General features: G+C 58.8%; 94 protein-coding genes and 2 pseudogenes (1 of these 96 only partly in view). 50 read left to right on the top strand and 46 right to left on the bottom strand.

Annotation, left to right across the window (positions count from 1 at the left end):
- Positions 1-154: 154 nt before the first annotated feature.
- Entirely contained in the window at positions 155-1,081 is a 927-nt protein-coding gene (locus GVL50_RS05485; protein WP_053116561.1) for a LysR family transcriptional regulator, read from the top strand.
- On the opposite strand, the gene GVL50_RS05480 is transcribed toward GVL50_RS05485, so the two are convergent.
- The 5 genes from GVL50_RS05480 to GVL50_RS05460 form a co-directional block, all read right to left on the bottom strand.
- Entirely contained in the window at positions 998-1,315 is a 318-nt protein-coding gene (locus GVL50_RS05480; RefSeq protein WP_159812028.1) for an AzlD domain-containing protein, read from the bottom strand. The two genes, GVL50_RS05485 and GVL50_RS05480, sit on opposite strands and share 84 nt — an antisense overlap.
- Positions 1,294-2,010, bottom strand: a complete 717-nt coding sequence (locus GVL50_RS05475; protein WP_053116559.1) for an AzlC family ABC transporter permease — start codon at positions 2,008-2,010, stop codon at positions 1,294-1,296. The genes GVL50_RS05480 and GVL50_RS05475 overlap by 22 nt, the downstream gene beginning before the upstream one ends.
- Entirely contained in the window at positions 2,007-2,384 is a 378-nt protein-coding gene (locus GVL50_RS05470) for a GNAT family N-acetyltransferase (RefSeq protein ID WP_053116558.1), read from the bottom strand. Before GVL50_RS05470 ends, GVL50_RS05475 begins: the two co-directional genes overlap by 4 nt.
- Before the next feature lie 79 nt (positions 2,385-2,463).
- Entirely contained in the window at positions 2,464-3,210 is a 747-nt protein-coding gene (locus GVL50_RS05465; RefSeq protein ID WP_053116557.1) for a 2OG-Fe dioxygenase family protein, read from the bottom strand.
- A gap of 232 nt (positions 3,211-3,442) precedes the next feature.
- Positions 3,443-4,729, bottom strand: a complete 1,287-nt coding sequence (locus GVL50_RS05460; protein ID WP_053116556.1) for an OprD family porin — start codon at positions 4,727-4,729, stop codon at positions 3,443-3,445.
- Between the two features lie 508 nt (positions 4,730-5,237).
- Between GVL50_RS05460 and GVL50_RS05455 the strand changes: the two genes are divergently transcribed.
- Both GVL50_RS05455 and GVL50_RS05450 read left to right on the top strand, forming a co-directional pair.
- Positions 5,238-7,334, top strand: coding sequence for a TonB-dependent siderophore receptor (locus GVL50_RS05455; protein ID WP_159812027.1), 2,097 nt, complete (start codon positions 5,238-5,240; stop codon positions 7,332-7,334).
- Between the two features lie 190 nt (positions 7,335-7,524).
- Positions 7,525-7,860: a hypothetical protein gene (locus GVL50_RS05450; protein ID WP_159812026.1), complete on the top strand. Its 336-nt coding sequence runs from the start codon at positions 7,525-7,527 to the stop codon at positions 7,858-7,860.
- Positions 7,861-8,001: 141 nt separating this feature from the next.
- On the opposite strand, the gene GVL50_RS05445 is transcribed toward GVL50_RS05450, so the two are convergent.
- The 4 genes from GVL50_RS05445 to GVL50_RS05430 all read right to left on the bottom strand — a co-directional run bounded on the left by GVL50_RS05445 (position 8,002) and on the right by GVL50_RS05430 (position 13,650).
- Positions 8,002-8,214, bottom strand: a complete 213-nt coding sequence (locus tag GVL50_RS05445; RefSeq protein WP_159812025.1) for a hypothetical protein — start codon at positions 8,212-8,214, stop codon at positions 8,002-8,004.
- A 246-nt stretch (positions 8,215-8,460) separates the two neighbouring features.
- Positions 8,461-9,567, bottom strand: a complete 1,107-nt coding sequence (aguA, locus tag GVL50_RS05440; RefSeq protein ID WP_159812024.1) for an agmatine deiminase — start codon at positions 9,565-9,567, stop codon at positions 8,461-8,463.
- Between the two features lie 5 nt (positions 9,568-9,572).
- Positions 9,573-10,451, bottom strand: coding sequence for an N-carbamoylputrescine amidase (gene aguB, locus GVL50_RS05435; protein WP_034151905.1), 879 nt, complete (start codon positions 10,449-10,451; stop codon positions 9,573-9,575).
- Positions 10,452-10,737: 286 nt separating this feature from the next.
- Positions 10,738-13,650, bottom strand: a complete 2,913-nt coding sequence (locus tag GVL50_RS05430; RefSeq protein WP_159812023.1) for an aminotransferase — start codon at positions 13,648-13,650, stop codon at positions 10,738-10,740.
- Positions 13,651-13,821: 171 nt separating this feature from the next.
- On the opposite strand from GVL50_RS05430, the gene rfbC reads away from it, so the two are divergent.
- From rfbC to GVL50_RS05410, 4 genes are read left to right on the top strand one after another with little or no spacing between them, the layout of a single operon-like run.
- Entirely contained in the window at positions 13,822-14,367 is a 546-nt protein-coding gene (rfbC, locus tag GVL50_RS05425) for a dTDP-4-dehydrorhamnose 3,5-epimerase (RefSeq protein WP_159812022.1), read from the top strand.
- A 41-nt stretch (positions 14,368-14,408) separates the two neighbouring features.
- The gene (locus GVL50_RS05420) at positions 14,409-16,217 is read left to right on the top strand and encodes an ATP-binding protein (RefSeq protein ID WP_159812021.1); all 1,809 of its coding nucleotides are present in this window, start codon (positions 14,409-14,411) and stop codon (positions 16,215-16,217) included.
- Positions 16,214-17,599: a sigma-54 dependent transcriptional regulator gene (locus GVL50_RS05415; protein ID WP_053116549.1), complete on the top strand. Its 1,386-nt coding sequence runs from the start codon at positions 16,214-16,216 to the stop codon at positions 17,597-17,599. The genes GVL50_RS05420 and GVL50_RS05415 overlap by 4 nt, the downstream gene beginning before the upstream one ends.
- A complete protein-coding gene (locus GVL50_RS05410) occupies positions 17,596-18,051 on the top strand; it encodes a YiiD C-terminal domain-containing protein (RefSeq protein WP_159812020.1) in 456 nt (151 codons plus the stop codon). Before GVL50_RS05415 ends, GVL50_RS05410 begins: the two co-directional genes overlap by 4 nt.
- Before the next feature lie 177 nt (positions 18,052-18,228).
- Here the strand turns inward: GVL50_RS05410 and cysQ are convergent, their stop codons facing one another.
- The gene (cysQ, locus tag GVL50_RS05405; RefSeq protein WP_159812019.1) at positions 18,229-19,056 is read right to left on the bottom strand and encodes a 3'(2'),5'-bisphosphate nucleotidase CysQ; all 828 of its coding nucleotides are present in this window, start codon (positions 19,054-19,056) and stop codon (positions 18,229-18,231) included.
- A gap of 11 nt (positions 19,057-19,067) precedes the next feature.
- Positions 19,068-19,634, bottom strand: a complete 567-nt coding sequence (gene nudE / locus GVL50_RS05400) for an ADP compounds hydrolase NudE (RefSeq protein ID WP_053116546.1) — start codon at positions 19,632-19,634, stop codon at positions 19,068-19,070.
- Positions 19,635-19,722: 88 nt separating this feature from the next.
- On the opposite strand from nudE, the gene yrfG reads away from it, so the two are divergent.
- Positions 19,723-20,385 carry a GMP/IMP nucleotidase gene (yrfG, locus tag GVL50_RS05395; RefSeq protein WP_159812018.1) on the top strand — a complete coding sequence of 221 codons (663 nt, stop codon included), beginning with the start codon at positions 19,723-19,725 and terminating at the stop codon, positions 20,383-20,385.
- A 103-nt stretch (positions 20,386-20,488) separates the two neighbouring features.
- On the opposite strand, the gene lysM is transcribed toward yrfG, so the two are convergent.
- Positions 20,489-20,929: a peptidoglycan-binding protein LysM gene (gene lysM / locus GVL50_RS05390; protein WP_053116544.1), complete on the bottom strand. Its 441-nt coding sequence runs from the start codon at positions 20,927-20,929 to the stop codon at positions 20,489-20,491.
- A 208-nt stretch (positions 20,930-21,137) separates the two neighbouring features.
- Here lysM and fdhD point away from each other — a divergent pair, with 208 nt between their 5' ends.
- The 3 genes from fdhD to GVL50_RS05375 all read left to right on the top strand — a co-directional run bounded on the left by fdhD (position 21,138) and on the right by GVL50_RS05375 (position 25,095).
- Complete coding sequence (gene fdhD / locus GVL50_RS05385) at positions 21,138-21,977, top strand: formate dehydrogenase accessory sulfurtransferase FdhD (protein ID WP_159812017.1); 840 nt, start codon at positions 21,138-21,140, stop codon at positions 21,975-21,977.
- Complete coding sequence (locus GVL50_RS05380; protein ID WP_159812016.1) at positions 21,974-24,322, top strand: FdhF/YdeP family oxidoreductase; 2,349 nt, start codon at positions 21,974-21,976, stop codon at positions 24,320-24,322. Before fdhD ends, GVL50_RS05380 begins: the two co-directional genes overlap by 4 nt.
- 290 nt (positions 24,323-24,612) lie before the next feature.
- A complete protein-coding gene (locus GVL50_RS05375; protein WP_159812015.1) occupies positions 24,613-25,095 on the top strand; it encodes a glycine zipper domain-containing protein in 483 nt (160 codons plus the stop codon).
- A 96-nt stretch (positions 25,096-25,191) separates the two neighbouring features.
- Here the strand turns inward: GVL50_RS05375 and GVL50_RS05370 are convergent, their stop codons facing one another.
- From GVL50_RS05370 to GVL50_RS05360, 3 genes are all read right to left on the bottom strand, one after another.
- Positions 25,192-25,626, bottom strand: a complete 435-nt coding sequence (locus tag GVL50_RS05370; RefSeq protein ID WP_159812014.1) for a thioesterase family protein — start codon at positions 25,624-25,626, stop codon at positions 25,192-25,194.
- Between the two features lie 149 nt (positions 25,627-25,775).
- On the bottom strand, positions 25,776-27,002 hold the full coding sequence (locus tag GVL50_RS05365; RefSeq protein WP_159812013.1) for a 3-hydroxyacyl-CoA dehydrogenase: 1,227 nt from the start codon (positions 27,000-27,002) through the stop codon (positions 25,776-25,778).
- A 211-nt stretch (positions 27,003-27,213) separates the two neighbouring features.
- A complete protein-coding gene (locus tag GVL50_RS05360) occupies positions 27,214-29,142 on the bottom strand; it encodes an ATP-dependent DNA helicase RecQ (RefSeq protein WP_159812012.1) in 1,929 nt (642 codons plus the stop codon).
- A gap of 437 nt (positions 29,143-29,579) precedes the next feature.
- Here GVL50_RS05360 and GVL50_RS05355 point away from each other — a divergent pair, with 437 nt between their 5' ends.
- The 6 genes from GVL50_RS05355 to GVL50_RS05330 all read left to right on the top strand — a co-directional run bounded on the left by GVL50_RS05355 (position 29,580) and on the right by GVL50_RS05330 (position 33,151).
- Positions 29,580-29,840 carry a hypothetical protein gene (locus GVL50_RS05355; protein ID WP_053116537.1) on the top strand — a complete coding sequence of 87 codons (261 nt, stop codon included), beginning with the start codon at positions 29,580-29,582 and terminating at the stop codon, positions 29,838-29,840.
- A gap of 103 nt (positions 29,841-29,943) precedes the next feature.
- Positions 29,944-31,086, top strand: coding sequence for a hypothetical protein (locus GVL50_RS05350; RefSeq protein ID WP_159812011.1), 1,143 nt, complete (start codon positions 29,944-29,946; stop codon positions 31,084-31,086).
- Between the two features lie 348 nt (positions 31,087-31,434).
- Positions 31,435-31,734: a hypothetical protein gene (locus GVL50_RS05345; RefSeq protein WP_053116536.1), complete on the top strand. Its 300-nt coding sequence runs from the start codon at positions 31,435-31,437 to the stop codon at positions 31,732-31,734.
- Positions 31,735-31,856: 122 nt separating this feature from the next.
- On the top strand, positions 31,857-32,300 hold the full coding sequence (locus GVL50_RS05340) for a hypothetical protein (RefSeq protein WP_159812010.1): 444 nt from the start codon (positions 31,857-31,859) through the stop codon (positions 32,298-32,300).
- Entirely contained in the window at positions 32,300-32,572 is a 273-nt protein-coding gene (locus GVL50_RS05335; protein ID WP_159812009.1) for a type II toxin-antitoxin system RelE/ParE family toxin, read from the top strand. Before GVL50_RS05340 ends, GVL50_RS05335 begins: the two co-directional genes overlap by 1 nt.
- A gap of 99 nt (positions 32,573-32,671) precedes the next feature.
- Positions 32,672-33,151, top strand: a complete 480-nt coding sequence (locus GVL50_RS05330) for a helix-turn-helix domain-containing protein (RefSeq protein WP_159812008.1) — start codon at positions 32,672-32,674, stop codon at positions 33,149-33,151.
- Between the two features lie 62 nt (positions 33,152-33,213).
- Here the strand turns inward: GVL50_RS05330 and GVL50_RS05325 are convergent, their stop codons facing one another.
- Both GVL50_RS05325 and hslO read right to left on the bottom strand, forming a co-directional pair.
- Positions 33,214-34,755: a phosphoenolpyruvate carboxykinase gene (locus tag GVL50_RS05325; RefSeq protein ID WP_053116533.1), complete on the bottom strand. Its 1,542-nt coding sequence runs from the start codon at positions 34,753-34,755 to the stop codon at positions 33,214-33,216.
- A gap of 182 nt (positions 34,756-34,937) precedes the next feature.
- Positions 34,938-35,840 carry an Hsp33 family molecular chaperone HslO gene (gene hslO / locus GVL50_RS05320; protein WP_159812007.1) on the bottom strand — a complete coding sequence of 301 codons (903 nt, stop codon included), beginning with the start codon at positions 35,838-35,840 and terminating at the stop codon, positions 34,938-34,940.
- Positions 35,841-35,945: 105 nt separating this feature from the next.
- Here hslO and GVL50_RS05315 point away from each other — a divergent pair, with 105 nt between their 5' ends.
- The gene (locus GVL50_RS05315) at positions 35,946-36,746 is read left to right on the top strand and encodes a phosphatase PAP2 family protein (protein WP_159812006.1); all 801 of its coding nucleotides are present in this window, start codon (positions 35,946-35,948) and stop codon (positions 36,744-36,746) included.
- Between the two features lie 151 nt (positions 36,747-36,897).
- Here GVL50_RS05315 and GVL50_RS05310 read toward each other — a convergent pair whose 3' ends face one another.
- Entirely contained in the window at positions 36,898-37,305 is a 408-nt protein-coding gene (locus GVL50_RS05310) for an RNA-binding S4 domain-containing protein (RefSeq protein ID WP_159812005.1), read from the bottom strand.
- A gap of 116 nt (positions 37,306-37,421) precedes the next feature.
- Here GVL50_RS05310 and GVL50_RS05305 point away from each other — a divergent pair, with 116 nt between their 5' ends.
- From GVL50_RS05305 to rimK, 3 genes are all read left to right on the top strand, one after another.
- Positions 37,422-38,201 (top strand): EAL domain-containing protein, encoded by a 780-nt coding sequence (locus GVL50_RS05305; RefSeq protein ID WP_159812004.1) that lies wholly within the window; start codon positions 37,422-37,424, stop codon positions 38,199-38,201.
- A 77-nt stretch (positions 38,202-38,278) separates the two neighbouring features.
- Entirely contained in the window at positions 38,279-38,698 is a 420-nt protein-coding gene (locus GVL50_RS05300; protein WP_231982547.1) for an ATP-dependent zinc protease, read from the top strand.
- Positions 38,695-39,600, top strand: coding sequence for a 30S ribosomal protein S6--L-glutamate ligase (rimK, locus tag GVL50_RS05295; protein ID WP_007949201.1), 906 nt, complete (start codon positions 38,695-38,697; stop codon positions 39,598-39,600). Before GVL50_RS05300 ends, rimK begins: the two co-directional genes overlap by 4 nt.
- 88 nt (positions 39,601-39,688) lie before the next feature.
- Here the strand turns inward: rimK and GVL50_RS05290 are convergent, their stop codons facing one another.
- Together GVL50_RS05290 and ompR are read right to left on the bottom strand one after the other, a co-directional pair.
- Positions 39,689-41,002, bottom strand: a complete 1,314-nt coding sequence (locus tag GVL50_RS05290; protein ID WP_053116529.1) for an ATP-binding protein — start codon at positions 41,000-41,002, stop codon at positions 39,689-39,691.
- Between the two features lie 114 nt (positions 41,003-41,116).
- Positions 41,117-41,857 carry a two-component system response regulator OmpR gene (ompR, locus tag GVL50_RS05285; protein ID WP_008080479.1) on the bottom strand — a complete coding sequence of 247 codons (741 nt, stop codon included), beginning with the start codon at positions 41,855-41,857 and terminating at the stop codon, positions 41,117-41,119.
- Positions 41,858-42,217: 360 nt separating this feature from the next.
- On the opposite strand from ompR, the gene GVL50_RS05280 reads away from it, so the two are divergent.
- The 7 genes from GVL50_RS05280 (at position 42,218) to tauD (ending at position 50,669) form a co-directional block, all read left to right on the top strand.
- The gene (locus tag GVL50_RS05280; protein WP_159812003.1) at positions 42,218-44,542 is read left to right on the top strand and encodes a Tex family protein; all 2,325 of its coding nucleotides are present in this window, start codon (positions 42,218-42,220) and stop codon (positions 44,540-44,542) included.
- On the top strand, positions 44,542-44,925 hold the full coding sequence (locus GVL50_RS05275) for a PaaI family thioesterase (RefSeq protein ID WP_053116527.1): 384 nt from the start codon (positions 44,542-44,544) through the stop codon (positions 44,923-44,925). The genes GVL50_RS05280 and GVL50_RS05275 overlap by 1 nt, the downstream gene beginning before the upstream one ends.
- 270 nt (positions 44,926-45,195) lie before the next feature.
- Entirely contained in the window at positions 45,196-46,779 is a 1,584-nt protein-coding gene (gene gshA, locus GVL50_RS05270) for a glutamate--cysteine ligase (RefSeq protein ID WP_159812002.1), read from the top strand.
- A gap of 282 nt (positions 46,780-47,061) precedes the next feature.
- Positions 47,062-48,039, top strand: a complete 978-nt coding sequence (gene tauA / locus GVL50_RS05265) for a taurine ABC transporter substrate-binding protein (protein ID WP_159812001.1) — start codon at positions 47,062-47,064, stop codon at positions 48,037-48,039.
- A gap of 16 nt (positions 48,040-48,055) precedes the next feature.
- Entirely contained in the window at positions 48,056-48,850 is a 795-nt protein-coding gene (gene tauB, locus GVL50_RS05260; protein WP_159812000.1) for a taurine ABC transporter ATP-binding subunit, read from the top strand.
- Positions 48,847-49,686, top strand: a complete 840-nt coding sequence (tauC, locus tag GVL50_RS05255) for a taurine ABC transporter permease TauC (RefSeq protein WP_053116523.1) — start codon at positions 48,847-48,849, stop codon at positions 49,684-49,686. Before tauB ends, tauC begins: the two co-directional genes overlap by 4 nt.
- Positions 49,687-49,829: 143 nt before the next feature.
- Entirely contained in the window at positions 49,830-50,669 is an 840-nt protein-coding gene (gene tauD / locus GVL50_RS05250) for a taurine dioxygenase (RefSeq protein WP_053116522.1), read from the top strand.
- Positions 50,670-50,829: 160 nt separating this feature from the next.
- Here tauD and mgrA read toward each other — a convergent pair whose 3' ends face one another.
- From mgrA to GVL50_RS05235, 3 genes are all read right to left on the bottom strand, one after another.
- A complete protein-coding gene (mgrA, locus tag GVL50_RS05245) occupies positions 50,830-51,867 on the bottom strand; it encodes an L-glyceraldehyde 3-phosphate reductase (protein WP_159811999.1) in 1,038 nt (345 codons plus the stop codon).
- A gap of 110 nt (positions 51,868-51,977) precedes the next feature.
- Positions 51,978-53,297 (bottom strand): LLM class flavin-dependent oxidoreductase, encoded by a 1,320-nt coding sequence (locus tag GVL50_RS05240; protein ID WP_159811998.1) that lies wholly within the window; start codon positions 53,295-53,297, stop codon positions 51,978-51,980.
- A gap of 1 nt (position 53,298) precedes the next feature.
- The gene (locus GVL50_RS05235; protein ID WP_159812033.1) at positions 53,299-55,524 is read right to left on the bottom strand and encodes a TonB-dependent receptor; all 2,226 of its coding nucleotides are present in this window, start codon (positions 55,522-55,524) and stop codon (positions 53,299-53,301) included.
- A gap of 207 nt (positions 55,525-55,731) precedes the next feature.
- On the opposite strand from GVL50_RS05235, the gene GVL50_RS05230 reads away from it, so the two are divergent.
- A complete protein-coding gene (locus tag GVL50_RS05230) occupies positions 55,732-56,769 on the top strand; it encodes a LacI family DNA-binding transcriptional regulator (protein ID WP_159811997.1) in 1,038 nt (345 codons plus the stop codon).
- Positions 56,770-56,868: 99 nt separating this feature from the next.
- Here GVL50_RS05230 and GVL50_RS05225 read toward each other — a convergent pair whose 3' ends face one another.
- Together GVL50_RS05225 and GVL50_RS05220 are read right to left on the bottom strand one after the other, a co-directional pair.
- Positions 56,869-57,270: a type II toxin-antitoxin system HicB family antitoxin gene (locus tag GVL50_RS05225; RefSeq protein ID WP_159811996.1), complete on the bottom strand. Its 402-nt coding sequence runs from the start codon at positions 57,268-57,270 to the stop codon at positions 56,869-56,871.
- Positions 57,271-57,327: 57 nt separating this feature from the next.
- Positions 57,328-57,510 (bottom strand): type II toxin-antitoxin system HicA family toxin, encoded by a 183-nt coding sequence (locus GVL50_RS05220; protein ID WP_159811995.1) that lies wholly within the window; start codon positions 57,508-57,510, stop codon positions 57,328-57,330.
- A 405-nt stretch (positions 57,511-57,915) separates the two neighbouring features.
- On the opposite strand from GVL50_RS05220, the gene GVL50_RS05215 reads away from it, so the two are divergent.
- Entirely contained in the window at positions 57,916-58,176 is a 261-nt protein-coding gene (locus GVL50_RS05215) for a hypothetical protein (protein ID WP_159811994.1), read from the top strand.
- A 24-nt stretch (positions 58,177-58,200) separates the two neighbouring features.
- Here the strand turns inward: GVL50_RS05215 and betT are convergent, their stop codons facing one another.
- Positions 58,201-60,162, bottom strand: a complete 1,962-nt coding sequence (gene betT / locus GVL50_RS05210) for a choline transporter BetT (RefSeq protein WP_171057266.1) — start codon at positions 60,160-60,162, stop codon at positions 58,201-58,203.
- Positions 60,163-60,571: 409 nt separating this feature from the next.
- Positions 60,572-61,498 (bottom strand): serine O-acetyltransferase EpsC, encoded by a 927-nt coding sequence (gene epsC, locus GVL50_RS05205; protein WP_159811993.1) that lies wholly within the window; start codon positions 61,496-61,498, stop codon positions 60,572-60,574.
- 190 nt (positions 61,499-61,688) lie between these two features.
- Between epsC and GVL50_RS05200 the strand changes: the two genes are divergently transcribed.
- The 11 genes from GVL50_RS05200 to GVL50_RS05150 all read left to right on the top strand — a co-directional run bounded on the left by GVL50_RS05200 (position 61,689) and on the right by GVL50_RS05150 (position 73,392).
- Entirely contained in the window at positions 61,689-62,681 is a 993-nt protein-coding gene (locus tag GVL50_RS05200) for a D-cysteine desulfhydrase (RefSeq protein ID WP_159811992.1), read from the top strand.
- A 309-nt stretch (positions 62,682-62,990) separates the two neighbouring features.
- Complete coding sequence (gene tcyJ / locus GVL50_RS05195; protein WP_053116513.1) at positions 62,991-63,791, top strand: cystine ABC transporter substrate-binding protein; 801 nt, start codon at positions 62,991-62,993, stop codon at positions 63,789-63,791.
- Positions 63,791-64,507: a cystine ABC transporter permease gene (gene tcyL / locus GVL50_RS05190; RefSeq protein ID WP_008083614.1), complete on the top strand. Its 717-nt coding sequence runs from the start codon at positions 63,791-63,793 to the stop codon at positions 64,505-64,507. Before tcyJ ends, tcyL begins: the two co-directional genes overlap by 1 nt.
- A 2-nt stretch (positions 64,508-64,509) precedes the next feature.
- The gene (gene tcyN / locus GVL50_RS05185) at positions 64,510-65,259 is read left to right on the top strand and encodes an L-cystine ABC transporter ATP-binding protein TcyN (RefSeq protein ID WP_053116512.1); all 750 of its coding nucleotides are present in this window, start codon (positions 64,510-64,512) and stop codon (positions 65,257-65,259) included.
- Positions 65,260-65,723: 464 nt separating this feature from the next.
- Positions 65,724-66,488, top strand: coding sequence for a hypothetical protein (locus GVL50_RS05180; RefSeq protein ID WP_159811991.1), 765 nt, complete (start codon positions 65,724-65,726; stop codon positions 66,486-66,488).
- Between the two features lie 387 nt (positions 66,489-66,875).
- Positions 66,876-68,117: an SfnB family sulfur acquisition oxidoreductase gene (locus GVL50_RS05175; RefSeq protein WP_159811990.1), complete on the top strand. Its 1,242-nt coding sequence runs from the start codon at positions 66,876-66,878 to the stop codon at positions 68,115-68,117.
- Positions 68,118-68,153: 36 nt separating this feature from the next.
- Complete coding sequence (locus tag GVL50_RS05170) at positions 68,154-69,347, top strand: SfnB family sulfur acquisition oxidoreductase (protein WP_159811989.1); 1,194 nt, start codon at positions 68,154-68,156, stop codon at positions 69,345-69,347.
- On the top strand, positions 69,347-70,705 hold the full coding sequence (locus GVL50_RS05165) for an LLM class flavin-dependent oxidoreductase (RefSeq protein WP_159811988.1): 1,359 nt from the start codon (positions 69,347-69,349) through the stop codon (positions 70,703-70,705). Before GVL50_RS05170 ends, GVL50_RS05165 begins: the two co-directional genes overlap by 1 nt.
- A gap of 119 nt (positions 70,706-70,824) precedes the next feature.
- Positions 70,825-71,634 carry a MetQ/NlpA family ABC transporter substrate-binding protein gene (locus GVL50_RS05160; RefSeq protein WP_159811987.1) on the top strand — a complete coding sequence of 270 codons (810 nt, stop codon included), beginning with the start codon at positions 70,825-70,827 and terminating at the stop codon, positions 71,632-71,634.
- 2 nt (positions 71,635-71,636) lie between these two features.
- Positions 71,637-72,758 carry a methionine ABC transporter ATP-binding protein gene (locus GVL50_RS05155; RefSeq protein ID WP_159811986.1) on the top strand — a complete coding sequence of 374 codons (1,122 nt, stop codon included), beginning with the start codon at positions 71,637-71,639 and terminating at the stop codon, positions 72,756-72,758.
- Positions 72,748-73,392, top strand: coding sequence for a methionine ABC transporter permease (locus GVL50_RS05150; protein ID WP_034151854.1), 645 nt, complete (start codon positions 72,748-72,750; stop codon positions 73,390-73,392). The genes GVL50_RS05155 and GVL50_RS05150 overlap by 11 nt, the downstream gene beginning before the upstream one ends.
- A 68-nt stretch (positions 73,393-73,460) precedes the next feature.
- Here GVL50_RS05150 and GVL50_RS05145 read toward each other — a convergent pair whose 3' ends face one another.
- Positions 73,461-76,274, bottom strand: a complete 2,814-nt coding sequence (locus tag GVL50_RS05145) for an RHS repeat domain-containing protein (RefSeq protein ID WP_159811985.1) — start codon at positions 76,272-76,274, stop codon at positions 73,461-73,463.
- 124 nt (positions 76,275-76,398) lie between these two features.
- Positions 76,399-79,314, bottom strand: a complete 2,916-nt coding sequence (locus GVL50_RS05140; protein ID WP_159811984.1) for an RHS repeat-associated core domain-containing protein — start codon at positions 79,312-79,314, stop codon at positions 76,399-76,401.
- Positions 79,315-79,539: 225 nt separating this feature from the next.
- Here GVL50_RS05140 and GVL50_RS05135 point away from each other — a divergent pair, with 225 nt between their 5' ends.
- A complete protein-coding gene (locus GVL50_RS05135) occupies positions 79,540-80,166 on the top strand; it encodes a bifunctional 2-polyprenyl-6-hydroxyphenol methylase/3-demethylubiquinol 3-O-methyltransferase UbiG (protein ID WP_159811983.1) in 627 nt (208 codons plus the stop codon).
- A gap of 141 nt (positions 80,167-80,307) precedes the next feature.
- Here GVL50_RS05135 and GVL50_RS05130 read toward each other — a convergent pair whose 3' ends face one another.
- Genes GVL50_RS05130 through GVL50_RS05120 form a run of 3 tightly spaced genes read right to left on the bottom strand, consistent with a single transcriptional unit; the run spans position 80,308 to position 85,579 of the window.
- Positions 80,308-83,418, bottom strand: coding sequence for an efflux RND transporter permease subunit (locus tag GVL50_RS05130; protein WP_159811982.1), 3,111 nt, complete (start codon positions 83,416-83,418; stop codon positions 80,308-80,310).
- On the bottom strand, positions 83,415-84,479 hold the full coding sequence (locus tag GVL50_RS05125) for an efflux RND transporter periplasmic adaptor subunit (RefSeq protein WP_159811981.1): 1,065 nt from the start codon (positions 84,477-84,479) through the stop codon (positions 83,415-83,417). The genes GVL50_RS05130 and GVL50_RS05125 overlap by 4 nt, the downstream gene beginning before the upstream one ends.
- Positions 84,476-85,579 carry an efflux RND transporter periplasmic adaptor subunit gene (locus GVL50_RS05120; protein WP_159811980.1) on the bottom strand — a complete coding sequence of 368 codons (1,104 nt, stop codon included), beginning with the start codon at positions 85,577-85,579 and terminating at the stop codon, positions 84,476-84,478. The genes GVL50_RS05125 and GVL50_RS05120 overlap by 4 nt, the downstream gene beginning before the upstream one ends.
- Positions 85,580-85,791: 212 nt before the next feature.
- Between GVL50_RS05120 and GVL50_RS05115 the strand changes: the two are divergent.
- Positions 85,792-86,986 (top strand): annotated as a pseudogene (locus GVL50_RS05115) (AAA family ATPase).
- A 222-nt stretch (positions 86,987-87,208) separates the two neighbouring features.
- Here GVL50_RS05115 and GVL50_RS05110 read toward each other — a convergent pair.
- Genes GVL50_RS05110 through GVL50_RS05095 form a run of 4 tightly spaced genes read right to left on the bottom strand, consistent with a single transcriptional unit; the run spans position 87,209 to position 90,162 of the window.
- The gene (locus GVL50_RS05110; RefSeq protein ID WP_159811979.1) at positions 87,209-88,081 is read right to left on the bottom strand and encodes a transporter substrate-binding domain-containing protein; all 873 of its coding nucleotides are present in this window, start codon (positions 88,079-88,081) and stop codon (positions 87,209-87,211) included.
- On the bottom strand, positions 88,078-88,860 hold the full coding sequence (locus GVL50_RS05105) for an amino acid ABC transporter ATP-binding protein (protein ID WP_159811978.1): 783 nt from the start codon (positions 88,858-88,860) through the stop codon (positions 88,078-88,080). Before GVL50_RS05105 ends, GVL50_RS05110 begins: the two co-directional genes overlap by 4 nt.
- Positions 88,857-89,516, bottom strand: a complete 660-nt coding sequence (locus tag GVL50_RS05100) for an amino acid ABC transporter permease (protein WP_159811977.1) — start codon at positions 89,514-89,516, stop codon at positions 88,857-88,859. The genes GVL50_RS05105 and GVL50_RS05100 overlap by 4 nt, the downstream gene beginning before the upstream one ends.
- Entirely contained in the window at positions 89,497-90,162 is a 666-nt protein-coding gene (locus GVL50_RS05095; protein ID WP_053116495.1) for an amino acid ABC transporter permease, read from the bottom strand. The genes GVL50_RS05100 and GVL50_RS05095 overlap by 20 nt, the downstream gene beginning before the upstream one ends.
- A 208-nt stretch (positions 90,163-90,370) precedes the next feature.
- On the opposite strand from GVL50_RS05095, the gene GVL50_RS05090 reads away from it, so the two are divergent.
- Positions 90,371-90,538: a hypothetical protein gene (locus GVL50_RS05090; protein WP_159811976.1), complete on the top strand. Its 168-nt coding sequence runs from the start codon at positions 90,371-90,373 to the stop codon at positions 90,536-90,538.
- 182 nt (positions 90,539-90,720) lie between these two features.
- Here the strand turns inward: GVL50_RS05090 and GVL50_RS05085 are convergent, their stop codons facing one another.
- From GVL50_RS05085 to GVL50_RS05050, 8 genes and pseudogenes are all read right to left on the bottom strand, one after another.
- Positions 90,721-91,518, bottom strand: coding sequence for a MetQ/NlpA family ABC transporter substrate-binding protein (locus GVL50_RS05085; protein WP_007918708.1), 798 nt, complete (start codon positions 91,516-91,518; stop codon positions 90,721-90,723).
- Between the two features lie 258 nt (positions 91,519-91,776).
- Positions 91,777-92,697 (bottom strand): sigma 54-interacting transcriptional regulator, encoded by a 921-nt coding sequence (locus GVL50_RS05080; RefSeq protein ID WP_159811975.1) that lies wholly within the window; start codon positions 92,695-92,697, stop codon positions 91,777-91,779.
- 59 nt (positions 92,698-92,756) lie between these two features.
- Positions 92,757-93,335: pseudogene (locus GVL50_RS05075) on the bottom strand (alpha/beta hydrolase); the annotation flags it as partial.
- A gap of 259 nt (positions 93,336-93,594) precedes the next feature.
- Positions 93,595-93,996: a biopolymer transporter ExbD gene (locus GVL50_RS05070; RefSeq protein WP_003220570.1), complete on the bottom strand. Its 402-nt coding sequence runs from the start codon at positions 93,994-93,996 to the stop codon at positions 93,595-93,597.
- Between the two features lies 1 nt (position 93,997).
- Positions 93,998-94,723, bottom strand: a complete 726-nt coding sequence (locus GVL50_RS05065; protein ID WP_053116492.1) for a MotA/TolQ/ExbB proton channel family protein — start codon at positions 94,721-94,723, stop codon at positions 93,998-94,000.
- Positions 94,724-94,768: 45 nt separating this feature from the next.
- Complete coding sequence (locus GVL50_RS05060; protein WP_159811974.1) at positions 94,769-95,578, bottom strand: energy transducer TonB; 810 nt, start codon at positions 95,576-95,578, stop codon at positions 94,769-94,771.
- Positions 95,579-95,861: 283 nt separating this feature from the next.
- On the bottom strand, positions 95,862-97,205 hold the full coding sequence (locus GVL50_RS05055; RefSeq protein WP_053116490.1) for an aryl-sulfate sulfotransferase: 1,344 nt from the start codon (positions 97,203-97,205) through the stop codon (positions 95,862-95,864).
- A gap of 23 nt (positions 97,206-97,228) precedes the next feature.
- Positions 97,229-99,589 (bottom strand): TonB-dependent receptor, encoded by a 2,361-nt coding sequence (locus GVL50_RS05050; RefSeq protein ID WP_159811973.1) that lies wholly within the window; start codon positions 99,587-99,589, stop codon positions 97,229-97,231.
- A 165-nt stretch (positions 99,590-99,754) separates the two neighbouring features.
- Here GVL50_RS05050 and GVL50_RS05045 point away from each other — a divergent pair, with 165 nt between their 5' ends.
- Together GVL50_RS05045 and GVL50_RS05040 are read left to right on the top strand one after the other, a co-directional pair.
- Positions 99,755-100,699, top strand: a complete 945-nt coding sequence (locus tag GVL50_RS05045; RefSeq protein WP_159811972.1) for a LysR family transcriptional regulator — start codon at positions 99,755-99,757, stop codon at positions 100,697-100,699.
- A 190-nt stretch (positions 100,700-100,889) separates the two neighbouring features.
- Positions 100,890-102,506 carry an alkaline phosphatase family protein gene (locus tag GVL50_RS05040; RefSeq protein ID WP_159811971.1) on the top strand — a complete coding sequence of 539 codons (1,617 nt, stop codon included), beginning with the start codon at positions 100,890-100,892 and terminating at the stop codon, positions 102,504-102,506.
- 193 nt (positions 102,507-102,699) lie between these two features.
- On the opposite strand, the gene GVL50_RS05035 is transcribed toward GVL50_RS05040, so the two are convergent.
- Positions 102,700-103,608: a TauD/TfdA family dioxygenase gene (locus GVL50_RS05035; protein WP_095113908.1), complete on the bottom strand. Its 909-nt coding sequence runs from the start codon at positions 103,606-103,608 to the stop codon at positions 102,700-102,702.
- 181 nt (positions 103,609-103,789) lie between these two features.
- Here GVL50_RS05035 and GVL50_RS05030 point away from each other — a divergent pair, with 181 nt between their 5' ends.
- Positions 103,790-104,710 carry a LysR family transcriptional regulator gene (locus GVL50_RS05030; protein WP_053116485.1) on the top strand — a complete coding sequence of 307 codons (921 nt, stop codon included), beginning with the start codon at positions 103,790-103,792 and terminating at the stop codon, positions 104,708-104,710.
- A gap of 151 nt (positions 104,711-104,861) precedes the next feature.
- Here the strand turns inward: GVL50_RS05030 and GVL50_RS05025 are convergent, their stop codons facing one another.
- On the bottom strand, positions 104,862-105,875 hold the full coding sequence (locus GVL50_RS05025; protein ID WP_159811970.1) for an ABC transporter substrate-binding protein: 1,014 nt from the start codon (positions 105,873-105,875) through the stop codon (positions 104,862-104,864).
- A 405-nt stretch (positions 105,876-106,280) separates the two neighbouring features.
- On the opposite strand from GVL50_RS05025, the gene GVL50_RS05020 reads away from it, so the two are divergent.
- The 3 genes in view from GVL50_RS05020 to GVL50_RS05010 are tightly spaced (at most 14 nt apart) and all read left to right on the top strand, a layout consistent with a single transcriptional unit that may run on beyond the window.
- On the top strand, positions 106,281-107,879 hold the full coding sequence (locus GVL50_RS05020; RefSeq protein ID WP_053116483.1) for an ABC transporter permease: 1,599 nt from the start codon (positions 106,281-106,283) through the stop codon (positions 107,877-107,879).
- The gene (locus tag GVL50_RS05015) at positions 107,876-108,691 is read left to right on the top strand and encodes an ABC transporter ATP-binding protein (protein WP_159811969.1); all 816 of its coding nucleotides are present in this window, start codon (positions 107,876-107,878) and stop codon (positions 108,689-108,691) included. Before GVL50_RS05020 ends, GVL50_RS05015 begins: the two co-directional genes overlap by 4 nt.
- A gap of 14 nt (positions 108,692-108,705) precedes the next feature.
- Positions 108,706-109,794, top strand: partial view of an arylsulfatase gene (locus tag GVL50_RS05010; protein WP_159811968.1) — the 5' portion only. Its footprint extends 522 nt past the window's final position; only the first 1,089 of its 1,611 coding nucleotides appear in the window; its start codon is at positions 108,706-108,708; its stop codon lies off the right edge, out of view.

Below are 109,794 nucleotides of genomic sequence, written 5' to 3'. Positions count from 1 at the left end.
ATCCTGTGTCAGCCTCCAGCCATCGGCGGGGACATCAATTCGCTACTAAACCCGCGACAACTATGCTCAGGTACAGGAATATACCCAGCATATGGCCGCCGAACCGGCAGTCTCGTAAACAACAATACCCAGCCCACTTTAGAGGGCATTACCCATGGATAGCAGAACCTTACGCAACCTGATGCGCATCGTGCAGACCGGCTCTTTGTCGGCCGCAGCCGAGCATTCGTGCCTGACTGTGCAGGCGTTGGCCGCGCAGTTGAACAAGGTCGAAGAGCAGTTCGGTTTCCGCTTGTTTCGTCGTTCCAACAAAGGGCTGACGCTGACGCCGCAAGGCACTGAGCTGACGCCGTATATGGACAAAGTGCTGATTGCCACGCGACAGATGGAAGAAAAGGTCGAGGCGCTGAAGGTGCCGGGCCAGCGGACGTTGAAGGTTGCGTTGAACAACACGTTGTCGACTGACTTCAATCGGCGAATGATCGGGCGCCTGATCGAGGTGTTTCCCGATTATCAGATGGAATTCAGCTACGCCGAGTCGATGGAAAATCTCAGCAAGTTGAAGAACGAAGACTTTGACCTCGCGGTGCTGATCGGCCCGCAGCGTCCGGGTTTGCCGAGCATTGTCTTGCCCGAAGTGCAGGTGCAGGTGGTCGGCGCGCATTGCGGGCAGGAGAACGATCCGCTGACGTTGCTGGGCAACAAGTTTCAGGTACGTCCTGCAGAAGATTGTCCGTATTCCCACAGCTTTTTGCGTTTTCTCGACGCCGGGCTGGGCAATCACGAGAACGGTCAGCGCATGGTCTATTCGTGCAGCGAAACGCTGACGTTGTCGTTGATCACACAGATGGATGCGGTCGGCATGGTCTCGCGTGAGGCTGCGCAGAAAAACGGCCTGACGATTTTCCCGGGGTTCGAGGACTTCCTCGAAGTGCGCCTGGCGGTGAACAACTCGGAGTTGTCGCGCCAGGCACTCAGCGATGTTGTCGATCTGCCGTTACATGAACGAGCCGAGCGCAATGTACGCAGCCGTCCCAACCGCCACACTGAGAAAGAGGTTTTTGCTGAAATACGCACATAACAACGTCGGAATCGCGGCATAGAATTCCGGGCGGTCGAGCTGTATGTGCTGATCCTTGATCAACAAGGGAGTCAGGCTGATCGCAGCGACGATCGCCACCGGCAGGTATTCCAGCGCCCGCGCGACAAATGGCGGCAAGTGATCGGTATTGATTTGCAGTGGCAAGGCGCGTGGCAGAAAGGTCACGGCCATCATCAGCACCACTACCAGAATCAGGAACGTTTGGTCAGGCATACACCCACTCCGCAGCCCACAAACGTGGCGATAAACACATTAAACGGCGAGCTGCCGACCAGGCTCAGGGCGCCCATGCAGATCACCGCTGCCGCGGCGGCGATCAGTTTGTTGCGCGTGTTGCACAGCGACACCAGCACGTAGAGCATCATCGCCGTCAGTGCGTAGTCGAGCTGATATTTGATCAGGTGCGCCGCGTACTGTGCGCAAACTGCGCCGAGCAATCCTCCGAGCACCCACGAGGTGTGGCAGAACAGGTTGAAGCCGATCAGATAGCGCACGTTGACCGGCGCGCCGGTGCCGAGTTTCACACTGTGGAAGGCGAAGGATTCATCGGTCAGGCCACCGGCGTAAGCCCAACGCTCCATGCGGCTCAAACCGAGCGCGCGCAGGGCTTTGGCCATATAGACCGACATCAACATGTGCCGCGCGTTGATCAAAAAAGTAGTCAGCACAATGGTGGTCAGCGACGCGCCGCTGGAGATCAGCGCCAGCGCGGCGAATTGCGAAGCGCCGGCGTAGACGAACAGGCACATCGCCACCGGCAGCCACATCGGCAACCCGGCGTTGACGGCCATCAGCCCGAACACAAACGACACCGTGAAGTAGCCGGCGACGACCGGGCTGGCTTCGGCAAATGTGCGCGATGGCTGATGGGTGACCATCAGCGGCGCACTGCCGGACCGTTCATTCATAGATCCCTCTCAAATGTCCGTTCGCCGTGGGGCTCGCAAAAACCCTGGGCAGTCCAAAAACGCTTGCCCGCGAGGTTAGCATCGTCGACGAACAGAAACATCCGCAACACGCCCACACGCTTCATGTCGGACGACGCCGCTTCAACCAGACGCTGACCGACACCCTGGCTGCGATAGCGCGGGCTGACGGCCAGATGATTGATCGTGCCGCGACTGCCGAGCATACCGCCAAGCACCGCGCCGACGATTTCGCCGGCGACGTCGAAGGCGAGATACGACGTGGTGGTTTTCTGAATCAGCACGCCGCGCAGGCACTTGGCGTCCTGCCATTCGCAGAAAGACACTTCGTCGAACTGGCGGAAGAAGCGCTCCATGCGCTGCGCATCCTTGGCCGTGGCGCGTCGCAGCACCACAGGCGTCGAGCACTCGACGCCATCGATTGGGGTGATCTGATTAGCGAACAATGTCGAAAGCGGTCCCGGGCCGCGAGAAAGAAATCGCCAGAATCTGCCGATATGCCATGGCATGGGTGTGCGTGTTGCGCGCAGGCGTCACGTAGTGGCGCATGTCGCGGTCGAGGAAGTAAGTGGTGTCGAGAATTTCCTTGTAAGTGGTCGACGCCAGTTGATGCTCGTGGATGTCGTACAGACGACTCTCGGCACCCTCGACGTTGTTGCGGCCCCAGAAGTGCACGCCGCTGAACGGGTAACCGTCGCAGTGAATCCCTTCCGGAGTAATTTCCAGTTGTTTGCCGGGTTTGATCTCGATACGGATCTGATGGATCTGGCACTGCCAGATTTCATCGTGCAACTCTTCCGGCAACACACTTTTGTACACTTCAAAATCGGTGTCGATCAGGCTGCGCATCACTGGCGACGAAATCACTTCATCGGAGAAGTCCTGGAAGTGTCGTACCAGGCCGCCGACGTAGGCGTTGTTCTCTTTGGATTGCACGTACGCGCGATGCTCAAGTTGCGTCAGCTCGCGGGTTTTCGGGTTGTACTCGAAGTCGCTGTAACGACGGTACCGCATGCCGGCTTCGGCCTGACCGTAGTAGCTGTCAGGCTCCATGTTTTCCCAACTTTTGGTCAGTCTGACGAAGTCGGCAAAATGACCGTAGAGATTGAAGTCACCACCCTGGACGTTGACAAATTTGTCGCGCCGTAGCGATTCGCCCACTTCTCTGTTCAAAACGATCATTACCCAATTCTCCACTGCGTTGAGCGGCCTAATCTATTAGGTGGAGAATTTGCGTCCATGAGAAAGAATTTCAGGCATTTAAAGCCCTGTTTGAAACGAAGTTTGCAGCGACTTAAAAACTACTTTTACATGACAAAAACATGGTTTTTTTCTGGTTTTCATCAAAAATCCGTCGAAAAAAAACCCCGAACGAATCGGGGTTTTTCTCAAGTTTCTTACACTCGATCGATCATCAGAAGATGTTGATCGGGTAATCCACGAACACACGCAGCTCGTTGCCGCTGACGTTGTACTCGCTGGACTTCTGCGACACGCGCAGGATCGAGCTGCGCAGTTTCACGCTCAGGTCTTTGGCCGGGCCACTTTGCACGACGTACTTGAACTGGTTGAAGATCTCGCGCTCGGTGCCGCCTTCGCTGGTGGACGTAGTGATGTTGTCGCCACGTACATAAGCAACGTTGTAGCTCAGACCCGGCACGCCGAAAGCGCTGAAGTCGAGGCCGTAGCCCAACTGCCAGCTGCGTTCGTCTTCAGCGTTGAAGTCAGACCAGTAGGAGTTGGCCAGGTAGATGGTGTTGCCACCGTCGCCGACACGACCCTGATCTTTCTGATAGCCGCCGTAGGCGTAGCCCAAGTTGCTGTCGCCAGTGGAACGCTGGTGCGCCACGGTGAACGAGTGCGGGCCGGTGACGAAAGTCGCGGCCAGGCTCCAGATCTTGTTGTCGTCGCCGGTTGCACCGCTTTCGCGGACGTAGGAATTGTCCAGCTTGGTGCGGTAGCCGTTGAAATCGAGGGTCAGCGATTGATCCTTATCGATCGGGAACACGTAGTTGGCGTTCACGTATTGCTTCTTCAGCACGTCTTCGACGTCGGAAGCGTACAGCGCAGCCTTGAACTGTTCGGTGAACTGGTAGCTACCGCCCAATACGTTGATCGACTTCAGACCACCGCTGTCACGGCCTTCCGCGCTCTTGCGCGATTCGGCGGTGAAACGACCGGCGTTCAGCTCCAGACCTTTGATCTCTTTGGAAGTGATCAAAGTACCGGTGTAGCTTTCCGGCAGAAGACGCGAGTTGTCGTAGTTCAGCACCGGCAGGGCCGGCATCTGGTCACCGTACGTCAGGGTGGTGCTGGACAGACGGAATTTGACCGCTGCGCCGCCCTTGGACAGGTCGTCGGCCGGAGCGCCGCTGGCGCCCTTCTTGAAGAAGTCGATACCACCGGCGCCGCTGCGATCTTCGCTGCGTTCCAGGTTCAGTGCGTACAGACCGAAAGCGTCGACGCCGACACCGATGGTGCCTTGGGTGAAGCCGGACGAGAACGTACCGATGGCCGCTTGGCCCCACTCGGATTTGTCATCGTTGCCGTCTTTGTAGTCACGATTGATGTAAGCGTTGCGCAGCAGCACTTTGAGGCTGCTGTCTTCTTGAAAACCCTTGGACTCGGCCTGGTCGTTAGCCATGGCCTGTGTGGCGCTCAACATCCCCAGAGCGATCAGGCTGATTCGCTTGTTCAACATTTTATTTTCCTTATTACGGGTTGAAACGCGCTGTGTCGAACGGCTGAAACGGCGCTTTTGCACTCTTTTTTCATCCCGAAACAAAAAGACCCGCCCACGACCAAGTCGTGGCGGGCCTTCTTATTATTTTGAGTCATGGCGGTTGGCCACAGGCGTTGGGCCGAATCGTAGCCGCGCCCGGAACAATGTGTCAATTTCAAGAATCGTCTTTAAATAGGCGAAATTCGTCTAAGAAACGTAATTTTTGCGATAGCGGGTTGCAAGGAATCGGTGACAACCAGTGATTTTGACGTTGTGCAGAGGAAGATTTTTCAGCGGTTTATCGCGTCCATGATTGCCCTCACGAGTTGGTTTATTTCGCTGACCGAGCGGGTTGTACGGGCTGAGACACAATCCGAAACAATCCAGCAGCGGAACTTCTCAGGAATAATTAACGAAAGTAAATAGCAAGCATTATCATCCGCGCCCTACACGCTACAGCCTAAAAATCCTACGGATGTTTTCTTCAATGCCTGCCCCTTTTCGCCTGACGTCCTACAGCTTTGGCCTTTCTGCCCTGCTGTCTGCCGGTTTTTCCTACGCTGCTCCTACAACACTGCCTGAAACATCGATCAGCGCTGCCGAAGCCGAAGACGATGATCCGCGCGTAAAGGTCAGCAACACCGCGACTCGCACCTCGACGCCGGTGCGCTACGTACCGCAGGCCATCGATTCAATCAAGACCGCCAATGTGGCGAACTACGGCACCAACGACATTGGCGATGCGTTGAGCGGTATCCCCAACGTCAGCAGCGGCGCCGACACGCGTTTCGACAGCCTGCGCATCCGGGGTTTCGACGCGAGCAACGACTTTTATCTGGACGGCATCCGCGACGACAGCCAGTACAAGCGCGACATGCACAACATCGAACGCGTCGAAGTGCTCAAGGGCCCGGCCGCTGTGTTGTATGGCCGTGGTAGCCAGGGCGGCATCGTCAACCGCGTGAGCAAGATGCCGGAATTCGGCCGTCGCTCGACGATTGAAGCCCAAGGCAGCAGCGAAGATTTGCGCAGTCTGTACGCCGACCTCAGCACCGATCCGAGCGAAAACATCAGCCTGCGCCTGAACATGGGCAACATGGATGAAAACAGCTTCCGTGATGGTGTCAGTGGCAATCGCCAGTTGTTCGCGCCGTCGATGAGCTGGCAACTGAGCCCGGATCTGAATTGGTTGGTGCAGTACGAATACAGCCGCTACAACCGCACGCCGGATCGCGGCATTCCGGGGGTTAATGGTCGTCCGGCCGATGTCGGGCGCGACACCACTTATGGCAACGATCACGATTTCATCGACGATAAAACCCAGTCGTTGCGCTCGAAGCTCACTTACGAAATCAACGAAAACTGGCAACTGCGCCAGATCCTCGGCGTGTTCAAACTCGACAGTGATTTCGACAACACCTACCTCACCGGTTATGTCCCGGCGACCTACAAGGTCACGCGTCAGCACTGGCAGCAGGATCTGACCACCCGCAACATCTACAACAACATTGAGCTGGAAGGCGGTTTCGACACCTTTGGTCTGGAGCATCGTCTGCTGACCGGGATCGAGATCGGCACTCAACGCCGCGACCCGAAGCTGTACAACGCGGCGACCACGGGCCCCGGCAGCTCGCCAGTGCCAGCGCTGGATCTGTACAACCCCAATCGCGATTTGCGCCACACCGGGCGCATGCAGGTATCCAGCGACACTCACACCGAAGTCGAAAGCCGTGCCCTGTACGTGCAGGATCAATTGCGCCTGAACGATCAATGGCAAGTGCTCGCCGGTTTGCGTTACGACACCTTCGACATCGAGTCGACCAACCAGTTGAAAAACATCAGCGAAGACCGCGACAGCCACAGCACCAGCCCGCGCGTGGGCCTGGTCTGGACGCCGCTGCACAATCACTCGTTCTATGCCTCATGGACTAAAACTTTCTCACCAGTGGGCGGCGGTCTCATCGGTATCACCCCGGGTGCAGCGGGCAACTCCAATGACCTGAGCCCGGAGCTGACCAAGCAGAAAGAAATCGGCGTGAAGAGCGACTGGCTCGAGGATCGCCTGAGTACCACGCTGGCGATCTACGACCTTGAGCTCTACAACCGCCGCACCGCAGATCCAAACGATCCGACCGTAACCGTGCTGACCGGTGTGCAACGTTCACGCGGGATCGAGCTGACCGGCACTGGAAAAATCGCCGGTAACTGGTACGTGCGCGGCGGCGTTGGGGTGCAGGACGCGACGATCGAGAAGGACAACAACGGCCTGGAAGGTAAACGCATCAACAACGTCGCCAAGCACAACGGCAGCCTGTTCCTGACTTGGAAACCGGAGATGGGCTGGTATGGCGAAACGGGACTGACGCTGGTTGGCCAGCGCTATGCCGATAACCTCAATACGACCGTGCTGCCGGGGTATGGCCGCTGGGATGCGCTGGTGGGTTATCGGATGAAGGATTGGGATTTGCGTGGGGCGTTGAACAATATTACTGATCGCGAGTATTACTCGTCGGCGACCAGTGCTGCGCAGATCCAGCCGGGGGCGCCGCGAAGTGTGGTGATGACGGGGACTTATTCGTTCTGACTGCGCGTAAGCCCTTCAGGCTCACAACTAGACGGACGAGAGATAAAGCCTGATTGGTTTTCTGAGTGCGTCTGAATTACATTCAAGCGCACTACCGCTCGTCGGGACTGTCAGATTTTACAGGTGCCGAATGAACCCTGTTCGCAGTAGAAACCAGACGAGTTTCTAAAAGTCCTGGAGCGGTGACCTCATGCCAAAAACGTTGAATAAAGAAAATGAATATGGCGGTTGGTTCTCACCCGTAGATGGTGAGATTTGTGCCTATCCCGTGACGGTAAGTGGTTTCGGCAATGACTATGAAGACGGAGATAGATTCCACATACGTATGAAACGTAATGGTGTCGATTATGCGGTAGAGGCGGCGTATTTAGTTCCGCCGGGGTCAAACTATAGAACCTTTTCTCTACGGCTTGAGGACATCCAACTGGGCCCTACCTACATACAAGCTCAAGCGAGCCATCCAAACGAGGATGAATGGCTTCCAGATCTCGGGACAATATATGTACTCACACCACCCGAGAAATAAACATGAAAGGCAGAGACAATTAGTTCAATCTTTCGAAATTGAGCAGTATTAGCGCAGCTGATTCACTCCTTCCTGCTTTAAACTTCCCAAAAAAAAGCGCCGCCATCCCGGCAGCGCTTTCACCCATCCCTGTTGTTCTTCTTATCCTTCCAGCACATCCCACAATGCTTCCAGTTCGGCCTCGCTGAACAGGTCAGCGGGGTAGCGCTCGATCATCATCCGGCGCGGATCAGGAACCCTGATCTGACGCGTTCCATTGGATTTCAACCAGTGCGCAACGCGGTGGAGCGATTCGCCGTTAACGGCCATGGGATGCAAAGTCCGCTCGCTGATTACGTTCACTTCGGCGTTCATTTCAGCGCTCTCTCCCCGTTCGTGAGCGGCTACGTTATCCAAGGTTTATGACAGAACGATTGAAGTTCTTTTCCCCTCCCTAGTGCCCCCAGACGAATACAAGAGCTATGCCAATGTTTCGCATTTGTCGACAAGTGGATACAAAAAAGCCCGCCGTCCTTTCGGGCTGCGGGCCTCTGTTCATACTTAGCGAGCTAATCATTGCCCGGCTGATTTGGTAATCAACTCAAGCTGTTACGACTCAACTCACTCTTTGTTCTGCGCTGGTTGCTGTTGGGTAAGGCAGTGGATGTTGCCGCCGCCCAGTAACAGTTCGCGGCCCGGGACCATGACCACTTCGTGCTGCGGGAACAGGTTCTGCAGAATTTCCAGGGCGGGTGCGTCCATCGGGTCGTCGAAGCTCGGCGCGATGATGCCGCCGTTGACGATCAGGAAGTTCACGTAAGAACCGGCCAGACGCACCGACGGATTACGCTCCTGCGTGCCGTCGACCGGGTCGACACCGGCGCACTCTTCTTCGGTCGCGTACAGCGGGCCCGGAATCGGCATTTTGTGCACCGTGAATGGGCGGCCCTTGGCGTCAGTGCTGCTTTGCAGGACTTTCATCGCAGCCTGGCAGCGCGGGTAGTTCGGATCCTGCGGATCATCCGTCCACGCCAGCAGCACTTCGCCCGGACGCACGTAGCAGCAGAAGTTATCCACATGGCCGTCGGTTTCGTCGTTGAACAAACCGTCCGGCAGCCAGATGATTTTATCCACAGCCAGATTGGCGCTGAGCACCGCTTCGATTTCTTCGCGACCCAGATGCGGGTTGCGATTGCGGTTCAGCAGGCATTCTTCGGTGGTGATCAGCGTGCCTTCGCCGTCGACGTGAATCGAACCGCCTTCGAGCACAAAACCTTCAGTGCGATAGCGTGGGCTGCGTTCGATCTCGAGGATCTTGCCGCCGACCTGCGAGTCGCGATTCCACGGCGAATACAGACCGCCATCGAAACCGCCCCAAGCGTTGAAGTCCCAGTTCACACCGCGCACTTCGCCGTTGTTATTGATGACGAAAGTCGGGCCGCTGTCGCGTACCCAGGCGTCATCGCTGGACATCTCGACCACGCGGATATTCGGCACGTCCAGGCGGGCGCGGGCGTTTTCGTATTGGCCGGCGGAAACGGCAACAGTCACCGGCTCGAAACGCGCGATGGCTTTGGCCACTGCTGCGTGCGCGGCTTGCGCCGGTTTGCCACCCAGACGCCAGTTGTCCGGGCGCTCGGGCCAGATCATCCAGGTCTGCGTTTGCGGCGCCCACTCGGCCGGCATGTGAAAGCCGTCGGCGCGCGGGGTACTTTTCAATGTGGTCATCGGGATCAGGACTCCAGGGAACCGTCGAGGGTTTTCAACGCGCCGTACAGGTTCGGACGGCGGTCACGGAATGAACCCCACGCGCTGCGAATGTGTTCGAGCTCGTCGAGGTTGAAAGTGTGCACAAGAATACCTTCTTCGGTTTTATTCAGCTCCTGCACTTTTTCGCCGAACTGGTTGGCGATGAACGAAGAACCGTAGAACGTAATGTCGTAGCCGTCCTGTTCTTCGTTGCCGATGCGGTTGCTGGCGATCAGCGGCATCAAGTTAGCGCCGGCATGGCCCTGTTGCACGCGCTGCCAGTGATCGCGCGATGAGATGGTCTTGTCGTGCGGTTCGCTGCCGATCGCGGTCGGGTAGAACAGGATTTCCGCCCCTTGCAACGCCATGCTGCGCGCCGCTTCCGGAAACCACTGATCCCAGCAGATGCCTACGCCGATTTTCGCGTAACGCGTATTCCACACTTTGAAACCAGTGTCGCCTGGGTTGAAGTAATACTTCTCGTGATAGCCCGGGCCGTCCGGAATGTGGCTTTTACGATAAATCCCGAGGTTGCTGCCGTCGGCATCGATGATCGCGATGCTATTGAAACGCGCGCGGCCGGCCAGCTCGTAGAAGCTGATCGGCAGCACCACTTGCAGTTCTTTGGCGATTTTCTGGAAATGTTTGATCGCGACGTTTTCTTCCACCGTCGTCGCCAGTTGCAGATAGTCCGGGTTCGGCTTCTGGCAGAAGTACGGCGCCTCGAACAGCTCCTGAATCAGGATGATCTGCGCGCCTTTGGCGGCGGCTTCGCGCACCAGCCTTTCAGCGATTTCGAGGTTGGCTTCCAGATCCCACGAACAGGCCATTTGAGTGGCGGCAACGGTAACGATACGGCTCATGAATCATCTCCGGGCAAGTGCTTTGACGGTCGACCATTCGACCGAAAAGAAAACGCGCGCACCGGACAGCGAGACGCCATGCCGGAGCAATGGCGACTTTATAGCCGATAAATATCGGCTTTAGAAGCTACTAAAATGCATTTCGTCTAATTCAACGCATTTAAGACCGATACAAATCGAATTAACAACGAAACCCTGTAGGAGCTGCCGAAGGCTGCGATCTTTTGATTTTGCTCTTAAAAATCAAGATCAAAAGATCGCAGCCTTCGGCAGCTCCTACACGGGATCAGAGGCCTTCGGCGAGGACTTGGTCGAGCATGTCGACAAAGAAATCCACACTCTGGCGCGACGTCACCATCGGTGGTTTGATCTTGAGAATATTCAGATCATCCCCGGTCGGCTGCATGAAAATCCCCAGCTCGCGCAGGCGATCGCACAACAACGCAGTCTCTTCAGTCGCCGCTTCCAGCGTCTCGCGGTTACGGATCAGCTCAAGCCCCAGATAAAACCCGGAACCGTGCACCGCGCCCGCCAGCGGATGTTTATCGATCAACGCTTCTAGCCGCGCCTTGAAGTGGCCACCGACCACCTGCGCGTTCTCCCAGAGTTTTTCTTCTTCCATGACATCGAGCACCGCCATGCCGATCTGGCAACTGACCGGACTGCCGCCCGCCGACGAGAAGAAATAACCTTCGGCCTCCAGCGCTTCGGCAATCTCCCGGCGAGTAATCACCGCACCGAGTGGCTGGCCGTTGCCCATGCCTTTGGCCATGGTGATGATGTCCGGCACCACGCCCTGCTCTTCAACGCCCCAGAAAAATTTACCCATACGCCCATAACCGACCTGCACTTCGTCGGCGATGCACACCCCGCCCTGCGCGCGCACCAAGGCATAAACCTGTTTCAGATAACCCGGTGGCAGCGAGATGCCGCCGGCATTGCCGTACACCGGTTCGCAGATAAACCCGGCCAATTGGCGCTTCTGCTCGGCGAGTTTTTCCAGGTGATGCTCAACGCTGCGCACGTAATCCGGTGCCGAATCGACGCCACGGAACTCACCGCGATACATGTTTGGCGCAGGCACCGGATGCACCCAGTCCGGGCGGCTTTCCAGGGCTTTCGGGTTATCGGCAATCGACGTCGACACCGCATCGGCGCCGACCGTCCAGCCGTGATAAGCCTCCAGCACGCTGATCATGTCGCGACCGCCGCTGTAGGCCCATGCCAGACGGATCGCCAGGTCATTGGCCTCGCTGCCGCTGTTGACCAGAAACACCCGATCCATGCCTTCCGGTGCCAGCTTCAGCAAGCGCTCGGAAAACTCGGCGACTGCCGCATAGTTGAAACGCGAGTTGGTATTGAGCAGCGACCACTGACGCGCAGCCACAGCGGCCATGCGCGGATGACCGTGACCGAGCACCGCGACGTTGTTGAGCATGTCCAGATAGGAGCGGCCCTGCATGTCGATCAGGTGATTGCGCCAGCCACGTTCGATGCGCGGCGGGTCGACGTAATAATGTTTTTGCGTGCGGGCGAAACTGGCATCGCGGCGTTCAAGCAGGGTTTTGCCATCCAGCTCCGGCTCGGCATCGCAGGCCAGCCCCAACAGCGCGGCTGGCGACGGACACAATGCTTGCCAAGCCGCCGCGTGGGTTGGCGTACAGAACAGCGGCGCTTCCAGCTGCGCGCCACGGCAAAGCTGAACCAACAGCGGGCCACTGACCGAGCCCAGCACCTGACCTTTGACCAGCGCCGCGCCGCTGTGCACCGAAGGCGTCACGCCCCACAAACGTACGCTGAGTTGCGGGCCATCGAGGCGCAACGCGCCGTCCGCCGCTTGATGCAGCACGCCGGCAAACGGTGCTTCGACGGCAGTGCCGTTGGGCACGCGCAATTCGACGTGCAGCGGGAAGGTGTCCGGTTCATCGGCGCTGTCAGGGCACGTGCGCGACAAACGATACTGACCATAACGGCTCGCCGCCAGACCATGCGCCGCAGCGGCTTCGGTCAGCAGGCGCTGATCGATACCTTCCTGCTCCCAGTTGCCCGCCTCGAAATGCGCGCTCAAGACGCCAAGATCGATCAAGGCAAATTCGCGCCCGACCAGACTCGGCAGCAACGGGGCAAAACCTTCGCTATTGATGGCCGGCAGGGAATGACCGACCGCCGTCAGAATCGCCGCCTCCATCAGCGCCAGCGGCACCGAGGTCGCCACGCGGAAAATTTCCCACTCGTGGGTGAGGTTGTCGCGGCTGTAGGTGTTGGCCGGATCAATGCTGACCTGCTGCTCGCCACTCAATACCAGCACCGCCGCCCGCGCGACGATCAGCGGCCACAGCGCCTGCAATTCTTCGTGCTGCAACGGATTGACCGCGTGATAGGCCTGCACCGCCGGCAAAATCACAAACGGATCGCCGCCGGCGTGATGCAGCAATGCAGCGCAGGTCACCGACAAATCGGTGATGCGCCAGGTGCGCACCAGATCGCCAAAATCGATGACGCCCTGCAATTGCCAATGGCGCTGCGCATCGCGCTGCCACACCGCGTTGTCATCGGTGATATCCATGTGAATCGCCTGCACCGGCAGCTTGTCGAGCAGCGGCTGCAAGCGGCGCTCTGCTTGCTCGGCAGCGTCGGCGATCAATTCGCGCTGACGCTGATCCTTGATCACCGGCAGCAAATGGCTGATCAACGCGCTGGCGTGGCGCGCATCCCACTGCAACGTGCGCTCAAGGCCCGGATGATCAAAACCGGCCAGCGCCAGATCCATCTCACCGCAGAGCCGGCCAAACCCGGCCACGACTTCTGTGCCCAAATGGTCGAGATCGGTCAGCGGCTGGCCTTCGATGTAATCGAGCAAGCGCACGTGCACCGATTCGCCAGCGGATTCCAAGGTCAACAAATCCTGGCCATTGTTGGCGACGATAACGCTGGGCACCCTGACTGCGGAATGTTCAGCGAGGTATTTGAGGCCGGCGTGCTGGGCTTGCAACTCCACCAGCGAATAGTCGCCACGGCAGATTTTCAGGACAAAGCGGCCGCGCTCACTGTCGACCCGGAAGTTGAGATCCTGCTGGCTGCCCAAGGCTTTTAACCGGCCACTGATCCCGTAATGTTCCGCGAGCCATTGCAGGGCTTGCACCTCAGACACCTGAGGGCTAGGCAAACTGGCGCGGTGAAACAACGTGGCAAGTGGCATGCAAACAACCCCTGAAATTTTATTAGGCGCCTATATCGCCATTGCTGCAGAGGATGCGCAACCCCCTCCTGTTGTTACAGCGTTTCTCGGCAATTTCCACTGCAACACTCGCGCCCCTCGATACTTTGCGCAAGAATGTCGACCATTCACACCCATCACTGGAAAAATCACATGAATGTCATCACCACCGATCTGCCCGGTGTTCTGATCATCGAACCCAAAGTTTTCGGTGACGAGCGCGGCTTCTTTTACGAGAGCTTCAATGCCAAGGCGTTCCAGGATGCGACCGGTCTGGACACTCAATTCGTGCAGGACAACCACTCGCGCTCGCAAAAAGGTGTACTGCGTGGTCTGCATTACCAACTGGAAAACGCCCAGGGCAAACTTGTTCGCGTAACTGTTGGTGAAGTGCTGGACGTGGCTGTGGACATCCGCCGCAGCTCGCCGAACTTCGGCAAATCTGTCGCGGTACGCCTGTCCGCCGACAATCACCGTCAACTGTGGGTACCGGAAGGTTTCGCCCATGGTTTCGTGGTACTGAGCGAGTTCGCTGAATTCCTCTACAAGACCACCAATTACTACACTCCGTCGGCCGAGCGCAGCATTCGCTGGGACGACCCGGAGCTGGGTATTGATTGGCAGTTGAATGAAGAGCCGAAACTTTCGGCCAAAGATCAGGCTGCAGCTTTCCTCAAGGACGCTGACGTCTTCGCCTGAGCCTAGGCATAATGCGCCTGTTCCCCACAGGCGCATTCGGCATGAAACCAACCCTTCCCCGCAGACCCCGCTGGCGCAGCCTCGCGTTGCTGGCGCTGTGTCTGGCGCCGCTGTTGTGGCCGCTGGAACATCTTGCCGAGCGGTATTACCGCAGCGAACTGGCCGGCCAGAATCGCCAGACCCTCGACCTCTACGTCGCTAACCTGCTGGGCACCCTGCACCGCTACGAAGTGTTGCCGCAGATCCTCGGTGATCTGCCCGCGCTGCGCTCTGTCCTCGGCGCGCCGGATGATGGCGTCACCCAAGGCAACGCCAATCGCCTGCTGAAAAATATCGCCGCGCAAACCGGCGCCGAAGTCATGTACCTGATGGACACCAGCGGCCAGACACTGGCGGCTTCGAACTGGGACAAACACGACAGCTTCGTCGGCCGTAATTTTTCCTTCCGTCCGTATTTCAGTGAAGCGATGGCCGGGCGTCTGGGGCGCTTTTTCGGGCTCGGCACCACGTCAGCCAAACGCGGTTACTTCTTCGCCGCCGCCGTGCGCAACGGCGAGAAAATCATCGGCGTATTGGTAATCAAGGTCGATCTCGATCACACCGAAAGTCTTTGGGGCAAAACTCCGGAACAGCTGCTGGTGACTGACCATAACGGCGTGGTCATTCTCACCTCGCGCCCGGAATGGCGTTTCCGCTCGACCCGCGAGTTGAGCGAAGCCGAACGCTCAGCGATCACAGCGATCCAGCCTTATCCAACCCGCGAGCCTCGACCGCTGAACCTCAGCCCCACTGCCTGGCTGATCCAGACCCACGACATCGCCGAAACCGGCTGGAGTGTCAGCATCCTTGCCCCACGCACGTTGATCGATCGCCCGGTGCGCACAGTAGTGGCCATCGGTGGCGCGACGTTGCTGGTGGTGATGTTGTTGCTCGGTTTGATGATGCAGCGTCGCCGTCATTATCTGGAACGCATCGCTTTCGAAGCCAAGGCACGCCGCGAACTCGAAGGTCGCGTCGCCGAACGTACCAGCGACCTCGAAGGCCTCAACCGGCGCCTGAAACAGGAAGTGCTGGAGCGCGAACAGGCGCAGCAGGAACTGGTGCGTGCGCAGGATGACTTGGTACAGGCCGGCAAACTGTCGGCGCTAGGGACGATGTCGGCGAGCATCAGTCACGAACTCAATCAGCCGCTGGCGGCGATCCGCAGTTACGCAGAAAACGCCGAGGTGTTGCTCGATCATCAGCGCACCGACGACGCGCGCGGCAACCTCAAATTGATCAGCGAACTGACCGGGCGCATGGCCTCGATCATCGCCCACCTGCGCGCCTTCGCCCGCCGTGATCGTCATGCTCCGGAAAGCGTTGCTCTGCAACCGGCGCTGGACGATGCCTTGGCACTGCTGGCCAAACGTCGGCGCAGCATGGAAGTCGAGCTGATCCGCGATTTGCCCGCCGCCACGTTATGGGTCGAAGCCGGGGAAACTCGTCTGCGCCAAGTACTCGGCAATCTATTGGCCAACGCCCTCGACGCGCTCACCGAAAAAGGCCCGCCGCGCAAATTGTGGCTGAGTGCCGAATCCACCGCCGAGGGCGTCAATCTGTACATTCGCGACAACGGCCCGGGCTTTTGCATGGAAGCCCTCGGCCGCGCCAGCGAGCCGTTCTATACCACCAAGACCCGCACGCAGGGCCTTGGTCTGGGTTTGGCCATTTGCGAAACCCTGATGCGCGCCTTCGGCGGTGAACTGTCGTTCGCCAACCACAAGCAAGGCGGCGCCTTGATCACCCTGCGGCTGCGCGCCGGTGCGCCCGGGGTCAGCCTGCAACCGTCCGAGGATCGAAGTGCATGACCATCGACAATCGCATTCAGGTGGTGTTGATCGACGACGATCCGCACCTGCGTCAGGCCCTCGGCCAGACTCTGGATCTGGCCGGCCTGAAAATCCTGCCGCTGTCCGAAGCCAAAGGCCTCGCCGCACAACTTGAGCGTGACTGGCCCGGCGTGGTGGTCAGCGACATTCGCATGCCGGGCATGGATGGACTGGAACTGCTCAGCGAACTGCACGCGCAGGATCCTGAGCTGCCGGTGCTGTTGATCACCGGCCACGGCGACGTGCCGCTGGCCGTACAAGCGATGCGCGCCGGCGCTTACGACTTTCTCGAAAAACCCTTCGCCAGTGATGCGCTGCTCGACAGCGTGCGCCGCGCGTTAGCCCTGCGCCGATTGGTGCTGGACAACCGCAGCCTGCGTCTGGCCCTCAGCGATCGCAATGAGTTGAGCGCGCGACTGGTCGGCCAATCGGCGCCGATGCTGCGCCTGCGTGAGCAGATTGGCGCACTGGCGGCGACCAAGGCTGACGTGCTGATCCTCGGTGAAACCGGCGCCGGCAAAGAGGTCGTCGCCCGCGCGCTGCATGATCTGTCGAGCCGACGCAACGGGCCGTTTGTGGCGATCAACGCCGGCGCATTGGCCGAGTCCGTGGTCGAAAGCGAACTGTTCGGCCACGAACCGGGCGCCTTCACTGGCGCGCAGAAACGCCGGATCGGCAAGTTCGAATTCGCCAATGGTGGCACGCTGTTTCTCGATGAAATCGAAAGCATGAGCATGGACGTGCAGGTGAAATTGCTGCGCATGCTCCAGGAGCGTGTGGTCGAGCGACTCGGTGGCAATCAGTTGATCCCGCTGGACATCCGCGTCATCGCCGCGACCAAGGAAGACTTGCGTCAGGCGGCTGATCAGGGGCGTTTCCGCGCCGACTTGTACTACCGCCTCAACGTCGCGCCGCTGCGCATTCCGCCGCTGCGCGAACGTGGCGAAGATGCGCTGATGCTGTTCCAGCATTACGCCGACGAAGCCAGTGCCCGCCACGGTTTGCCACCTCATGAACTGCAACCGGCGCAACGCGCCTTGCTGCTGCGCCACACCTGGCCGGGCAACGTGCGTGAACTGCAAAACGCCGCAGAACGCTTTGCCCTCGGTCTGGAACTGGCGCTGGATAACAGTGCTGTTGAAGGTGTCGACGGTGCGACCGTTGCAGTTGTCGAAGGCGGGCTAAGCGAACAAGTGGAACACTTCGAGAAATCGCTGATCGCCGCCGAACTGGCGCGCTCGCACAGCTCGGTGCGCAGCCTCGCCGAAGCACTGGGCGTTCCGCGCAAGACCCTGCACGACAAACTGCGCAAGCACGGTCTGAATTTTGGTGACAGCAGTCACGGGGATGAAAACGAATGAGCACAGACAGTCGTTATCTGGAGTCGGTGCTTCATCACGATATTCCGCTGACCCGCGACATGGGCCTGCGGGTGCTCGACTGGCGCGAGCAGCAATTGAGTCTGTATTTGCCGCTCGATCCTAACGTCAACCACAAGAGCACCATGTTCGGCGGCAGTCTCTATTGCGGCGCGGTACTGGCCGGCTGGGGCTGGTTGCATTTGCGTTTGAAAGAAGAAGGGATCACCGATGGGCACATCGTGATTCAGGAAGGGCAGATCAGTTATCCGCTGCCGGTGACGGGCGATGCCACGGCGATTTGCCCGGCGCCTGATGAGCGGGCGTGGAAGAAGTTTTTGGCGATGTATCAGCGGTATGGGCGGGCGCGGTTGGTGTTGCAGACGCGGATCGTCAATGTCGGGAGTGAAGTCGATGCGGTGACGTTTAGCGGGCAATACGTGTTGCACCGCTGACGATCAAAAGCCCCTCACCCTAACCCTCTCCCGGGGGGAGAGGGGACTGACCGGGTTGTTCTCTCGATTTGCATCGACCTGAGATATCGAGTCGAACTCAGGTTTTGAAGCGCATGAAGATCGGCTCCCTCTCCTGGGGGAGAGGGCTGGGGTGAGGGGGATTCTGGATCAGCCCACTTACCCGCGCGCCAACTCCAACAGCTTCGCCCGCCATGCAGCCTTCGCCGGCAGCGCCAAAAAGAACTCGTTCAACAGCGACTCCCGCGCCGGATAACAAAACGCCTCACCGCGTAAATCCAGTACCTCGCCCCCCGCCCCTTCCAGCACACCCTGCGCCGCCGCCGTGTCCCACTGCGAAGTCGGCGCCAGTCGCGGATAGCAATCGGCAGCCCCTTCCGCCAGCAGGCAAAACTTCAGCGAGCTGCCGATGTTCGCCAATTGCAGTTCACCGAGGCTGGCGCTCAAGCCCGCCAGCAAACGCTCCTGCTCAGGGCTGGAATGCCGACGGCTGGCGACAACCGTAAACGCCTCACCCGGCCCCGGCACGTCACGCACCTGAATCGAAACCGGTGTGCCGCCCTTGTCGCAACGCCACGCGCCAAGCCCGGCACCACCGACGTAAAAGCGACCGTTGGTCGGCATCGACACCACGCCAAACACCACCCGACCGTTTTCGATCAACGCAATGTTGACGGTAAATTCTTCACTGCCGCTGATGAATTCCTTGGTGCCATCCAGCGGATCGACCAACCACCAGCGCGTCCATCCGGCACGTACGTTTTGGGGAATGTTCGCGTCTTCTTCAGACAGCACCGGAATGTTCGGATCCAGCGCGGTCAGCCCGGCCAGAATCAAATGGTGCGCCGCCAGATCCGCCGCCGTCACCGGTGAATCATCGGCCTTGGCGGTGACTTCAACGCCTGCGCGCCAGAACGGCAAAATCGCTTCGCCGGCCTGCAATGCCAGCGCAACCACCGGCGCCATCAACGGATGGGGAAAATTCATCGACATTTCACTCACGATTGAAAGAAGCCGCGCTGGGTCAGCAAGTCACGGGTCAGATACAGCGCCGCCAATGCGCGGCCTTCGGAGAATTGCGGGTTCTGCGCCAGCGCCGACAGATCACGCAGATTGACCTTGTCGACCCGCATCGGCTCGGGCTCGTCGCCCTCCAGCCGCTCTTCGTAGAGATCGGTGGCCAGCACCACCTGAATCTTCTGGCTCATGTAACCGGGCGACAGCGACAGCTCGGTCAGATGTTCCAGTTGCCGCGCACCAAAACCGGCTTCTTCCTTGAGCTCACGTTCAGCCGCCGCCAGCACGTCTTCGCCCGGCTCGATCAAACCTTTGGGCAGCGACAATTCGTACTCGTCAGTGCCGCCGCAGTATTCCTCGATCAGCACCGCGTGCTCGGCATCGAGCATTGCCACGATCATTACCGCGCCATAGCCGGCGCCCTTGCCGACCAGCCGCTCGTAGGTGCGCTCCACGCCATTGGAAAAACGCAGCTTGAGTTCTTCGACGCAAAACAGACGACTGGTGGCGACGATCTCGCGGGCGAGTACGGTAGGTTTCTGGCGCATGCAAAGCTCCTTGGCGTGAACGCGCTACTATAACGCGGCTTTCCCGATTGTTTACGTCGGATATCTTTCTACCGTTAGAGACGTTGCCATGCCTTCTTTACCCTGGTCCGACATCGATACCGTCCTGCTGGACATGGACGGCACGCTGCTGGATCTGCACTTCGACAACCATTTCTGGCTGGAACACCTGCCCCAGCGCTACGCCGAACTGCACGGGGTCAGCCGCGCGATGGCCGAGATGGAATTGCAGCCGCTGTTCGAACGCCATGCTGGTCAGTTGCAGTGGTATTGCCTGGATTTCTGGAGCAGCGAACTGAAGCTGTCAGTGCGTGAGTTGAAACAGGAAACCGCGCACCTGATCGCTTTGCGTCCTGATGCGGATACTTTTCTGGAAGCAATAAAACGCGCCGGTAAACGGGTGATCATGATCACCAACGCGCACCGTGATTCGTTATCGCTGAAGCTGGAACGGATTGAACTGGCGCCGTACTTCGAGCGGCTGATCAGCTCGCATGATTACGGTTCCCCCAAGGAAAACCCGCAGTTCTGGGACGCGTTGCAGGCAGATATCGGTTTTGATCCGGCACGCAGTCTGTTTATCGACGACACCTTGCCAATTCTGCGCAGTGCGCGGGATTTTGGGGTGGCGCACTTGCTGGCAGTCAAACAACCCGACAGCCGCAAAGGCCCGAAAGACACGGCGGAATTCGCGGCAGTCGAAGACTACCGCGACCTGATCTCAGGCTTGTGACCCCACTGTAGGAGCTGCCGCAGGCTGCGATCTTTTGATTTTGATTTGTAAAAAACAAGATCAAAAGATCGCAGCCTTCGGCAGCTCCTACAGGATTTGCGGATTACTCAGGAATACGCAGTGTCTGACCCGGATAGATTTTGTTCACATCCTTGAGCATCGGTTTGTTGGCATCGAAAATCTTTTGATACTTGTTGGCATCACCGTACACACGCAGTGAAATCGCGCTGAGGGTGTCGCCCGACTTGACCACAACAAACTGCGCAGCCGTCACAACCGGGCCGCTCACGGTGATCTGATCATCAACACTGCCAACCCCGGCAATGTTGCCAACAGCCAGCAGGATTTTCTCTTTCTCTTCCTGACTTGCCACTTCACCGGTCACGGTGACTTTGTCGCCATCCACCGTTGCCTGCACATTCGGATTGCCCAGCCCGACCTTATTGATGTGATCCTTCAATTGCTCACTGGCATTGGCGTTACCGGGGGTCAGCAGATCCAGCAGCTTCTCTCCCGCTTCTTTCACAAAGCTCAAAAGACTCATAGCGCACACTCCTTGATTTGGGTTCCAGATGCCCAAGCCTAGACCACGTCAGGCAAACCCGGTTCCGAGCCGACCAATGACTCTGTAACCGTATGCGTACGGAAAAGGCCCCTTGATCGACGGTATCTATCAATACATCGACAGTAGCGATTAGACGCGACAACTTGACGCGCCTAGTCTTAACGTTGATCAAACCGTCGGTGATGCCATGAACGCCAAGCGCCCAACTTGCGCGGCGCCTGCACTCGAAACGCCCGCGCCTGCCGCCAGCCAGACCTACAGCTACAGCGATCTTCCCCGCGAAGAGTCGGCGAGCACTGCGCTCGCCGAGGAAGTCGCGTTGGCGATCGCCTACAACGGCATCAGCCAAGCCGTGATGCTGGTGACGCCGACTGACCTGGAAGACTTCATCGTCGGCTTCAGCCTCGGCAGCGGCATCATCGAAGACGCGACCGACATCTATGACCTGCAACTGACCGGCACCGGCTCGGCGCAATACGCGCAAGTGACCATCGCCAATCGCGCCTTCTGGAACCTCAAGCAGCAACGTCGGCAAATGGCTGGCACCAGTGGTTGCGGATTGTGTGGCGTCGAAGCGGTGGAACAGGCGTTGCCTGATCTGAAAGTGCTGCCCGGAGCGCCATTGCCACCGATTGAATGGCTTGATGGTTTGCGTCAGCGCATCAGTGCGTTTCAGCCTTTGGGTCAGTACTGCGGCGCGGTACACGCGGCAGTGTTCATGAACGCCAGCGGCGAACTGCTGCTCGGTCGCGAAGACATTGGCCGTCACAACGCGCTCGACAAACTGATCGGCGGACTGATCCGCCAGAAGATATCCACCGAAGGCGGACTGGCAATTGTCACTAGCCGTTGCAGCCTCGAATTGATCCAGAAAGTGTTGCGTGCCGGCATCCAGACCCTGGTCAGCCTGTCCGCGCCCACGGGCCTCGCCGTGCAATGGGCCCGTCGACACAACCTCAATCTCATCCACCTGCCGCAGAAAAGTGCGCCGCGGGTGTATAGCCCCGCGATGGAGAATCAAGCGTGAGCCAACATCATCAAGCCGACCAGAAACCCGTCCCGCGCTACAAGCCTTACAAAGGCGCAGCTGGCGGCTGGGGAGCGCTGATCAGTGTGGCTCAGGCCTGGTTGACCAGCGACAACGCCCTGAAAAACCTGCGCATGATGCTCAAGACCAACCAGAACGGCGGCTTCGACTGCCCGGGTTGCGCGTGGGGCGATTCGCCGGAAAGCGGCATGGTCAAATTCTGCGAGAACGGCGCGAAAGCGGTGAACTGGGAAGCGACCAAGCGCCGCGTCGACGCCAAGTTCTTCGCCAAGCACAGCGTCACTTCGTTGCTGGAACAGAGCGATTACTGGCTGGAGTATCAGGGCCGTCTGACCGAACCGATGGTCTACGATGCCGAAACCGATCGCTACAAACCGATCAGTTGGGACAACGCCTACGCGCTGATTGCCAAACACCTGCAAAGTCTGCCGAGCCCGGATCTGGCCGAGTTTTACACCTCGGGTCGTGCCAGCAACGAAGCGGCTTATCTGTATCAGCTATTCGTGCGCGCCTTCGGCACCAACAATTTCCCTGACTGCTCGAACATGTGCCACGAGGCCAGCGGTGTGGCGTTGGCGCAAAGTGTCGGCGTCGGCAAAGGCACCGTGACCTTCGATGATTTCGAACACGCCGATGCGATTTTCGTCTGGGGCCAGAACCCGGGCACCAACCACCCGCGCATGCTTGAACCGCTGCGTGAGGCGGTGAAACGCGGCGCGCAAGTGGTGTGCATCAATCCGTTGAAAGAACGCGGACTGGAACGCTTCCAGCACCCGCAACACCCGATCGAAATGCTCACCAACGGCGACAAGCCGACCAACACCGCCTACTTCCGTCCGGCACTCGGCGGCGACATGGCGCTGTTGCGCGGCATGGCCAAATTCCTCCTGCAATGGGAACGCGATGCGCAGAAGGCTGGCGCGCCAGCGGTGTTCGACCACGATTTCCTCAATGAACACAGCACCAACGTGCTGGAGTATCTCGGGGTCGTCGACGACACACCGTGGGAACAAATCGTCGAACAGTCCGGCCTGACCCTCGTGGACATCGAGCAAGCCGCGCGCATGTACGCCAAAGGCAAAAACGTAATCATGTGTTGGGCGATGGGCATCACCCAGCATCGTCACTCGGTGCCGACCATTCAGGAAATCGCCAACCTGATGCTGCTGCGCGGCAACATCGGCAAACCGGGCGCCGGTCTGTGCCCGGTGCGCGGTCACAGTAACGTGCAGGGCGACCGCACGATGGGCATCAACGAGCGTCCGCCGGTGGCGTTCCTCGATTCTCTGGAGCGGCGCTTCCAGTTCAAGGTGCCGCGTCATAACGGCCACAACGTGGTCGAGGCGATCCATGCGATGGCCGAAGGTCGCGCAAAAGTATTCATCGGTCTGGGCGGCAACTTCGCTCAAGCCACGCCGGACAGCCCGCGCACTTTCGAAGCGCTGAGCAATTGCGACCTGACCGTGCAGATCAGCACCAAGCTCAACCGCAGCCACTTGGCTCACGGTAAAGACGCGCTGATCCTGCCGTGCCTCGGTCGCACCGACATCGACATCCAGACTGAAGGCCCGCAAGCGGTCACCGTGGAAGACTCGTTCAGCATGGTTCACGCCTCCAACGGCCAGTTGCAGCCGCTGTCGAACCAGATGCGCTCGGAGCCGTCGATCATCGCCGGCATCGCCGCCGCTACGCTGGGCAGCAAACCGGTGGACTGGAACTGGCTGGTGGCCGATTACGCGCGCATTCGCGACCTGATCGCCGACACCATTCCGGGCTTCAAGGAATTCAACGAGAAGGTGAAAAACCCGGGCGGTTTCTACCTTGGCAACAGCGCTGGCTCGCGCAAGTGGAACACGCCGTCGGGGCGCGCCAATTTCCGCGCGAACATGCTGCCGAAAGATCTGGTGCACGAACGCACTCGTGCGACTGGACAACTGCCGGATCTGATCCTGCAATCGATGCGTTCCCACGATCAATACAACACGACGATTTATGGGCTCGATGACCGCTATCGCGGCGTGAAGGGCCAGCGTGATGTGTTGTTTGCCAATGAGGCGGACATCATTCGTCTGGGTTTCCGGCCGGGGCAGAAGGCTGACATCGTGTCGCTGTGGGACGACGGTCGTGAGCGTCGGGTTAAAGGCTTTACCTTGCTGGCGTTTGATATTCCGGCGGGGCAGGCAGCGGCTTATTATCCGGAGGTGAATCCGTTGGTGCCGCTGGAGAGCACCGGGGATGGCAGTCATACGCCGACGTCGAAGTTCATCGCGATCCGGTTGGAAGCGGCGAGTGAGACCGGTTTGATCATGGCCAAATCGGCTTAACACAAGATCAAAAGATCGCAGCCTTCGGCAGCTCCTACAGGGATCGGTGTAGGAGCTGCCGAAGGCTGCGATCTTTCCGTTTTTGCGTTTCAAACGCCCAAAAAAAAGGCCGCTTTTTCACAAAAGCGGCCTGTCCGAAGTAGTTAAAGACCGCCAGAAATCGGATAAGTTCCGTATACAAAACAGTAACTTGCGAAATTGTATACAAGTCGTGCTATTCGTCGGATTTCAATTGTCACGCTTGTTACACAGCCTCAGGATCGGCGCCGTCATCCCTTTGAGGCTCCTCTATGAAGTTCTCCCAGATTCTCTTGTTGTCCCTTGGCCTGGTCAGTGGTTTTGCGTCTGCAGGCGGCACCACCGAAGCAGGTGTTGGCGGCGCATTGGGCGGGGTTCTTGGCTCGGTCGTCGGTCAGTCTTTAGGCGGCAATACAGGTTCCACCATTGGCGCAGCCTTGGGCGGCGCGGGTGGTAGCGCAGTCGGCGCCGACAAACGCAGCCGTGGCGAAGCAGCCATTGGCGGTGCGTTGGGCGCTGCTGGCGGTAACGTGGTCGGTCGCAGCCTCGGCGGCAGCACGGGCAGCCTGATCGGTTCGGCCGCAGGTGGCGGCGCCGGTGGCGCGCTGGGCAACTACATGGGTAACAAGAGCGATGACGATGATCGTCGCTATGATCGCGGTCGTGATAACCGTCGCTACTACCGCGACGACCACCGTGGTCGCGGCCATGCCTATGGTCACCGCAAGCATCACAAGTATTATCACCACCGCTGATTGCTGATTGGCGGCAGGTAGATCAAAAGATCGCAGCCTGCGGCAGCTCCTACAGGGATTAATGTAGGAACTGCCACAGACTGCGATCTTTTTGCTTTATCCCACCACTAGACGTTCCAGCGCCTGACGCAATTCGCCCGGAATCGGCACCGGCTGATTGCTCGCCCGATCCACGAACACATGCACGAATCGCCCGGCCGCGCAGGCCTCGCTTTCACCGACCTTGAACACCGCCAGTTCGTACTGCACCGAACTGTTGCCCAACTTGCCGACTCGCAATCCGATCTCGATCAGATCCGGGAACGCGATCGAGGCGAAGTAATCACACGCCGAGCTGACCACGAAACCCACCACTTCCCCGTCATGGATATCCAGACCACCGACCTGGATCAGGTATGTGTTCACCGCTGTGTCGAAGAAGCTGTAGTAGGTGACGTTGTTGACGTGACCGTAGGCGTCATTGTCGTGCCAGCGTGTGGTGATGGGCTGGAAGTGCGGGTAGTCGGTGCGTTGAGGCATCGGGTTGGACATTGATCAACGATTCCTGAAGGTATTTGTTGCGAGTCTAATTTAAATCCGTGGCGCGGCCTTCGCGAGCAAGCCCGCTCCCACATTCGGAACGCATTCCAAATGTGGGAGCGAGCCTGCTCGCGAAAGCGTCACCCCAAGCACCCAATCACTCAGCGATCAGCAAACCCCTTCCCCTGCGCCGCCAACTCACCAATCAACCGCGCCGGTTTCCACTGATCGCCCTGCCGCGTCTCCAGCGCCAACAGCCGCTGATGAATATCCGCCAGCCCCTGCTGATCCGCCCACGCCATCGGCCCGCCTTTATCCGCCGGGAAGCCGTAGCCATTCAAATACACCAGATCAATGTCATGGGCAGACTCGGCAATACCTTCTTGGAGAATCTTCGCCCCTTCGTTGACCAATGCCAGCAGGGAGCGCTCGAGAATCTCCTCCGGGCCGATCTCACGGCGCTGAAAGCCCAAGCCTTCGCTGACCTGCAACACCAGCGCATCGACCTCAGGATCATGCTCAGCCTGACGACTGCCCGGCTCGTAATGGTAATAGCCGTTGCCGGACTTCTGCCCGAATCGACCCATTTCGCACAAGCGATTATCCACCTGCACCTCTGGCGCATCCTGGCCCTTGCCGGCCAACTCGCGCGCGCGCCATTCCAGATCGATGCCAACCACGTCGTACATGCGAAACGGCCCCATGGCGAAACCGAAACCTTGCAACGCGGCATCGACCTGCTGTGGATAAGCGCCTTCAAGCAACATCTTGCGCGCCTCGAGCACATACGGATGCAGCATGCGGTTGCCGATAAAACCATGGCAGTTGCCCGAGACCACGCTGACTTTGCCCATGCGCTTGCCCAGGATCAGTGCGGCGTCCAGAGCTGCTGGTGAGGTCTGCGCGCCGCGAACGATTTCCAGCAGTTTCATGATGTGCGCCGGGCTGAAAAAATGCAGGCCCAGCACTTGTTCCGGACGTTTTGTCGCCGCCGCAATCGCATCGATATCCAGTGCCGACGTATTGCTCGCCAAAAAGGCTTCAGGCTTCAGCAAGCCATCCAGCTCGCGGAAGATCCTCTGCTTCAGTTCAAGATTCTCGTACACCGCTTCGATCACCAGATCGACATTGCGAATCGCCGCGTAATCCGCCGCCGCACTGACCCGGGCGATACGCGCATCAGCCTCGGCCTGATCAATGCGCCCCTGCCGCACATTGTGTGCATAGGTGTCAGCAACGGTGACGAGTGCCTGCTCAAGCATCTGTGGGTTGTTATCTACCCACTGCACTGTCACGCCGGCATTGGCCAGGCACATGACGATGCCACGGCCCATGGTGCCCGCGCCGATCACGGCGGCCTGCTGAATATCGAAGGATGTCTGGCTCATATTGTTCTCTTGTTGGCGATCCAAAGACTGGTCTCACCATAGTCAGCCGACGACGTTTTTTGAAGTTTATTACCGTGATGATCGACATTCAGCGGATGGATAGAGCCCTTGTCTTGATGAACTCATGTAGGAGCTGCCGAAGGCTGCGATCTTTTGAGCTTGAAAAAAATCAACATCAAAAGATCGCAGCCTTCGGCAGCTCCTACAAGGGTTAGAGGTGGTCTTGCGCCCAGCTGCGCACCTCGGCGTAGGGGTATTCTTCCAGTGCCGCATACCCGGGAATCGCCCGCGCTTTGAGCTTGGTAAACAGCGGCACGCTGATCCCGCACAAAAACCGTGTCAACCGCTCCGCCGTCGGAACGCTGCCCGTATGTTGTTCGTGCCTGTGGATAAAATCACCACACAGCGTCGCGAAGTTTTTATCCACAAGCGGCGGCAATTCCGGCGGCGCCGGCAAGCGTGCAACCTGCCCATGACACACCGAACAATGCCCACAACGCTCGGGCGCATCGTGGTCACCGAAGTACTCGGCCAGTCGATAACCCAAACACCGCTCGGTGGCGAAAACCTCCAGCATCGCGTGAATCCGCGCCACTTCGGTCTGTTCATGTCGAGTGAAGTAATCGTGCAACTCGCCACTCAACACGTCACTGTCAAAGTCGCTGTGCAGCAGGCTGTAGACCTCGGTCATCTGCTTGCTTTCAAGCTCGACCCAGCCCTTCTCCTGAAAATAATCCAGCGCCGTCACCACGCGATTACGCTCGGCTGAATACTGTTCGTACATCGCGTCGAAACTCACCGTCGCCCATGTGCGTGCGCGATTTGAGGTCTGGATAATCGCCGCGACAAAATCCCTGCGCTCACCCTCGAAACGCGAGAGCAGCGCGTCCGGCTCCACCAAGTACTTGAAACGGTATTCGGCGTAGTAGGCATAGCGCGGCGCGATCAAGCCACGCAGCTCCAGTTGCACCAATAATGTCTTCAGCGGCAACGAACGAATGTTGCTTTGATCCGCCAACGGCCCGAGCAAAAACTCCCACTGCCCGTCCGGCACCGAAGCCTTCAGTTCGTCGAGCACATAACGAATGCCTTCACGCTCCGGCGTGTCGCCGTAGACAAAGTTTTCCAGCACGTTGAGGCTGTCGCGGTTGGCCAGCACCAGACAGTCCGAGGGCTGCCCGTCTCGCCCGGCGCGGCCGATTTCCTGACTGTAGTTTTCGATGGATTTGGGCAGGTCGAAGTGCACCACATTGCGGATGTCACTCTTATCGATGCCCATGCCGAACGCGATGGTCGCGACGATGCAATTGGACTGCCCGGCCATGAAACGTTTCTGGATGCCTTCACGTTTATCGTGGGGCAAACCGGCGTGATACGCCTCGGCCTGAATGCCGTTGCGTTCAAGGTGTTCGGCGATGTGTTCAGCGGTTTTCTGCAAGGTCACGTAGACGATGCTGGGCTGCCCCGGGCGCTCACTCATCCACTCCACCAGACGCCGACGTTTGTCCTGACCGCGAACCGGTTCCACCAACAGATTGAGGTTGGGCCGGTAGAAACCAGTGGTCACCACATCCTCTGGAGCGATGGCGAATTTGCTCTGCATGTCGACGATGACTTTCGGCGTCGCAGTAGCCGTCAGCAGTAGGGTTTGCGGGATGTTGAACTGCCGTTGATAGTCCGGCAGCTTGAGGTAGTCGGGACGGAAATTGTGGCCCCACTCGGAGATACAGTGCGCCTCGTCCACCACCAGTAGCGAGATCGGCACCTGCTGCAAAAAGTTGCGGAAGCGCTCGTTCTTCAAGCGCTCCACCGAGATCATCAGGATCTTCAATTCACCCGTTCGAGCACGCGCCATCACGTCATTGGCGTCTTCGCGGCTCTGCGCCGAATCGATGCTGCCGGCCGAAATACCATGGCGTTGCAGGAACGCCAATTGATCCTGCATCAGCGCCAGCAATGGCGAGACCACCAGCGTCAGGTGCGGCAGCAACAACGCCGATATTTGATAGCAAAGGGACTTGCCGGAGCCGGTGGGAAAAATCGCCGCCGCCGAGCGCCCGGCCAGCACCGCGCTGATCGCGGCCTCTTGTCCGGGACGAAACTGTGGAAAACCAAAAACCTGTTCCAGGGTGTTGTGCATTCGCTGTCACTCCTTTGACCGCTGCCATGCCAACAGCCTAGCCGGCGATCGCAACGAGTCGAGAAAAGGTCGGGGCCAAATCGATTCGGAATGATACAGCGGTCACGCAAATTCTGTGGGAGCAGCCTGCACACCCGCCGTTTTCCCTTTAAGCGCGTGTCTGACGTTTGGAAACGCCCTACAGATTCTGTCGCACACCATACCGCCGTGTACGGCGAATTACCTGACAAGCAGGTAGGAATTTTCCGCGTAGAGGTTTTGCCTCGAACAAGCCGAAAAATCACGTAGGGAAAATCCGTAAAACCCGGAAAAACCCTACAAACACTGTCCATTGCGGCCGTCTTGTCCCGCTGCGCAACGCCCTTCTATAGTGGCCGGCGCGGCTGAAAGCACTCTGTCGGCCGACCCGAGCGTCTTCGAACAGGACAAGCCTCACCATGATCGACCGTTACCAGCCACTCAAAACCTGCTACAGCGAAAAACCCGTGATGTTGATCGACACCGCCGCCAGTCACAGCGATTTGCTCGATGCCGCCGATCAACGCTTGCGCGCCGCCAGTGATCTGCTGGAAACACTTTACTGTATGTGCTTCAAACAGGCCGATGCGAAAGATATACCGCATATCGTCAATGCGCTTTATTTATTGGTGCAAGATGGCTGCGACCTGCTGCAAGTTGCCAAGCTGCAACTTAAATAAAAACCCCAACACAAATTTTCAAACCCGGATACAACCCGGCGCTTTATTAATGAGTGGGACGCACACTAACTTGTTGGCTCTTATATCCAACAAGGCCAACATCATGACAGTCGTCACTATATTTTTTTGCGGCACAGGTTCTAACAAGTTCGATACCCAACATGAAAACTTCTGGGACGGCGAACTGGTTTCCACCCTTGCCTCGCACCATACAGGCCGCGAGTTCGCTGAATGGATCGTCGTTGACGGCCCCGGCAGCGGCAACCTGCAGGCCGATGATCTATTCACCGAGAACAAAGACTACGGCCTAAGCGGCACGCTGTTCGGCAAGGGCTGGGAAGAAAACGTTCAGCACGCCATGAACATCATAAAAGGCCAATGTGAATGGCAACGTGAACAACTGACCGAAGCCGAATATAACCGACTTAAAGCCGCCGGCATTCCCATTGAAGATGTAAAAGTCGAAGGCTCTTGGTTCTGGCGTAAATATAACTACGGCGACCGCAGCGTCACCCAGCAGAAGTTACAGGAACAAATCATCAAGACTTTCCGTAAAGATGGCGTTATTCCGACCACGGTTAACCTGGTAGGCTGGAGTCGTGGCGGTATTAGTTGCCACATGCTGGCCAACGCGATGCTCAAGGACAGCGCATTGAAAAATATCCCAGTGAATATTTTTGCCATTGACCCGGTGCCGGGCATCGCCAACTTTCAGGAGCAACGCGTCAAACTCGGCAGCAACGTCAAAGAGTACGTTGGCGTCTACGCCCGCGACGAGCGCTCCAAAGGTTTCAACTGCGTGATCCCGCAGACCGCCACCGACACCAAAACCTCCATTTATCCAGTGGCCGGTCGCCACGCTACCCTCGCGGGCAACGCCACTTCCACTGGCGGGGTGCCGACCAATGCCAGCGACCTGAAAGTGCTGACCGAACCCGGCCGCATCGTTCGCCACCTGGCTGAGATCTGCCTGAAGCGCTGGGGCACAACACTCGACAAAACCCTCAACCTGACCCAGACCGACCTGGAAAACCTCACCAACGGCATCGCCCGCGACGAGGCCAGATATCAATTAATGCACAACTATTCCTACACCTACTTCACCGAACTGGATCAGGGCGAACGTTATGTTTCCCTCGGCAGCAAAGGCGTGCCGTTCTCGACTGTGAAAGGCCCGATTTACCAACCGGCTACGGGGTTGGCGACGAGTTTGCTGGATATTTCGGCGTATGTGCATTTGCGTTGAAAAACGTTGAAGGATCGGTAGGAACGTCCGATGCAATCTTCGTCCCGTTCCTACAAGGACAGACCGCTTTGTCGACTATCGGGATTTGAGGGCGCGAATCTATAGTTGTGACTGTCGCTGCCAACCAGCGACTCGGGCTTGGTCACCCGTATTAGATGTGCATTCACAGTCGTTGTATGCTGCTGGCGCTTCTTTGTGTCAGCACGCTCTATGGCGGCTGTGTTCGGGACGTCTTCGGGCGTGCCGGTTGTGAATGCCTCATCGGTTGACCAACCCGAACGCAGTCCGCCACCTATCGCTTGGTCACGGTAGGAGGGGATTCTCCTGACGCAATACGAGGCAAAAACAATGAAAACATGGAATCAATTCACCACTGATCGTTACCGAACACTCGAATCCAATCTCACTGACACCAACCCACTGATCATCGACACAGAAGCCAACCCGCAAGACATCCTCGAATGCGCCGTCCAGCGCTTACGCGCATCAAGCGACCTGCTACGCACCCTCTACTGCCTCAACTTCAAACAAGCCGACGTCGAAGACATCCCCCACATCACCCACGCCCTCTATCTGCTGACGCAGGATGGTTGTGATCTGCTGCAAGTTGCCCAGCAGCAAATGCTCAACTGGAAAGCTCCGGCTTAAAAATCCCCCACACCAGAGAGCATGAATGCTCGAAAACCAATGTCCAAAGAAGGAGTTGAATTTTGCAAACTACTATTGATTGCGTACGATGGGAGCCACTGTTCAATCAAGGGCTCATCTTCATGACCACTGAAACTATTGATCACAGCACCCTCGCTCGCTTGATTGAAAACGGGTCAGTCAGCAGCACAAATATCGTCGCTCAACCGGGTGGCTGGTCGATTCAAATTTTGCAGGGAAGAAAAGAATGCTCGCTGGCAGCACAGCGTAGTGGTCAGGTACGACTGTTCAAGCGGCTTGAAACGCTGGTGAGCTACTTGCGGGGAATGGGCATCAGCCACTTCAATGTAGATGCCTCCAGTTACGACCCGCAGCAACTGAAAACCTACGCTCGGCCTGATCGTGCCGAAGCAATGAAACAGGCCCACGAGGCGGCCGCTTATGAGGAATGGTTCAAGCGTCAGGTGCAACTCAGCATTGATGACCCAAGGCCGAGCATCAGCGATGAAGACAGCCGCCGAATATTTGCAGCCAAACGCGATGCTCTCCGTCAACGAGCGCGCTGATGAAGTTGGTCTGGCGCCCCGAGGCGCATGACGACCGAGACCGGATCATGGATCGCATTAGTCAGGACAACCCTGTTGCAGCGGCCGATCTCGACGAAATATTCGAATCAAAAGGGGAAGTCGCTCGACAGCGCCCGACCTTGTACAGAAAGGGCAGGGTTGAAGGCACACGAGAAATCGTTGCAGCTTCTAATTACATCATCGTCTACATGCTTAAAGATGAATGCGTGCAAGTGCTGCGAATAATGCATGCCCGGCAGCAGTGGCCCTGACCAATCAAAAAGAGCCGATAAGACCCCAACTGCCAGATCAACCACACACCTGCAATTATTCTGGCGTTTTGACCCACCTAGCGAAGGAATATTAGCGTTATGGCCAGAAAAACCGCACCGCTGCTCCCAAGGATCGCACGCTTACTAGTCGATTTTGGTGAGCGCTTGGAACTCGCCCGGCTGCGACGCAGACTCACAGCGAAGCAGGTCGCCGAGCGTGCAGGAATGTCTGTCATGGCTTTGCGGTCGCTGGAATCGGGCAGTTCGGGCGTAACAATGGGAGCTTACTTGGCAGTGATGCAAGTTTTGGGGTTAGAGCAGGATCTGACGCTACTGGGCGCCACGGATAAACTCGGCAATCGAATGCAGAATGCCAAGCTTCTCTGCTCTAGAAATTCCTCAAGCAACAAATCCGCGAGAGAACTAAAACGCGAGATCCAAAAAGTTAAAAAAATTCCGACGTCAAAGACGAGTGTTCTTGATGCGGCACTCGTTAGCGAGGATCGTCTAGAAGCCTTCCCGCTGAATACTCATTCACTGTCTGCACTGCTGATGAAAAATCGACAACGAACCCCATGATGAAAAGCCGGCCAAAAAAAGCCGCCCCGAAGGGCGGCTTTTTCATTCACATCAAACCAATCTTACAACTTCGGCCCGGCAGCCTTGATCGCGTCGCTCACTTCGAACTTCTTGAAGTTCTCGATGAACAGACCGGCCAGTGCTTTGGCAGCCTCGTCGTACGCAGCCTTGTCAGCCCAGGTGTTGCGTGGGTTGAGCAGGTTGGTTTCAACGCCCGGTACGGCCAGTGGCACGTCGAGGTTGATGGTGTCGAGGTGTTCGGTGTCAGCACCGATCAGTGCGCCGCTCTGGATCGCTGCGATCACCGCGCGGGTGGTCGGGATGTTGAAGCGTTTGCCGACGCCGTAGCCGCCGCCGGTCCAGCCGGTGTTGACCAGGTAGACCTTGGAACCGAAACCGCGGATGCGCTTGATCAGCAGCTCTGCGTATTCGCCAGCCGGGCGCGGGAAGAACGGCGCGCCGAAGCAGGTGGAGAAGGTCGACTTGATGCCGCTGCCGGAACCCATTTCAGTCGAGCCCACCAGTGCGGTGTAGCCGGACAGGAAGTGGTAGGCCGCTTGTTCTTCGTTGAGGATCGACACTGGCGGCAGCACGCCGGTCAGGTCGCAGGTCAGGAAAATCACCGCGTTTGGCTCGCCACCGAGGTTCTGCTCGGAACGCTTGGCAACGTGCTCCAGCGGGTAAGCGGCGCGGCTGTTCTGGGTCAGGCTGACATCGGCGTAGTCGGCGTGCTTGGCGTCGTCGATAACGACGTTTTCCAGTACAGCACCGTGCTTGATGGCTTTCCAGATAACCGGCTCGTTCTTCTCGGAGAGGTCGATGCACTTGGCATAGCAACCGCCTTCGATGTTGAACACCACGCCTTCGCCCCAGCCGTGTTCGTCGTCACCGATCAGGTAACGGCTTTCGTCGGCCGACAGGGTGGTTTTACCGGTGCCCGACAGACCGAAGAACAGGGTCACGTCGCCTTCTTCGCCGATGTTGGCAGCGCAGTGCATCGGCAGCACGTCAGCGGCCGGCAGCAGGAAGTTCTGCACGGAGAACATGGCTTTCTTCATCTCACCGGCGTAACGCATGCCGGCGATCAGCACTTTTTTCTGTGCGAAGTTGAGGATCACGCAACCGTCGGAGTTGGTGCCATCACGCTCAGGCACGCACTCGAAGTTGGCCACGTTGAGCACTTGCCACTCTTCACGACCGGCCGGGTTGTACTGGGCCGGGTTGATGAACAGGCAACGACCGAACAGATTCTGCCAGGCAGTCTGGGTGGTCATCTTCACGGCCAGGTAGTGATCTTCAGCTGCGCCTACATGCACGTGGGAAACGAAGTGCTCTTGCGCGTTGTTGAACGCCTCGACACGAGCCCACAGCGCGTCGAACTTGTCGGCCGGGAACTTGCGGTTGATCGGGCCCCAGGCGATAGCAGCCTGGGTGGAAGGCTCTTCAACGATGAAACGGTCAACAGGCGAACGACCGGTGCGGTGACCAGTGCGAACAACCAGAGCGCCGGTATCGGCAAGCTCGCCCTCACCGCGATTCAAGGCTTCTTTTACCAGATCATCGACACTCAGATCGGTGTACACGGCGTTATTGGCTTGCGTCATGAGATTCCCCGTCGGCCAGTGGCCGAGTGTGCTCCAAACGTTTTGTAGTAGAAAGTCGTGCACTACTACCGCGACAAAAAGTGGGCCGGATTATGCCAGAAACGCCCAAAAAGAGTAGGGCCCTCCCGTCGTAACGGCGTAATTGCGCGTTTGAGCAGTGAATTTACCTGCGCTGAACCGTTTTAGTGCCGGGTGTCGGATGGCGTGTCGACACCGGCGCCAGCGAACAATTGAGCGATATCAGCTGCATCGAACAGGTAGCGCTCGTTGCAAAACTGGCAATCGATCTCGACGGTGCCACCCTGTTCGGCGACCAACGCTTGCGCATCTTCCAGACCCAGACTGACCAGCGCATTGCCCGAACGATCCCGCGAGCAGCTGCAACGGAAGCGCAGATTCTGCACATCGAACAGACGCACCTGCTCTTCGTGGTAAAGGCGATGCAGCACGGTTTCGTTGTCCAGGCTAAGCAATTCATCGGCGGTCAGGGTGGTGGCCAGCGCGGTGATGTGCTGCCAACTGGCGGCGCGATCTTCTTCGTCTTTCAGACGATCGGCCGGCAATTGCTGCAGGAGCAAACCACGGGCGCGACGACCGTCGGCGAACAGCTTGAAGCGCGTACCGACCTGTTGTGACATGACGAAATAGTTGGTGAAGCAATCGGACAGGGTTTCGCCGTCGAGGTCGACAATGCCCTGGTAGCGCTGGCCGACAGTCGGGTCGACGGTCAGGGCCAGAACACCGTTCGGCATCAGGTCGGCGAGGGTCGCGTCCGCGGCGATCTGGTCGGCGTGATAACGCGCCAGACCACGGATGTCGCGGTCGCTGGAGCACTCGATCATCAGCATCGGGATCGGGCCTTCGGAACGCGCCTGCAGAATCAGCAGTCCATCGAACTTGAGGGTGCCCACCAGCAACGAGGCGGCGGCCATCAGCTCGCCCAGCAATTGCGCAATCGGCTCCGGGTACGGGTGCTTGGCGAGGACTTCGGCGTAGCTGCGCTCAAGCGCGACCAGTTCGCCACGGGTGTCGCTGTCATCAAAGATGAAGCGTTGGGTGAAATCGGTATCCGGTAGGTCGGTCATAGGTCTGGGTATCTGAAAGTGGTGACAAAATGGTTACAAGACGTGAAAATTTGCGCTTCTTGGCACCCCTTTTGGTGCCGACTGCTTTGCCATGGGAGGCATTTTATGAACAATCCGGGTTTGTTCCAATCAAGGTGGAACCTCGGCCGGCTGGTTCTGTGCAACGTGGTGCCATTAGCACTACTGGCTTTCTGGTTATGGCCTACGGGCAACGCGCTGTGTGTGATTTTCGACGAGTGGCTGTTTCGCTCACTCAATACACCGCTGGCCAGCAACCCCATATGGCTCCACATCTGGGCAATTGCAAGTATGCGTCCGTTCGACATCGTCGTTGGCCTGATCCTGCTGACGCTGCTGATCAAGGGCGACTGGGTGTTCAAGGCGATTGACGTGCGCCGGGCTTTTTTCGGTTTTCTGTCGATTCTGTTGTTGATGGTGGTGATTCGCGCACTGTTTTCCAAGTTCGCCGACTCTATGGATTGGCAGCACAGCAGTCCGTCGATGGTGCTTGAGGGCGCCGTGCACATCAGCGACTACTTCCCGGATCTGGAAAAAACCTGGGAAATTAAAGATCGGTCCAGCCAGAGTTTCCCCGGTGATCACGCCTCGGTGTTGTTGATCTGGGCGCTGTTCATGGGCGTGTTCAGCCGTACGGTCGGGCAATTTTTGACGGTGTGGGGTTTGGCGGTGTTGTTCATGTTGCCGCGACTGGTGGCCGGTGCGCATTGGGGTCAGGACGATTACATCGGTGGGGTTTTGCTGGCGGTGTGGGCGTTGGGCTGGGGTTATTACACGCCGTTCGCGTATCACGCGGCGAATATCTGGTTGAAGGTGACGGCGCCGGTTTTTGCGCTGCTGGGCAAGTTGCCGGTGGTGTCGCGGATGAGTGTGGTGCGTAGCGCCTGATACCGCGTTGACTCCGGCGAGTGCCATGCACTCGATTCGCGAGCAAGCCCGCTCCCACAATTGACCGCATTCCTTCCGTTGAAATGCAATCCAATGTGGGAGCGGGCTTGCTCGCGAAGAGGCCGGCACCAACAACGCAAAAACTTCGCTCTCACTCGTCGTGGCTGCTGCCACGAAACTTGAACAAATCCCGCCGCTGTTTCTTGCTCGGTTTGCCATCGGTGCTCATGCCCAACGCGCCCGCCTTGCGCATCGCCGCGGCCGCCTCACGTTTGGCAACACTCTCAGCAGTCTCCGCGTACAACGTCTGCGCCTCGGGCGCACCGCGGCGCACGATCGACAGCGCCTCGACCTTCACCGTACGCACTTCGAACCCCATACGAATCTCGAACTCATCGCCAATGCGTGGCTCTTTGCCAGGCTTGCAGCGCTCACCCCGACAATGCACCTTGCCACTCTCGATGGCGGCTTTGGCCAACGCGCGAGTCTTGTAGAAACGTGCGGCCCACAGCCACTTGTCGAGACGAATCTTGTCGTCCTCTTCCTGTTTTTGCGCCATATGAATTCCTCGGTCAGCCAGTAGTCGGAACTGTACTACCGTTTCTGTCGGGCGCAACAACTCGGCCCTCCAGATAGACTGTGATCCAGGCCGGTTCATCGGCACGGAGAGATCGAGTGACAAAATTTCCATCTTCATTAACTTCGCCCAAGGCCGGTTGCCAAGGCTGCCAGCAAAGCGAGCCGCTGGGCTTCGAGTTTGCCTTCGCCTATCAACCGATCGTCGATCTGCGCGATCAGTCGATCTTCGCCAACGAAGCGCTGGTACGCGGTGTGGCCGGTGAAGGCGCGTTTACCGTGTTGGATCAAGTTACAGAAGACAACCGCTACCGTTTCGACCAGCTCTGCCGAACCCGCGCCATCGAAGGCGCGGCCACTCTAAATATGCAGACACACTTGTCGATCAACTTCATGCCCAACGCGGTCTATCGTCCAGAGTTATGCATTCGCAGCACTCTGGAGGCGGCAAAAAAACACAATTTCCCGATCGACCGATTGATTTTCGAAACCCTGGAAAGCGAGCACGTAGATAACTATCGCCATTTGACCAATATTCTGCGTGAATACCGCGAATTCGGCTTCAAAACCGCCATCGATGATTTCGGTGCCGGTTATTCGGGGCTCAATCTGCTGGCTGATTTCCAACCGGATCTGATCAAACTCGACATGGCGCTGATCCGCGATGTCGATCGCGACCGTGTTCGTCAGGCGATCGTTCGGGGGATTGTCACAATCTGTGCGGAGTTGAACGTTACAGTCATTGCCGAAGGCATTGAGAGCGCCGGTGAACGGGATTTCCTGGCGGACTGTGAAATATTTCTGATGCAAGGCTACTGGTTCGCCAGACCTGCATTCAAAGCGTTGGCCCAGGTAGCACCTGAGGCCTGGACGCGTTAATCGTTGGTTTTTATCTATTGAAGACATTTGACCATTTGACCGTTGTCGGTCTGCGCGAGTGGGTGGCGCTCCCGGATTTGGGAGTCGCGGGCCTGCGGGCGAAAATCGACACCGGTGCCAGCACCTCCAGTCTGCACGCCACCGATATCGAACCGTTCGAACGCGACGGCGAAAAGTGGGTGCGTTTCACCGCGCACCTGGGCACGGTGGTGCAGTTACGTCACCGCCGCTGCGAAGCGCCGCTGGTGACGCGCAAAACCATTAAAAGCTCCAACGGCCATGCGCAGGTGCGCTACGTGATAAGCACCACCCTGGCCTTGGGTGATCGGGTCTGGCCGGTCGAGTTCACCCTCGCCTGCCGCAAGTCCATGCGTTATCGCCTGTTACTCGGTTCCAAAGCCCTGATCGACGGCCAGTTGGTGGTCAATCCGGGTATCAAATATGTACAAGACAAGCCGGTGTTCCCGGTATCTACCTCCTCCACAGGTGTTGCATGAAGATCGCTGTGCTGTCGCGGAACCCGCGTCTGTATTCCACCCGCCGTCTGGTCGAAGCCGGAACCGAGCGCGGGCATGAAATGGTAGTGATCGACACGTTGCGCGCCTACATGAACATCGCCAGCCACAAGCCGCAGATCCACTATCGCGGCAAACCGCTGGAAGGTTTCGACGCGGTGATTCCGCGGATCGGTGCGTCGGTGACGTTCTATGGCTGCGCCGTGTTGCGTCAGTTTGAAATGATGGGGGTGTTCCCGCTCAACGAATCGGTGGCGATTGCCCGCTCCCGGGACAAATTGCGTTCGCTGCAATTGCTCTCGCGTCGCGGCATCGGTTTGCCAGTGACCGGGTTTGCTCACTCGCCGGATGACATTCCCGATTTGATCGACATGGTCAACGGCGCGCCGCTGGTGATCAAAGTGCTCGAAGGCACCCAAGGCATCGGTGTGGTGCTGTGCGAAACCGCGACTGCCGCGGAATCGGTGATCGAGGCGTTCATGGGCCTGAAGCAGAACATCATGGTGCAGGAGTACATCAAGGAAGCGGGCGGCGCGGATATTCGTTGCTTCGTGGTCGGCGACAAGGTGATCGCGGCGATGAAGCGTCAGGCGAAACCGGGTGAGTTCCGTTCCAATCTGCACCGTGGCGGCAGCGCGAGCCTGATCAAGATCACGCCGGAAGAACGCATGACCGCGTTGCGTGCGGCGAAGGTCATGGGCCTGGCGGTGGCGGGTGTGGATATTCTGCGTTCCAATCACGGGCCGCTGGTGATGGAAGTGAACTCGTCGCCGGGGCTGGAGGGGATTGAGACCACCACCGGGAAGAATGTGGCGGGGATCATCATTGAGCATCTGGAAAAGAATGGTGGGCCGAATATGACGCGCACCAAAGGCAAGGGCTAAATGCAAAAGATCGCAGCCTGCGGCAGCTCCTACAGGAAACGCATTTCCATGTAGGAGCTGCCGCAGGCTGCGATCTTTTTTTCAGCCGTTAAACGGCATCCCGCGGCAACATCAACCCCAACGGCAACCTGACTCGCGCTTCCAATCCACCCCCGGACCGATTGCGCAGCTCAACATTTCCGCCATGCATCGAAGCAATCCGCTTCACAATCGCCAGACCCAAGCCAGTACCCTTCCCGCCCCGAGCACGATCGCCGCGAGTAAACGGATTAAAGATCGCCTCGAGCTCTGAAGGATCAATCCCCGCCCCACGATCCATCACGCTCAGCACCACATACGGCGCGCTGACGTCACCGCTCACATAAGCCGCAACTTCCACGCTGCTGCCGGCATGATTCAGGGCGTTGCCGATCAGGTTATTGAGCAAGCGCTTCATCGAAACCCGGCGCAACGGAAACGGCTGAATCGGCTCCAGACGCAAACGGACTTTCTCTTCATTCTGGTTGTAAGGCGCTGCCACCTCACGCACCAGATCGCTGAGATCGACCTCTTCCACGGACTCGTCACGACCATCACGAATAAATGCGAGGAACTGGTCGAGAATCGCGTCCATGTCTTCGATGTCACGCACCATGTCGTCGGTCAGGTCGTTGCGATCGCCCATCAATTCCAGCGACAGTCGCAATCTGGTCAACGGTGTGCGCAAATCGTGGGAAACCCCCGCCAGCATCAACTCGCGCTCGCGTCCGGCCTGCTCGACGTCTTCGGCCATCTGGTTGAACGCGCGATACACCTCGGTCATTTCGCTCGGCGTATCGCTGATCGGCAGACGCACACTGCGGCCCTGACCGAGTTGCCGCGCAGCGAAGACCAAGCGTTTCAACGGCTGATTGAGCTGACTGACGAAAATCCACGCCGACGCCGTCGACAGCAAACCGATGGCGAGGAACCAGCCGAGCACGTTCCAGATTTTCTGGCCGCGCAAGGGATGCGGGTACAACGGTACTTTCAGCCAGCCATCACCGAGGCTCGGCGCGCGAACCCACAGCGCCGGCGGCGAATGCATGCGCAAGCGCACTTCGGTGTCGGCGCCCAGCTCCGCCTGCATCTGCCGCTGGTAGATTTCGCTATACGGCCAGTGCTGTTCGCCTTCCGGCACGCCAGCGCCGACCACGCGGATCAGGGTCGCGGCATCAGCGATCTTCGCGCGGTTTTCTTCGTCGGCGGCCCAATAGGCGCGCAGCGTCAGAGCGACGCCGTGGCTGTATTGACGATCCACCAGCACGTCCTCGTTCATCAATAGATAAACCAGGGTCAGCGCTTTGGAAAACAGCACGACGATAAGCACCAGCCAGAGGGTGCGGGAGAAAAAACTTTGGGGGAACCAGACGGGGGTTTTCATGAATAACCGCTACACACTTGCAGGAGCGAGCAATGCTCGCATATTGCGGATTGCGAGTCTGCGGGCCGGGTCATTCAACCCGGGCCCGACAGACCCGCTCCTACAAATCGCCGATCACTTGGTGGCGGCGCCATCCGGTACGAACACGTAGCCCACGCCCCAGACAGTCTGGATGTAGCGCGGCTTGGATGGATCGGGTTCGATCATCCGGCGCAGACGCGAGATCTGTACGTCGATGGAACGCTCGAGGGCATCCCACTCGCGGCCACGGGCCAGGTTCATCAGCTTGTCGCGGGTCAGTGGCTGACGCGCGTTCATCACCAGAGCCTTGAGTACCGCAAACTCACCGGTGGTGAGCATGTGCACTTCGTCGCCGCGCTTCAGTTCGCGGGTGGCCAGCGACAATACGTAATCACCGAAGGTGACGTTTTCGTCTTCGCTGCCCGGCGCGCCCGGCACCGGTGCGGCCTGACGGCGCAGAACGGCTTTGACCCGGGCCATCAGCTCGTCCGGGTTGAACGGCTTGGCCAGATAATCGTCGGCGCCCAGCTCCAGGCCCTTGATGCGGCTGATCTCATCGCCCTTGGCGGTGAGCATGATGATCGGGATCTGATTGTTCGCGGCGCGCAGGCGGCGGCAAGCGGTCAGGCCGTCTTCACCCGGCAGCATCAGGTCGAGTACGACCAGATTGAACACTTCACGCGACAACAGACGATCCATCTGTTCGGTGTTCGGAACGGTACGGGCGCGGTAGCCCTTGCTGACGAAGAAACGTTCCAGCAGGCTGCTCAGCCCCGGATCGTCATCAACGATAAGAATTTTTTCGCCTTCAGCAGTTTGTGCAGTGCTGCTCATTAGATGCTCCTTTTAGCTCGGCGCGCATTATGGCGTAGCTGCCGTTATACGCACCGTGTGCATTGTTAGCAGATTTTTCCTTCACTGCCAGAAAACCGGGGTTTATGCCTACAGACTGCAACACCCCCGAATGGCAGAACGCTGGTTATAATGCGCGGCGTTTTGTGCCAGGCAACGTCTGAATCGTTACCGCAGGTGATCGCCGGTTTTTTTCATGGCAACCGCAGTAATTGTTCGATTTCACGGGTCAATGGGGTGCCTTTTGACCCAGGCAGCGGCCATCTTCATGCCGCTCAACCAGACTCCGGGCCTTTATTTTCGCGCCTGCGAGCCTGCTTTCACAATATGTCAGGTGGTTTTATGGACAGCATCAACAGCCGCATCGCCGAGGAACTCGGCGTACGCCCACAACAGGTCGAAGCGGCCGTCGCGCTACTCGATGAAGGCTCAACCGTTCCCTTCATCGCCCGTTACCGGAAAGAAGTCACCGGCAGCCTCGATGACACCCAGTTGCGTCACCTGGAAGAGCGCCTGCGCTACCTGCGAGAACTCGACGAACGGCGCATCAGCATCCTCGCCAGCATCGAAGAGCAAGGCAAACTCACCCCGCAACTTGAGCGCGACATCAAGCTTGCCGACACCAAAACCCGCCTCGAAGACTTGTACTTGCCGTACAAGCAGAAGCGCCGCACCAAGGGCCAGATCGCCCTGGAAGCCGGCCTCGGCGACCTCGCGGATGGCCTGTTCAACGACCCGAACCTGGCCCCGGAAACCGAAGCGGCACGTTTCGTCGACGCCGAAAAAGGCGTGGCCGATGTCAAGGCTGCCCTCGAAGGCGCCAAATACATCCTCATGGAACGCTTCGCCGAAGACGCCAGCCTGCTGGAAAAACTGCGTAACTACCTGAAACAGGAAGCCACCCTCAGTGCCCGCGTTATCGCTGGCAAAGAAGAGGAAGGCGCCAAGTTCCGCGACTACTTCGAACACGACGAACCACTGAAAAGCATGCCGTCGCACCGCGCGCTCGCCATTTTCCGTGGCCGCAACGAAGGCATCCTCAGCTCCGCGCTGAAAGTCGGCGACGAGCTGCCGGGCACCATGCACCCGTGCGAAGGCATGATCGGCCAGCAATTCAACATCCAGAACCAGAACCGCCCGGCCGACAAATGGCTCGGCGAAGTGGTGCGCTGGACGTGGAAGGTCAAGCTCTACACGCACCTGGAAACCGACCTGCTCGGCGAGTTGCGTGACGGCGCCGAAACCGAGGCGATCAACGTGTTCGCCCACAACCTGCACGACCTGCTGCTGGCCGCACCGGCCGGCCCGCGCGCTACTCTGGGCCTCGACCCGGGCCTGCGTACCGGTTGCAAGGTGGCCGTGGTCGATTCGACCGGCAAGATGCTCGACCATGCCACGGTTTACCCGCACGTGCCGCACAACAAGTGGGATCAGACCATCGCCATTCTGGCCGCCCTGTGCGCTAAGCACTCGGTTGACCTGATCGCCATCGGCAACGGCACCGCCAGCCGCGAAACCGACAAACTGGCGATCGAGCTGATCAAAAAATACCCAGCGATGAAAATGACCAAGGTCATGGTTTCCGAGGCCGGCGCATCGGTGTACTCGGCATCGGAACTGGCGGCCAAGGAATTCCCGGATCTCGACGTATCGATCCGTGGCGCCGTGTCCATCGCCCGTCGTCTGCAGGATCCACTGGCAGAACTGGTGAAAATCGATCCGAAATCCATCGGTGTCGGCCAGTACCAGCACGACGTTTCGCAGCTGAAACTGGCGCGTGGTCTGGATGCAGTGGTTGAAGACTGTGTGAACGCCGTCGGCGTGGACGTGAACACCGCTTCGGTAGCGCTGCTGGCGCGTATCTCCGGCCTCAACTCGACGCTGGCGCAGAACATCGTCGCTCACCGCGATGAGCACGGCGCGTTCAAAACCCGTGCAGCCCTGAAGAAAGTCGCGCGTCTGGGCGAAAAAACCTTCGAACAGGCGGCCGGTTTCTTGCGCGTGATGAACGGCGACAACCCGCTGGATTCCTCGGCGGTTCACCCGGAAGCCTATCCGCTGGTGCAGCGCATTGCCGCTGAAACCGACCGCGACATCCGTTCGCTGATCGGCGATGCAAGCTTCCTCAAGCGTCTGGATCCGAAGAAGTTCACCGACGAGACCTTCGGTCTGCCCACCGTCACCGACATTCTGCAAGAGCTGGAAAAACCGGGCCGCGACCCGCGTCCGGAGTTCAAGACAGCCGAGTTCCAGGAAGGCGTTGAAGACCTGAAAGACCTGCAATTGGGGATGATCCTTGAAGGCGTGGTCACCAACGTGACTGCATTCGGTGCCTTCGTCGACATCGGTGTGCATCAGGACGGTCTGGTGCACATCTCGGCGCTGTCGGAGAAATTCATCAAGGATCCACGCGAAGCGGTGAAGGCCGGTGACGTGGTGAAAGTGAAGGTCATGGAAGTCGATATCCCGCGCAAACGCGTTGGCCTGTCGATGCGCATGGGCGACACCCCGGGCGAGAAGATCGACGGTGCGCGTGGCTCGCGTCCGGGCTCGGCGCAGCGCCAGCCTTCGAACAATGCGCCACGCAAGGAAACCGCCACCGCCGCGCCGGTGAACAATGCGATGGCCTCGCTGTTCGCCAACGCCAAGCAATTGAAGAAACGCTGATGGAGATTCCGGCCGGGCTCGTCGAGAGCGCGTTTTTCAAGCTGTTGGGCTGCCGCCTGCACAGCCTGGAAACCGGGGTGGCGCAAGTCGCCCTGGTGCTGGAACCGGAACTGCGCAATCGCGGCGGCAAATTGCACGGTGGCGCGCTGTTCAGTCTGGTCGACATTGCCATGGGGCTGGCCTGTTCCAGCACTCATGGCTTCGATCAGCAGAGCGCGACCATCGAGTGCAAGATCAACTATATCCGCGCCGTTTCCGACGGCGAGGTCATGTGCACGGCGCGGGTCATCCACCCGGGCCGCCGCACGTTGGTGGTTGAAGCCGACGTGATGCAGGGCGACAAACTGGTCGCAAAAGCACAAGGCACGTTCGCTGTCCTGTAGCTAGACGCCATCAATTTGAGTTAATTTCGGCGCAACGAATCCTGTGGGAGCGAGCTTGCTCGCGAAGGCGGTGTGTCAGGCATCTGAAATGTTGACTGATAAACCCTCTTCGCGAGCAAGCTCGCTCCCACAGGGATTGTGCAGTTCCTGACTGACCGGCAAATGGCCTGCCGCAACAAAACCAGGCGATAACGCCAGTTTCAACTTCACCCTTGTAGACCGTCCTGCCCACCCCCATATTGGGGCGACTGACGCGTGAAGGAATCCAAATTGAGCGAACTTCTCAACCGCCGCCTGGCTCTGCTCGGCGAGCGCGCTAACCTCTCTCTGCTCGAGCAGTGCCTGCACGGTATCGAACGTGAATGCCTGCGCGTGACCAGCGAAGGTCGCCTGGCGCAAACGCCGCACCCCGAAGCCTTGGGTTCCGCGCTGACCAACGAACAAATCACCACCGACTACTCCGAGTCGCTGCTGGAATTCATCACGCCCGCCCTGCCCGACCCGGCTGATACGCTGGCGAGCCTGGACAAGATTCACCGTTTTGCCTACAGCAAACTCGGCAACGAGTACCTGTGGAGTCCATCGATGCCGTGCCCGTTGCCGGCCGAGGAAGACATCCCGATCGCCTATTACGGCACCTCCAACATCGGTCAGCTCAAGTACGTTTACCGCAAGGGCCTGGCCCTGCGTTACGGCAAGACCATGCAGTGCATTGCCGGGATTCACTACAACTTCTCCCTGCCGGAAAAGCTCTGGCCGCTGCTGCGTGAAACCGAAGGGTTTGTCGGCACGGATCGCGATTTCCAGTCGTTTTCCTACATCGCGCTGATCCGTAACTTCCGTCGCTACAGCTGGCTGCTGATGTACCTGTTCGGTGCTTCGCCTGCGCTGGACGCCGGATTCCTGCGTGGTCGTTCGCATCAACTCGAACAACTCGATCCGGACACCCTGTATCTGCCGTACGCGACCAGCCTGCGCATGAGCGACCTCGGTTACCAGAGCAACGCTCAGGCCGGTCTGACGCCGTGCTACAACGATCTGGCGAGTTACACCGACAGCCTGCGCAAAGCCGTGGCCACGCCGTACGCGCCGTATGTTGAAGTCGGCACGCACAAGGATGGTGAGTGGGTTCAGCTCAACACCAACATCCTGCAGATCGAAAACGAGTACTACTCCAACATCCGCCCGAAACGCGTGACCTACACCGGCGAGCGGCCGATTCAGGCACTGGTGGCGCGTGGCATTCAGTACGTCGAAGTGCGTTGTCTGGACATCAACCCGTTCCTGCCGATGGGCATCGACCTCACCGAGTCGCGCTTCCTCGATTCGTTCCTGCTGTTCTGCGCGCTGAACGATAGCCCGCTGCTGACCAACACCTCGTGCGGCAACGCCACGTCGAACTTCCTCAGCGTGGTCAAGGAAGGTCGCCGTCCGGGTCTGGAGTTGCAACGTGACGGTGAGTCGGTCGAGATGAAGACCTGGGCTGCCGAACTGCTGGAACAAATCGCGCCACTGGCGGCGTTGCTGGATCAGAGCCATGGCGGCGATGCGCACAGCAAGGCGCTGGATACGCAACTGGCCAAGGTCAGCGATCCGTCCCTGACACCGTCCGCGCAGGTTTTGGCGGCGATGGCTGAGCATAAGGAAAGCTTTGCGCAGTTCTCGTTGCGTCAGAGTCAGGCGCACGCGGAGTTCTTCCGTAGCGAGCCTTTGTCGGCGGATGAGCAGGCGAAGTTTGAGGAGCTGGCGCGTACTTCGCTGGCAGCGCAGGCTGAGCTGGAGCAGAACGAGGTTGGGGATTTTGATGTGTTTGTTGGGTCGTATCAGGCGAGTATTTTGGCGATCAGCAATTAAGCGTTGTCAGTAAAAAGATCGCAGCCTTCGGCAGCTCCTACATGGGAACGAGATTGATCGTTCCCACGCTCCGCGTGGTAACGCCTCAAGGGACGCTCCGCGTCCAGGTGACGCAGAGCGTCACCGGCTGCATTCCCACGCAGAGCGTGGGGACGATCTGCTCCCTCGCTCTTAGATTTTTCCGCTCATAAGCTCATTCGAAAAAGTTATTTATTTACTGATTCTTAGATCATTTAGTCTCCTTTCACGCCGACGCTCGGTCGCCTGATATGGAGCTCTTCAATGAAACTGAATTTCCCGCTTCGCCTGCTCGCCGTAGCCTCTCTGGCTGCCGCGAGTTTTCTGGCTCAGGCCGCCGACCTCACCGTCGCCTACCAAACCACCGTTGACCCGGCGAAAGTCGCTCAGGCCGACGGCGCTTACGAAAAAGCCACCAAAGCCGACATTGCCTGGCGCAAGTTCGACAACGGCGCCGACATCATCGCCGCCATCGCTTCCGGCGACGTGCAGATTGGCTACCTCGGTTCGAGCCCGCTGACCGCCGCGATCACCCGCAAAGTCCCGGTCGAAACCTTCCTCATCGCCACTCAGATCGGCGCCGCCGAAGCACTGGTCGCGCGCGACGGTTCCGGCATCAAGACCCCGCAGGATCTGGTCGGCAAGAAAATCGCCGTGCCATTCGTATCGACCGGTCACTACAGCCTGCTCGCCGCGTTGAAGCACTGGAACATCGATCCATCGAAAGTCACCATCCTCAACCTCGCGCCCCCAGCCATCGTTGCTGCGTGGAAACGCGGCGACATCGACGCCACTTACGTTTGGGATCCGGCACTCGGCGTGGCCAAGGAAAACGGCAAAGTGCTGATCACCTCCGGCGAACTGGCCAAGTTTGGCGCGCCGACTTTCGATGCGTGGATCGTGCGCAAAGACTTCGCCGAGAAGCACCCGGAAATCGTCACCGCATTCGCCAAGGTTACCCTCGACGCCTACGCCGACTACCGCAAAGACCCGAAAGCCTGGCTCGCCGATCAATCCAACGTCGACAAATTGGTGAAACTCTCTGGCGCCAAGGCCAGCGACATCCCATTGCTGCTGCAAGGCAACGTCTACCCGCTCGCAGCTGATCAGGTCGTCACCCTCGGCGCGCCGACCACCAAAGCCATCACCGACACCGCTGCGTTTCTCAAGGAGCAAGGCAAGGTCGAAGCCGTTCTGCCGGACTACGCGCCCTACGTCAGCGCCAAATTCATCACCAACTGATCGGGAGTTAACCGCGATGGCCTTGCTACAGCTGGAGCGCATCAGCGCACAGTACCCGGGCAGCCCCGAACCGGTGCTGGCGGATATTTCTCTGACCCTGGGGCCTCAGCAATTGCTGGTCGCCCTCGGCCCGTCCGGCAGTGGCAAGACTTCGCTGTTGAACCTGATTGCCGGTTTCGTCGAACCGAGCGCCGGGCGCATCACCCTCGACGGCGTGCCGGTCAAAGGCCCAAGCGCCGAACGTGGCGTGGTGTTCCAGGACGACGCGTTGCTGCCTTGGCAGGACGTGTTGGCCAACGTCGCATTCGGTCTGGAACTGGCCGGTGTCGCCAGGGACAAGCGCGAAAAGATCGCCCGCGAAATGCTCGCGCTGGTCGATCTTTCCGGTTTCGAAAGCCGCCGCATTTGGCAACTCTCCGGTGGCCAGAAACAGCGTGTCGGCCTCGCCCGCGCCCTTGCCGCTGACCCGCGCGTATTGCTGATGGACGAACCCTTCGGCGCGCTCGATGCGTTCACTCGCGAACAGATGCAAGAGCTGTTGCTGCAAGTCTGGCAACGCACCGCCAAGCCGGTTTTCCTGATTACCCATGACATTGAAGAAGCGGTGTTCCTCGCCACTGACCTGATTCTGCTCGCGCCGAATCCGGGGCAGATCGTTGAGCGTCTGCACCTGGATTTCGGTCAGCGTTACGCCGCTGGCGAGTCCGCCCGCGCGATCAAATCCGATCCGCGCTTTATCGAAACCCGCGAACACGTGCTGAGCAAAGTGTTCTCGCAACGCAGCGCCGGGCAACGGCAGGAGCGCGCATGAGCAGTTACGACGTTTCCTCGGCGGCGGTAAAACCGGTTAGCGCATCGGTGGTGATTCCGGTGCGCCGCAGCCTCAGCACGCGCTGGATCAGCCTGTTGACGCTGTTCACTTTGGTGGCGATCTGGTGGGCAGTGACTGCCACCGGTCTGATCGAACCGCTGTTCCTGCCGCCGCCGTCCGCCGTGCTGCAAAAGGGCTGGTTGCTGGCGACCACCGGTTACATGGATTCGACGTTGTGGCAGCACCTTGGTGCGAGCCTGAGCCGCATCGGTCTGGGTCTGGGTTTTGCGATTCTGACCGCTGTGCCGGTGGGCATTGCGATCGGCGCCAACCGCATCGCCCGTGGTGTGCTCGATCCGCTGATCGAGTTCTACCGCCCGATCCCACCGTTGGCTTATCTGCCGCTGATTGTGATCTGGTGCGGCATCGGCGAGTTGTCGAAAGTGCTGTTGATTTATCTGGCGATTTTCGCGCCGATTGCCATTGCTACCGCCACTGGTGTGCGCACGGTTGATCCGGCGAAATTGCGCGCGGCGCAGTCGTTGGGTGCGACGCGCTTGCAGCTGATTCGCCATGTGATTTTGCCGAGCGCGTTGCCGGACATTCTCACTGGTGTGCGCATTGGTCTGGGGGTTGGTTGGTCGACGTTGGTTGCTGCCGAATTGATCGCTGCCACCAGCGGCTTGGGCTTTATGGTGCAATCGGCCGCGCAATTCCTGGTCACCGATGTCGTGGTGCTGGGGATTCTGGTCATCGCCCTGATCGCCTTCGCCATGGAAATGGGCCTGCGCGCCCTGCAACGCAAACTGGTGCCGTGGCACGGCCAGGCCCACTAAAACATCTTTTTGAATCCCCCTCTGTAGGAGCTGCCGCAGGCTGCGATCTTTTGATCTTGATCCTCTTAAAAACAAGATCAAAAGATCGCAGCCTGCGGCAGCTCCTACAGGGTGGTGGTTATCCGGAATTGAAGAGAAAGACCATGAGCAGCCTCAACATCACCCCATTAAGCTCGGCCCTCGGCGCACAGATCAGCGGCGTCGACATCAGCCAGCCGCTGTCCCTGGAACACCGCGACGCCATCGAGCAGGCGCTGCTCAAATATCAAGTGCTGTTCTTCCGCAACCAGCCAATCGAGCCACCGCAACAGGCGCGTTTCGCTGCCTATTTCGGAGACCTGCACATTCACCCGATCTACCCGAACGTGCCGGAACAACCGGAAGTGCTGATCCTCGACACCGCCGTCACCGACGTGCGCGACAACGCGATCTGGCACACCGACGTGACGTTCCTGCCGACGCCGGCGATGGGCGCGGTGCTCAGCGCCAAGTTGCTGCCGGAGTTTGGTGGCGACACGTTGTGGGCCAGCGGGATTGCTGCGTATGAAGCGCTGTCGGCGCCGATGAAAAGTTTGCTCGAAGGGCTGACCGCGACTCACGATTTCACTCGTTCGTTTCCGCTAGAGCGTTACGGCAACACGCCTGAAGCGCTGGCGCAGTGGGAAGAGGCGCGACGCAAGAACCCACCGCTGTCACACCCGGTGATTCGCACGCATCCGGTCAGTGGGCGGCGCTCGCTGTTCGTCAACGAAGGCTTCACGTCGAAGATCAATGAACTGTCGGAAACCGAGAGCGAAGCGATTCTGAAGTTTTTGTTTGCCCACGCGACGCGGCCGGAATTCACCATTCGCTGGCGCTGGCAACAGGACGATATTGCGTTCTGGGACAACCGCGTGACCCAGCATTACGCGGTAGATGATTACCGCCCGGCGCGGCGGGTGATGCAGCGGGCGACGGTGTTGGGGGATGTGCCGTTTTTTTAGGATCAAAAGATCGCAGCCTGCGGCAGCTCCTACCTTGATCGTTCCCACGCTCTGCGTGGGAATGCCGCCCGGGACGCTCTGCGTCCCATCTAAAGCCGAACGCAGAGCGTCCGTGGATGCATTCCCACGCGGAGCGTGGGAACGATCAGCTTCGAGAGGCTCACTCCGCCGTCGAAGGCTTCTCCCACAGATTGATCCCGCCCTCTTGGGCAAACCGGTCAATCTCCGCCAGCTCTTCAGCACTGAAGCTCAAATTCTTCAACGCCCCAACGTTCTCGATAATCTGCTCCGGCCGGCTCGCGCCGATCAGTGCCGAGGTCACCCGTGGATCGCGCAGCGTCCACGCCAGCGCCAATTGCGCCAGGCTCTGACCGCGACGCTTGGCGATCTCGTTAAGTGCGCGCACATGAGCGATGTTGGCCTCGGACAAGTGCGAAGTCTGCAACGAACCACCACCGGGACGATTGACCCGCGCATCCGCCGGCACGCCGTTGAGGTATTTGTCGGTGAGCAGACCTTGCGCCAGCGGAGTGAAAGCAATCACGCCCGTGCCGAGTTCGTCAGTGGTATCGAGCAGATCCTTTTCCACCCAGCGATTGAGCAGGTTGTACGCCGGTTGATGAATCAACAACGGCACTTTCCACTCTTGCAACAGCGCGGCCATCTCGCGGGTTTTCACGCCCGAATACGACGAGATCCCAATGTACAACGCCTTGCCCTGCTGCACCGCAGTGGCGAGGGCGCTGGCGGTTTCTTCCAGTGGGGTGTCCGGGTCGAAGCGGTGCGAATAGAAGATATCCACATAGTCCAGACCGAGGCGTTGCAGGCTCTGGTCGAGGCTTGCGAGCACGTATTTGCGCGAACCGCCGCCCTGACCGTAAGGGCCGGGCCACATGTCCCAACCGGCCTTGCTGGAGATGATCAGTTCGTCGCGGTACTGCTTGAAGTCTTCGCGCAACAGACGACCGAAATTGGTCTCGGCGCTGCCGTACGGCGGGCCATAGTTGTTGGCCAGGTCGAAGTGATTGATGCCCAGATCGAACGCGGTGCGCAGCAAGGCACGTTGAGTGTCGATCGGCGTGCTGTCGCCAAAGTTGTGCCACAGGCCCAGCGACAGCGCTGGCAGCACCAGACCGCTGCGCCCGACGCGGCGGTAAGGGATGGAGTCATAGCGATTTTCGGCAGCGGTGTAAGTCATCGAATCCTCTCTTGTCTGTCTTGAAATGGGTGTCGACTGCTTCGCGAGCAGGCTCGCTCCCACAGGTAAATGCATTCCAAATGTGGGAGCGAGCCTGCTCGCGAAGGGTGTTACACAAATCTATTGCCAGGTCGGGCGAGCCCGAGGTTCTGGCGCAACGTCCGGCCCTCGTACTCCGTTCTGAACAACCCACGCCGTTGCAGTTCCGGCACCACGCCGTTGGCGAAGTCTTCGAGCCCGCCCGGCAGGTGCGGCACCAGCACGTTGAAGCCGTCCGCCGCGCCTTGTTCGAACCATTCCTGCAAACGATCAGCAATCTGCTCAGGCGTACCGACCAGGCTGTAATGCCCGCGCCCGCCAGCAATCTTGCGGCCCAACTCGGCAAGGCTCAGATTTTCCCGACCCGCCAATTCCGTCAGCAATTTCTGCCGGCTCTGCTGGCCGCTTTCCGTCAACGGCAAATCCGGTAACGGCCCGTCCAGCGGGTACTTCGACAAATCGAAGTTGCCCAGCATACGCCCAAGTAAAGCCACGCCAACCTCGGGTTCGACTAATTGCTGAAACGTTTCACATTTTTCCTGCGCTTCGGCTTCGGTACCGCCGACCACAACAAAAACTCCCGGCATGATTTTCAGCGAATCGGCGCTGCGACCGTACTTGGGCAGACGTCCCTTGAGGTCGGCGTAAAACGCTTGAGCGTTGGCCAATGAAGTCTGCGCGGTAAACACCACCTCAGCCGTTTGCGCCGCCAATTCACGCCCAGTCTCGGAAGAGCCGGCCTGCACGATCACCGGTTGCCCCTGCGGCGAGCGTGCAACATTCAGCGGCCCTTTGACCCGAAAGTGCTCACCCACATGATCCAGCACATGCAACTTCGCAGGGTCGTAATACGCCCCGCTCGCCTTGTCGCGCACAAACGCATCGTCCTCCCAACTGTCCCAAAGCCCGGTGACCACCTGATGAAATTCGCGCGCACGGCTGTAGCGTTCGGCGTGGCCGATATGTTCGTCGCGGCCGAAATTCAGCGCCTCGGCAGCATTGTCCGAGGTCACCAGATTCCACCCCGCTCGGCCGCCCGAAAGGTGATCTAGCGAGGCGAATTTGCGCGCCACGTGATACGGCTCGTTGTAGCTGGTGGTTGCCGTCGCAATCAGGCCGATGTGCTCGGTCACCGCACTCAGCGCCGAGAGCAATGTCAGCGGCTCAAAGTGATCAGAGCGCGCCATGCGACTGGCGATGTCCTGAGTCGGCGCGGCGACGCTGTCAGCGACAAACAACGCATCGAATTTCGCCGCCTCGGCAATCTGCGCCAGCCGCTTGTAATGGGCGAAATCCAGACCTGCATTCGCCGGCACATCCGGATGACGCCACGCCGCGACGTGGTGCCCGGTGGCCATGAGAAATGCGCCGAGTTTCAACTGTCTGCTCATCTCAGAAATCCTTGCGCAGTTGCACGCCGAAGTAGCGTTCGTCGTCGCGTGGCACGGCGCGGTAAATGTAGTTGCCACCGCTGGCGAGCACCGGCGAGTAAGACTTGTCAGTGAGGTTTTTGCCGAGCAGCGCAACACGCCAGCCATTGCTGTAATCGGCGAGTGCGACGCTGGCGTTCCAGATGCCGTAGGCGCCCTGTTTGGTGTCGACGTTCTGACTGATGTCGTACTGTACTTCGCTCTGCCAGCTGTAGTCGGTGCCGAGTTCGATATCCAGGCCGTTATCCAGCGGAATCGTGTAATCGGCGCGCACGTAGCTTTTCCAGTCCGGGCTGAATGGCAGCGGTTTGCCGTTGACGTTGCAGGACGCCGCCGCGCCCGCCGGGCAGGCGAATTCGTCGATGCGTGCGCGGGTGTAAGCGAGTGCGCCGGACAGTTTCAGTTGCTGGGTCGCTTGCAGGGCGTAATCGAGTTCGACGCCCTCGGTGCTGACGCTGCCGGCGTTGATCAGACGCGTCACCACCTGCCCGGCGACGGTATCGAAGAAGTTCGCCTGGTAGTTGTCGTACTCGCTGTGGAACACCGCAAGGTTGGTGGTCAGGCGGTTGTTCCACGACGTGGCTTTGATGCCCGCCTCCCAAGTGTTGGAGGTTTCCGGTTTCAACGCTTCGGTGTCGCGCGGCTGCATGTTGAAGAACACGTTGTAGGCCGGGCCTTTGTAGCCGCGCGAGTAGGTCAGGTACGTGGTGACGGCGTCGCTCAAGTCGTACTGCACTCCGAGGCGACCAGACCAGCCATCTTCATCGACGGAACCTGAGCTGCTGGTCGCCGGTTGGATACCGCTGACGGTGGTGGCCGACGTCGACACGCGGCGGTGATCGTATTCGAGATCATCGTGGGTGTAGCGCAGGCCGGCGATGCCGCGAAAGTCCGAAGTGAAGTTCAGCGTGCTCTCGCCGAACACCGCGTAACTGTCGCTGGTGGTGCTGTAATCGGCGACGCCACGGTCGGTGCGCGTGGTGGTCGTCAGGGTGCGCTGATAGGTCTCTTCGTCCTTGCCGTGCATGTAGAACAGGCCGCCGACGTATTCGAGGAATTCGCCTTTCGGTGAGGCCAGACGCAGCTCTTGCGAGTATTGATCGAAGGCCAGATCGCCCTTGTCTGCCGTGCCGGGAAACGCTGCGGTCACCGTGCCGAGACGGTCGCCGTCCTGATATTGGGTGTTGTCCCAGCCGCGCCACGCGGTGATCGACGTCAGCGTGTAATCGCCCAGTTGCCAGTCGAGCTGGCCGGACAAACCTTTGTTGATGTCTTCAACGTGAGAGCGAGTGTCGGTGTTGATGTCGCGGTTGTGGCTGGAGGCGTAAGCCGGGCTCAGCGCGTTGGCGAAGGCCGGGGTCAGTGACTTGCTGACCACGCCATTGGGGCCGTCGTCGTGGGACTGCATGTAGTCGGCGATCAGGGTGAAGGTGACGTCGTCATTCGGGGTGAACTCGAGTTTGCCGCGCACGCCACGATGGTTGTAGCCGTTGACCTCCTGACCATTATGTTGGTTGTCGACGTTGCCATCGTAGGTGCCGAACAGCGTGCTGATCGAGCCCTTCAACGTCTCCGGAATCAGGCTGCCGCCGAGGCCGAATCGGGTGCGGCTTTCGTTGCCGCTGTAATACGACTGATCGATGTAGCCGTGGGTCTCGGCGGTGGGTGCCTTGCTGGTAATGTTGAGCACACCGGCCGAGGCGTTCTTGCCGAACAGCGTGCCTTGCGGGCCGCGCAAAACCTCGACGCGCTCCAGATCCAGCAGGTCCAGGGTCGCCTGTCCCGGACGCGCATACACCACACCGTCGATCACCGTCGCCACGGTCGGCTCGACGCCCGGCGAGGTGGAAATCGTGCCGACGCCGCGCACGAACAACGAGGTGTCTTTGTTCGATGCGCCGGTGCGGAAATTCAGCGACGGTACTTGCTGAACAATGCTCGCCACGCCGTTGCGGTTATCGCGCTCAAGCTGCTCGCCGTCGATCACCGAGACCGCAACCGGCACCTTTTGCAGCGACTCTTCGCGGCGGGTCGCGGTGACGGTGACCGACTTCAGCGTCGGCTCCTGATCGCTGCTGTCAGCAGCGAATGCATTGGGCAACGGCAACGCCGCCAACCCAGTCAGTAACCAGCCAGCGGCGCGAATCGACTGCGCCAGTTTGTGTGTCGCCCCAGGAATGTTGTGCATGTTCTGCCCGCTCGAAATTGGCCCTGATCCGCTGCCGTTCTGCGACGACAGCGCCTGAATCGGTGTCTTGGGCATTCGCTCGAGCGAGTAGCAGACAACGCGCTTTGTTAGCGCTAACATCGCCAATATTGGCCATCCGCACATAGACCGTCCAATACTGAAAAATTAGTTTTATATGCGATTTGGTTTTTAACAAGGGATCGAACCATGAGCGAAGAAAAGCCGCGCAAACGCCGTGGCGCCGGACGCGTGACCCTGAATGCCGTGGCGCGCGAGGCCGGGGTGTCCGCGATCACCGTGTCGCGCTACTTCAATCAGCCCGAACAGGTTTCGCCTGAACGCCGCGAACGGATCGCGGCAGTGGTGGCTGATTTGGGTTACGTGCCGAATCTGGTGGCCGGCGGGCTGGCCTCGGCGCGGGGGAAAATCGTCGGCATGGTCATTCCGAACATTTCCGGGCCGATCTTCGCCAACACCATTCAGGGCTTCAGCGATACGCTCAGCCGTCACGGTTATCAGCTGTTGCTGGCGTCGAGTTACTTCAGCACCGAGCAGGAAGAAAACGCCGTGCGCGCGTTTCTCGGCTGGTCGCCGGCAGCACTGGTGCTGACCAGTCACTTTCACAGCGCAGGTACGGAAAAAATGATCGCCGAGGCGGATATTCCGGTGATTGAAACCTGGGATTACCAGCCGGAGCGGGAGCCGATGCAGATCGGGTTTTCGCATTTCGACGTCGGCGTGACGGCGGCGAATTATCTGCTGGAAAAAGGTTATCGACGCATTGCGTTCGTGCAGAACAGCGCTGCGGGTGACTTCAGCGCCCTGGAACGCCGCGACGGTTACGCGGCGACCTTGCGAGAGGCCGGCGTGGAGCCGTGGGTCTTTGCCCCCGACGCTGATCGCACGCCCTTCGAAGCCGGCAAACAGGCGATGGACGCCCTGATGAACGCCTCACCGCGCCCCGACGCGATCATCTTCGCCAACGACAACCTCGCCGCCGGCGGCCTCCTCGCCGGGCAACGCGCGGGTTTGAAAATCCCCGAAGACTGCGCCGTTCTCGGCTTTGGCGACTACCCGTTCGCCGAGATGCTGCTGCCGAGCCTGAGCACGATCAAGCCGCCGGCGCTGGAGATCGGTGTGCTGGCGGCGACGCGCGTGCTGGAAAGTCTTGGTGTATTGCCGAGCGATGAAGTGCAACGGCTGAATCTGCTGCAGTGCCAAGTCATCGAACGGGAAAGCACCTGAAACGGACATCTCAGTAGGAGCTGCCGCAGGCTGCGATCTTTTGATCTTTAAAAACAAGTCAAAAGATCGCAGCCTGCGGCAGCTCCTACAGGGTCATCTTTACATCGAGAGTTCGCGCAAGGCGGCTGCCGCGAGGAAACCGGAGCGGGAGCGATAGCGCTGGTCACGCCGCACAGTCTGGTCAATACGCTCAAGCAGCTGTTCAGGCAGCGTGGCATTAAACCGCACTGACTTGCCGAAATACGGGGTGATATCAAAATCGACCACACCCCAGATCCCTCCCGCGTAATCCGGGTTATCGAGATGAGCATCAATCTCCCGCACTTGCGGCAACGGCGCGGCGTCGGCGACCAAGCCTTCATAATGAAGCGCCAACGCTTCCTGAGTATTCTCAAACGCCTCGGCGACCGTAGTGCCCGCAGAGAAGCAGCCCGGTACATCCGGGATGATCACGCCGTAGTCTGAGTCGGCATCCTTGTGCAGAACGACCGGGAATTTCATGTGAGTGAGTCCTTCCTCTGACAGGTCAATAAACGCCTTCGTTTCCCATAGCACACCTCATTTCAAGCCCGTCTGTTTGAGGATGCTGTTGACCGTCCCTATGGGCAGTTCCGAGTCAGCGTGCTTGATCGTCACCCGTCCCTGCTTAAACGCATGCTTGTATTGGTGGTGACTGCCTTTCACCGCCACCAGATACCAACCATCGTCCTCGATCATCCTGATCATTTCCCGACTGCGCATTTCCTTTGCCCTGTTCGACCGCTGGAGCTGTTTACTCTAGGGGACGCTAGCGCCTGTAATACACACAATACACACCAAGATAAATATTAGCTCACGGAACGGACGCTCGGTTAAGGGCCAGTTCAACGGCAGGCGCGAGCCAGCGAACACCACACCTTGTGAGCCGTGCACATCTGGATGAGTCGCGAAATGTGTCCCGATGGAGAGGACCGGTGTTTTAGTGGTGTGGGCCGGATTGTCTATGCTCTAAAGGACACCGAGGTGACCCTATCGCGAGCAGGCTCACTCCTACAGTGGAGCGTGGTTGTACATAAAATTCATGTCCAACCACGCTCCACTGTAGGAGTGAGCCTGCTCGCGATAGCGGTCTTTCAGGCAATACACATCCACCAGGCAGAACCCGCCATGCACACCGCTATCATCATTTTCTTCGGCCTGGTTCTGCTCGCCCTGATGCTCTATATCGGCGAGCATATCGGTTTCAGCCGTCAGACCATGGCCTACAGCTTCGCCGCCCTGTGGCTGGCGTTGACGGTGATTAATGGCGCGGTGGGTGTGGTGCATGCGAAGCAACCGCTGGGTTCGGAAATAGCGATTGGCAGTGCGGTATTTGGCGTGCCGATGGCGGCGATGGTGTTGTTCATGGTGCTGAGCGCCGAGTCGTAAAACGTCCCGGCGCTCAACTGCCAATCAACGCACCAGATGCAGGAACTGCATGTGGCGTTCGTACTGATCGAGGATGTCGTTGATGATCTGTTCTTTGGTGTAGCCGACCAGATCGTAGTCCTGACTGCCCTCGCTCAAATGCACTTCGGCGCGGTAGTAGCGGCGATTGTTGAGCTGCTTCGAGCCCATCCCGCCACGCGCGAAGGACGGCGTGAAGTAGCCGCGCATCTGCACCTGATAGATGAACGGATGCGCATCGCCATGGCCGATTTCGAGGCTGACGCTGTCATTCGCCGGATCCGGCTGGGTGACCACGTTCAGGCCTTTCTCGACGAACACCGCCGTCACTTCTTCAATCGCCGGGCGCACCGTGGTGTCCATGAAGCGGTACACCTCGTCGCGTGACGGGAAGTGCACAGCCTGACTCAAGCGCTGTCGCCAGCCGCCCGTGCCGCGCCGCGAACCGGAGACCGGTGCCAGCGAATGCAACTGCGCGATCTGCTTCTGCGACTCGAGATAGAACGCCTTGTGCAGGCCCCACATCATCAACAAAAGAATCAGCGAGAACGGCAACGAGGTCAGCACCACCGCTGACTTCAGCGCATCGATGCTGCCGGAGAACAGCAGCGCACTGGTGATCAGTGCAGTCATCGCGCCCCAGAACACTCGCAGCCATTTCGGCCCGTCTTCGTCCGGGCTACCGCCCTTGGCCGACAAAGTCGAGAGCACCACGGTGCCGGAATCGGCAGAGGTGACGAAGAACACGAAGCTGATAAACACCGTCACGGCGATGACGGTTTTGCTCCATGGATAGGTTTCCAGCAGCAAGTAAATACTCATCGACGGGTTGTCTAGAGCCGACATGCCCAGCGCACTCATGCCGTGGTTGAGCACCTGATCGATGGCGCTGTTGCCGAAGATCGACATCCACGCGAGGGTGAAACCGAGCGGAATCAACAGCACACCGAAAACGAATTCGCGGATGGTGCGGCCACGGGAAATCCGTGCGATGAACAGACCCACGAACGGCGACCATGCAATCCACCAGGCCCAGTAGAACACCGTCCAGCCGCCGAGCCAGTCGCTCGGTTTGTCGTAGGCGTAGAGGTCGAAACTCTTCATCGGCAAGGCGCCGAGGTAGTCGCCGATGTTCTGGATCAAAGTGTTGAGCAGATGCTGGGTAGGCCCGGCGAACAACACAAACAGCAGCAGCGCACAGGCCAGCAGCATGTTGATGTCGGACATCACCCGCACGCCTTTATCGACGCCGGAGACCGCAACAATGATCGCCGCGCCCATCATCAGCGTGATCAGGCCGACCTGAATCCACTGGGTGTGAGCGATGCCGAACAGGTAGTCGAGACCGGAGTTGAGGTGCAGCACGCCGAAGCCCATGTCGGCACCGAGGCCGAACACCGTGGCGATGATGCCGAAGCCATCGACCGCGTAACCGATCGGGCCGTTGATGCGTTTGCCGATCAGCGGATACAGCGCCGAGCGCAGCGCCAGCGGCAAATTGTGGCGGTAAGCGAAGTAGGCCAGCGCCATGCCGACGAAGGCGAACACGCCCCAGCCATGCAGGCCCCAGTGCAGAAACAGAATCTGCATCGCCTGACGCGCCGCATCCGCGGTGCCCGCCTCGCCTTGCGGCGGCTGGAGCATGTGGGTCAGCGGCTCAGAGACGCAGAAGAAAAACAGCGTGATGCTGATCCCGGCGGCGAACAGCATGCCGGCCCAGGACAGGTAACTGAATTCGGGCTCGTCGTGGTCGGCACCGAGTTTTATCTTGCCGTAGCCGGATAAGGCGGTGACCACCACGAAGACCAGATACAGCGTCATCGCGAGCATGTAGTACCAGCCGACCGTGTTGGCCGCCCAGTTTTGCGCTTCCAGTAACCAGGCGCCTGCCTGCTCCGGCATGGCAATGACAACGAGACCAAACAGCAGAATGACCGTCGCGGCGAAGTAGAACACCGGCGGATTCATGCGCACCAGACCGCTGGCGGGGGTAGACGATGCACTCATGAAACGTGCACCTCGAGGGGTTGAAACGTGGCTGAAATGATCGGACTCAGCAAAGGCAAGCCTCCTGTTGTGAGCGGGCAGCGAACCACCGGTTTAACTTGAATGAACGTTCAAGTTAAACATGGATGGGGGGGTAAGGACTAATCGTACGGCTAGGCGGTAGTTTTCCTACGCTAGCTCAAGGATGGGTATGACGCGGGTTTGAGGGGATTCGTTCACTGCAGAATTGGCTGATTGCCATTATCTCGATTTGGCTTGAAAACATTCGCGAGCAAGCCCGCTCCCACAAGGGATTTGTGCCGGTCACAGATCCAATGTGGGAGCGGGCTTGCTCGCGAAGAGGCCAGATGCCGCAACGCAATTTCAGAGCCTACTTCTGCGTCCCGTCATCATGCTGCAGATTCGCTTGGGTCAAATTGCACCCCGCCGGCACACTGCGCGTCAGCCACACATTGCCGCCAATGGTCGAACCCTTGCCAATGGTAATCCGCCCAAGAATCGTCGCCCCGGCGTAAATCACCACATCATCTTCAACAATCGGATGACGCGGATGGCCCTTCTGCAACTGGCCGTCTTCATCTGCCGGGAAACGCTTGGCGCCCAACGTCACCGCCTGATAAATCCGCACACGCTCGCCAATGATCGCGGTCTCGCCGATCACCACACCCGTGCCATGATCGATAAAGAAGCTACGGCCAATCTGCGCGCCCGGGTGGATATCAATCCCGGTCGCCGAATGGGCGATTTCCGCGCTGATCCGCGCCAGCAACGGTAGCCCGGCGCGATACAAATGGTGCGCCAGACGATGGTGAATCACCGCCAGAATCCCCGGATAGCACAGCAGCACTTCATCAACGCTACGCGCCGCCGGATCACCGTGATAAGCGGCCAGCACATCGGTATCGAGCAGTGTGCGCAAGCCCGGCAAGGCCAAGGCAAAGTCCTGAATAATCTCAATCGCACGGGCTTCGACTTCGGTGTCAGCCGAAGCGCTGTGGCGGGCGACATAGCGCAGCTCCAGGCGCGTTTGCGCCAATAAGGCATTCAGGGCGACATCAAGGGTATGACCGACGTAGAAATCCTCACTCTCTTCGCGCAGATCCACCGGCCCCAGACGCATCGGGAACAACGCGCCGCACAGCGCTTCGAGAATCTCCGCCATCGCCGCCCGCGACGGCAACTCGCGACCACCCTGCTCGCCGGACGCCCGGCCGTTCTGTGCCCGCCACTGATCCCGCGCGCTGCGCAGTTGACTGACGATGGTCTGCAATTGCCAATGGCTGGAACGCTCGCTCACGGTAAAGACTCCTCACGGGCGGCCGGACTGTCTGGCCGCGTCAACGGCGACTACTTTACGGCATGCTCGCGAGGGCGAATTAAGAACCGATAGTGCTGGGCTCAGTTCATTTGGCTATAAGCGATTCGCGGTTGCCCCTGCAAAAACCCGTGCCTATAGTCCTTTCATCTTTCTCCGCCAGTACGGACTCATGATCAAGAATCAGCTGGAACGCTTTAACCGCCTCGACCTGCTCGGCCATCCGACGCCGCTGGAAAAACTCGAACGCCTGTCCGCATGGCTCGGTCGCGAGGTGTACATCAAGCGCGATGACCTGACGCCGCTGGCTATGGGCGGCAACAAACTGCGCAAACTCGAATACCTCGCCGCTGATGCCTTGGCACAAGGCGCCGATACGCTGATCACCGCCGGCGCGCTGCAATCGAACCACGTTCGCCAAACGGCTGCGCTGGCCGCCAAACTCGGTCTCGGCTGCGTGGCGTTGCTGGAAAATCCGCTGGGCACCGACGACAGCAACTACACCGGCAACGGCAACCGCCTGCTGCTGGATCTGTTCGACACCAAGGTCGAGCTGGTCGACAACCTCGACAACGCTGATGAACAACTGGCCGCCCTCGCCGTGCGTTTACGCAGTAACGGCAAGAAGCCGTATCTGGTGCCGATTGGCGGTTCGAACGCACTCGGTGCGCTGGGTTATGTGCGCGCCGGTCTGGAACTGGCCGAGCAAATCAAAGACACCGGCCTGAATTTCGCCGCCGTGGTGTTGGCCTCGGGCAGCGCCGGCACGCACAGTGGTCTGGCCTTGGCGTTGAGTGAAGTGTTGCCACAATTGCCAGTGATCGGCGTGACGGTTTCGCGCAGTGAAGAAGATCAGCGGCCGAAGGTGCAAGGGCTGGCTGAGCGTACGGCGGCGCTGCTCGGCGTCGAACTGCCGGCGGATTTCAAGGTCGAGTTGTTGGACGAATATTTCGGCCCGCGCTATGGCGAGCCGAATGCCGGGACGTTGGCGGCGGTGAAGTTGCTGGCGAGTCAGGAGGCGGTGTTGCTGGATCCGGTTTATACCGGCAAGGCGATGGCGGGGTTGCTGGATGGGATTGGTCGTCAGCGCTTTGATGAAGGCCCGATCATTTTCCTGCACACCGGCGGCGCGCCGGCGTTGTTTGCCTATAGGGATTTTCTGTAACGAGATCGTTCCCCACGCTCTGCGTGGGAATGCAGCCTGGGACGCTCCGCGTCCCTTTTAAAGCTGGAACGCGGAGCGTCCCCAGAGCCATTCCCACGCAGAGCGTGGGAACGATCAATATTCAAATAAGATCTAACAAATTAGATATTAAGTATTTTCAAGTCTAACGCAGACGTCTTATAGTCTCGCCGCAGGCGAATTTCGCGCAAGACGCATAAGCTGCTTTAGGGCACGATAACGCAGGCGCACGAATCACGAATTCGCCAACTTTCCTTTAGCGTCTTCCATAAGAAAACACAGGGGCTCGTCATGAATTTTTCCGCACTACGTCGCAATCTGCTGGTGGGTTCACTGGGTCTGGCGCTGAGCGCCGGTCTGATCAGCCAGGCCGTGGCCGGTGAGCAGCTGCAACAGATCAAGGACAAAGGCGTTATCAACGTCGGCCTGGAAGGCACGTACCCTCCGTTCAGCTTCGTCGATGCCGACGGCAAATTGTCCGGTTTCGAAGTCGAGCTCTCGGAAGCGATCGCGCAAAAACTCGGCGTCAAAGCGAAGATCCAGCCGACCAAATGGGACGGCATCCTCGCGGCGCTGGAATCCAAGCGTCTCGACGTTGTGGTCAACCAGGTGACCATCTCCGACGAGCGCAAAAAGAAGTATGACTTCTCCGAGCCGTACACCGTTTCCGGTATTCAGGCGCTGGTGCTGAAGAGCAAAGAGTCCGCACTGAACATCAAGACCGCCGCTGACCTGTCCGGCAAAAAAGTCGGTGTGGGCCTGGGTACCAACTACGAACAATGGGTTCGCGCCAACGTGCCGGGCGCTGACGTGCGCACCTACGATGATGATCCGACCAAGTTTGCCGACCTCAACAACGGTCGCACCGACGCCATCCTGATCGACCGTCTGGCCGCGCTGGAATACGCCAAGAAAGCCCCGAAAACCGTCGCCGCCGGTGAAGCTTTCTCCCGTCAGGAAGCCGGTGTTGCCCTGCGTAAAGGTGAGCCGGAACTGCTGGCGGCCGTGAACAAGGCCATCGACGAACTGCGTGCAGACGGCACGTTGAAGAAGCTGTCCGAGAAGTACTTCAACGCAGACGTCACTAAATAATGGAAGTTGGATTTCAATTCGAAGCGCACTTCCCGCAGTTGAGCCAGCAACTCGCCGAGACATCGGCGCTGTTGCTGGACTCCGCGCCCTTTCTGCTCAAGGGCGCGTACTACACGGTAGTCCTCAGCCTCGGCGGGATGTTCTTCGGCTTGCTGCTGGGCTTCGGCCTGGCGTTGATGCGCCTGTCGCGCTTCAAATCAGTGAGCTGGCTGGCGCGCGTGTATGTGTCGTTCTTTCGCGGGACGCCGCTGCTGGTGCAGTTGTTCGTGATCTATTACGGCTTCCCGCAACTGGGAATCGAACTGGATCCGTTACCAGCAGCGCTGATCGGCTTCTCGCTGAACATGGCCGCGTACGCCTGTGAAATTCTGCGCGCCGCGATCGGTTCGATCGAACGTGGCCAGTGGGAAGCTGCCGCGAGCATCGGCATGACCCGCGCGCAAACCTTGCGTCGGGCCATCCTGCCGCAAGCAATGCGCACGGCGCTGCCGCCGCTGGGCAACAGCTTCATCTCGCTGGTCAAGGACACGGCACTGGCCGCCACCATTCAGGTGCCGGAGCTGTTCCGTCAGGCGCAACTGATTACCGCCCGGACTTTCGAAGTCTTCACCATGTATCTTGCCGCCGCGCTGATCTACTGGATTCTGGCCACGGTGCTTTCGCACTTCCAGAACAAGTTGGAAGAGCGGGTCAATCGGCACGACCAGGAGTCCTGACGATGATTGTCGTGGAAAAACTGACCAAGCAATTCAAGGGTCAGGTCGTGCTCAACGGCATCGACCTCGAGGTCAAGGAAGGCGAAGTCGTCGCGATCATCGGCCCCAGCGGTTCGGGGAAAACGACGTTCCTGCGCTGCCTGAATTTCCTTGAACAGCCCACCAGCGGCCGGATCAAGGTCGGCGATATCGAAATCGATACCAGCCGCCCGTTGAACCAGCAGCAGGGTCTGGTGCGCAATTTGCGCCAGCACGTGGGTTTCGTCTTTCAGAACTTCAATCTGTTCCCGCACCGCACCGCGCTGGAAAACGTCATCGAAGGCCCGGTCGTGGTCAAGAAGATGCCACGCGACGCCGCCATTGCCCTGGGCAAAAAGCTGATGGCCAAGGTCGGTCTGGCGGGCAAAGAGGACGCTTATCCGCGTCGCCTGTCTGGCGGTCAGCAACAGCGTGTGGCGATTGCCCGGGCGCTGGCGATGGAGCCAGAAGTGATCCTGTTCGACGAGCCGACTTCAGCCCTCGATCCGGAACTGGTGGGTGAAGTGCTGGCGACCATTCGTGGTCTCGCCGAAGAGAAACGCACCATGGTTATCGTGACTCACGAAATGGGTTTTGCCCGCGACGTGGCCAACCGTGTGGTGTTTTTCGACAAAGGCGTGATCGTCGAACAAGGCGAAGCCAAAGCGTTGTTTGCCAACCCGAAAGAAGAGCGCACCAAACAGTTTCTCAGCAAGTTTCTGAATCACGCCTGAGTCTGTTCAATGCGTTAAGCACTAACTTCCACGGATGGAAGTTACGCTTATTCCGCCTGATAAACTTCCTGCAATAACAAACACCCTGAATGCAGTGCACTTATATGTTCTGCAACAGACACATATCAATAGAAAACCCTGCTCAAACCATGATTGGGTTCAAACAGTCTCGCCCTCGAAACCGGCAAAACGCCCGGATAATCGTGGTCTCATTCGCCAATCCTCCTAGGCAGAATGCCTCGCAAGCGTAGGAAGGTTCTGATTAATTCGTAATTCACGGATTAGCTTAACGCCTCTATTGACTCCACTTCCCGCACGCTCTTATCTAGTCGCCAACCGACGTTTATTAGTTCAATCAACCAGCATTCTGACGCAACAGAAGTTCGCTGTTGTATTGCCTGGCAATTCACGCCTTTTGTTTTTCAGAAACGGACTTCGCTGCAAGGCTTCAAGGAGAGAAACCGATGACTCGCACTTCGAACACCCCCGAACTGGCGGCGCCGATCCTCGCGTCCGCGCAAAAAACCGGCATCAACCTGTCTGCGGCTGCACACCTGCTGATCGAGGTGGCGCCCTACCCCGGCATGGACGCCGGCGATCTGATCGAACTGTTCTGGAATCGCTGCTACGTCGCCTCCCATGTACTCACCCGCGACGAGGTGGGCGAGGCCGTCAGTCTGCGTGTGCCGGAGAGTTTTATCGTCGACGGTACGGCGAGCATTCATTACCGGCTCATGCAGGTTGGCCAAGGCCCGGCGCTGTCGGCGGCGACGCGGGTGCAGGTCAAACTCGATTGCCCGGGCGGCCAGCCCCCAGCGCTGTCTGGAGACGAAAACCAGCAATTGGCACCCGTCACCCTGCCCGACACTATTCGCCGTCAGGGCGTGAATCCGAACCAGATCAAACGCGGTGTGCCGCTGACCATCGAGCCCTACGTGAACATGGCCGAAGACGACGAAATCACCTTGCGCTGGGGCGATGTGCGCATGGATCTGCCGGCAGTCACGGCGGCCGATGTCGGGCGGGCGATTCAGGTGTGGGTGCCGCCGGCGGTGATTGTCGAAGCGGGCGAGGATTTGCGGCTGGACGTGACGTACTGCGTGATTGATCGGGTGGGCAATAACTCGCGCTGGGCGCCGCCACGGACATTGAAGATTGGATGCGCGAATCCTTATCTGAAAGTGCCGCTGAGGCCGGAGCTCAAAGCCGCCGAATCCCGCAAGCCTTAGCCCACATCTCCAAGAGAGAGGGGATTCTGTGGTGAGGGGATTCATCCCCGATGGGCTGCGCAGCAGCCCCATTAGAAGCGGGGCCGCTGCGCGCCCCATCGGGGATGAATCCCCTCACCACAAAAATCCAATCACCACAGAGGGCGTGTCGGTACAGAAAAATTGTTAACCAACCCGACCATCACCCCTTCTATGCATATTCCTAAAAGTTAGTTTATTTAATATTTATACACGCTTAGGGTATATGAACCGGACCACCGGACATTCTTTCGTTCGTCGCACTTTTGCGGCGTTTTTCATGAGATGTGAGGTAGGTAGTATGGTCCGGAACACAATCACCCCAGTGCAGATCGCCAGGGCATTGCGTGCAGCCAAGGAGCGGCACTGATGTCCAGTCTGGCAGACGCAAACGTCCAGTCGGATCTGGACATCGCCCCGTTATTGTTGCCCGCGCAGGTTTTGCGCAACGACGCCCAAGCCATCAAGGCTGCCCATGAACTGGCGCAAGTCGCCCGCCTGCAGGCCGCCAAACGCGACCGTCAGCGCAAGCTGCCGTGGTCGGAAATCGAGCAGTTCACCCGCAGTGGTTTAGGCAGCATCGCCATCCCGCGCGAATACGGTGGCCCGCAGGTTTCATTCGTCACCCTGGCCGAGGTGTTCGCGATCATTTCCGCCGCCGACCCGGCGTTGGGACAGATTCCGCAGAACCAGTTCGGCATCATCAATCTGGTGCTCGGCAGCGCCACCGAAGCGCAGAAAAAACAGCTGTTCCAGAGCGTTCTGGAAGGCTGGCGCATCGGCAATGCCGGCCCGGAACGCGGCACCAAAAACACCCTGGAATTGAAAGCGCGCATCACCGCCGACGGCGACGATTACGTGATCAACGGCCAAAAATTCTATTCCACCGGTGCACTGTTCGCGCACTGGGTCGCAGTCAAAGCGCTCAACGATGACGGCAAGCAAGTGCTGGCCTTCGTCCGTCGCGGCACCCCGGGTTTGCGCATCGTCGATGACTGGTCGGGCTTCGGTCAGCGCACCACCGCCAGCGGCACGATTTTGCTGAACAATGTTCGCGTCGAATCGAGCCTGGTCGTCGACAACTGGAAGATCAACGAAATCCCCAACACCCAAGGCGCGGTGTCGCAGTTGATTCAAGCGGCGATCGACGCCGGTATCGCTCGTGGTGCTATCGACGACGCTATCGAGTTCGTCAAAACCCGCGCGCGACCATGGATCGATGCCAAGGTCGAACGCGCTAGCGATGATCTCTATGTGATCGCCGATATCGGCAAACTGAAAATCGAACTGCACGCCGCCGAAGCGCTGTTGCGCAAGGCCGGCAAAGTGCTCGATCAGGTGCACGCCGCGCCGCTCACCGCCGAATCCGCCGCGCGCGCTTCGATTGCCGTGGCCGAAGCGAAAGTGCTGACCACCGAGATTTCCTTACTCGCCAGCGAAAAACTGTTCGAACTGGCCGGCAGCCGCGCGACCCTCGCCGAATTCAACCTCGACCGTCACTGGCGCAACGCCCGCGTGCACACGCTGCACGACCCGGTGCGCTGGAAATATCACGCGGTCGGCGCCTATCGCCTCAACGGTACTTTGCCGGCCCGCCATTCCTGGATCTGACGACCGCACACTTTCTCAAGTGCAATGGAGAAACCTATGACTTTTTCCCATCACGTCGCGGTCATCACCAGCGATGAGCAAGCCCTGATTGTCGCCAGCGACCTGGCCGAAGATTTCAAACGCGACAGCGCCGTGCGCGACCGCGAACGACGCCTGCCACTGCCGGAACTCGACGTGTTTTCCCGCTCGGGCCTATGGGGCATCAGCGTGCCGAAGGAATACGGCGGCGCTGGCGTGTCCAACGTCACCCTGGCCAAAGTCATCGCCCTGATCGCTCAGGCTGATGGTTCGCTCGGGCAGATTCCACAGAACCATTTTTATGCGCTGGAAGTGCTGCGCGTGAACGGCAGCCACGCGCAAAAACAACGGCTGTACGCCGAAGTACTCGCCGGCCAGCGCTTCGGTAATGCGCTGGCGGAACTGGGCACCAAAACCGCTCACGACCGCGTCACCAGCCTCAAGCGCGACGGCGACGGTTATCGCATCAACGGTCGCAAGTTCTATGCGACCGGCGCGATTTACGCGCAGCGCATTCCGACCTCGGTTGTTGATGAAAACGGCGTGCAGCAACTGGCGTTCGTCCCGCGTGACAGCCAAGGCCTGAGCGTGATCGACGACTGGAGCGGTTTCGGCCAGCGCACCACCGGCAGCGGTTCGGTAGTATTCGAAGACGTCTACGTCGCCGCTGAAGACGTGCTGCCATTCCAGAGCGCCTTCGAACGCCCGACCACGGTTGGCCCGTTGGCGCAGATCCTTCACGCCGCCATCGACACCGGCATCGCCCGCGCCGCGTACGAAGACGCGCTGCACTTTGTGCGCAGCAAAACCCGGCCATGGATCGATTCCGGCAACGACAAAGCCACCGAAGATCCGTTGACGCTGAAAAGCTTCGGCCACTTGAGCATTCGTCTGCACGCCACCGAAGCCTTGCTCGAACGCGCCGGCGAATTTCTCGACGCCGCACAAGCCGAGAGCAATGCCGAAACCGTCGCTGCGGCATCGATTGCTGTCGCCGAAGCCCGCGCGATCAGCACTGAAATTTCCCTAGCCGCCGGCAGCACATTGTTCGAACTGGCCGGCAGCCAAGCCACGCTGATCGAGCACGGCCTCGACCGTCATTGGCGCAACGCCCGCGTGCACACCTTGCACGATCCGGTGCGCTGGAAATATCACGCCGTCGGCAACTATTACCTCAACGATGAAAACCCTCCGCTGCGAGGGACAATCTGATGAGCGCGGCGAAAAAGAAGATTCTGCTCAACGCGTTCAACATGAACTGCATCGGCCACATCAACCATGGCTTGTGGACGCATCCGCGCGACACCTCGACGCGCTACAACACTATTGAATACTGGACTGAACTGGCGCAATTGCTGGAGCGCGGACTCTTCGACGGCCTGTTCATTGCCGACATCGTCGGCGTGTACGACGTCTATCAGAACTCAGTCGATGTGCCGCTGAAAGAGTCGATCCAGTTGCCGGTCAACGACCCGCTGCTGCTGGTTTCAGCGATGGCCGCCGTGACCAAGAACCTTGGCTTCGGTCTCACCGCGAATCTCACCTACGAGCCGCCCTATCTGTTCGCCCGGCGCATGTCGACGCTCGATCATTTGAGTCGCGGCCGTGTCGGCTGGAACATCGTCACCGGCTACCTCGACAGCGCAGCCAAAGCCATGGGCCTCAGCGAACAAGTCGAGCATGACCGTCGTTACGATCAGGCCGACGAGTACCTGGAAGTGCTCTACAAACTCTGGGAAGGCAGCTGGGAAAACGGCGCGGTGCTCAACGATCGCGAGCAGCGGATCTACGCGCAGCCGGAGAAAGTGCACAAGGTCGAGCACAAGGGCGAGTTCTATCAGGTCGAGGGTTATCACCTCTGCGAGCCGTCACCGCAGCGCACGCCGGTGTTGTTTCAGGCCGGCAGTTCCGATCGCGGTTTGCTCTTTGCCGGGCGTCACGCCGAGTGCGTGTTCATCAGCGGTCAGAACAAGCCATCGACCAAGGTTCAGGTCGACAAGGTGCGCGCCAGCGCCGTTGAGGCGAGGCGCTATCCTGAGGACATCAAGGTGTTCATGGGCCTCAACGTGATCGTCGGCGCGACCGAAGAAGCGGCGTGGGCCAAGCATGCCGAGTACCTGAGTTACGCCAGTGCCGAGGCCGGCGTGGCGCATTTTTCTGCATCGACCGGCATCGACTTTTCTCAGTACGAAATCGACGAACCGATCCAGTACGTGAAGAGCAACGCCATTCAATCGGCGACGAAAAACCTGCAGAACAACGACTGGACGCGACGCAAATTGCTCGACCAGCACGCGCTCGGTGGCCGCTACATCACCGTGGTCGGTTCGCCTGAGCAAGTGGCGGATGAGCTGGAATCGTGGATCGCTGAGACCGGCCTGGATGGTTTCAACCTGACGCGGATTGTCACGCCGGAAAGCTATGTCGATTTTATTGAGCTGGTGATTCCCGAGTTGCAGCGGCGCGGGTCGTACAAGACCGCGTACGACAGCGGCAGCTTGCGCGAGAAGCTGTTTCACGGTGCGGCGCAACTGCCTGAGCGACACACCGGTTCCGCATTTCGCCGCTAAAAGCTTCGCGAGCAAGCCCGCTCCCACAGGGGTACGCATTCCAAAATGTGGGAGCGGGCTTGCTCGCGAAGAGGCCCGACCAGACACCCCAAATTTATGCACTGACTGGAAAAACCATCATGACCAAAAAACTCCTGTCCCACCCAGTCAAAGCACTGGCCCTGGCCCTCGGCCTGTTCAGCTCGACACTCTTCGCCGCCGACGCCCCACTCAAAGTCGGCACCACCGCCGCCTTCGCCATCCCGCTGGAAGCCGCCGTCGAAGAAGCCTCCAAACAAGGCCTCAAAGTCGAGCTGGTGGAGTTCACTGACTGGATCGCACCCAACGTCAGCCTCGCCGCCGGCGACATCGACGTAAACTACTTCCAGCACATCCCTTTCCTTGAAAACGCCAAGGCCGCCGCCGGTTTCGATCTGGTGCCGTTCGCCCCTGGGATCATCAACAACGTCGGCCTCTATTCGAAAAAATACAAAAGCTTCGACGAGCTGCCAGAAGGCGCCAGCGTCGCCATCGCCAACGATCCGATCAACAGCGGTCGCGGTTTGCAGCTGCTGGCCAAGGCCGGTTTGATCACCCTGAAACCCGGCGTCGGCTACAAGGCCACCGAAGACGACATCGTCGCCAACCCGAAGAAAATCAAAATCCTGCAAGTCGAAGCGGTGCAACTGGTGCGCGCTTATGACGACGCCGATCTGGTGCAGGGCTACCCGGCCTACATTCGTTTAGCGAAGACTTTCGATGCCGGTTCGGCGCTGCTGTTCGACGGCCTCGACCACAAGGAATACGTGATCCAGTTCGTCATCCAGCCGAAGAGCAAAACCGATCCGCGCCTGATCAAATTCGTCGACATCTACCAGCATTCGCCAGCCGTTCGCGCGGCGCTGGATAAGGCCCACGGCAAGCTGTATCAAGCCGGTTGGGAAAGCTGAGCATGACGGCCGCGATCCAACGGCGACTGGAAATTCCAGAGCCACACAATGCTGAAAAAACCGAACTGCATCCGGAACTGAATCGCGCTCATGTGCGCTTCATCGGACTGGGCAAAACCTACAACGGTCGACAAGGCCCGGTCGCGGCGCTGCAGGGCATTGATCTGGCGATTCAGCGCGGTGAAGTGTTCGGCATCATCGGTCGCAGCGGCGCCGGCAAGTCGTCGCTGATTCGCACCATCAATCGTCTGGAACAACCGACGTCGGGGCGCGTGCTGATCGATCAGGTCGACATCGGCGAGTTCGATGAAGACCGTCTCGTGGCGCTGCGCCGACGCATCGGCATGATCTTCCAGCACTTCAATCTGATGTCGGCCAAGACCGTTTGGCAGAACGTCGAACTGCCGCTGAAAGTGGCTGGCGTACCGAAAGAGCAACGCGAGAAAAAGGTGCGCGAACTGCTCGAACTGGTCGGTCTGCAAGAAAAGCACAAAGCCTATCCGGCGCAGCTTTCCGGTGGCCAGAAACAGCGCGTCGGCATCGCTCGCGCGCTGGTGCATGATCCGGATATTTTGCTCTGCGACGAGGCGACTTCGGCACTCGATCCGGAGACCACCCAGTCGATCCTCGGCCTGCTGCGCGAGATCAACCAACGCCTGGGCCTGACCATCGTGCTGATCACTCACGAGATGGCAGTCATCCGCGAAATCTGCGACCGCGTCGTCGTGCTTGAGCATGGCCGCGTCGTCGAGCAAGGCCCGGTGTGGGAAGTATTTGGCAATCCGCAACACGAGGTCAGCCAGACTTTGCTCGCGCCGCTGCAACACGCCTTGCCGGAAGAATTGCAGAGCCGTTTGCACCCCCAGCCGCCCTCCTCCGACGCAGCCGTGGTGCTGCGTTTGCAGTTCACCGGCAGCGCCAGCGACGAGCCGGATCTAGCGGCACTTTTTACCGCACTCGGTGGCCGGGTGAAGCTGCTGCAGGGCGGCGTCGAACGGATTCAGGGGCATGCACTGGGGCAACTGTTATTGGCCGTCAGCGGCACAGCGTTCAGCGCCGAGCAATTGCGCGAGCGCGCCGCACCGTGGGCGCAACGAGTGGAGGTGTTGGGTTATGTGGTTTGATCGCTTGTTGCAGGGGTTTATCGACACGTTCCTGATGGTCGGCGTGTCATCGCTGATCGCGCTGCTGGTGGGGATTCCCATGGCGGTGATTCTGGTCACCAGCGACAAGGGCGGCATCTACGAAGCGCCGGTGCTGAACCGTGCGTTGGGCGCCTTCGTGAACCTGTTCCGCTCGATCCCGTTTCTGATTCTGATGGTCGCGCTGATTCCGTTTACCCGGTTGATTGTCGGCACTACGTACGGAGTCTGGGCGGCGGTTGTGCCGCTGACGATTGCGGCGACGCCGTTCTTTGCGCGGATTGCTGAAGTGAGTTTGCGTGAGGTTGATCATGGTTTGATCGAAGCCGCGCAGGCGATGGGGTGCCGGCGTTGGCACATTGTCTGGCATGTGCTGTTGCCGGAAGCGCTGCCGGGAATTGTCGGCGGGTTCACGATTACGCTGGTGACGATGATCAACTCATCGGCGATGGCCGGGGCGATTGGTGCGGGCGGGTTGGGGGATATCGCTTATCGCTACGGGTATCAGCGGTTTGATAGCCAGATCATGCTGACGGTGATTGTGTTGCTGGTGGCGTTGGTGGCGGTGATTCAGTTGGGTGGGGATCGGTTGGCTCGAGGGTTGAATAAACGTTGAAAGCAATTTGATTGCGCTTAAAAGCGAGGAGGTTGCTGCCCCCTCGCCGGTCAAGTGTAAACATCCAATCAATTCCCGTGTATAGCCGTAAACATTCGACCGTTAGACTGACGTGCACGATACAGCGAATTCAAACTCTTGGCAGAGTATGCAACACTGTCCGCATTATTAACTGACATTTCAGCTCTCAAATCGGGATCACTGTTGAATAGCGACACCGCGTCGCTCAAGCTCGCTCCCGCTCCTGCTATACCCATGTAGCTTTCAACCGTACGACTAAAGTCAGACCCAGAGCCAGGAAAAGTATCCATATACTCAACTGTCAAACCACCACTCAAAATCAACTCAGAAATATCCTGATGAGTAATACTATCTGGCGTTGCAGACGAGCCCAAGAGAAACGGATATAGAGTACCCAAGTAGAAACTATCCATTGTTCCCGCCCCTACAACGTTTATACCGTCAACGCGGATTAAATGAGATAACTCGTGCGCCAAGACTGCTGGAAGCTCTCTATTGCTGACAAAGTCCATATCTACAACTACACGGCCATAATTATCTGCAGGTGCCACCATAGCAGTAAATGGAGCATCGATTGATATTGCGCCGACAAATTTTCCATCCCCAGCAGCCCCCTTATAATGTCTGGCCAAAACCTCTCCACTGGCAAAATAACTTAGCAGCTTTGTGGCAACACTCTTGTAAGACGGGCCAAAGTAACTTTGCAAAACATCTTTACCACCTTGTAAATTACTATAAACCGCCTGTTGAGCGCCTTCGTAAATGATCTCCGCCTCTTGCATTTGAGCCCGTATTGTATCGGCTTGCGAATGAGTAAACTCTGAAAGACCGCGAGCCAGGATTATCATTTTTGAGGATATAAGCCTCGCCTCAAACTCATCATTTCTCCCTTCATAATACCGCCCATCCTTATCACTATTTCCAACAGGATAATTTCCGACAAAGCAGTAAAGGTTCAGACCATTGACCGACCCCGCTGGATCTGGATTTATCCATCGACAAAGCCACGGCGCGTAATATCGATAGCCATAATGATAAAGTCCCGAAAGATCACGTTCTTTACCCGAATAACGGACAGATTTGTACTTCGTTGCCAAATCACTCTTGCCAGCCCAGCATGCCGTACCGCCGAACGCGTAATAGTGTTCCTGGCTTAATACCCCCGCGCGCTCATCCAACTCCATCGAGCTGGAACCAAGATGATCACCGAGGCTGTAACCCCATTGATCGCTTTCAGCACCTTCGGGCCAATGCAGTAATCGCGCGTGGTTCCGCCCGGCGTCGACACTGACTACATGCCGCTCTACTCCGCCGACTTCGCGATGAATCTCAAGACCCGGCAGATAACGCACTTCTGTTGTCAGGGTTTGCCCGGATGCCCGACTGATTTGCGTCTTACGCAACCGATGCCCCGGCTGATCGTAGACATAAAACTCAGAGTCATCCGCCTCAGCCCCACGCGGCACCAACGTCACCCGACCCAACTCATTGCGCACATTCCACGTCATGGCCTGCCCACGCTGCAATTCCAGCTGATTACCCGCCGCATCAAACCCCAGCGTTATCTGCGCCTCTCCCGGCAGGGATCCATCGTCAAGCTGCGCCAGACTCCGATTGCTGCGCGCAGAAGTGAACATCGAAAACCCAGGCGCGCCACTGTGATGCCGCGTGATCAAGTTACCTGCCGCGTCGTAAGCAAACGTCTGGGTGTAATTGCGCCGCTGCGCGGGATCCAGCGGCACAGGCAGCAGATCGGGTAGCGCCGGGCCATGGCTCGGTTTGCTGACCTCCCAACCTTTAGCTTCGACCAATTGGTACAGGCTGTCGTAGCGATAACGGCTGACGGGGTCGATGCGCTGGCCGTTGAAGTGGCTTATGGTTTGGCACTTGTCTTCGAGTTCGACAATGTTGCCCACCGGGTCGTAGGCGTAATTCAAATCCTGCAAAGGCTGTTGCCCGGCGACACCTGCGAAAAGCTTCAGCAGGCGACCATCCTCAGGGCTGTAATCCACACTTGATACAACGCCGTTGCCTGCCGTTTCACTTTCGATCTGATCTTGTGCGTTATAACGAATTTCGCTGACAAGGCACTGTGGATGTTGGCCTTCACCGGATTGCAAAAGCCATGTCGCAGAGGATTTTCCCGCCACGTTGAAATGGAAAATTTGTGTATTACCCGCTGCATCGATCTGACGCTGCACCTCGCCCGTTGGATAGAAAGCGTATCGGGTGACGTAGGCTTTTTCTTCGAGAAGTTCGTCTCGGGCGTCCAGTAGAAGCGGCCAGTCCGGCGCATCCAGCTCAATGAGAAACCGTCGAGACTCCTCCAGCACTGCACCCGACAAACCATAATCGCCTAGGAACTGGCCACCGCCCGGGTCGTCATGACGAAGCAGCTGACCACACTGATTGTGCTGGGCGAAACTCTCCGTGGCATCGGCATAAGTCCAGCGCTCAACCACCTGTGGCTGCTCGCCAAAAGCCTGCTCCGTCAGTGCAACCGGGCGCTGCAAATCATCAAATTCACGATGACATTGGCTACCCCGTGCATCCCAAAAGGAACGCTGCGAACCTGCGTCATTGCACAGATTCAACTGCCAACCGGCATCCACGCTGTCCGTCAGCAACACCTGACCGCTCAAGTCGTAAACGGTGCTCAGATTCGGTTTCGGCGCGACTCCCCACAACCGGGGATCCCACGCCGCCACTTCGCGCCCCACCTCATCGAAGATCTGTCGGGTGATGCGCGGTTCGACGTCGGGTTTGTCCGGGTGCTGGCAGTAGGCAACGCTGCGAATCGCCAATGCTCGCGGGTCGACGACGGACAGTGTGGGATGAGATGAGTGCTGAGTCGCCTTCATGGTTGTGAACGTCCTCCAGGCTTAGGGGTAGCCTGAAGGTTTTTTCATCGGTCCGATACTGTAAGAAGTAACAGGTGGAATTAACCCACGATCAACGGCTCGCGGCGCTCAGCGCATGCCGAACTCAAGAGAACAGTCTCTTGAACAGGCCCCGCGACTGTGGCTTTTCATAGTAAACAAGGAAGTTTCCAATAGGTCTTGTCGTTTCATTTGCATAGGGTCGTCGCATGAGCGATTCACCGTTTGCCCCGGCGACTCCAAGGGTAGAGGAATAACCACCGTCCAGATTCACCGAATGGCCTCCTCCCCCCCCCATCCCTTCGAGTCGAGCCATAACCAATGACCACTCGGGCATGGTGTAGCCCGTAGCCATTGCAGTTCTGCCAGTGCTATTTCCCCTGGCCATTCGTGTCCGTTGTTCTGCGCCTGATGTACTCGGCAAACTGATGCCCGAGCGGATATTGGGAGAGTCGGCATGACCCAATTTACCTGGCTGATTGCCCTTGACGGTAAATTGAAATCTTTGCTGCTTCAGCATTTTTTCCGTGAACACAGCCTCGCCGTTGCTGGAAAGCAAGGGCGCCGTATTTATTAGCGAACCATCCCTCATGGGGAGCTCAATATAATTTCTACGATAATCTGCTGGGATGGGAGCGTAAACCTGCCTTTTCCCACTGATCACGGTCGGGCCGATCGGGGCAAAGGGTGAGATGAACTCACTGGCGCCATTCCGAAAATTGAAAAAGCCACCGTTGATATAGGCCACTGCACCCGCACTTTTGAGCCCTGCTTGCGCCTTGATCGCTTGACCCGGCTCTAGCTGGAGAAAAAAACCTTGTTCGCTACCCGCCACTTTCCCCCTCAATGCAGGCGCTATCGACAGGTAAGAAAGTGCTCTATCGCCCTGTACCGGTCGAGTCAATCCAATGCCCAAACGATTGAACAACTCATTGCCTCCGACGATGTCGACAGAGATTATTCCCTTTGCAACCGTGCGAACCCGCACCCCTCCACTTGCTGCCACCGACTGCGATAAAGCCTCGTTGTAGGCTGAACTCCACCGGTTGTACGCATCAACTCTTGTCAAACCGTCGGGATCTACAAAGTTAAGTGGATCATTCCCGACCATCGCAAACAAATTAAGCCCATCCGCGATCGGATCCGAGCTTATCCATCGTTGCAACCAAGGCGCGTAATACCGGTATCCATAGTAATAAAGCCCTGTCGAATCACGCTCCTTGCCGCTATAGCGATGGGTTTTGTAGTTCGCCGCAGAGGCGTTTTTTGCTGCCCAGCAGGCCGTACTGCCAAACGCGTAATAGTGTTCTAACGTCAGTATTGCGCCCTCGTCATCCAGTTCCAGCGTGCTGGAACTCAGATGATCGTTGAGGCCATAGCGCAATTGATCGGGGTGTGTTCCGTCGGGCCAATGTAGCATCCGTACTGAGTTGCGCCCGCCGATGAAATTGATGACGTGGTGTTCTTCACCATTGTTATGCTGCCGCAACTCCAGTCCCGGCAGATAACGGACTTGGCTACGCAGCGCCCGACCTGCCACGCTGGCAACTGAAACTTTGCGCACTCGGTGACCCGGCCGATCGTAGCGGTAACACTCAAAATCGTGCTGTTGGTTTTCTCGCGAAACCAGTGCCACTTCATGCAGTTGGTTGTGAGTGTCCCAGACCATATTTTGGCCGCGATTCAATTCAATTTGATTGCCGCACTTATCGAATCCGGCATTGATTTCCGGCTCTCCTGGCAACGAACCATCATCGCGCTGCCCGAGGCTACGGTTGCTGTTGCCGGAGGTGAACATCGCAAATCCGGCCGTTGCGCTGTGCTGGCGGGAAACGAGATTGCCGCCGCTGTCGTAGACGAATTTCTGCAGATAATTGCGGCGCTGAGCAGGATCCAGCGGTGTCGCAATCAACTCGGGCATTGCCGGCCCGTGGCTTGGCTGGCTGACCTCCCAACCCTTGGCTTCGATCAGTTGATAGAGACTGTCGTAACGGTAGGAACATACCGGGGCGATGCGCTGGTTCTTGAAGTACGTGATGGGTTGGGCCTTGTCTTCCAGCTCGACGATATTGCCCACTGGATCGACGCAATAATGCAGATCCAGCAAGGGTTTATGAGAGTGGATGGCAGCGGTCAACCGAGTCAGCCGGCCATCCCTGGCGTCATAGTCAGCACGGGCGATAACGCCGTTCCCGGCGGTTTCGAATTCAACCTGATCCTGAGCGTTGTAACGAATATCGCTGACCAGTTTTCGCGGCGGTTTTGTCTCCCCCGCCATTTGCAGCCAGACATCGCGAGATCTGCCAGCGATGTCGTAACCGAACCTTTGCACGTTGTCGCAAGCGTCGATCTGCTTTAGCAATTGCCCTGCGGGATTGAATTCCGAGCGAGTCGTAAACGTCTGTTCTTCCAATAGCGCATCGCGCCCCGGGAGATCGACGGGCCAATCGGGTGTGTCAAGATCCTCAAGGAATCGCTCCTGCACCGTCAATATGGAACCGGCTACGCCATAGCTGGGGCATTTCCGCGAACCTGCGGGATGATCGTGGCGGATCAATCGGCCGCACTGGTTGTGTTGCGCGAGCGCTTCATCGGCGTCGCCATAAATTAGTCGCTCAACAATTTTTGCTGGGTGGCTGACCCTCTGCTCTGTAACGGAGACTGAGCGACGTTGTGTGTCGTACTCATAATGTCGCTGCGTACCCCGTGCATCCCAGAACGAAAGCGTTGATCCCGCCTGTTCCAGCAAGCTCAACTGCCAACCGGCATCCACGCTGTCCGTCAGCAACACCTGACCGCTCAAGTCGTAAACGGTGCTCAGATTCGGTTTCGGCGCGGCTCCCCACAACCGGGGATCCCACGCCGCCACTTCGCGCCCCACCTCATCGAAAATCTGCCGAGTGATGCGCGGTTCGACGTCGGGTTTGTCCGGGTGCTGGCAGTAGGCAACGCTGCGAATCGCCAATGCTCGCGGGTCGACGACGGACAGTGTGGGATGAGATGAGTGCTGAGTCGCCTTCATGGCTGTGAACGTCCTCCAGGCTTAGGGGTAGCCTGAAGGTTTTTTCATCGGGTCGATACTGTAAGAAGTAACAGGTGGGTATTGAGGCAAGATCAAAAGATCGCAGCCTGCGGCAGCTCCTACAGGATCGAGGTCGACCGTTGCATGAACGCCTGTAGGAGCTGCCGCAGGCTGCGATCTTTTCGCTTATAGTCGGCACATCTCTCCCTGAACATGCACCCGACCATGAAGCAAACTCTCACCGATCTCGAGCAGATCACCGCCACCACCCTCGGCCACTACAACTCGGTGGCCGAAGACTTCCGTGAAGGCACGCGTGATCACGATGTCAGTCAGAATATCGATGCGCTGCTGCGGCATATCCAGGGTTCAGCACCGTTCACAATTCTGGATTTCGGCTGCGGGCCGGGGCGGGATTTGCAGACGTTTACGCGTATGGGACACGTTGCAGTGGGGCTGGATGGCTCTGAGGAATTTGCGCGGATGGCGCGTGAGGACAGTGGCTGTGAGGTGTTGCAGCAGGATTTTCTGAAGCTGGATCTCCCGGCTGAACGCTTTGACGGAATTTTTGCCAATGCGGTGCTGTTTCATGTGCCGTTGCAGGAATTGCCGCGGGTGCTCAAGCAATTGCATGGCGCTTTAAAACCCGGTGGGGTGTTGTTCAGTTCCAATCCGCGCGGGGATAACCGTGAGGGCTGGAACGGGCCGCGTTATGGCTCGTATCACGATCTGGCGGCGTGGCAGGGGTTGTTGACGGCGGCGGGTTTTGTCGAGCTGGAGCATTACTTCCGGCCGGCGGGGCTGCCGCGTGAGCAGCAGCCTTGGTTGGCCAGCGTTTGGCGTAAGGGTTGAGTCGGGTCAGGGAAAGCCCCTCACCCCAACCCTCTCCCGAGGGGAGAGGGGGCAGATTGGGTGATATTGAAGACGTATACCGACTTGATCCAACTTCACTGAATCCATAATCGACCCGATCCTTCAGGTCGATGAATATCTTCAGACGCCACGGTCAGTCCCCTCTCCCCCCGGGAGAGGGTTAGGGTGAGGGCCGTTGTTGACTTGATCTTTTTTCGGCTCGCGAATCTTGTACCAGGCCACGTACAGCGCCGGCAGGAACAGCAGCGTCAGCAGCGTCGCCACCACAATCCCGCCGATCATCGCGTAGGCCATCGGCCCCCAGAATACTTCGCGGGCGATCGGGATCATGCCCATGCTCGCCGCCGCAGCGGTCAGCAGGATAGGCCGGCGTCGATGCTCGGTCGCTTCCACCACCGCATCCCACGGCTCATAGCCTTTGCGTTCGAATTCATCGATCTGCGTGACCAGAATCACCGAGTTGCGGATGATGATGCCGATCAGCGCGAGAATCCCCAGAATCGCCACGAAGCCCATCGGCGTACCGGTCGGCACCAGCGCCAGCACCACGCCGATCAGCCCCAGCGGCGCGACACTCGCCACCAGGAACATCTTCTGCACGCTGTGCAACTGGATCATCAGGAACGTCGCCATCAAGAACAGCATCAATGGCAACACCTTGGCGATTGGCCCTTGGGCCTTGCCGCTTTCCTCGACCGTACCGCCGGTGGCGACCTTGTAGCCGACCGGCAATTTGTCAGCGAAGGCATCAATCGATGGCTTGAGGATTTTCACCAGGTCGGTCGGCTGAATCTCGTCTCGCACCGAAGCCTTGATGGTGATGGTCGGCAAACGATCGCGACGCCACACCAGCGGTTGCTCCAGTTCATAACGAACCGTGGCGAAGGCGAGCAATGGAATCGAGGTGCCGCTCGGCGTGACAATCTGCAGGTTCTGCAGGGTTTCCGGGGTACCGCGTTCGGAATCCACCGCACGACCGACCACGTTGATCAGGTAGATATCGTCATCGACCTGGGTCAACGGCGAGCCACTGACGATGCTGTTCATCAGGTTGGCGACGTCTTCGGACGACAACCCGAGCTGGCGCGCCTTGTCCTGTGCGATGTCGATACGCAGGACTTTGCCCGGCTCGTTCCAGTCGTAAATGATCTCGCCGATGTGCGAGTTTTTATCCAGTTCGGTGGCGAGGTCGATGGCGTGCTTGCGCACTTGATCGATGTCCTTGCCGCTGACCCGGTACTGAATCGGACGCCCTACCGGCGGGCCCATTTCCAGTGCCTGCACGTAGCTGCCGATGCCGACGAACTCTTTGCGCAGACGCTCACGCAGCCGTGCGCTCAGAGCCTCGCGGGACTCGAAGCCTTTGCTGACGATCACCAATTGCGCGTAGTACGGGTTTTGCAATTGCTGGTCGAGTGGCAGGTAGAAACGGATCGCGCCCTGACCGATGTAGGTGCTCCAGCGCACGATGTCCGGGTCGCCCTTGAGCGTTTCTTCGAGTTTGTCGACGGCCTTGCGGGTTTCGTCGATCGAGGCGTTTTGCGGCAGGTTCAGGTCGACGAGAATTTCCGGACGATCCGAGGCCGGGAAGAACTGGTTCTGCACGAAACGCATGCAGAAAATCGACAGTGCAAACAGCAGCACGGTGATACCGATCGCCCACCAGCGGTTGCGCATGCTCCACAGCAAACCGCCGTTGAATGCGCGGCCAATGCGCCCTGGTTCTGCGGCATGGGGTTTCACGTTGGCGCTGAGGATGTGCACGCCGATCACCGGTGCGAAGAATACCGCGACGATCCACGAGACGATCATCGCCACCGCGATCACCGCAAACAGCGTGTAAGTGTACTCACCAGCGGAACTGGCGTTGAGGCCGATCGGCACGAAACCGGCGACGGTCACCAGCGTACCGGTGAGCATCGGGAACGCGGTCGAGGTGTAGGCGTAGGTCGCGGCCTGCTCCTTGGTCTCGCCCATTTCCAGGCGCGTGACCATCATCTCCACCGTGATCATCGCGTCGTCCACCAACAGGCCGAGGGCGATGATCAACGCACCGAGGGAAATCCGCTGCATGGTGATGCCGCTGTATTCCATGAAGACGAAGACCATCGCCAGCACCAGCGGAATCGAGCACGCCACCACCAGACCGGCGCGCACGCCGAGACTGATAAAGCTCACCACCAAGACGATGATCACCGCTTCGAACAGCGCGCTGGTGAAGCCGCCAACGGCTTCTTCCACCACCACGGCCTGATCGGAAACGGTGTGGATGCCAACGCCTACCGGCAGGTCTGCGGTGACTTGATCGATGCGCTCATGCAACGCTTTACCGAACGCCTGAACGTTGCCGCCCTTCTGCATGGCGATCGCCAGACCGATTGCCGGTTTGCCGTCGAAACGGAATTCCGGGGTGGCCGGGTCGACGTAACCGCGACTGATCTCGGCGATGTCAGCCAGACGATAGAAGCGATCGTTGAGCTTGAGGTTGACCTCGGCCAGGTCTTTCTCCGAGGCGAATTGCCCCGACGTGCGCACGGAAATCCGCTCCGGCCCGGCCTCGATCACACCTGCCGGGGTCACGGCGTTCTGCGATTGCAGGCTCTGTACGACTTGACGTTGATCGATGCCCAGCGCAGCCAGTTTGCGCGTGGAGAAGTTCAGGTAAATCACTTCGTCCTGCTGGCCGACCATTTCGATCTTGCCCAGCCCCGGCACGTTGCGAATCTCCGCCCGCGCCTGCTCCACGTAGTCGCGCAACTGGCGCATGGTCAGGCCGTCGGCGGTAAACGCGTAGACCGAACCAAACACATCACCGAACTCGTCGTTAAACCCCGGGCCTTGAATGCCTTGGGGAAACTGCCCGCGAATATCGTTGATCTTCTTGCGCACCTGGTACCAGATTTCCGGGATGTCCTTGGCACTGGTGGTGTCGCGCAGGTACACGTACACCGTCGATTCACCGGGGCGCGTGTAGCTTTTCACGTAGTCGAGGGAGTCCAGCTCTTCGAGTTTTTTCTCGATGCGGTCGGTGACCTGCTTGAGCGTTTCCTCTTGGGTCGCGCCCGGCCATTTGGTCTGGATCACCATGGTTTTGATGGTGAACGACGGGTCTTCTTCGCGGCCCAGATTGAAGTAGGAAAACACCCCCATCAGCAACGCGACGAACATCAGGTACCAGACGAAGGACTGGTGTTTCAGGGCCCATTCGGAGAGGTTGAAAGAGCCTTTCATTGACTGTCCTCGTCAAGTTTCACTGATTGTCCGGGTTTGAGACTGTTGACGCCGGCGCTGACCACTTGCTCGCCGTTCTTCACCCCACCGGCCAGCACCACGGTGCTGTCGGTGCGGCTGACGACGGTGACATCGCGGGGGCTGACGGTTTTGTTTTGGGTGTCGATCACCCAGATCCGTGTTTTGCCATCGACTTCCTGCAACGTGGTTGCCGGCAGTTCGATGCGCGGTTTGATCGCTGAGCTGAGGGTCACGCTGATCGCGGTGCCGAGACGGAAACCTTCCGGCGTATCAGTCAGGGTCAGACGAGCGCGGCGGGTGCGCGTGGCGCTCTGTGCCTGCGGTTCGATTTCGCGGATGACCGCGGTGGTTTTGATGCTGGGATCGAGTTGCGCAGCGACCAAAAACACCACGTCCTTGGGGATCTGATCGACCAAAGTGTCCGGCAGATCGATCACCGCTTCCTTGATGTCCGGTTGCGCCAGCGTCACCACTTGTTGACCTGCCGTCACCACTTGCCCGGCCTCGGCGTTCCACGCGGTGACCACGGCTTTGTGGTCGGAACGCAGTTCGGTGTAGCCGAGTTGATCCTTGCTCTGATTGACCGCCGCCCGCGCCTGATCGAGTGAGGCCTGAGTGGTTTTCAGGTTAGTGGTGGCCTCGTCGAGTTGCGCCTGCGCGCCGACGCCGCGATCAAACAGCGCTTGCTGACGTCGCGCATTGGCTTGTGCGTTGATCAGTTGCGCTTCAATTTTTGCCAGATCGCCCTGCGCCGAACGCAGCTGATTCTGCTGATCGGACGGGTCGAGGGTGGCGAGCAGCGTGCCCTTCTCCACTTCGGTGCCGACATCGACGTTACGGCTGGCTATGCGCCCACCGACACGGAATCCGGTGTTGCTCTCGTAACGCGCCTGAATACTGCCGGCGAAGCGACCGAGGGTTTCTTCGTTCAAGGCCTCGACCTTGACCGACAACACCGGGCGCACCGGCTCCGGAGGCGGCTCCTTCTTGGAGCATGCCGCGAGCAACAGCCCGACGGCCAACAGCCCGAAACGCTTCATGGCTGCGCTCCCATTTCCAGATCCTTGTAGGTGTTCTCGGCAATCTCTACTTTCATGCCCGGGTGCAATAACTGGCCGCCGGCGATGATGACTTTTTCGCCGCCATTGAGACCTTCGCTGATGATCACTTTGCCGGTCAGGTAACGGCCGACCGTGACCGTGTGCAATTGCGCTTCGCCCTTGTCGTCGACCAGCCACACGGCGGGGTCGCTGACATTTTTGGTCAGCGCCGACCACGGCAAAGCCACCGCCGATTTGCCGGTGCCCTTGGCCGTCGCGCTCACTACTGAGCCGAGCTGCATGCCTGGCGGCAGTTTGTCGAGGGTGACTTTGACTTGCACGGTGCCGGACTGCGCGGACACCGACGGGGTGATTTCGCGCACGGTGCCGGTGGTTTTGATCTCGGGATTGTCGAGCAGGCTGACGGTGATTTTGTTATCTGTCGGTCGCTCGGCCAGCAGCGACTCGTAGACGTTGAATACCGCATCGCGATCGCCGTCGCGGGCCAGACTGAAAATCGGCGCCGTGGCTTGCACGACCTGACCAACTTCGGCCTGACGCTCAGTGATGACACCCGGCGCATCGGCAATCAGCGAGGTGTAACTGAGCTGATCCTTGGCGTTGGCCAGTTGCGCCTGAGCCGCGCTCAAGGCGCTTTGGCTACTGCGCAACGCGGCTTGCGCGGTATCGAATTCGCTTTGGCTGGTATAGCCCTTGGGCAGCAGTTTTTGCTGACGCACAAACGCCGCCGCGCTCTGCTTGACCCGCGCCTGTTCGGCGACGACCTGAGCCTGAGCGGAATCGACGTTGGTCTGCAAATCCTTGGGATCGAGTTTGGCCAGCACTTGCTTGGCCGTGACACGGTCGCCGACATCGACCGAGCGCTGGATGATTTTGCCGCCGACGCGGAACGACAATTCTGTCTGCACGCGCGCCTGCACATCACCGGTCAGTGTCACCGAGGCCGCGTAATCCGCGGTTTTCACCTCTTGAACAAAGACTCTCGGCAGGTACTCCTGGGGAGCCTTCTTTTCGCCGCAAGCGGTCAGCAAGGCAATGGCGCTCAAAGCCATTACCACTTTAATTCCGGGACCCGCCATGCAGACTCCTTGGCATTTTTAGACGATCAGGACGATACGACTTCAGAGCTTAGAACAGGGTTCAACCATTGCTCATGCGAATAACAGATTAAACACCGAAGGAGCTGCCGAAGGCTGCGATCTTTTGCTTTTTTGTGGAAAAGATCAAAAGATCGCAGCCTTCGGCAGCTCCTACAGGGGGTATTCTGCGGCGGATTCGGAGGATCTCATTCATGCTCAACACCCTGGCGGTGGCCAATTACCGCTCGATCAATAAATTGGTGATCCCGCTGGGTCGTCTGAACCTGATCACCGGCCCCAATGGCAGCGGCAAGTCCAACCTCTATCGGGCCTTGCGCCTGCTGGCGGAAACCGCGCAGGGCGGTGTGGTCAATGCACTGGCGCGTGAAGGCGGACTGGATTCGACGTTCTGGGCCGGGCCGGAAACCATCAGCCGGCGCATGCGCAACGGCGAGGTGCCGATCCAGTCGACGGTGCGCCAAGGCGTGAAGCGTTTGCGCCTGGGCTTTGCCGGGGAAGATTTCAGTTATTCGATCAGCCTCGGCCTGCCCGATTCCAACGGCCATTTCATGCTGCCCGAGCACTCGCGGCCAATCCCTTCGCGCTTCAGCCTCGACCCGCAGATCAAGCGCGAATGCATCTGGGCCGGCCCGCATTACCGCCCTGCCAGCCTGTTGGTCGATCGCGACGGCCCGATGATTCGCGCGCGCAACGAGCGCCAATGGGATGTGCTGGCGCAGCACACGCCGAACTTCGACAGCCTGTTCGATCAGGTTGGCAGCCTGCGCAGTTCGCCGGAAGTGTTCCAGATGCGCGAGTTCATTCGCCGCTGGCGTTTTTATGATCACTTTCGCAGCGACGCCGACGCACCGGTGCGCCAACCGCAATTGGGCACGCGCACGCCGGTGCTGCACCACGACGGCCGCGATCTGGCGGCGGCGTTGCAGACCATTATTGAAATCGGTGACGGCGACGCGATGCGTGCGGCGATTACTGATGCCTTTCCGGGGGCGCGGCTGCATATCGAAGCTCAGGCGGGTGGACGCTTTGCCATCGAGTTCTATCAGGAGGGTTTGCTGCGGCCACTGTCGGCGGCGGAGTTGTCGGACGGGACGTTGCGTTATTTGTTGCTGGTCGCGGCGTTGCTGACACCGAGGCCGCCGTCGCTAATGGTGCTGAACGAGCCGGAAACCAGCCTGCACCCGGATCTGCTGCCAGCGTTGGCACGGTTGATCATTCGTGCGTCGGAGCAATGTCAGGTGTGGGGTGTCGCATGCGCGGCGGTTGATTTCGGCGTTGCAGGAGGATCCGCAGTGCAATTGCATTGTGCTGGAGAAGACGCTGGGGGAAACCGGGATTGTCGGGCAGAAAGTGCTGGAGACGCCGGCGTGGTATTGGCCGGATTGAGTAGTTCGGTCAAAAGCCCCTCACCCTAGCCCTCTCCCGGGGGGAGAGGGGACTGATTGGGGGATGCTCCAGAGTGACGCCGACCTGAAAATGCTGCTGTGAATCCATAATCGACTCGGTTTTTCAGGTCGATGTATGACGCAGGACACCTCGGTCGGCCCCCTCTCCCTCCGGGAGAGGGCTGGGGTGAGGGGCAAGCCTCACCACCGACCCATCAGGCAATCACCCCTGCCACTTGCCCCCTTCAACAATCACGCTCTCAGGCTTGGTGTCATCGCTCAGTTCTTTACGCACGTATTGGTCGTACAGCTTGAGCAGATACTTCTCTTCACCCAACTTCGTCAGCTCGGTATTCACCCAGTCACGCAGTTCGATATTGCCCTTCTTCACCGCCGGTGCAATCGGCGCTTCGGCACCGAGTTTATCCTCCAGCACGCGATAGCCCGGGTTCTGTTTGGCCCAGCTGAACAGCACCAGATTGTCCTGCGCATACGCATCGCCGCGACCAATGGCCAAGGCTTGCAGCGACTCGGAGTTTTTCTCGAACTTCAGCAGTTTCCAGTCCGGGTGATTCTTGGTCAGCCAGATATCGGCAGTGGTGCCGGTGGTGACGATGGTGGTGCGGGTCGCCAGGTCATCCAGGTTTTTCACCGAGCTGCTCTGTGGCACGAGAGCCTGCACAGCAACCTTGAGGTTCGGGTTGGTGAATTCCACCGCTTCCTTGCGCTCAGGCGTGACGGTCATGTTGGCGAGGATCAGGTCGACCTTGTCGCTCTGCAGAAACGGAATGCGGCTCGCCGGTTCGACGGCAACGAATTCGACCTTGTTTTCATCGCCGAGCAGATCCTTGGCGAAACGACGGCCGATGTCGGTATCGAAACCCACGTAGCGCCCCGCTTCATCGACAAAACCGAACGGCGGCTTGTCGGTAAACACGCCGACGATCAGCTTGTCGCGGGCCTTGATCTTGTCCAGATAACCGGCCGGCGCGGTGCTTTCGCTGGCGACTTTCGGCTTTGGCGGTTCTTCGGTTTTGCTGCAACCGGCAAGCAAGGCGAGGCTCAATAGGGGCAGTAAAAAAGCGGCAGTTTTCATAACAGTTCCAGTTCCTTTGTCGGATTCGTTTTGGGCAGTGTTGCAACGAAGGAGAACTTCTCCAGAAACTGCTGCGCGCGTGCGGTTTGCGGGTTCGTAAAGAAAATCTCGGGCGGGGTCTGTTCAAGGATGCGCCCGGCATCCATGAACACGATGCGGTCGGCCACCGCGCGGGCGAAGGCCATTTCGTGGGTGACGATCAGCAAGGTCATGCCCTCACGGGCCAGGCCCTGAATGACCTGCAAAACTTCCTTGACCATCTCCGGATCAAGGGCGGCGGTGACTTCGTCGAAGAGCATCACGCGCGGGTTCATGCACAGCGAACGGACGATGGCGATGCGTTGCTGCTGCCCGCCGGAGAGTTGACGCGGGAAGGCATCGCGCTTGTCCAAAAGTCCCACGCGTTCAAGCAGCGCTTCAGCTTGTTGCTGCGCTTCACGACGCTGACGCTTTTGCACCTTGAGCGGGCCGAGCAGCAAATTGTCGAGCACGCTCATGTGCGGAAACAGGTGATAACTCTGAAACACCATGCCGATCTGCTGGCGGATGTCGCGCCAGTCGGTGGCCTTGTCGAGCAGCTCGCGGTCGAGAAATTTCAGGCTGCCGCTGTGGGCGACTTCGAGGCCATTGAGGCAACGCAGCAGCGTACTTTTGCCGCAGCCGCTGGGGCCGAGGATGACGATCACTTCACCGCTCTGCACTTGCAGATCGATGCCGTTGAGCACCTGCTGCTCGCCGAAGAATTTGTTGAAGCCGTGAAACTCGATCAATGCGCTCATGCTTGCGTCCAGCGCCGCTCCAGCACGCGCGAGGCGGCCGACAGCGGGTAGCAGATGAAAAAGAAAAACAGGAACAGCACGCCGTAGATCAGCACTGATTCGTAGGTGCGTTCGATGATCTGCTGGCCGACCTTGATCACGTCGACCACACCGATCAGTACCGCCAGCGAACTGGTTTTGATGATTCGCGTGTAGACGTTGATGGTCGGCGGCGTCATGCGCTTCAGCGCTTGCGGCAGCAACACGTAGCCGTAGAGTTGCGCAGCGTTCAGTCCAATCGACAGCCCCGCTTCACGCTGCCCGCGCGGCAACGAATGCAATGCGCCGCGCGCCACTTCGCCGACCTCGCTCGCGCCCCACAGCGATAGCACCAGCACTGCGCACCAGAAACTCGGAATGCTCAGGCCAAAGAAAATCGGCAAGCCAAAGAACAACAGGTACAACCAGACCAGCACCGGGATCGCCCGGAACAGCTCCAGATACACCCGCAGAATCGCGTTCAGCCACGTCACGTTGAGCGTGCGCAACACGCCGTAGAGCACGCCGCCGATGGTGCTGATGGCGATGCTCAGAAACGAGATCGACAAGGTTTGCCCGGCGCCTTTTGCCAGTTGCGGCAACGACACCCAAAGCAATTCAAGACCCGAACTGGCCATGCTGGAGCCTCCTTTCCAGACGGCTGAGCAACAGCGACAGCGGCAAGAACAGCAGCACGCAGATCAGCGTCAGCACGGCGAGCATTTCGTAGGTTTTGTAATAGAGCGCGATGTAGCTCTTGGTGGTGTAGAGAATTTCCGGCACTGCTACCGCCGAAACCACGGTGGTTTCCTTAAGCAGGAAAATGAAATTGGCGAACAGCGACGGCAGGCTGAGAATCCCCGCTTGCGGCAGGATCACATAGCGCAGCAACTGCCCGTGCGACAGGCCGATGGAGCGCCCGGATTCCAGTTGCGCCTGCGGCACCGCATCGACGCCGGCGCGCAGCACTTCAGTCAGATAGGCGCCGCCGAGGAAAGTCATGGTGATGATCGCGGCGGTGAAACCGGACACCTGAATCCCTACTGCCGGCAAAGCGAAGTAGACGAAAAACAACTGGATCAGCAGCGGCGTGTTGCGCGCAAGTTCCACGTACAGGCCGACCAGTTTTTGCAGGTACGGCGTGCGGAACACCAAAATCGTCGCGTTGAGCAGCGCCACCACCAGCGACGTGCCAATGGCGATAAAACCGACCTGCAGCGTCACACCCACGGCTTTGAGAAACGCCGGCAGCGTGCTGAGAATAAAAGCGTAATCGAAGGTCATGAAGCGTCCTGGACATCGCTCGGTAAGCGACGGTCGTGCAGTCCATGGACAGCGGGTGGCTGTCCGGCAGGTACTGACTTTATAGGTATAAAAACAAGAATTTAAATACCGTTAAAGCATATTGATATCACTCAAAAAACTATCCTGTCGGTTTGCCGGGAAGGAATAAGAAGGCTATTTTTCCTTGCGCTGTAGGACGGATCTTTTTTTGATTCAGGCCCTCCAAGGACGCACAGCTTTTGGTCAGACTCCTCCGGCCGAAACCAATTACAAGGAAGAGAACATGGACGTAAAAGCGCCGCAGCGGCTGGATCCGCAGGAGATTTTGAAATTGTTGGTGGCGTTGAGGCGGGCGTTGAAGGCTGGGGTGGCCTGAGCAATAAAGATCAAAAGATCGCAGCCTTCGGCAGCTCCTACACGTGTTCATTTCCCTGTAGGAGCTGCCGAAGGCTGCGATCTTTTGCTTCTGGCTGCTGATTTTGCACACACAAAAACGCCGATGCCCATCACTGGCCATCGGCGTTTTCACACCTTGAAGGGGGTGGTTCAAGCGTCAGATCAGAACGCCGGCAGTACCGCGCCGTTGTACTTCTTCTCGATGAACGCTTTCACTTCCGGGCTGGTCAAGGCTTTGGCCAGTTTCTGGATCGCGTCGCTGTTCTTGTTGTCCTCACGGGCCACCAGGAAGTTCACGTACGGCGAGTCAGCGCCCTCAATCACCAGCGCATCTTTCTGCGGGTTCAGCTTGGCTTCCAGCGCGTAGTTGGTGTTGATCATGTCCAGATCAACTTCCTTCAGAACGCGTGGCAGCAGGGCCGATTCCAGTTCCTTGAACTTGAAGTTGTGCGGGTTCTTGGCGATGTCTTTCGGCGTTGCCAGAGCGTTTTTCGGATCTTTCAGCTCGATCAGGCCAGCCTTCTGCAGCAGGATCAGTGCACGGCCGCTGTTGCTGCCTTCGTTCGGGATGGCGATGGTCGCGCCGTCTGGCAGTTCAGCCAGGGTTTTGTACTTGCTCGAGTAACCACCGAACGGTTCAACGTGCACGCCTTGCACAGTCACCAGGTACTTGGATTTGTCGTCCTTGTATTTACCCTGGTTGAAGCTGTTCAGGTACGGCAGGGTCTGGAAGTAGTTGGCGTCCAGACGCTTCTCGCCCACTTGTACGTTCGGCTGAACGTAGTCGGTGAAGACTTTGATTTCCAGATCCACGCCTTCTTTGGCGAGGGTCGGTTTGATCAGCTCAAGAATTTCAGCGTGCGGCACCGGCGTTGCGGCAACCACCAGTTTCTCGCCAGCGTTGGCCAGGGAAGCCGTCAGAGCAGCCGCCAATGCGGTAAACAACAGAACCTTTTTCATGCAGTGTCCTTATCGAAAATCGGTCGTCATCGACGACGGCATCTAATACGAGTGCCAGTGAAGTGATATCGCTGGCGTGGGTCGGACAATACCGGGATTTTATATTCCCGGACAATAACGTTTATTCACGTTGATATTCCATTTTGTTCATACGCGCGGTTTAGACGTGTAGGAGCTGCCGAAGGCTGCGATCTTTTGATTTTCAACAAGTTAAAACGTTGAAAAGCAAGATCAAAGGATCGCAGGCTTCGCCAGCTCCTACAGGAGGCCGGTGTTTTTCAGAAGTTTTTTGAGGGCAGCTTGGTCAGCCGTGGAGCCGGTGGCGATGATCTGGTTGATCTGGGATTCGATCTGGGTCAAGAGCGGCGGTAGATTGAGGTGCTCCGGCAGAATTTCGTCGCCCGTGCTCACCAGCAACGCAAAATGAATGACGTTTTCCAGTTCGCGGGTGTTGCCCGGCCAGCTGTGTTGCTCGAGAACATGTTGCGCGGCTTCGCTGATCAGCGGCACCGGCAGGTCGAGGCGCTGGCTGTAGATGCCGAGGAAATACTCGGCCAGCGACAAGATATCGCCGATCCGCGCGCGCAACGCCGGTAACTCGAGATGACCTTCGCTGAGATAGTGATAGAGCCGCTCGTGGAATTTTCCGGCGTCCACTGCTTGCGCCAGATCGATGCTGGTGGCCGCGACCAGGCGCACGTCCACCGGGCTCGGCTGATGCGCACCGACGCGAGTGACCTCGTGGTTTTCCAGAGCCGCGAGCAATTTGATCTGAATCGGCAGCGGCAGATCGCCGATTTCATCCAGGTACAACGTCCCGCCATTGGCCGAACCGAACCACCCCGCGCGGCTGCTCGCCGAGCCGCTGAATGTGCCGGCGGCATAGCCAAACAGTTCGGCATCGGCGTAGGTCGGGCTGATCGCGCCGCAATTGACCGAGACGAATAAACCGCTGCGATCACTGGCGCGATGGATATGGCGGGCGAGCAATTCTTTACCGGTGCCGGTCTCGCCACGGATCAATACCGAGATCGAGCGCGGGGCCAATTGCTCCAGCTCTTCGCGCAACTGGCGCGAGCGCGGATCGACGAACACCAGCGCTTTGGCGCGGATGCTCAGGGGGCTTTTTTCTGCATCGGGAAAGGTCAGCAACGGCTGACCGAAAGTGTCGAAACTCATGGCAGACTCCCGCCCAAAACCGCCGGGAGACGGGGGCTATCAAAGAAAAAAACAAATCGGGCGCGACGGCGAGCGTGGTGTTCCATACGGTTTTGCAGGCGATAGAGATAAGCAAAACCCTGCTCCCAACGCTGATGCCCGGACTTGACGTTGATGTGTCCGGCACCGGCGAGAATCCCCGCCTCGGCGCCCCAGTTGCGCGCCAGTTCCATGGCACGCGGCGCACTCACGGCCGCGTCGTTGTCGGAGCTGACCACCTGGCTTGGAAACGGCAACAGATCCGTCGGAATCGGTGCGAAATTGCGCAGCCCGGGTGCGCAGGCCGGACGTTCGACATCCGCCGGCGCGACCAGCAAGGCGCCGCGCACCTGACGCAGGTATTGCACTGGCGCAGTGGCCGCCCAATGGGCAACGGTGACGCAGCCGAGGCTGTGGGCGATGAGGATGACGGGCGTGCTGTCAGCGGCAATTGCCTCGGCCAGCGCAGCGACCCAATCTTCACGACGCGGCGTCAGCCAATCGGCCTGTTCGACCCGCGCACTGTTCGGCAGGCTGTTCTGCCAATGGCTTTGCCAATGATCTTCCGGCGATCCTTGCCAGCCCGGCACAATCAGATAGCGAATTGATTCGTTGCGCATGGGGAGCTCTCCTGCGTGTCTGTTCCTGAAGGAGTATAGGGAGGGGATTTATATTCGTTAAGGAATAAGAAGCTATTTATTAATACCTGAAACGAATATGACAAATATCCTGTAGGAGCTGCCGAAGGCTGCGATCTTTTGATCTTGTTTTTAAAATCAAAATCAAAAGATCGCAGCCTTCGGCAGCGCCTACAGTTCGAGAAATAAAAAAAGGGCCGCACCCTGCCAAGGAGACGGCCCCGGAAAAACGTAAAGCCTGTTACCGCGCCGTGATCACCGACAACTTGGTAATCCCCGCCCGCTCAATCGAAGCCATCGCTCGCGCCACTTCGCCGTAATTCACTCCGTCATCCGCCTGCAATTGCACGCGCACTTCCGGATCCTTGGCCTTGGCCGACTTGAGGTTGAATTCCAGCAAGTCCGGCTGAATCTCGTCCTTGTTGATAAACAGTTTGCCGGCACCGTCGATGCTCACCACCAGCGGATCCTTCTGCTCGACCGGCGCCACCGCTTCAGTCTTCGGCAGGTTGATCGGGATCGCGTTGGTCAGCAGCGGCGCGGTGACGATAAACACCACCAGCAGCACCAGCATTACGTCCACCAGCGGGGTCACGTTGATCTCACTGAGTACCTCATCACTGTCTTGCGTGGAGAAGGCCATATCAGGACGCCTCCTTCACTTTTGCCGCGTTGCCCTGCGCTGCAACCTTGTGTGCGGTCGGGTGGATCAACACGCGGAACGAGCTCTTTTGCGCCAGGCTGTAGAAGTCGTGGGCGAAGTCATCGAGATCCGCCGCCGTCAGTTTCAGACGACGCAAAAAGTAGTTGTAAACCAGCACCGCCGGTACCGCGACGGCGATCCCCACACCCGTTGCAACCAGCGCTGCACCGATCGGCCCGGCCACCGTTTCCAGGCTCGCCGAACCGGCCGCGCTGATGCCTTTCAACGCTTCCATGATTCCCCACACCGTGCCGAACAAACCAATGAACGGCGACGTACTGCCAATACTGGCGACCACTGCCAGACCGGTTTCCAGCGAACGACGCTCACGGACGATCTGCTGGCGCAACGCGCGCTCCAGTCGATCCTGATGGTTGATCGCCTGGCTCAAATCCGTGGCCTGTGGCGCCTCACCTACTTGAATCGCCGCGTAACCGGCTTGAGCTACTCGTGCTGCGGCACCGGGCTGGGTCTCGCTCAATTCAGCAGCGGAATCCAGACTCGACGCCGCCCAGAAGCGTTTATGAAAACGGCGATCCTGCGCCTTCAGACGACCGAACTGCACAGCCTTGAGCAATGCCAGGCCCCAGGTGGCGACGGAAAAAACCACCAGCAGCCAGATCACCGCGCTTTCGATGGATTCCAGTGGAGATGCCAGTAACGTCATGATGTATTCCCTCGTGTAAACATTTCGCGCGAATTTGGTTTCGGTTTAATGAATCTTGAAATCGATGGGCACGCTGACCCAGCCGTCCTGGGCGACATCACCCTGCTTGGCCGGGACGAAACTCCAACGTTTCACGGCGTTCAGCGCCGCATCGTCGAGCTGTTGCCGACCACTGCTTTTTGCAATCTGGATCTCACCCGGTTTGCCGCTGGCCAACACATGCACGCGCAGCAACACCGTGCCTTCCCAACCGCGACGCTGAGCCAGCGACGGGTATTCCGGCGCCGGGTTTTTCAAGTACGCGGCGTTGGCCGAGGCCGGGGTTACCGGAGCCGGTGCCGGTGGTGCAGGTGGCGCTGGCGCAGCGACCGGGGCGGCCGGTTTTGGCGGCGCCGGTGGTTGCTCGACGGCTTTCGGCGCCGGTTTCGGTGGCTGTTTAACCACCGGTTTCGGCTTTGGAATCGGCTTCGGCGGCGGTGGTTTTACGGCCAGCTCGTCCTCAACCGGCGGCGGTGGTTCGACCACAGGCGCTGGAGGTGGCGGCTCGACAACCGGTGGCGCTGGCGGAGCCGGGCGCGAAAACTCGATGGTCATCGGTGGAATTTCTGGCGGCACGATTGGCAGCGTTGGCGTCGGCTGCTGGTTGATCCAGTAGATCACCGCGCCATGCGCCAACAGCGCCAACACACCCAGCAGGATTGCCTCGCGCCGACTCAAGATGCCTTTGGGGGCACGCTGCAAACTTTGCTGCCCCAACGGCACACGGTGCGGCCGGCCGAGATCGACCAGTTCGCCACTCGGCGTCTGACGCCACAGCAATTCCTCTGCGCTGGCGGCGGTCTGGACATTGCCCATTGATTCACTCCCTGCGGTCTTTTTTGCGTTCTCTTTACCAAGCCGTCGATTCGCCGTTTGTTGAAGCCCCCACCGCGATCGATGGGTGAATCATTGGCTTAGACGCTTATCTCCGAAAGTAATCTTTAACGTTATCCATAGGCTTTTATGGAATATACGAGCTGATCACTTTCACCAAAGCCACGGCCCATAAGGGCTGTAGCCATGTGGTGAAAACAGCATGCTTTTCAGGCATTGAAAGTATTCGCGCAACGCATCGACAAAGACCCGATGCGCGCCTCGACTAGCGACTGGCGTTGGTCTGCTGCACGCCCACCACCGGTGCAATCACAGCGGTTTCGGAGCGCGGCGTACCCTGCGGCACCCAGTCATAACTCACAGGTAACGCGCGATACACCCAGTTGCTGACGGCATCGCTGCCCGGGGCTTTGCCCAGGTACGGGCTGACGTATTCCCAGACGTTTTCGCCGCTGGCCGTGACCTGGAAAAACCGTCCGTTCATGCCTTCATCGATCAACGTATTGCCGTTGGGCAAACGCCGCGCACTGCTGATGAACGAGCTGTAAAACGCCCACCCCGGTTGCTTCGAATTGGCGGCGCTGTACTGCCAGACGATTTCGTTTTTCACCGGATCAATTTCCAACACTCGCGAGCCGGAAATCAGCCCGAGGGTGACGTTCGGATAACCCGCCGAACCCTGGTTATCGAACACCAGCACATTGCCCGCGCCCGGTAGCCCGGCCGGAATGATGTGAGCGTCATGCTGACCGACAAATTGATCGACCGGACGTGGCAGCGTCCGCGCGGTTTTCGGGCTGGCCAGGGGCAGATTCGGCCCCAGACGCCAGACCACTTTGCCGCTGCTTTTTTCGATGATTGCGATGAAGTTGGCGTTGCGCGAATCGAACAGCAGATTGTCCGGATTGAAACGCTTGTCACCGGCATCGAACCACTTGTTCGGGCCGACTACGCTGAGGTTATTGATGTGCAGGTAGTCCGCATCCTCGCTGCCGCGCACCAGTTTCAATTGCTCTGGGGTGAAGCCGAATTCGTTGAGATGCTCCGACGCCAGCCACTGCCATTTCACCGCACCGTCGGGGCTGACTTCATAGATCGCATCGTCGATCACCTCGGGGACTTTGAAGCCTTTGATCGGGTGCACTTTGTTCGCCAGCACCACGGTGTTGCCGTTGCTCAACCGGCGTTGATCGTGATGCTGCTGCGCCGCGCCACCGGGCGCCTTGTCGCCCCACTGCCAGACGACTTTGCCATTCCAGTCCAATTCGCCGACGCTCTGATTGCCCAGGCCATTGCCGGCTGAACCGAGTTTGCCGGGATCCTTGTCACTCAGTTGCAGCAGGACATGCCCGCGCTCGCCGCCGACCAGTTTCGGGTCGATGATCGCTGAGGGGAAACCTGCCTGAGGCCAGTTCTTGACCTCGTTGCCGTTCATGTCGATCAGGTGCGTCTGCTTGTCGGCGCCGCTGAAAATCACGTACTGATTGAAGGCTTTGTCCGGGTCGTAACGGGTGACGCCGGTCGGGTAAACGCTCGGCGCGGCGAAGGCGCCAGCGCTAAACACCGCGCCGGACAACAACAGCGGAAAAGCCGTTTTGATGCGCAACATGATGCAGCTCCTTGAATGACTTATCAGAAGTCGTAGCGACCGGTGACGCCGAGGGTGCGCGGTGTGCCGAGCAGGCCTTCATAGCCGCCGTTACCGCCCGTCCACAGGGTCGTGTAGTAGGTTTTGTCGAAGGCGTTTTTCAGCCACAGCGAGATGTCCCACTGCCCTTGGTTGAAGTCGCCGCGCAGGCCGGTGGAAAGGTTGACCACCGCGTAACTCGGGATCTGCCCGTAGTCGGAATCCTCGACCGTGCCGACGGCTTTCGAGCGGAAGGCATAGCTGCCGGTGACGTACGGTTCGAAGCCGTTATCGAGATTCCATTTGTATTCGCCGTTGGCGTTGCCGATCCATTTCGAAGCACCGACCACTTGGTGACCGCTGAGGTCGCAAGAGGCTGGGGCACCCGGTGCCTGGCTGATTTCCGGCGGGCACGGCGCGTCTTTGTAGGAGAGGTAGCTGACGTCGTTGAAGGAGCCGTTGAAGTTCAGGGTCAGGCCACGCAGCGGGATCACCGTGCTTTCAAACTCGACGCCGCGCGAGCGCACGGAACCAGCGTTGGTCAGGTATTGCACGCGGTTGACGTCGTCGTAAGCGTTGGTCTGATAGGCGTTGACCTGCGTCCAGAAGACGTTGGCGTTGAGCTGCAAACGACGATCCCACAGCGTGCTTTTGAAACCGAGTTCGGCGTTGTTTGCGCGTTCGGTGCCGATCAGCAGCGAGTCAGCGCCGGCGGCGGGTGCAGAGCCGACCGAGAGGTTAACGCCACCGGATTTTTCACCGTGGGACACGGTCGCGTAACCGAGCACATCGTCGGTGATGCGATAGCTGAGGTTGAGCAAACCGGACGGGCTGGAACTGTACTGATTCAAATCGCCGGAATCGTAGGCGCCGGCACGACCGCGCCGCGCCGTTGCCGCTGCACCCGTCACCGCCGCGCCACCGACCGGCGCATCGCGAGTGACCCAGGCGTTCTTCTCTTCATAAGTGCCGCGCACACCAGCGGTGAAATCCAGGCGCTCGGTCAGATGCCAGGTGCCTTGGGCAAACAGCGCAAAACTGTCGGTCTTGATATGGCCGTTGCCGACGCTGCCAATGTTGGCCAGCGCACCGGCCGGCGTGCCGTTCCAGATGTCCGCTTGCGGGCCGTAATAGGCGAAGGATTTGTTGTCCAGATCGTTGCCGAAGTAGTAGGCGCCGACGACGTAATCGAAGAACTCGCCCTTGGGCGACGCCAAGCGAAATTCCTGTGAGTACTGTTTGTCTTCTACCGAAACACCAGCGTTGTAAGTCGACGCGACGTTGAGACCATCGTCATTTTTCGGGGTGAAATTCCAGAAGCGGTACGAGCTGATCGAGGTCAGGGTGAAATCGCTCGGCAGTGCCCAATTGGCTTCAACCGAGGTACCGCCCTGATGCACGGTGACGTGTTGATCGCTGTCCAGATTGACCTTGCGGTGCGAGCCGTTGACCAACGTTGCCCCGGCCGCCGCTGCCCGCGCCGAATAGAGATTGACGCCGTTGATGGTCGGCCCGGTGTCGTACAGCACGCGGGTGCCGGCACTGGAATCCTCTTCGTTGTAGTCGCCGATCCAGCGCAGGTTGAAGTCTTCATTCGGCTTGAACAGCAACTGGGCGCGGAAGCCATCGCGCGAGCCGCCGTTCAAATCATGGCCGTTGTATTCGTTCTTGATGTCGCCGTCACTGCGTGTGCGATACGCCGAAAAACGTCCGGCCAGCTCATCGTTGAGCGGCCCGGAAATCGTGCCTTTGGTTTGGAAATAACCGTCTTCGCCGACCGAGGTTTCGATGCTGCGCTCAGGCGTGAAGGTCGGCGCGCGGGTGCTGATGTTGATCACCCCGGCGGTGGTGTTTTTGCCGAACAGCGTACCCTGCGGCCCACGCAAAACTTCGAGCTGTTCGATGTCCATCAGATCGAACACCGCCATGCCTGGACGGCCGAGATACACGTTGTCGATGTACAGCCCGACGCTGCCTTCCAGACCATCGCTCGCCGGGTTGTTGCCCAGACCACGGATCGACACGCTGGACTGCCGCGCATGCATGTAGGCGACGTTGACGCTCGGCACCAGTTGCTGCAAATCCTGAATCCGGTAAACCCGTTGCGTCTCCAGATTCTGGCCGCTGACCACGCTCATTGGTGTCGGTACATCCTGCGAACTTTCTTCGCGGCGGCGGGTGGTCACGGTCACGGTTTCCAGCTGCGAACTGTTGGCCGCCGGTTTGCCTGCGGGTACCGGCGTAGGGGTTTCCGTTTCGGCGGCGTAGCTGTGAGTCCAACTGGCGCTCCCTGCCAGCAACAAGGCCAGAGGCAGGCGTTTGAGCCGTCGTGGTGTTAAGGGTGACGCTAGGTTCAACGGACTCATGGCGCGGCTCCTGGTCAAAAAACACACAGACATCTTCAGCGCTGCATATTCTTTTAAGTTATTTATTTATGGATTTACAAATATTTACTGCATAAGAGATTGCCTTTATAAGGAGTCGACCTAATGCATATCCAATGCATTTCCCGGATATTTTTTATGTGAAAAATGCATATCGACTTGCGACAACTTCGTCACTTCATCGCCTTGGCTGAACAACGCAGCTTCGTCGCCGGCGCGCAGGCGGTGAACCTGTCGCAGTCGGCATTCAGCCGTAGCATTCAGGCGCTGGAGCACAGCGTCGGCTGCCAGTTGGTCGATCGCGGGCGCAAGGAATTACCGCCGACCAAACAGGGCCAGGTGCTGCTCGAACACGCGCGGCGGCTGGTCAGTGGTGCGCAGCAAATGGCCAACGAGATCAGCCAGTTCAATGGGCTGGAGGCGGGGGAATTGCGCTTCGGTTGCGGGCCGGCGCCAGCGGCGGGTTTGATCCCGCGCGCAATTGGCAGCTTCATCGGTCGCTACCCGAAAGCGCGGGTGCAGTTTCAGGTCGATGATTGGCAGAGTTTGAGCAAACGTTTGTTGAGCGAAGAGTTTGAATTCTTCGTTGCGGACACTCGGCATTTCGAGGCGGATCCGGATTATCTGACGCATCGGTTGCGCCCGCGTAAATGGCACTTCTGCTGCCGCGCGGGGCATCCGTTGGCGGAATTTGATCGAGTCACCGCCGAGCAATTGATGAGTTATCCGTTGGCGGTGAGCATCCGCCCGCCGAACCTGCGCAAGGTGATTGTCGACCTCAGCGGCCGCCCGGATTTCACCCCGAATGTGGAGTGTGAAAACAGCTCAAGTCTGCTCAGTGTGGTGCTGCGTTCGGAGGCGATCGGGATTGTCGGCGCGTATTCGGATGCCCTGCATCAGGCCAAGGGTGAGCTGGTGTGTTTGCGGGTTGAGGGTTTGGCGGATGATCTGGAGGAGTTGTACACGCGCTATGGGATTGTCAGCCGCGCGGGGTATCGGTTGTCGCCGTTGGCGGAGGCGATGATTGAGCAGATCAAGGTGATTGATGCGGTGGATGAGGAGGTGTGTTCGCTGGATAGACTTGCCGTCTGATCGGACGCCTCCGCGAGCAAGCCCGCTCCCACAGAGAAACGCATTTCAAATGTGGGAGCGGGCTTGCTCGCGAAGGCTGCTGCGCAGGCACCAATGCACTCCCTGCATAAACCCCATTCCCCAAATGCACTTGCCGAACACCCCCACCGAAAGCGAAAACCCTCGCCTGTCCCACTGACCGGTTAACCCCATGCCCACCCCGCCAAAACCCGTGCGCAACGTGCTGTACATCATGTGCGATCAACTGCGCCGCGATTACCTGTCCTGCTACGGCCACCCACATTTGCACACGCCGAACATCGATCGTCTCGCCGCCGCCGGCGTACGTTTCAGCCGCGCCTACACCCAAGGCACGATCTGCGGGCCGTCGCGGATGTCGGCCTACACCGGGCGTTACGTCAGCAGTCATCAAGTCGCCTGGAACGCCGTGCCGCTGCCGCTGGAAGAACTGACGATCGGCGATTACCTGCGCCCGCACGGCATCCGCACTGCACTGGTTGGCAAGACTCACGCAACGGCGAACGTGGATGCCTTGCAACGTCTGGCGATCAACCCCGAGAGCGAGCAAGCCGAAATTCTCAACGAAGTCGGTTTCGAACCGTACATGCGCCACGACGGCATCTATCCCGACGATCCGCTGTTCGATGACAAACGCGAATCTGCGCCCTACACCCATTACCTGCGTGAACAGGGCTTCGACGGCAAAAATCCCTGGCACGACTGGGCCAACGCCGCCGAAGGCGACAACGGCGAAATCCTCAGCGGCTGGCAAATGCGTCATTCGAAATTGCCAGCACGAATTCCCGAGCAGCACTCAGAGACTGTCTACACTACAAATCGAGCCATCGACTTCATCACCGAGCAAGGCGAGAAATCGTGGTGTTTACACCTTTCCTATATCAAACCGCACTGGCCGTACATCGTACCGGCGCCGTACCACGCCTTGTACAGTACGAAATCGATTCTCGAACCGATCCGCGCGACGCCCTCCGAAGCCAGCAAACACCCCGTATACACTGCCTTTCGCCAGCATGAGGAAAGCCTCAACTTCTCCCGCGATTCAGTACGATTGACTGTAATCCCCACGTACATGGGCCTGGTCAAGCAAGTCGATGATCAACTCGGGCGACTGTTCGATTTTCTGCAGAGCAATCGCCGTTGGGATGACACGTTGATCGTGTTCACCAGCGATCACGGCGACTTTCTGGGCGATCACTGGCTCGGCGAGAAGGAGTTTTTGCTGGAGCAGGCGGTGGGCGTACCACTGATCGTGCGCGACCCTCGGGCGGCGGCGGATGTCACGCGCGGCACGGTGGATCATCGGCTGGCAGAAACCATTGATGCGTTGCCGACGTTTCTTCAAGCGCTGGGATTGCCGGCGGCAGAGCATCGACTTGAGGGGCGTTCGTTGATCCCGCTTCTGCACGGTGAAAATCCGGACTGGCGCCGCTATGCGATCAGCGAATACGACTACGCATTTCAGGCGCCTGCGCGGGAGCGACTGGGCCAGCCGATCGATCGTTGCCGCATGACCATGGTGCGCAGCGAACGCTGGAAATACCTGGCGTACGACGGCTTTCGGCCGCAGTTGTTTGATTTGCTGAATGATCCGCAGGAGCTGCGTGATTTGGGCGAGGATCCGGAATTCGCGGCGGTGCGCGAGGAGCATGCGGGGTATTTGTTTGAGTGGGTGCGGGGGTTGAAGCGGCGCACGACGATCAGTCATCAGGAGATTGATGGGCGTGGCCAGCGGTTTCGGTATGGTGAGCCGCAGAGTGAGAAGGTTGTTCATATTGGGGTTTGGTAGCTGGGAGAGCCCCTCACCCTAACCCCCTCCCGGAGGGAGAGGGGACTGAATGGGGGATATTTCAGAGGTTCACCGACCTGATCACGCTTCACCGAATCCATAATCGATAAGGCGGTTCAGGTCGATGCACCCCGAAAGACAACTCGGTCAGCTCCCTCTCCCTCCGGGAGAGGGCTGGAGGGGCTCTTGATCTTCAATCACGCCCTTTAATGGTCTGGCTACGCTGCCCGTTCGCCCCCACCGGCACCTCACCCTTCAACGTCACCCGACGCACCACCCGATCCTGAGTCCCGTAATCATCAATCGCATAATGCTGCGTCGAACGGTTATCCCAGATCGCCACATCACCCGCCTTCCAGCGCCAGCGCACAGTGTTTTCCTGACGAATCACATGGCTCTGCAAAAGCCCAAACAAATGCGCCGAATCGGCCTGCGAGTAACCTTTGATGCGTTTAACGAAATGCCCCAACAACAAGCTCTTCTCGCCGCTGATCGGGTGCACGCGCACCACCGGGTGCTCAGTCTCGTAAACAGTCGATGTGAAAACCTTGCGATAGCGCTCCAGCTTCTCTGCCGACACGTCCGGTTTCGCACTGGCGTAGTCGTACTCGTTGCTGTGCACGGCGACCAGTTTATCGGCCAGTTCGCGCAGCTCGGTCGGCAAGCCGTTGTATGCCGTCGCGGTGTTGGCCCACAGGGTGTCGCCACCGAAGGCCGGGGCCACCACCGAGCGCAGGATCGAGGCTTTCGGATAGGCGTCGACGAAGGTCACGTCGGTGTGCCAGGAGTTGGCGCGCTGACCTTCAGCGCCGTCCAGTTCGAGCAGATAACGCGTGCCTTCACGGGACGGCACGGTCGGGTGCGCCACCGGTTCGCCGAGCAAATGAGCAAAGGCTTCCTGACGCTGATCGTCGAGCTGAGTCTGTTCGCGGAAGAACACGACTTTGTACTGAACCAGTGCCTGTTGAATGGCTTCGACGGTGGCGGCGTCCAGTTCACCGGACAAGTGCACGCCACGAATCTCGGCGCCGATACGACCGGCCACCGGGTGAATTTCCAGCGCGTGGACAGCGGGTTTTACTGCGAGTGCGGCATTGCTCATGGGTAGACCCTCATCGACTGCTTACGGTTGGGCGGCAGCGAAACATTGCTCTATCTATATTCCATTTACATCTAATAGATATTCACATGCTTCGTTGACGGAATAAGAGCTTGCATTTAAAACCTCTAGCAACCCTCGTCGCAAATGCCTTCGAGCTATTTTTAGGATGCCGGAAAAGCATATGGATCTTCGCCAGTTGCGCTACTTCATCGCCCTCAACGAACACCGCAGTTTTGTCCGTGCGGCGGACGCGATGGGCATCACTCAACCGGCGTTCAGCCGCAGCATTCAAGGGCTGGAGCAGGAGTTCGGCTGCGTGCTGGTGGATCGCGGCAACAAGGATTTACGCCCCACCCCCGAGGGCCAAGTGGTGCTGCAACACGCCCTGAGCCTGGTACAAGGCGCGGCGATGCTCAGCGCGGAAGTGACGCAGATGACCAAGCTCGATGCCGGCGAAGTGCACTTCGGTTGCGGCCCGGCGCCGGCGGTGAAACTGGTGCCGGATGCAGTGGCGCAATTCATCAATGCGCACCCGAAAGTGCGCACCTGTTTTCAAGTGGATAACTGGGAAAAACTCAGCCGCGCGCTGAGCCGTGAAGAGATCGAATTTTTCATCGCCGACATTCGTCATTTCGAGGCGGATCCGAACTTTCAGACGCAAGCCCTGACACCGAAACGCGGAGTGTTTTTTTGCCGTCCGGGACATCCGCTATTGGCCAAGGAAAGCCTGTCGACCAACGACATGTTCGACTACCCGTTGGCGACCACGCGGATCCCGCCGGGCATTCGTAAATTGCTGGCGAATCTCAGCGGCAGGATCGATTTTTCGCCGACCATCGAGACCGAGCATTTTCCGGCGCTGGTGAAAGTGGTGCTGCAATCGAATGCGATTGGCGTCGGTACGGAAGAGGCGTTTGTCGAGGACATTGCCAAAGGTTCGCTGGTGCTGCTGCACTGGCGCAATTTGCCGCAGAACCTGGAGAGCATGAATGCGCGCTGCGGGATTGTCAGCCGTACCGGGTTTCGGCTGTCGCCGGCGGCGCGGGCGATGATTGAGACGCTGGTGGCGGTGGATCGAGAGGAACATCGCGTCGCTGTTTGAAGAGGATCGTTCCCACGCTCTGCGTGGGAATGTAGCCCGGGACGCTCCGCGTCCCAAAGCGGACGCAGAGCGTCCATTGATGCATTCCCACGCAGAGCGAGGGAACGATCGGTTCCCCTGTAGGAGCTGCCGCAGGCTGCGATCTTTGCTTTTAAAGCTTCGCAGCGGCCAACTCCGGCGCCACCCATTCATTGACCTTGAACGGCTTGCGAATCAGCCTTTGCTGCGCCGCCAGATCGACCTTGTCCTGCAAGCTACCCAGGAACGCCGGATCCAGCGTCGACGGGAATACTTCGCTCAATTTCTGATCTTTCAGATCTTCAGTGAGGATCACCGGCGGATAACTCGCCAGCCCCGACACCAACTGCACGTACGCATCCTTGTTGCTGTCCTGCGTCAGCCACTCCACGGCCTGCTGCTGCGCCTTTAACAACTTCGCCACCGCTTCCGGATGCTCATCAACGAACTTGCCGCTGCCCACCAACACCGACTGCACACTGCCGGCCCCGCCCAAATCCTTGGTGTTCAACGGCAACTCGGCCAAGCCCTTGATTTGCAATGCCGCCAACCCGGAACTGCCCCACGATGCATCAATCTGCTTCGCCGCCAGTGCAGCGGTCGCGCCGGTGAAGTCGAGGTTAATGACCTTCAGATCCTTCTCGCTCAAGCCCTGACTGGCCAGCGCCGCGTCAAACGACAACTGCGTCGCGGTGCCCTTGAAGATCGCCACACGCTTGCCCTTCAGATCCTGCAAGGTCTTGATCCCGGAACCCGGCACCACGCCGAGATACTGCTTCACCCCACGCGCACCGGCATTTAGCAGCCGCGTATCGAGGCCGTTGGACTTGCCAATGATCGCCGCCAGATCCCCGAGATACGCCAGATCAACCTGACCATTGGCAAACGCCTCATTGATCACTGGCCCCGCACCCTTGAAGAAATTCCACTGAATCTTGATGCCCTGATCGGCGAACGCCTTTTCAAAAATTTGCTGATCACGCAGCACGTCGACCACACCGCCGCCACTGTGTTGAGTGCCGGCGCTCAGGTCAGGCACGGCGATGCGGATTTCCTTCAGCTCATCGGCCTGCGCCGTCAGCGTGAGAAAACCCGCCAGCGCCGGGGCGGCAAACAGGCTGATGACACGTTTGAAAGGAAGGTTCATGGGTGCGGCTCCTTGATCAATACAGGCGTTAAGGAGCCGAAAGTAGGGCGAAGCAGCACCTACGCTTAAATACTATAAAAGCACATTTTTATAGCTTTTAACGCTAAGCGAACAACGCCGGGGCTTGCAGCGGCGTATGCATTAACAGCATCGAAAATATTCTTCGAATGCATTGGATGCGTGTGGGCTGGAGGCCTTAAATGGTCTGGCTTATCTCCAATTAGTATTGATTTGAATATTGTTAGATCATTTTTGCATACTCCACGCAACTTGTAGGAGCCGAGCTTGCTCGCGAAGGGGCCGTGTCAGTCAACGCAACAGTCGACTGATTTAACGCCTTCGCGAGCAAGCTCTGCTCCTACAAAAGCGGTGGTTTGCCATGCAACCCGACAACGGAGGTCACCCATGGCCCGTCAATCTCTGCTCAGTTTGCCGCTGCCAGCGCCACCGCTGAAAAGCCGACGCTCCTGGCCCAGCATCAACCAACGCCTGTTGCCATGGCTGCTGCCCATCAGTCTGTTCGCTCTATGGTGGCTGGCCGCGCGCAACCAATGGATGAGCGAGCAGATCCTGCCGGCGCCGTCGCTGGTGTGGAACAGCGCCGTCGAGCTGTCGCAAGGCGAGCTGTGGAGCCATTTATGGATCAGCCTGCAACGCTTGTTCTGGGGTTTGCTCGCAGGGATTTCCGCCGGTGCAGTGCTGGGTGCCGCGCTGGGTTTCAGTCGCCGTCTGGAGCGTCTGATTTTCCCGACCTTCGCCGGCCTGGCGCAGGTGCCAACGCTGGCGTGGATTCCGCTGTTCATGGTGTTTTTCGGCATCGGCGAAGTGTTGAAACTGGTGGTGCTGATCAAAGCCATCGTCGTCCCGGTGACCTTGCACACGCTGGTCGGCGTGCGTGACGCTCAGCCGAAACTGCGCGAAGCCGCTGCCGTGTTGCGACTGCCACCGCGCCTGCTGATCCGGCGATTGGTGCTGCCCGCCGCCCTGCCCGCGTTCATGGCCGGTGTGCGTTTGGCGCTGGCCGCCGGCTGGACATCGCTGCTCGCAGTCGAGTTGCTCGCCTCCAGCGAAGGCATCGGTTACCTCATGGTCTGGGCGCGCCAGCTGTTTATGCTCGACATCGTCTTTGTCTGCATCGTGGTGATCGGTTTGATCGGCGTGGCGATGGATCGCGGCATCGGTCTGCTGGATAAAAAACTGGTGCACTGGCCGCACCCGGCCACTGCGGAAATTCGTCGCGGCCCACGTTATGAAGGCTGGCAGCGTTTGCAACCGTGGCTGCTGCCGCTGGGCTTGCTCGCGCTTTGGCAACTGGCGAACGATCAACAGTGGGTCGATCCGAATATTCTGGTGAGCCCACTGGCCGTGCTGATTACGGCGTGGGACGGTCTGCTCGATGGCACGTTGATCAACGGCATGGCCCTGAGCCTGGGTCGCACCCTCGGCGGTTTGTTGTTGGGCGGCGGACTCGGTTTGGCCCTCGGCTTGCTGCTGGGCTTGTCACGCACCAGCGAACGTGTGCTCGGCCCGACACTCGCCGCGCTGCGCCAGATCGCGATTTTCGCCTGGGTGCCGCTGCTCACCGCGTGGTTCGGTTTGGGTGAACTGGCGAAGTGGGTGTTCGTCGCCCTCGCCGCATTCTTTCCGCTGTTTATCGCCACGCAACGCAGCGTCGCCAACCTTTCGCCGCAACTCAACGAAGCCGCACAAGTGCTGCGCCTGAGCCTTGGTCAACGCCTGCGCAGACTGGTGCTGCCAGGCGCGGCACCGGGGATTTTCGCCGGTCTGCGCCTGAGCCTGATCTACGCCTGGCTCGGCACCATCGGCGCTGAATATTTCATGCCGTCCAACGGCGGCATCGGCAGCCAGATGATCGGTGCGCAACAACTGCTGCGCATGGATCTGATCATGGCGTGCATGCTCTTCGTCGGCCTCACCGGCGCCCTGCTCAACCTTATTGGCCAACGCCTGGAAATTCGCGCGACCCGCTGGAGACACGCATGAACGCACCCATTGTCAGCTTCACCCACGTAGGCAAATCCTTCGACGTCGACGGTTTCGAACTGGAGGCGATTCGCGAATTCAACCTGGACATCGCCGAGGGCGAATTCGTCGCCATCGTCGGTTCCAGCGGCTGCGGTAAATCCACCTTGCTGCGATTGTTGGTGGGCCTTGATACGCAATTTCGCGGGCAGATCACCGTCGATGGCAAAGCCGTCAGCGGTATCGGCGGCGAGCGCGGCATTGTCTTCCAGGAACACCGTTTATTCCCGTGGCTGACCGTCGCCGACAACATCGGCCTCGGCCTGGTCAACGAGCCGCTGAGTGCTGCACAAAAGCAAAAACGCATCGACGATTTCATCGATCTGGTCGGCCTGCGCGACTTCACCCGCGCCTATCCGCACCAGCTCTCCGGCGGCATGGCACAACGCGTGGCGATTGCTCGCGGCCTCGTCGCCAGCCCAAGAATTCTGCTGCTTGACGAACCCTTCGGCGCGCTCGATGCACTGACCCGCCAGCAAATGCAGGACGAGCTGTTAGCGATCCGCGACCGCGCGAAGATCACCACGATCCTCGTCACCCACGATGTTGAAGAAGCGATCTTCCTCGCCGACCGCGTGGTGGTGATGGAGCCGCGTCCGGGGCGGATCAAGCAAGTGGTCGACATCGCCCTGCCCCATCCGCGCCAGCGCAGCAGTTTCGACTTCCATCAGTTGCGTGAAGAACTGCTGCACGAACTGACCAGTGATGACCATTACCAACCGAGCGTGCCGGTGCAGATCCGCGATCTGCCGCTGACGTTCATTGCCTGCTGAACAGGAGTTTCGCAATGCCGCAACGTCCCAACTTTTTGGTGATTCTGGCCGACGATCTCGGCTTCTCCGACATCGGCGCGTTCGGCGGCGAAATTGCCACGCCGCACCTCGATGCCTTGGCCAATAATGGCCTGCGCCTCACCGATTTTCATACCGCACCGACCTGCTCGCCGACCCGTTCGATGCTGCTCACCGGCACCGATCACCACATCGCCGGCATCGGCACCATGGCCGAGACGCTGACCCCGGATCTGATCGGCAAACCGGGTTACGAGGGTTACCTCAACGACCGCGTCGTCGCGCTGCCCGAGCTGCTGCGCGAGGCCGGTTATCAAACGTTGATGAGCGGCAAATGGCACCTCGGTTTGAAAGCTGAACTGGCGCCGCATGCGCGCGGTTTCGAGCGCTCGTTTTCGCTACTGCCGGGCGCGGCCAACCACTATGGTTTCGAGCCGACCTACGATGAGCAAACGCCGGGCCTGCTGAAATCAACCCCGGCGCTGTACATCGAAGATGACCAGTTTCTCGACGAATTGCCGAAGGATTTCTATTCCTCCGATGCCTTCGGCGACAAGTTGCTGCAGTACCTCAAGGAGCGTGATCAAACTCGGCCGTTCTTCGCTTACCTGCCATTCTCCGCACCGCACTGGCCGTTGCAGGCGCCCGCTGACATCGTCGAGAAATACCGTGGCCGCTATGACGCCGGCCCGGAAGTGTTGCGCCTTGAACGGCTGGAAAAACTCAAAGCCCTCGGCCTGATTGAGCCGGACGTTGAGCCACATCCGCTGATTCAGTTGACCCAGCAGTGGGACGCGTTGAGCGACGAACAAAAACAGATTTCCGCGCGGGCGATGGAGGTCTACGCGGCGATGGTCGAGCGCATGGACTGGAACATTGGCCGGGTCGTCGATTACCTGCGCCAGCAGGGGCAACTCGACAACACGTTCATCCTGTTCATGTCCGACAACGGTGCCGAAGGCGCACTGCTCGAAGCGTTCCCGAAATTCGGCCCGGAACTGGTGACGTACCTCAGCCAGCATTACGACAACAGCCTCGACAACATTGGTCGGGCCAACTCTTACGTCTGGTACGGGCCGAACTGG

Source organism: Pseudomonas sp. 18058 (assembly GCF_902706155.1).
Taxonomy (GTDB): Bacteria; Pseudomonadota; Gammaproteobacteria; order Pseudomonadales; family Pseudomonadaceae; genus Aquipseudomonas; species Aquipseudomonas rustica.
This window is presented reverse-complemented; position numbering and strand designations above follow the sequence as displayed.

What these genes read in the sequence shown, in the direction of transcription:
- GVL50_RS05170 (WP_159811989.1), top strand. Translation starts at nt 68,154, where the DNA reads ATGACTTTTTCCCATCACGTCGCGGTCATCACCAGCGATGAGCAAGCC.
- GVL50_RS05375 (WP_159812015.1), top strand. Translation starts at nt 24,613, where the DNA reads ATGAAGTTCTCCCAGATTCTCTTGTTGTCCCTTGGCCTGGTCAGTGGT.
- tcyL (WP_008083614.1), top strand. Translation starts at nt 63,791, where the DNA reads ATGGAAGTTGGATTTCAATTCGAAGCGCACTTCCCGCAGTTGAGCCAG.
- GVL50_RS05450 (WP_159812026.1), top strand. Translation starts at nt 7,525, where the DNA reads ATGCCAAAAACGTTGAATAAAGAAAATGAATATGGCGGTTGGTTCTCA.
- GVL50_RS05465 (WP_053116557.1), bottom strand. Translation starts at nt 3,210, where the DNA reads ATGATCGTTTTGAACAGAGAAGTGGGCGAATCGCTACGGCGCGACAAA.
- GVL50_RS05035 (WP_095113908.1), bottom strand. Translation starts at nt 103,608, where the DNA reads ATGAGCAATGCCGCACTCGCAGTAAAACCCGCTGTCCACGCGCTGGAA.
- GVL50_RS05290 (WP_053116529.1), bottom strand. Translation starts at nt 41,002, where the DNA reads ATGAAAACCCCCGTCTGGTTCCCCCAAAGTTTTTTCTCCCGCACCCTC.
- GVL50_RS05430 (WP_159812023.1), bottom strand. Translation starts at nt 13,650, where the DNA reads ATGCCACTTGCCACGTTGTTTCACCGCGCCAGTTTGCCTAGCCCTCAG.
- aguA (WP_159812024.1), bottom strand. Translation starts at nt 9,567, where the DNA reads ATGACCACATTGAAAAGTACCCCGCGCGCCGACGGCTTTCACATGCCG.
- GVL50_RS05180 (WP_159811991.1), top strand. Translation starts at nt 65,724, where the DNA reads ATGACTCGCACTTCGAACACCCCCGAACTGGCGGCGCCGATCCTCGCG.
- GVL50_RS05050 (WP_159811973.1), bottom strand. Translation starts at nt 99,589, where the DNA reads ATGAGTCCGTTGAACCTAGCGTCACCCTTAACACCACGACGGCTCAAA.
- GVL50_RS05080 (WP_159811975.1), bottom strand. Translation starts at nt 92,697, where the DNA reads ATGAGTTTCGACACTTTCGGTCAGCCGTTGCTGACCTTTCCCGATGCA.
- GVL50_RS05105 (WP_159811978.1), bottom strand. Translation starts at nt 88,860, where the DNA reads ATGAGCGCATTGATCGAGTTTCACGGCTTCAACAAATTCTTCGGCGAG.
- GVL50_RS05470 (WP_053116558.1), bottom strand. Translation starts at nt 2,384, where the DNA reads ATGGAGCGCTTCTTCCGCCAGTTCGACGAAGTGTCTTTCTGCGAATGG.
- hslO (WP_159812007.1), bottom strand. Translation starts at nt 35,840, where the DNA reads ATGACCGACCTACCGGATACCGATTTCACCCAACGCTTCATCTTTGAT.
- tauD (WP_053116522.1), top strand. Translation starts at nt 49,830, where the DNA reads ATGAGCAGCCTCAACATCACCCCATTAAGCTCGGCCCTCGGCGCACAG.
- GVL50_RS05175 (WP_159811990.1), top strand. Translation starts at nt 66,876, where the DNA reads ATGTCCAGTCTGGCAGACGCAAACGTCCAGTCGGATCTGGACATCGCC.
- GVL50_RS05055 (WP_053116490.1), bottom strand. Translation starts at nt 97,205, where the DNA reads ATGTTGCGCATCAAAACGGCTTTTCCGCTGTTGTTGTCCGGCGCGGTG.
- cysQ (WP_159812019.1), bottom strand. Translation starts at nt 19,056, where the DNA reads ATGAATTTTCCCCATCCGTTGATGGCGCCGGTGGTTGCGCTGGCATTG.
- GVL50_RS05155 (WP_159811986.1), top strand. Translation starts at nt 71,637, where the DNA reads ATGACGGCCGCGATCCAACGGCGACTGGAAATTCCAGAGCCACACAAT.
- GVL50_RS05445 (WP_159812025.1), bottom strand. Translation starts at nt 8,214, where the DNA reads ATGAACGCCGAAGTGAACGTAATCAGCGAGCGGACTTTGCATCCCATG.
- fdhD (WP_159812017.1), top strand. Translation starts at nt 21,138, where the DNA reads ATGAACGCCAAGCGCCCAACTTGCGCGGCGCCTGCACTCGAAACGCCC.
- GVL50_RS05015 (WP_159811969.1), top strand. Translation starts at nt 107,876, where the DNA reads ATGAACGCACCCATTGTCAGCTTCACCCACGTAGGCAAATCCTTCGAC.
- aguB (WP_034151905.1), bottom strand. Translation starts at nt 10,451, where the DNA reads ATGAGCCGTATCGTTACCGTTGCCGCCACTCAAATGGCCTGTTCGTGG.
- tauA (WP_159812001.1), top strand. Translation starts at nt 47,062, where the DNA reads ATGAAACTGAATTTCCCGCTTCGCCTGCTCGCCGTAGCCTCTCTGGCT.
- GVL50_RS05230 (WP_159811997.1), top strand. Translation starts at nt 55,732, where the DNA reads ATGAGCGAAGAAAAGCCGCGCAAACGCCGTGGCGCCGGACGCGTGACC.
- GVL50_RS05240 (WP_159811998.1), bottom strand. Translation starts at nt 53,297, where the DNA reads ATGAGCAGACAGTTGAAACTCGGCGCATTTCTCATGGCCACCGGGCAC.
- tcyN (WP_053116512.1), top strand. Translation starts at nt 64,510, where the DNA reads ATGATTGTCGTGGAAAAACTGACCAAGCAATTCAAGGGTCAGGTCGTG.
- GVL50_RS05135 (WP_159811983.1), top strand. Translation starts at nt 79,540, where the DNA reads ATGAAGCAAACTCTCACCGATCTCGAGCAGATCACCGCCACCACCCTC.
- GVL50_RS05040 (WP_159811971.1), top strand. Translation starts at nt 100,890, where the DNA reads ATGCCCACCCCGCCAAAACCCGTGCGCAACGTGCTGTACATCATGTGC.
- rfbC (WP_159812022.1), top strand. Translation starts at nt 13,822, where the DNA reads ATGAATGTCATCACCACCGATCTGCCCGGTGTTCTGATCATCGAACCC.
- GVL50_RS05060 (WP_159811974.1), bottom strand. Translation starts at nt 95,578, where the DNA reads ATGGGCAATGTCCAGACCGCCGCCAGCGCAGAGGAATTGCTGTGGCGT.
- GVL50_RS05460 (WP_053116556.1), bottom strand. Translation starts at nt 4,729, where the DNA reads ATGTTGAACAAGCGAATCAGCCTGATCGCTCTGGGGATGTTGAGCGCC.
- betT (WP_171057266.1), bottom strand. Translation starts at nt 60,162, where the DNA reads ATGAATCCGCCGGTGTTCTACTTCGCCGCGACGGTCATTCTGCTGTTT.
- GVL50_RS05165 (WP_159811988.1), top strand. Translation starts at nt 69,347, where the DNA reads ATGAGCGCGGCGAAAAAGAAGATTCTGCTCAACGCGTTCAACATGAAC.
- GVL50_RS05370 (WP_159812014.1), bottom strand. Translation starts at nt 25,626, where the DNA reads ATGTCCAACCCGATGCCTCAACGCACCGACTACCCGCACTTCCAGCCC.
- GVL50_RS05475 (WP_053116559.1), bottom strand. Translation starts at nt 2,010, where the DNA reads ATGAATGAACGGTCCGGCAGTGCGCCGCTGATGGTCACCCATCAGCCA.
- ompR (WP_008080479.1), bottom strand. Translation starts at nt 41,857, where the DNA reads ATGAGCAGCACTGCACAAACTGCTGAAGGCGAAAAAATTCTTATCGTT.
- GVL50_RS05355 (WP_053116537.1), top strand. Translation starts at nt 29,580, where the DNA reads ATGATCGACCGTTACCAGCCACTCAAAACCTGCTACAGCGAAAAACCC.
- GVL50_RS05315 (WP_159812006.1), top strand. Translation starts at nt 35,946, where the DNA reads ATGAACAATCCGGGTTTGTTCCAATCAAGGTGGAACCTCGGCCGGCTG.
- GVL50_RS05415 (WP_053116549.1), top strand. Translation starts at nt 16,214, where the DNA reads ATGACCATCGACAATCGCATTCAGGTGGTGTTGATCGACGACGATCCG.
- GVL50_RS05485 (WP_053116561.1), top strand. Translation starts at nt 155, where the DNA reads ATGGATAGCAGAACCTTACGCAACCTGATGCGCATCGTGCAGACCGGC.
- GVL50_RS05070 (WP_003220570.1), bottom strand. Translation starts at nt 93,996, where the DNA reads ATGGCCTTCTCCACGCAAGACAGTGATGAGGTACTCAGTGAGATCAAC.
- GVL50_RS05045 (WP_159811972.1), top strand. Translation starts at nt 99,755, where the DNA reads ATGCATATCGACTTGCGACAACTTCGTCACTTCATCGCCTTGGCTGAA.
- GVL50_RS05420 (WP_159812021.1), top strand. Translation starts at nt 14,409, where the DNA reads ATGAAACCAACCCTTCCCCGCAGACCCCGCTGGCGCAGCCTCGCGTTG.
- GVL50_RS05225 (WP_159811996.1), bottom strand. Translation starts at nt 57,270, where the DNA reads ATGAAATTCCCGGTCGTTCTGCACAAGGATGCCGACTCAGACTACGGC.
- GVL50_RS05020 (WP_053116483.1), top strand. Translation starts at nt 106,281, where the DNA reads ATGGCCCGTCAATCTCTGCTCAGTTTGCCGCTGCCAGCGCCACCGCTG.
- GVL50_RS05030 (WP_053116485.1), top strand. Translation starts at nt 103,790, where the DNA reads ATGGATCTTCGCCAGTTGCGCTACTTCATCGCCCTCAACGAACACCGC.
- tauB (WP_159812000.1), top strand. Translation starts at nt 48,056, where the DNA reads ATGGCCTTGCTACAGCTGGAGCGCATCAGCGCACAGTACCCGGGCAGC.
- GVL50_RS05140 (WP_159811984.1), bottom strand. Translation starts at nt 79,314, where the DNA reads ATGAAGGCGACTCAGCACTCATCTCATCCCACACTGTCCGTCGTCGAC.
- GVL50_RS05160 (WP_159811987.1), top strand. Translation starts at nt 70,825, where the DNA reads ATGACCAAAAAACTCCTGTCCCACCCAGTCAAAGCACTGGCCCTGGCC.
- GVL50_RS05025 (WP_159811970.1), bottom strand. Translation starts at nt 105,875, where the DNA reads ATGAACCTTCCTTTCAAACGTGTCATCAGCCTGTTTGCCGCCCCGGCG.
- GVL50_RS05360 (WP_159812012.1), bottom strand. Translation starts at nt 29,142, where the DNA reads ATGCACAACACCCTGGAACAGGTTTTTGGTTTTCCACAGTTTCGTCCC.
- tcyJ (WP_053116513.1), top strand. Translation starts at nt 62,991, where the DNA reads ATGAATTTTTCCGCACTACGTCGCAATCTGCTGGTGGGTTCACTGGGT.
- yrfG (WP_159812018.1), top strand. Translation starts at nt 19,723, where the DNA reads ATGCCTTCTTTACCCTGGTCCGACATCGATACCGTCCTGCTGGACATG.
- GVL50_RS05130 (WP_159811982.1), bottom strand. Translation starts at nt 83,418, where the DNA reads ATGAAAGGCTCTTTCAACCTCTCCGAATGGGCCCTGAAACACCAGTCC.
- GVL50_RS05065 (WP_053116492.1), bottom strand. Translation starts at nt 94,723, where the DNA reads ATGACGTTACTGGCATCTCCACTGGAATCCATCGAAAGCGCGGTGATC.
- GVL50_RS05310 (WP_159812005.1), bottom strand. Translation starts at nt 37,305, where the DNA reads ATGGCGCAAAAACAGGAAGAGGACGACAAGATTCGTCTCGACAAGTGG.
- GVL50_RS05340 (WP_159812010.1), top strand. Translation starts at nt 31,857, where the DNA reads ATGACCACTGAAACTATTGATCACAGCACCCTCGCTCGCTTGATTGAA.
- GVL50_RS05350 (WP_159812011.1), top strand. Translation starts at nt 29,944, where the DNA reads ATGACAGTCGTCACTATATTTTTTTGCGGCACAGGTTCTAACAAGTTC.
- GVL50_RS05480 (WP_159812028.1), bottom strand. Translation starts at nt 1,315, where the DNA reads ATGCCTGACCAAACGTTCCTGATTCTGGTAGTGGTGCTGATGATGGCC.
- GVL50_RS05365 (WP_159812013.1), bottom strand. Translation starts at nt 27,002, where the DNA reads ATGAGCCAGACATCCTTCGATATTCAGCAGGCCGCCGTGATCGGCGCG.
- GVL50_RS05275 (WP_053116527.1), top strand. Translation starts at nt 44,542, where the DNA reads ATGGAGATTCCGGCCGGGCTCGTCGAGAGCGCGTTTTTCAAGCTGTTG.
- GVL50_RS05145 (WP_159811985.1), bottom strand. Translation starts at nt 76,274, where the DNA reads ATGAAGGCGACTCAGCACTCATCTCATCCCACACTGTCCGTCGTCGAC.
- GVL50_RS05215 (WP_159811994.1), top strand. Translation starts at nt 57,916, where the DNA reads ATGCACACCGCTATCATCATTTTCTTCGGCCTGGTTCTGCTCGCCCTG.
- mgrA (WP_159811999.1), bottom strand. Translation starts at nt 51,867, where the DNA reads ATGACTTACACCGCTGCCGAAAATCGCTATGACTCCATCCCTTACCGC.
- GVL50_RS05200 (WP_159811992.1), top strand. Translation starts at nt 61,689, where the DNA reads ATGATCAAGAATCAGCTGGAACGCTTTAACCGCCTCGACCTGCTCGGC.
- GVL50_RS05235 (WP_159812033.1), bottom strand. Translation starts at nt 55,524, where the DNA reads ATGCACAACATTCCTGGGGCGACACACAAACTGGCGCAGTCGATTCGC.
- GVL50_RS05125 (WP_159811981.1), bottom strand. Translation starts at nt 84,479, where the DNA reads ATGAAGCGTTTCGGGCTGTTGGCCGTCGGGCTGTTGCTCGCGGCATGC.
- GVL50_RS05330 (WP_159812008.1), top strand. Translation starts at nt 32,672, where the DNA reads ATGGCCAGAAAAACCGCACCGCTGCTCCCAAGGATCGCACGCTTACTA.
- GVL50_RS05325 (WP_053116533.1), bottom strand. Translation starts at nt 34,755, where the DNA reads ATGACGCAAGCCAATAACGCCGTGTACACCGATCTGAGTGTCGATGAT.
- nudE (WP_053116546.1), bottom strand. Translation starts at nt 19,634, where the DNA reads ATGCGCCAGAAACCTACCGTACTCGCCCGCGAGATCGTCGCCACCAGT.
- GVL50_RS05335 (WP_159812009.1), top strand. Translation starts at nt 32,300, where the DNA reads ATGAAGTTGGTCTGGCGCCCCGAGGCGCATGACGACCGAGACCGGATC.
- GVL50_RS05345 (WP_053116536.1), top strand. Translation starts at nt 31,435, where the DNA reads ATGAAAACATGGAATCAATTCACCACTGATCGTTACCGAACACTCGAA.
- GVL50_RS05410 (WP_159812020.1), top strand. Translation starts at nt 17,596, where the DNA reads ATGAGCACAGACAGTCGTTATCTGGAGTCGGTGCTTCATCACGATATT.
- GVL50_RS05280 (WP_159812003.1), top strand. Translation starts at nt 42,218, where the DNA reads ATGGACAGCATCAACAGCCGCATCGCCGAGGAACTCGGCGTACGCCCA.
- GVL50_RS05110 (WP_159811979.1), bottom strand. Translation starts at nt 88,081, where the DNA reads ATGAAAACTGCCGCTTTTTTACTGCCCCTATTGAGCCTCGCCTTGCTT.
- GVL50_RS05220 (WP_159811995.1), bottom strand. Translation starts at nt 57,510, where the DNA reads ATGCGCAGTCGGGAAATGATCAGGATGATCGAGGACGATGGTTGGTAT.
- rimK (WP_007949201.1), top strand. Translation starts at nt 38,695, where the DNA reads ATGAAGATCGCTGTGCTGTCGCGGAACCCGCGTCTGTATTCCACCCGC.
- tauC (WP_053116523.1), top strand. Translation starts at nt 48,847, where the DNA reads ATGAGCAGTTACGACGTTTCCTCGGCGGCGGTAAAACCGGTTAGCGCA.
- lysM (WP_053116544.1), bottom strand. Translation starts at nt 20,929, where the DNA reads ATGAGTCTTTTGAGCTTTGTGAAAGAAGCGGGAGAGAAGCTGCTGGAT.
- GVL50_RS05100 (WP_159811977.1), bottom strand. Translation starts at nt 89,516, where the DNA reads ATGGCCAGTTCGGGTCTTGAATTGCTTTGGGTGTCGTTGCCGCAACTG.
- GVL50_RS05150 (WP_034151854.1), top strand. Translation starts at nt 72,748, where the DNA reads ATGTGGTTTGATCGCTTGTTGCAGGGGTTTATCGACACGTTCCTGATG.
- GVL50_RS05085 (WP_007918708.1), bottom strand. Translation starts at nt 91,518, where the DNA reads ATGAAAAAGGTTCTGTTGTTTACCGCATTGGCGGCTGCTCTGACGGCT.
- GVL50_RS05095 (WP_053116495.1), bottom strand. Translation starts at nt 90,162, where the DNA reads ATGACCTTCGATTACGCTTTTATTCTCAGCACGCTGCCGGCGTTTCTC.
- GVL50_RS05455 (WP_159812027.1), top strand. Translation starts at nt 5,238, where the DNA reads ATGCCTGCCCCTTTTCGCCTGACGTCCTACAGCTTTGGCCTTTCTGCC.
- GVL50_RS05120 (WP_159811980.1), bottom strand. Translation starts at nt 85,579, where the DNA reads ATGGCGGGTCCCGGAATTAAAGTGGTAATGGCTTTGAGCGCCATTGCC.